The organism is Streptomyces aureocirculatus, from assembly GCF_000720475.1.
In the GTDB taxonomy this organism is placed as follows: domain Bacteria; phylum Actinomycetota; class Actinomycetes; order Streptomycetales; family Streptomycetaceae; genus Streptomyces; species Streptomyces aureocirculatus.
In genome coordinates this window covers 402,938-505,198 of record NZ_JOAP01000005.1, presented here as the reverse complement: position 1 = coordinate 505,198, position 102,261 = coordinate 402,938, and the positions used below count along the sequence as shown (strand labels likewise).

Genomic DNA, 102,261 nt, shown 5'->3' with positions numbered 1-102,261 from the left:
TTTCCTCCGGGCGCTTCCCTTCGGTGTTTCTTTTGTTCTTGCGTTTCCAACTCTACCAGATCCGTTTTCCGTTCCGTTCCCGGTTCGGATTTCATTTCCAGCGGCCGTTGGAGGGCCTTTGCCTTTCGGCGGTTCCAGACTCTAGCAGGTTGTTTTCGGCTCCCTGACCACGATGTTCAGTGGACATAAGGAACCAGACCCCGATATAGGATCTGACCTGATAGTTGCTGCCCGGCCCCCGACACTGAGTGCGTCGCTCGGCCCGTCGGCAGGAGTACGACTCTACAACGGCGTCCGGGTCGGCGCAAATCGTTTGTGCAGTGCCGCTACGTCTGCCAACCGGTACCTCTCGTGCGGAACCGGGACTTCTTATGACTTACCCTTCTGAACAGTGCGTCGTCCAGGACAGGCAGTGACGGCGGTATCGAATCTCCACCCCTGGGAGGCCCTCCATGTCCACCGTTACGTCCCCGCTCGAAGGACGCGCCATCGGGCTCGCCGCGGTGCCCGACCCCGTCTTCTCCGGCGCGATGGTGGGACCGGGCACTGCGATCGACCCTGTTCGCGAGCCCTCCGAGGCGGTCGCCCCCGTCGACGGCATCGTCGTCTCCCTTCACCCGCACGCGTTCGTCGTGGTGGACGACCAGGGTCACGGCGTGCTCACGCACCTGGGCATCGACACTGTCCAGCTCAACGGCGAGGGCTTCGAGCTGCTCGTCAACAAGGGGGACACCGTACAGCGCGGTCAGTCCGTGGTGCGCTGGAACCCGGCCGCCGTCGAGGCCGCCGGCAAGTCCGCGATCTGCCCCATCGTGGCGCTCGAGGCGACGGCCGAGTCGCTGTCCGGTCTCGTCGAGGACGGCGACGTGAAGCCGGGCGACACTCTCTTCAACTGGAAGTGACGGCATCGCCGTCGCTCGCCGACGGCAGGTAGGACATCCACCGCGGCGGCTGGGCCCGTCGCACAACCGGAGACGGGTGAAATGGAGACAACGCTGCGAGGCGTCGGCGTGAGCCACGGGGTGGCCATCGGCGAGGTCCGGCACATGGGCACGGCGGTCCTTGAGCCGCCGGCCAAGCAGATCCCGGCGGAGGACGCGGAGCGCGAACAGGGGCGCGCCCGCAAGGCCGTCGAGGCTGTGGCCGCCGACCTGATGGCGCGCGGCAACCTGGCCGGCGGCGAGGCCCAGGCGGTGCTCGAAGCGCAAGCGATGATCGCTCAGGATCCGGACCTCATCGCCGACGTGGATCGGCGCATCACCGTCGGCAGCTCGGCCGAGCGCGGTATCTACGACGCCTTCTCGCACTACCGCGAGCTCCTCGCGGGCGCGGGTGAGTACATGGCCGGCCGCGTCGCGGACCTCGACGACGTGCGGAACCGTATCGTCGCGCGGCTCCTCGGCGTTCCGATGCCGGGCGTGCCCGACAGCGACGAGCCGTACGTCCTCATCGCGCGGGACCTCGCGCCCGCCGACACCGCGCTGCTCGACCCGGCGCTCGTGCTCGGCTTCGTCACCGAAGAAGGCGGCCCGACCAGCCACAGCGCGATCCTGGCGCGGGCGCTCGGCGTCCCCGCTGTCGTCGCGCTTCCCGGCGCCGGTGACATCGCCGAGGGCACGGTCGTCGCCGTCGACGGCAGCACCGGCGAGATCTTCGTCGAGCCCACCGCCGAAAAGCGTGCCCAGCTCGAGGCCGCCGCGGCCCAGCGCAAGGCCGCGCTCGCCGCGTCGACCGGCCCCGGCGCCACGTCGGACGGGCACAAGGTGCCGCTGCTCGCGAACGTCGGCGGCCCCTCCGACGTGCCCGCAGCCGTCGAAGCCGGTGCCGAGGGCGTGGGCCTGTTCCGCACCGAGTTCCTCTTCCTCGACGACAGCACCCAGGCGCCGACCGAGGAGAAGCAGATCGAGGCGTACCGCAAGGTCCTCGAAGCCTTCCCCGAGGGTCGCGTCGTCGTACGTGTCCTCGACGCCGGTGCGGACAAGCCGCTCGACTTCCTGACGCCTGCCGACGAGCCGAACCCGGCGCTCGGTGTGCGCGGTCTGCGCTCGCTCCTCGACCACCCCGAGGTGCTGCGTACGCAGCTCACCGCACTGGCCAAGGCCGCTGACGGACTTCCCGTCTACCTCGAGGTCATGGCTCCGATGGTCGCGGACCGTGCCGACGCCAAGGCGTTCGCCGACGCGTGCCGTGCGGCCGGTCTGCGAGCGAAGTTCGGCGCCATGGTGGAGATTCCGTCGGCGGCACTGCGGGCGCGCTCCATCCTGCAGGAGGTCGAGTTCCTCTCGCTGGGCACCAATGACCTCGCGCAGTACACCTTCGCCGCCGACCGCCAGGTCGGTGCCGTGTCCCGGCTGCAGGACCCGTGGCAACCCGCGCTGCTCGATCTGGTCGCGCTGTCGGCGGAGGCCGCGCGGGCCGAGGGCAAGAGCTGTGGTGTGTGCGGTGAGGCCGCGTCCGACCCGCTGCTCGCGTGTGTGCTGACCGGTCTCGGTGTCACCTCCCTCTCCATGGGCGCGGCGTCGATTCCTTACGTCCGGGCGACGCTCGGCAAGTACACGCTGGCCCAGTGCGAGCGTGCCGCGGCCGCGGCGCGTGCGGCGGACAGCGCCGAAGAAGCCCGCAAGGCGGCGCACGCCGTGCTGTCCGGCGAGTAGCAGGCCCGCGGCACGCAAACAGGTTCGTCCGGAGGGGCGCCCCACCCGTACAGGTGGGGCGCCCCTCCGGCGTCAGTGGCGGTGTCCCCCTTGTCCCGACGCGCCTTCTTCTCCTGGGCCGTCCCCGCCCAGGTCCGGTGCCGCGCAGTAGTCGACGCCGGATTCCGGGGCGATGAGGTCGCCGGAGAGCGCGTCCGTGCAGTAGGCGTCGAAGACTTCGGCGGCCGAGAGGGGGTGCAGGCGCTCTCCTTGCAGGCGCCAGCCGTGGACGCGGTCACGGGTGCCGTCGCCCGCGCGCATCACGAGGCCTCCGGAGCTCCCGACGGCGATGCCCACGGCGAGGACCGTGGTGAACTCCAGTGCTTCCGTCTCGTCCAGTTCCGGATGGCCGTCGCTGCCGCGTGTGACGTGCAGTGCGGCGAGGAGTGTCTGTCCGTCGCTGGGCACACTGCACACGAGGTGGCGGGTGGCGGGGCCCTCGGTACCGATCACGCGCATGAGCAGGTCGGAGGCGCGGGCGAAGGCGGCGCGTCCGATGTCGACTCCGCAGTCCGCGCAGGCGCCGATGCGGGCCAGGAGCATGGTCGCGTACTCCCAGGTGCTCTGCCGGACGGTCTCGTCGACAAGGTCGGGGACGAGCTCGGCCAGAGGACGGTCCTCGTACGGCAGGGTGGGTCCTGTCGCCGCGAGTTCCGCGGTGTAGCGGGTGCGGCTTGTGGAGGTGTCCGGGTCGAGGCCTGTTTCCGTGCAGAACTCGGCGTACTCCTGTGGGTCGAAGAGGGCGATGCCGGTCAGCCTGCCCTCGGCGGCCCGGGATTTGAGCAGGCCTTCCACCTGCTGCAGATACGTCACGTGGTCGTCGAAGACGAAGGTGGCGTAGTGACGCATCGCCGCGAAGTCCTCGGCGTCGGCCAGCAGGCCGATGATGCCGGCGACTTCGCGGCGAAGGGCGCGTCGCATGGTGTCGTGCTGGCTGTGCCCCATGGTCCCCCCTGCGGTCGGTCGATCAATGATCACTCACCGTAACGGGAGGCACTGACAATGACCGCGGAGCGTGCGGGGGCAGGGGCGGGGGCCGCGGATCGTGGGGTGGGGTCAGGCGCGTTCGCGGCCGAGGCGCTCGTAGAAGCGGAGCAGCTCGATGTTGTCGACGGAGCCCGCGTTGACCGCCTTGTCGAGCGGGGTGCCCTGGAGCAGGCGCTTGACCGGGACCTCGATGCGCTTGCCGGTGAGGGTGTGCGGGACAGCGGGGACCTCGATCACCTCGTCGGGGACGTGGCGCGGGGAGAGCTGTTCCCGGATGGTCCGCTTGATCCGGTCGCGCAGGGTGTCGTTGAGCTCGGCGCCCGGGGCTAGGTGGATGAACAGCGGCATCCAGTAACCACCGTCGGGCTGCTCGACGCCGATCACCAGCGACTCGCGGATCTCCGGGAGGCGCTCGACGGCTTCGTAGATGTCGGCCGAACCCATGCGTACGCCCTGGCGGTTGAGCGTGGAGTCGGAGCGGCCGTGGATGACGACGGAGCCGCGTGCGGTGACGGTGATCCAGTCGCCGTGGCGCCAGACGCCGGGGTAGGTGTCGAAGTAGCTGTCGTGGTAGCGGCTGCCGTCCGGGTCGTTCCAGAAGCGGATCGGCATGGACGGCATGGGGTTGGTGACGACGAGTTCGCCGACGTCGTCGATGAGGGGCTTGCCCTGAGGGTCCCAGGACTGCAGGTCGGTGCCCAGGCAGGGGGCCTGGAGTTCGCCGATGTGGACGGGCAGCGTCGGCACGGCGCCGGCGAAGCAGGAGCAGACGTCGGTGCCGCCGCTCACGGAGGCGATCCACACCTCTCCGGAGACGTCGGCGAACTCGTCGTGCAGCCAGCGGAAGCCGTCGGGCGGCAGGGGCGAGCCGGTGGTGGCCACGCACTGCACGCGCGACAGGTCGAAGTCGCGCGCGGGGTGCACCTCCGCCTTGCGGCAGGCCATGACGTACGCGGCGGACGTCCCGAAGTACGTGGCTCCGGTGCGCTCGGCCACCCGCCACTGCGCGGCGGTGTCGGGGTAGCCGGGGCTGCCGTCGTAGAGGACGATCGTGGCGCCCGTGAGCAGGCCGGAGACGAGGAAGTTCCACATCATCCAGCCGGTGGACGTGTACCAGAAGAAGCGGTCGTCCGGGCCGAGGTCGCAGTGCAGCCCCGCCTGCTTCAGGTGCTCGACCAGGATGCCGCCCTGGGACTGGACGATCGCCTTGGGCAGGCCTGTGGTGCCGGAGGAGTAGAGCACCCACAGGGGGTGGTCGAAGGGGACGGCTTCGAAGACGGGTGCCGTGTCCGCCGCGATGAGCGTGGACCACTCCAGGGCGCCTTCGGGGGCCGGGGTGCCGAGCAGCGGGATGTGGACGACGGCGCGCAGGGTGGGAAGTTCGCGGCGCAGTTCGGCGACGGTGTCGCGGCGGTCGTGTTCCTTGCCGCCGTAGCGGTAGCCGTCGACAGTGAAGAGGACGACCGGTTCGACCTGCTGGAAGCGGTCGAGGACGCTGCGGGCGCCGAAGTCGGGTGCGCACGAGGTCCAGACGGCGCCCACGGACGCGGTGGCGAGGAAGGCGACGACGGCCTCGGGGACGTTCGGCAGGTAGCCGCTGACGCGGTCTCCGGGGCGCACGCCGAGCCCGCGGAGCTCCGCGGCCAGGGAGCCCACTCGCCGGCGCAGTTCGGCCCAGGTGACCGAGGTCGGCTCGTGGGACTCGTCGGCGTGCAGGACGGCCGGGACGTCGGCCCGCGCGGGGTCCTCGCCGGCGCGCAGGGCGTGCTCGGCGTAGTTGAGGGTGGCGCCGGGGAACCACTCGGCGCCGGGCATGGAGCGGTCGCCGAGCACGCGCGCGTAGGGGGTGGAGAAGCGCACGTCGAACCATTCGGTGACGGCTTTCCAGAAGGTGTCCAGCTCGTCGACGGACCAGCGGTGCAGGGCCTCGTAGCCGCCGGTGGCGGGCGCTCCGTGGTGCTCGGCCGCCCAGGCCTGGAAGCGCGTGATCTGTGCGCCGGCGATGCGCTGCGGGTCAGGCTGCCAGAGCGGCGAGGGGTTCGATGAGGACATCGGATGCTCCTGGGCTGTGCGCGTCGTGGGCGGCTGTCGTGCGCACGGGCTTGGTGTGCGCGTGACACGGATGACACGGACGATGCCACGTGATCGACTTCTGCACCAGGGTGACCCTTTCGGCGCGGGGTTCGGCGCGGAGTTCGGCGAGGAGTTCGGCGAGGAGTTCGGCGAGGAGTTCGGCGAGGAGCAGAGGTGTGTCTTCGGAGGGGATTGGTGACGGCTGATGGCGCTCGGCATGAACGGCAGTTGAACGCGGCGCACCCGGTGGTCCTTCAGTGGCAGGCTGAGCAGCATGAACGGTCGTGACCTGGTGCGTTCGGTGAAGGCAGTCGGCCTGTCCGACACGGCTCAAAGGTTGCGCATGGTGCGCTCCGCGTGGCGCAGGCGGCGGGTCGACGCGGCGGGACTGCCGCCTCGGCGGGACGAGCGGGCCCGGACGCCGGGGCCCGTGACGCTGGTGGAGCCCGGTCCCGGCGGCGGGGTGGTGCGCTTCGCGCGGTCCGAGCTGCGGGTGCGGGTCACGTCGGGCGGAGCGGTGTTCTGGGGCTGGGACGGCGCGGATCCGGACCCGTCGTACGCGCTGGCGGGCGGGAGCCCGGAGGCGGATCCCCGGGCCGTCCTGGAGCCCGACAAGGAGGGCGGCTGGCGGGTGGTGTCGGAGCGGGCCACCGTGGTCGTCTCCCGGCACGGGGCGGTCGAGCTGCGCACGCCGGGCGGTGTGATGCTGCGCCGTGATCTGCCGCCGCGATGGTGGGAGCCCGCGGGCGGCGGACCGGTCCGTTGGGTGCAGCGGTCGGAGGTGGCGGCGGACGCGCGGTTCTTCGGGCTCGGCGGGCGGGCCGCGGGCCCCCGGTTGCGGAGCGGCACGTACCGCTTGTGGAACACGGATCCCGGTGGCTCCTTCGAGCCCGGGGACGGTCCGCTGTACATCACGATGCCGGTGCAGTGGGTGGTCGCCGACGTGGGGACGCATCTGGTCTTCCACGACAACACCTGGGACGGCTCGGTGACCGTGCGCGAGGGCACGGAGGGCGCGGGTTCCGGGCACGACAGGGCCGGGTCGTGCGAGGTGCGCATGGCCGGGGGGCCGCTGCGGTGCTGGGTCATGGTGGGCACCCCCGCGCGCGTGCTGCACGCCTGGGCGGGGCTCACGGGCGCTCCTGCGGTGCCGCCGTCGTGGGCGCTCGGTCATCATCACGCGCGGTGGGGATTCGGCAGCGAGCAGGAGGTGCGGCGGATCGTCGCGGGCTACCGGGAGCACGGTCTCGCCCTGGACGCGCTGCACCTGGACATCGACCACTTGGACGCGCACCAGGTGTTCACGGTCGACAAGAAGCGCTTCCCCGGTCTGCCGAAGCTGGCCGCCGAGCTGCGCGGGGCGGGGACCCGGCTCGTGTCGATCGTGGACCCTGCGGTGAAGGCTGCGCCGGGCAACGCGGTGTACGACGGCGGGGCGGCGGCGGACGCGTTCGTGCGGGACGCCTCGGGGCGGGCCGTGCGGGGGCTTGTGTGGCCCGGTGAGTCGGTGTATCCGGACTTCACGGCGGGGCGGGTGCGCAAGTGGTGGGGCGGGCTCTACGACGAGCGCCTCGCGCAGGGCTTCTCGGGGTTCTGGCACGACATGAACGAGCCGGTGTCCTTCGCTGCCTTCGGAGAGACGACCCTCCCCCGCTCGGCGCGGCACGACCTGGAGGGCCGGGGCGGTGACCACCAGGAGGCACACAACGTGTACGCCCTCGGCATGGCGCGTGCCGGTTACGAGGGCATGCGCGAACTGCGGCCCTCCGAGCGTCCGTTCCTCTTCTCCCGCTCGGGCTGGGCGGGAATGCAACGCTACGGAGGGACGTGGTCGGGTGATGTCGCCAGCACCTGGCCGGGGCTGCGGGCCTCGCTCGCGCTGGTTCTCGGGCTCGGCCTGTGCGGAGTGCCGTACTCGGGCCCCGACGTCGGCGGGTTCGACGGCAGCCCGTCACCGGAGCTGTATCTGCGGTGGTTCCAACTCGGCGCCCACCTCCCGCTGTTCCGTACGCACGCGGCGCTGGACGCGGGTCGCAGGGAGCCCTGGGAGTTCGGTCCCGAGGTGCTTGAGCACGCGCGCGTGGCTCTCGCAGAGCGCGGTCGGCTGCTGCCGTACTTCGTGACGCTCTCGCACCTGGCGCGGCGCACCGGCGCGCCCTACGCCCGTCCGCTGTGGTGGGGCGCCCCGGAGGACAGGGCGTTGCGCGACTGTGAGGACGCGTTCCTACTGGGGGACTGTCTGCTGGTCGCGCCGGTCCTGGAGGAGGGGGTCGACCGGCGGAGCGTACGGCTGCCGCCCGGTCGCTGGTACGACACCGTCACCGAGGAAGCGTACGAAGGCCCCGGACGAGCCGTCCTGGAGGCGCCCCTGTCCCGCATACCCGTGCTCGCGCGCGCGGGCGCCGTGCTGCCCGTCCGGGGTGCGGACGGGGCGCTCGTACTGGAGGTGTGGGCGCCCGCGAAGGGGCGCTCGGGCGGGGGCCTGGTGATCGCCGACGGCGGTGACGGGTGGGAGGAGCCGGAGCTCCAGCGCTTCGGGGTGCGGTGGAGCGGCGACCGGCTGCTTGTCGAGAAGGAGGGCGACGAGTCGGGGGGTGTTCCGGAGTACGCGGTGCGGGTGCGCGGAGGCGATCGGCCGCGGGGCGTGGCCCGGGTGACGTGACCGGAGGGCGTGGACCGGGTGACGTGACCGCGAAGTGTGGACCGGGCCCGGCGTAACCGCGAAGTGTGGCCCGGGCCCGACGTAGTCGCGAGGTGCGGCCCGGCGTCACGTAACCGCGGGATGTGGCCTCGGAGTCACCTTCCTGCGGGACGGCTCCCGGCATCGGACATGGCGTCAGACGTAGCGGCCCTCGAACCACGCCTGCACTACCGCCGTGTGCAGGGGGAAGCAGAGTTCCACGGGCCGGTACAGCAGTTCCCAGCCCTCCGTCTCGTCCGTCGGTACGGACTCGGGCAGGTCGGCCGCGGGGCGTTCCGGCAGCAGGCCGAACAGCAGCACGTGGCCGTCGGGAGAGCTGAGCGATTCGACGATGCGCACGTCGTGGCTCGCCGCGCTGATGCCGGTCTCTTCCTTGAGCTCGCGGACGACGGCGTGCCGCCAGTCCTCCCGGTCGTCGATGTAGCCGCCGGGCAGAGCGAGTCCCCCGCGCGCGGGGGCGATGGCACGAGTCACGACCACCAGGCCTGTGCCATGGGTGTCGTACACGGGCTGCAGGGCGATCGCCACCGGCAGAGGGTTGCGGTAGGCGACGTTGCCACAGGCGGAGCAGCCGCGGGGCCAGCCGGTGAGGTGCTCCCCGTACGGTGCGCCGCAGCCCGAACAGTGGGAATCCGGGACGGGCTTGACTCTGAATTCGGATGTGGATGCGGACACGCCGCGGACTGTAGCCGATCTCCGGGCGGCGGTCTTCCCTGAGGCGCCCTCTACTTGGCGGAACATGCCTCGGGGCCCGCTCGCACGCGCGTATGCGAACGGACCCCGGGGTGCACGGCCGCCCCCCGTCAGGACGGGCGGCGGCCGCGTGCTGTCCCGATGGCGGAACTAGGAGACCAGTTCGCCGTTGGGGCTCACCGCGTCCACGGCCGGCGGCAGCACGGCGGCGATCTTCTGCGCCACCTCGTCCGCGCCGAGGCCGGTGAGAGCGGCTATCCGGCCGACGGTGTCGGAGAGGGCCTTGCCCAGCTCGTCGGCGGTGACGGGCAGGTTCTCGCCCGTGCTCAGCCAGGAGTCGACCTTGTCACCGAGACCGGCCTGGCGGAGCTGCTCCACCGCGGCGCCGACCTGGCTGCCGTCGTACAGGGTTGCGATGAGGAACTGCTCCAGGGCCGTTGCCGGCGCTTCGATGGCAGCCATGTCTTTCTCCAATGAAGTAGCAAGGTGGATCGATGGTCCCGGGCCGCGCCGCACAGAGTCGTCCGGGTTCGCCAGGAGCATTTCTGCCGACGCGGTTGCCTTGTGGGACAGGACGCGATGTTGGTCGTTGATGGTTGCGTGGGCAATTCGAAGGAACCGCAAACTGGCCACGCACCGCCTCGATATAACCTCGGTAACCGCTACTTTTCCGCCACGGAAACATGGCAACGCGGTGAACTTTCACGCGTCGGCACCGAGTTACGGGCCTCTCACCAGCGACTACCAGCCAAGTGAGGTAGACAGGGCGATACGGTGCGCGTTCCGGCCAGCATCGGTCCGGGCCCCCTCGATCCCTTTACGCTTCTTCCCAGAGATTTCACATTCCATTCCCACCGCGCCACACATGCGGCGTTTCACGCTCAACGGGGCGAGCTGAGCGAACCGTACGAAACGGGAAAGTCGAAGTAGGTGTCCGGAAAGGGCTCGGGTTTATACGTGTAATGCCACCATTCCTCCGGCAGGTTCACCAGGCCCACCCGCGCGAGGGACTCCTTGAGGAGTTGGCGATGGGCGCGCTGCTTGCCTTGGACGCGGGGGTCGTCGGTGTGCGACAGGGTGTCGAAGCAGTCGTAACCCGTGCCCATGTCCACGGAGTTGTCGGGGAAGCGGTCACCCTGAGGCGCGTAGCAGGGCGTCAGGGGTTCTCCGGGGAGGTACGGCCGCGTGGGCTTGGCCGGCAGCCGTACGATCGTCAGATCGACGGTGGAGCCCCTGCTGTGTCCGGACTTCTCCGCGATGTAGCCGTCTTCGAAGAGGCGGGACTTGTCGACGCGCGGGTAGAACTCGCGCTTCATGCGTTCGTCGTGGAGGTCCTTGGCCCAGCGCACGAAGTGGTCGACCGCACGCTGGGGCCGATAGCAGTCGTAGACCTTCAGCGAGTACCCCTGCCGCAGGAGCTTGCGCTGTGCCGCGTGCAGGGCGCGGGCCGCGGGCCGGGTGAGGAGGCAGACCGGCTGCCGGTAGCCGTCGATGCGCTCGCCCACGAAGTTGTGCGGGGTGAAGTAGCGCGTCTCCTGGAGGATCGTCGGGTCCACGGACCGGAGGGCGACGAACTCCGGGGGCGCCTTGCGCTCCGGAGGCGTGGCGTCGCCCTGGGAGTGCCGCGCGGGCGCGTCCTGCCCGGGCCCTGCGGGCTGTGCTGGTGCGGGTGCGGAAGCGGCGGTCACGGCGAACAGGGCGGCAGCCGTCACGGCCGGACCGCGCCACCACGGGGAGAGTCTTTTCATGTCTCCCTCGTGTATCAGGCGGGGCGCCCGGCGTACACTCCTGACGTTCCGTCAGATCCGGCTTTCTGGAGGAATCTTGTCGCGCACCCGCACCCCCGTGGTGCCCCGCTGGTTCGCCGGGGAGGGAGAGGCCTTCCGTCTGCTCGGCACGCGCTGTACGGCCTGCGGGGCCGTCTTCTTCCCTCGCGAGGACGTGCTGTGCCGCAATCCGGGCTGCCAGAGCACCGGTCTGAGCGAGGTTCCCCTGTCGCCGCGCGGACGCGTCTGGTCGTACACCGACGGCCGCTACCGGCCGCCAGCGCCCTATGTCTCGGACCCGGAACTTCCATGGCGGCCCTACACGTTGATCGCTGTGGAGCTGGCCGCGGAACGGATGGTGGTGCTCGGGCAGGGGGCCCCCGGAGTGACCGTCGCCGACCTGGAGGTCGGCATGGAGGTGGAGGTCGTTCCCGGCGTGCTCAGTGAGGACGCGGAGACGACGTGGACGACGTGGCACTGGCGACCGGTGGGGGTGGCGGCGTGACGGATGATGTGGCGGTCCTCGGCGCGGGCATGCATCCCTGGGGCAAGTGGGGCCGCGGTTTCGTCGAGTACGGGACGGTGGCGGCACGCGCGGCCCTTGCGGACGCCGGGGTCGACTGGCGGGACATCACGTCCGTGGTGGGCGCGGACACCGTGCGCGGCGGCTATCCCGGGTACGTGGCCGGAGCGACGTTCGCCAAGGCTCTGGGCTGGCAGGGCGCACGCGTGTCGAGTGTGTACGCGGCATGCGCCTCGGGGGCCCAAGCGATCGGCACGGCACGCGCCCAGTTGCTCGCGGGCCTCACCGACGTGGTCCTGGTGGTCGGTGCCGACGCCGCCCCCAAGGGGTTCTTCCGGCCTGCGGGGGGCGAGAGGCCGGACGACCCGGACTGGCTGCGCTTTCGCGTCCTGGGTGCCACGAACCCCACGTACTTCGGCCTGTACGCCCGCCGCAGGATGGCCGTGCACGGTGAAACGCTGGAGGACTTCGCCCAGGTCAAGGTGAAGAACGCGGCCCTGGGAGCGCTCAACCCCCACGCCCGCTACCGCAGAGCCGTGACCGCCGGGGAGGTCGCCGCGTCCGCCGTGGTCGCCGACCCGCTGCGGCTGCTCGACATCTGCGCGACGTCCGACGGCGCCGCGGCGCTCGTGCTGTCCACCCTGGAGTTCGCCCGCCGGCACGGCGCGAGCACCCCGGTGCGCATCCGCGCGGTCGCCACCGTCACGCCCACGTATCCGAACACGGCCCTGGACCTGCCGGACATCGCGACGGACTCCGCGACGGCCGTGCCGCCCGCCGAGCACACCTTCCGGGAGTCCGTCGCCCGCGCCGCGTACGAAGAGGCGGGCATCGCCCCCCACGACCTCTCCGTAGCGGAGGTGTACGACCTGTCGACTGCCCTGGAGCTCCAGTGGTACGAGGATCTGGGCCTGTGCGGCGCGGGCGAGGGGGCCAAGCTCCTGCGGGAGGGCACCACCGCACCCGGCGGACGCATACCGGTGAACACCAGCGGCGGCCTGGCCTCCTTCGGCGAGGCGGTCCCCGCGCAGGCGATCGCCCAGGTATGCGAGCTGACGTGGCAGTTGCGCGGCACTACGGGCGCACGGCAGATCGACGGGGCGCGCGTCGGGATCACCGCGAACCAAGGGTTGTTCGGGCACGGATCGTCGGTGGTGGTGGTGCGCTGAACACGACGCGTACGACACGGTGAGGCCCCTCCGCGGGCCCTGGTGCACCCTCCCACGGAGCGGTCAGCCACTGCGGCGGCACGGTGCCGCGGGCCGGGGAGCGGAGCGCGGAGGCAGGGGTGACGGAAGGCGTCGCGCCGGTTGAGCCGGTGCCGTCCGCGACCTTGACGCTCCATCACCACCGGTGAACACTTCCCGGTGTCAGTCGGCATCGCCGCTCTTCGGCACTCCGCCGCTCAGGGCCCGTGTGCTCCAAGGCTCTGCACAAAGGGCCAGTTCAACGGGTCATCCCCCACGGGCGATTCGACTGTGACGGCACGCTCGTCACCGCGCCCGGGCGGGGTACCGGACTCCCCTGCCCACAGCCGACGTGACAGGCAGTCGCCGAGCAGTAGTCGTGGGAACGCACCCTGCACGGAGTACCGGGGCCCACCACCCCGGCAAAGGCCTAGGAGCCGCCATGTACTCGAATGGGGACATTTTCGTCGGTGAGATCATCGGCACCGCGATCCTGATTCTCTTCGGCGCCGGCGTGTGCGCCGCCGTCACCTTGAACTACTCGAAGGCCAAGGCCTCGGGGTGGATCGTCATCGCGTTCGGCTGGGGCTTCGGCGTGATGGCGGGCGCGTACACCGCCGCACCGCTGTCCGGTGGTCATCTCAACCCCGCCGTCACCCTCGGCATCGCCATCGACACCGGCGAGTGGGACAAGACCTGGATCTATGTGGCGGGTCAGATGATCGGCGCCATGCTGGGCGCCGTCCTCGCGTACCTGGTGTACCTCGCGCAGTTCAACGCCAATGTTCCGGGCGGCGCGAAGGACGCTCCGGGGGCCCAGAGCCCCACGCCGACGCTCGGCATCTTCTCCACGATTCCGGAGATCAGGAACCCGGTCGCGAACGTCCTCACCGAAGTGATCGGGACCATCGGCCTGGTGCTTCCCATCCTCGCGTTCGGGCTCACCGAGGGCCTCGGCAAGTCCGGTACCCAGACCCTCATCGTCGCGTTCCTCGTGGTCGGCATCGGTCTGTCGCTCGGCGGCCCCACCGGCTATGCCATCAACCCGGCGCGTGACCTCGGCCCGCGCGTCGTGCACCACTTCCTCCCGATCCCCAACAAGGGGACGTCGGACTGGAGTTACGCCTGGGTTCCGGTCGCAGGACCGCTGATCGGCGGGCTCCTCGCGGGCCTCATCTACAACGCAGCCTTCTGAAGCGCCATCCTCCAAGGGGTAGCCATGACGGACAGCTCCGAGAAATTCGTCGCCGCGATCGACCAGGGCACCACATCCAGCCGCTGCATCGTCTTCAACCAGGACGGCGCGATCGTCGCCGTGGACCAGCGCGAGCACCGGCAGATCTTCCCGAAGCCCGGCTGGGTGGAGCACGACGCCACCGAGATCTGGTCCAAGGTGCAGGCAGTGGTGGCGGGCGCGCTCGCCAAGGCGGGGTTGCGCGCCGACCAACTGAGCGCCCTCGGCATCACCAACCAGCGGGAGACGACGGTCCTGTGGGACCGCTCCACGGGCAAGCCGGTGCACAACGCCATCGTCTGGCAGGACACGCGGACGTCGGCGCTCTGCAACGAACTGGGCGGCCAGGACGGCCAGGACCGCTTCCGCGAGCAGACCGGCCTGCCACTGGCCAGCTACTTCTCCGGGCCGAAGGCGTCCTGGCTCCTCGACAACGTCCCGGGCCTGCGGGCGCGTGCCGAACGCGGCGACATCGCCTTCGGCACCATCGACTCCTGGCTGATCTGGAACCTCACGGGCGGCACGGACGGAGGCGTGCACGTCACCGATGTCACCAACGCCGGGCGCACGATGCTGATGAACCTGGAGACCCTTCAGTGGGACTCCTCGATCCTGTCGGCGATGAATGTCCCGGAGGCGGTCCTGCCGGAGATCAGGTCGTCGGCCGAGGTCTACGGCACGGCCGTCGGACAGCTCTCGGGGGTGCCCGTGGCCTCCGCGCTCGGCGACCAGCAGGCCGCGGTCTTCGGGCAGGCCTGCTACGACACCGGGACGGCCAAGAACACCTACGGGACGGGCAGTTTCCTGCTGCTCAACACCGGCAACCGGCCCGTGCCCTCCAAGAACGGCCTGCTCACGACCATGGGCTACAAGATCGGCTCCGAGGCTCCGGTCTACTGCCTGGAGGGCTCGATCGCGATCACCGGGGCGCTCGTGCAGTGGTTCCGCGACCAGCTCGGCATCATCCGCACGGCCGACGAGATCGAGACGCTCGCGGCGAGCGTGGACGACAACGGCGGCGCGTACATCGTGCCGGCGTTCTCCGGTCTGTTCGCGCCGTACTGGCGCTCCGACGCGCGGGGTGTCGTCACCGGCCTCACCCGGTACGTCACCAAAGCGCACCTCGCGCGTGCGGTCCTGGAAGCGACGAGCTGGCAGACGCGTGAGGTCGTCGACGCGATGTACCAGGACTCCGGAGTGCGCATCACCACCCTGAAGGTCGACGGTGGGATGACCAAGAACGGTCTGCTGATGCAGCACCAGGCGGATGTGCTCGGGGTGCCGGTGATCAGGCCGCGCGTGTCGGAGACGACGTGTCTGGGCGCCGCGTACGCCGCCGGGCTCGCGACGGGTGTGTGGAGCGATCTGGAGGAGCTGAAGTCCCACTGGCAGCGCGACGTCGAGTGGACGCCGCAGATGGCGGAGGACGAGCGCGAGCGCGAGTACCGCAGGTGGCGCAAGGCCGTCGAGCGCAGCTTCGGCTGGCACGACGACGAGGGCTGACCACGCGCCCCGCGGCCCCGGCCTCTGTCCCGGCCGGGGCCCGCGAGGCAGTCACGCGCGCGTGGAGGGCCCCCGGCGCCGATCGCCCTCTCCCGGGACGCCGCGACAGGCACGCCCGCGTGGAGGGCCGTCCCCTCGGCCGATCGCCCCCGCCCGGGACGCCGCGGGGCAGGCACGCGCGCGTGGCGGACCGCCCGGCCGCCCGCGCGCGAGCGGTGGCGCGTACCCCGGTAGGCGGGGGTACGGGCCGCCGTGCGCGTTGCCTGGCGGCGGGCGTCAGACGACGACTTGCACGGTGGCCGCCGGCGTCAGGTGGCGACCGGTTCCCTGGCCGCCGCCCCGACGGCCATCGCGTGCTCGACCACGTCGATCAGGACCTCCTTGACGGACTCCTTCTCGCGCGCGTCGCACAGCACGACGGGAGTGTTCTCGTCGAGGTCCAGGGCGTGCCGTACCGCGTCGGACGGGTAGCGGGTCGACCCCTCGAAGCAGTTGACGCCGACGACGAAGGGTATGGAGCGGCGCTCGAAGTAGTCGACGGCGGCGAAGCAGTCCTCCAGGCGGCGGGTGTCGGCGAGCACGACGGCGCCGAGCGCTCCGGTCGCCAACTCGTCCCACAGGAACCAGAAGCGGTCCTGCCCGGGGGTGCCGAAGAGGTAGAGCACCAGGTCCTCGCGGAGGGTGATCCGGCCGAAGTCCATGGCCACGGTGGTGGTGTGCTTGCCCGGGACGCCGTTGGTGTCGTCGACGGGCCGTCCGGCCTCACTGAGGGTCTCCTCCGTGCGCAGCGGCTTGATCTCGCTGACCGTGCCGACGAGGGTCGTCTTGCCCACGCCGAATCCGCCCGCCACCAGGATCTTCAGCGTGACCGGCTCCACGGGGGCCGTACCGCGCTCAGAACGCTTGAAGATCATTCGCTTTCTTCTCCTGCATCAGTCATCAGTGGTCTCGCGTGGGTGGGTCGGACGGGCCGCGCGGGGTGCGGGGCGGCTTGTGCGGCGGGGGTGGCGCCCGGCGGCGGTCCGTATCCGCCGCCGCCGGGCGTTTCGATCACGAGTACGTCGCTGGGGCCCGCGTCGGCGCAATCGCTGCCCGTGAGCCGCACGACGCTGCCGTCGGCGCGCTCAAGGCGCCCCGAGCCGAGGCCGCCGGGCTCACCGCCCGCCATGCCGTAGGGCGGCACCACGCGGTGCTGGGACAGCGTGGAGACCGTCATGGGCTCCCGGAAGCGGATGCGGCGGACGGCGCCGTCCCCGCCCCGCCGGCGGCCCGCCCCGCCACTGCCGTGGCGTACCGCGAACTCCTCCAGGACGACGGGCAGCCGCCATTCGAGGACCTCGGGGTCGGTGAGCCGCGAGTTGGTCATGTGGGTCTGCACCACGGAGGCGCCGTCGAAGCCCTCGCCGGCCCCGGATCCGGAGGCCACGGTCTCGTAGTACTGGTACCGGTCGTTGCCGAAGGTGACGTTGTTCATCGTGCCGGAGCCCTCGGCCTGGACACCGAGCGCTCCGTAGAGGGCGCCTGCGATGGCCTGTGAGGTCTCCACGTTGCCGGCCACGACCGCCGCGGGTGGTTCTGGCGACAGGAAGGTCCCGGTCGGCACGATGATGCGCAGGGGCCGCAGACAGCCGTCGTTGAGGGGGATGTCGTCGCCTACCAGGGTGCGGAAGACATACAGGACGGCGGCGTTGACCACGGCGAACGGCGCGTTGAAGTTGGTGTCGAGCTGCGCCGACGTGCCGGTGAAGTCGATGGTGGCCGTGCGCTGTTCGCGGTCTACGGAGACCTGCACCCGGATGACGGCACCCGAGTCGGTCTCGTAGGTGAACTCGCCCTCCTTCAGGGTGTCGATGACGCGCCGTACGGAGTCCTCGGCGTTGTCCTGGACGTGCCGCATGTAGGCCTGCACGACGTCGAGGCCGAAGTCCTCGATCATGCGGGCCACTTCGTCGACGCCCTTGTGGTTGGCGGCGATCTGGGCGCGCAGGTCCGCGAGGTTGGTGGCGGGGTTGCGGGAGGGGTGGCGGGCCTCGGTCAGCAGGCTCAGGGTCTCCGCCTCGCGGAACCGTCCGTCCTCGACGAGCAGCCAGTTGTCGAACAGGATGCCCTCCTCGTCGATGGTGCGGCTGTTCGCGGGCATGGATCCGGGTGCGATGCCGCCGATCTCCGCGTGGTGGCCCCGCGACGCCACGTAGAAGAGGATCCGCTCTCCCGGGGTGTCGAAGACGGGCGTGATGACGGTGACGTCCGGAAGGTGCGTGCCTCCGTGGTACGGGTCGTTGACCGCGTAGGCGTCACCCGGCCGCATGGTGGTGGAGCGGCGGCGGATGACCTCCTTGACGCTGGTGCCCATGGAGCCCAGGTGCACGGGGATGTGCGGGGCGTTGGCTACGAGGTTGCCGTCCGGGTCGAACAGGGCGCAGGAGAAGTCGAGGCGCTCCTTGATGTTGACCGACTGGGCGGTGGACTCCAGGCGCGCGCCCATCTGCTCGGCGATCGACATGAAGAGGTTGTTGAAGACCTCCAGGAGGACCGGGTCGGCCTCCGTTCCGGCGGCGGAACTCGCGGGGGCCGCCACCCGTTCCATGACCAGGTGCCCGTCGTCGGTCGTGGCCGCCCGCCAGCCCTCGTCCACGACCGTCGTCGCGCCCGCCTCCGCGACGATCGCGGGTCCGGTGACCCGCTCGCCGGGCGGCAGTTCCTCTCGGCGGTGCAGCGGCACCTCCCGCCAGGAGCCGCCCGTGTGCAGGCGCACGGTCAGCGCGGGGCCGCGCTCGGTGCTGCCGCCGAGCGTCGACAGGTCCGGCGGCTCGGTGCGGCCGGTGGCCTCCACGGACAGGGCCTCGACGACGACGGGACGGTCCAGGGTGAAGGAGTAGGTGGCGCGGTGGCGTTCCTCGAAGGCGCGGGCCATGGTGTCGGGCTCGGCGAGGTCGACGGCGAGGGTGGTGTCGGTGCCGTCGTAGCGCAGGTGGGCGCGGCGCGTGACGTGCACGCGGTCGGTGGGTACGTCCTCGGCGGTGAGCTGGGCGCGGGCCGCGGTCTCCAGGTCGTCGGCAGTCCGGTGGACGCGGGGCATCGCGGCGGCTTCCAGGGGCGCCTCGACGGACTGCTCGCGCATCGCCGTCGTGTCGGCGAGGCCGATGCCGAGCGCGGACAGGACGCCCGCCATGGGCGGTACGAGGACGGTACGGATGCCGAGCGAGTCGGCCACCATGCAGGCGTGCTGGCCGCCCGCGCCACCGAAGGTCGTCAGGGCGTAGCGCGTGATGTCGTGGCCCTTCTGGACCGAGATGCGCTTGACGGCGCCGGCGATGTTGGCGACGGCGATCTGGAGATAGCCCTCCGCGACCTGCTCTGCGGTGCGGTCGTCGCCGGTCCGCGCGGTGATGTCCCTGGCGAGCTCGGCGAACCGTGCGCGGACGAGGCCGTCGTCGAGCGGCTGGTCGCCGTCCGGGCCGAACACCCGGGGGAAGTGGGCCGCCTGGATGCGTCCGAGTGCCACGTTGGCGTCGGTGACGGTCAGCGGGCCGCCGCCGCGGTAGCACGCGGGGCCGGGGACGGCGCCCGCCGAGTCGGGCCCCACGCGGTAGCGGCTGCCGTCGAAGTGCAGGACGGAGCCGCCGCCCGCGGCCACGGTGTGGATGTCCAGCATGGGCGCGCGCAGCCGTACGCCCGCGATCCGCGTCGTGAAGACCCTCTCGTACGCACCGGCGTAGTGCGACACGTCCGTCGACGTACCGCCCATGTCGAAGCCGATGACCCTCTCGAAGCCGGCGAGTTCCGACATCCGGGCCATGCCCACGATGCCGCCCGCGGGCCCGGACAGGATGGCGTCCTTGCCGCGGAACTGACCGGCTTCCGCGAGTCCTCCGTTGGACTGCATGAACATCAGGCGCACGCCGTGCAGTTCGTCGGCCACATGCTGGACGTAGCGCCGCAGGACGGGCGACAGATAGGCGTCGACGACGGCGGTGTCCCCGCGCGGGACGAGTTTCATCAGTGGGCTGACCTCGCTGGAGAGCGAGACCTGCGGGAAGCCGGTGCGCCGCGCGAGGTCCCCGGCGGCCTGCTCGTGGGCGGGGTGCAGATGGCTGTGCATGCACACGACGGCGACGGCTCGGATGCCGTCGTCGTAGGCCTGTCGAAGGGCCGTGCCGAGCCCGTCGAGGTCGGGGGCGCGCAGCACCTCGCCGTCGGCGGCGACACGTTCGTCGAATTCGATGACGCGGGCGTAGAGCTCTTCGGGGAGGACGATGTGGCGGGCGAAGATCTGGGGGCGGTTCTGATAGGCGATGCGCAGCGCGTCGCGGAAACCGCGCGTGATGACGAGGGCGGTGGGCTCGCCCTTGCGCTCCAGGAGGGCGTTGGTGGCGACGGTGGTGCCCATGCGGACGGTGTCGATCGGTACGCCGCCGAGTCCCGGGGGGTTGTCCGCGCCGGTGTACGGGGCGTCCGCGTCGGCCGGATGCGCGGCATTCACGCTGTCCGTGTGTACGGCGTCCGTGCTGCCCGTGTGCGCGGCCTCCACACTCTTTGACGTGTCGGCCTGGGCAAGGAGTTCCCGGATGCCGGCGACCGCGGCGTCCGCGTAGCGGGCCGGATTGTCGGACAGGAGCTTGTGCGTGCGCAGAGCGCCGTCCGGGCGGCGGGCGACGACATCCGTGAACGTGCCGCCCCTGTCGACCCAGAACTGCCAGCCTGTCACGTCTCAATCCCCGCTTTCGCGCTGTTCAGAGCGCCCGGAGGCCGTTGATCACGTCGCGCAGAATACTCTCGTCCGGCAGCTCGGCGGGGGGAACGGGGCGGGTCACGTGCACCAGTCGGTCGTCGACCAGATCACCGATGAGGACACGGACCACGCCGATCGGAAGGTCCAGTTCCGCCGCGAGCTCCGCGACGGACTGCGGGGTGTCGCGGCACAGGCCGACGATGTCCACATGTTCCGGGGACAGCGTCTGGTCGGCCTCCGTCTCCTCGGCGCGCGACTCGGCGATCACGACCGCGATCAGGTCGAGGCGGTGCTGGTTCGCGCTGGTCGTGCGGCCGCGTGTCATCGCGTACGGGCGCACCACCGGGCCCGCGTCGTCATCGAACCAGTGCGGCATCTCGACCTGACCGTCGTCGTCGCTCATGCCCTCCCACTACCCTCCCGTGGGCAGGTCGGTGCGTGGCGCCGACCCCAGGTGCACACCCACCCTCTTGACGAGCAGCGTCATCTCGTACGCCACCAGGCCGACATCGGAGTCCGCGTCCGCGAGCACGGCCAGACAACTGCCGTCGCCCGCGGCCGTGACGAAGAGGAAGGCGTCGTCCAGCTCGACGACCGTCTGCCGGACCTTGCCCGCTTCGAAGTGGCGTCCCACGCCCTTGGCGAGGCTGTGGAACCCGGACGCGACGGCGGCCAGGTGCTCGCTGTCCTCACGTGTCAGGTTCTTCGACACGCCCGTGGGCAGTCCGTCCCCGGAGAGCACGAGCGCTTTGCGGATGCTGGCGACGCGCTCCACCAGATCGTCGAGAAGCCAGTTCAGCTCTCCCGATCCCCCGGTCGCGGTGGTGCGTGCGTCGGCCTTCGGTGCGGTCATCGACCGTCCCCCTCAGATGTCGTTCCTGGTGCTGCGCCGTCCTGGACGTCGTCGCCCGCGGCGTTCTCTTGGCGACCGCGCTGCCAGCCACGCTGGAGCGAAGCCATCCGGCTGCGGACCTCGTCGGCGTCGCGCTCCTCCGTTCCGGCCCCGGCGGGGGCGGCGTCCGGCTCCGTACGGTGGTCCGGCCCTTCCTTGAGCTGCGGGGCGAGGCTGGCCTGCCTGACGCGGCGCGGCAGCCCGCCCGGGGCGGGGGCGACGGAGTCCTCGGCGGCCGCGCGGAGCGGCGTTCCCGTGCTGCCTGCGGCCCGGTCCATGGATCCTCTGTCCGTCCTTGCCGCCCGGTCCGCACCGGGCGCCGTCTCCGTGCGGGTGGTGGCGGGCGGTGCGTCCGGGACCGGACGGCGCCGGGGCAGCAGCGGCTGGGTGCCGACCGGTGTGTCCGTGCCCAGCGGGCGCGGCGGGGTCAGGTCGGGCCAGCCCGCGTCCGAACGGGGGCGGCGCGGCAGGTCGAGGCCCGCGCCTTCGGAGCCGTCGACGGTGTCCCGCGCGGGGGCGCCGAGACCGTCCCGTACACGCCGGTCGGGGGTACCGCGGGCGGGGCCCAGGTCCTGACGGGTGTCCGGGGGTGTCTGGCCCGCGCTCCTGGGGTCCCGCGCGGGGCCGCGACCGGGCCGTCCCGCGCCGGGCTCGCGGCGTGTGCGGGAGCCGTCGTCCGGGTCGTCCGCGTCCGTGTCGCGCGTCCGCGCGGGACCCACGCGACGTCCGTGCGAGGAGACCAGTTTCGGCGTGCGGCGGCGTACGAGCGGGACCGTGTCGCCCGGAGCCTGCTCGTCGTCGAGGGTCTCTTCGGAGTGCGGTGCCTCGTGTGCGGCGGAGTCGGTGGCGCGTACCGGTTCGACGAGGTCGGGCTCGCGCGTGTCACGGGCCTGCTGGTGCTGCTCCTTGGGGGTGTCCGTGGCGCGGCGGCGGGGGCGGAACAGGCCGCCGCGTTCGCTGTCCTCGTCCTCCAGGGCGCCCGGGAAGCCGTCGAGCCCTGCCATGCCGACCGGTGCTTCCAGCTCGACCGGGCCGTCGAGGACGGACGCGGGCAGTCCGGGCAGTTCCACGGCCGTCCGGGCGAGGGCCGCCGACCGCTCCTTCGCCGGGTCGCCGCCGAGGGACTTCTGCGGCAGCGGCCGGTCGAGGCGGAAACCGACGCCTCCGGTGTCGGACACATCGTCGGTGAGCAGCGTCTCCGGTATGAACACGACGGCGGTGGTGCCACCGTACGGGGAGGGCTGGAGGGAGACCCGGACGCGCTGGCGCTGGGCCAGCCGGCTGACTACGAAGAGGCCGAGGCGGTCGGTGTCGGACAGTTCGAACTCGGGGGTCTCCGCGAGGCGGAGGTTGGCGTCCAGGAGGTTTTCGGAGGCCATGCCGAGGCCGCGGTCGTGGATCTCCAGGGTGAAGCCGTTGGCGACGTGCTCTCCGAGGACCTGCACCGCGGTGTGCGGGGGTGAGAACACCGTGGCGTTCTCCAGGAGTTCGGCGAGCAGGTGGGTGAGGTCGGCGACCGCGGGTCCTGTGACGGCGATGCGCGGCAGGCGGCGTACCTCGATGCGTTCGTAGTCCTCGACCTCGGCGACGGCGGCGCGGACGACGTCCATGAGCTGGACGGGCTTGCGCCACTGCCGTGACGGGGCGGCGCCGGAGAGGATGACGAGGCCTTCGGCGTGCCGCCGCATGCGGGTCGTGAGGTGGTCAAGGCGGAACAGGTCGGCCAGTTCGTCGGTGTCCTCGGTCCTGCGCTCCATGGTGTCGAGGAGCGTGAGCTGCTTGTGCAGCAGGACCTGGCTGCGGCGGGCGAGGTTGACGAACACTTCGGAGACGCCGCGGCGCAGGTCGGCCTGTTTGACGGTGGCTTCTACGGCGGCGCGCTGCAGGGTGTTGAGCGCCTGGCCGACCTGGCCGATCTCGTCCTTGTCGTAGGTCAGGCGCGGGGCCTCGGTCTCCACGTCGACCTGTTCACCCGCCGCGAGGCGGCGCAGCAGGCCGGGCAGCCGCACGCCGGAGGCCTCGTGGGCCTCCAGGCGCAGCCTGCGCAGGTCTCGGATGAGGCTGCGGCCGACGCGGATGGAGAGGAAGAGGGAGAAGATCACGGCGAGCAGGCCGAGCACACCGATGACGGCCAACTGGACGATGACGCTGACGGCTTCGGGGCGGGCGCGCTCGCGCAGGCGCTCGATGGCGGCGTCGCTGCGGTCGGCGAGGCCCGCGAGGACCTTGTGCGCCTCGCGGTCCCAGTCGCCGGTGCTGATCCCGCGCGGGGTGCCGGCGCCCGACTCCACCAGGGACTTCTCGGCGTCGCGCAGACGGCTGGTCTCGGCGCCGTTCCAGTAGCGCTCGAAGCGGGCGCGCTCGTCGTCGGGAAGCTGGGCGAGGCTGTTGTCCAGGAGCAGGCTGCGCTGCGCGGCCATATCGGTGACCTGACGGATCTCTCCCCTGGTGACACTGCCCGCGACGAGGGCGGAGCCGATCAACGCGTCCTCGCGGGAGAGCAGTTCACGTGCCTGGCCGACACCGACGAGCGCGCGGCCCTCCGCTGTGACACCCACGTCGTCGAGGGCGTTGAGCGTCATCAGGAAGCCGAAGCAGGGATCGGTCAGGCGCGTGTACATCTTCAGCGCCTTCTCGCGGCTGATCGTGCCTTCCTCGACCGTGCGGCGCAGCGCGTCGAGGCCCTTGAAGGCATCGAGGGCCACGCTCAGCCGCTCTTCGGACTGGTCGTCGAGCGACCCGCGCGAGTCGGAGTGCTTGGCCCGGTACTCGACCCTGGCCACGCTCTTGTCGGTGGCCTCACGGCTGCGCCGCAGTGCGGCGAGTGCGTCCGATGCCCGGGGGTCCGCCAGATAGACGAGGGTCTGGCGGCGCTCTTTCTGGACCACCTCGGCGGCGTCCTGGACGGGAAAGGCCAGCTCATCGATGATCTTGGCGGTGCCGATCAGCTTGTTCGCCTCGCGCCCCGTGAGGAACGTGGCAAAGCCCCAGATCGCCGTGAGGGACACGAGCGGCACGAGCAGCAATGCCACGATCTTCCGGCGGATTGACTTCCCGCGAAAGCGCATGGCCTCCCCCAGATCGGGCCCCTCGCGGACAGGATTTGACCGGGGGCACGCATGTGCGTCAACAAACGGCGCGAGCCTACTACTGACACACGGGCAACTCGAAGACACGTCCGGACGCTTTTCAGCCGTGACGCGAAAGAGGCGTCACCAGTTGTCCGGGCATTGGGGGAGATTGCCTCCCGCATGTGGCACCTGCCCGACACCCTCATCCCCCGTGCCAGAGTGCCCAGTTGGCCTGAAGTGTTCGCCGCGTGGAACCAATCGCGGCGGGAGGGGATCTTTCCTGCCGGGCGGGAATCTTTCGGGGCGCCCGTTCGTCCCTCAGTACGAGAGCAGTTGCCTGCGGGGATGCGGGGTAACCGGGGCCGTACAGGGGACGCGAAAGACAGTTGGGCACGCGTGGAACCTCCTGCCCTGCCGCGTAAAGCGGCGTAAAGCGGGCAGAAAGTGGAGAGTCGGACATGAGAGCTCTCGATCGACCGGCCGCGAGGCACCCGGCAGGACGGCGGCGGCACTTGCGGAACAGCAGGTGCACGGGCAAGGCAGCGCAGCGGGGGGAGTGACGAGTTGATGGGCACGAAGGAGCGCCGACGGGCGTCGGGCGACGAGCGGGCGCTGGGCGCCGGGCGGGCGCGCGGCGATGGGCCGGTGCGCGGCGCCGGGCGGGCTTCGGACGGCACGCGGGCGGCGGACGGGATGTCGGCTTCGGGCAGCGCGCAGGTGCCGGACGGCACGCAAGCGTCGGGCAGCGCACAGGCTTCGGGCAGCAAGCTGGCTTCGGACAGTAAGACGACTTCGGACAACGCGCAGGCTGCGGGCCGCACGCAGGCATCGGGGCGCACGCTAGCGTCGGGCAGCGCACAGGCCTTGGGCAGCGAGCTGGCTTCGGGCAGTACGGCGGCTTCGGGCCGCACGCAGGCCTCGGACCTTACGCAAGCGCCGGATGACACGCAGGCCTTGGGCAGCAAGCTGGCTTCGGAGAGTAGGGCGGCTTCGGGCAGGAAGGCGGCTGAGCAGGTCGGGGCGTACTCGAGTGTCGGCACGGCAGGGCCCCGGGTCGCGCCACCCGTCGGGTACGACGACGGCGACGAGGGCGGCGAACGCCTTGAGCGGCGGCAGCTCTGGGTCGAGGAGGCAGCGACCCGGCGGAGACTGCCGGACCCCGTGCGGACGGCGGCCGTGCGGGCGATGCTCATCGTGTCGCTGACGCTCATCCAGGCGATGACGGCGTTCTTCTGCGCGATGGCCGAGTCCTGGCTGGCCTTCCCCATGGTGCTGAGCAGCGTGGCCAGCACGATCGTGGCCACCTGGAGCGTGTGCGACGTCTGGGTGACCCGCCAGGTGTGGAACCAGCGCAACGGCGTGGTGTCGATGCCCAGCAGCTCGGCGCGTCAACTGCGCCGGGAGCGGCGCAGGGCCCGACGCGACGCCCGCGCCACCGCCCGTTCGCAGGAGGACATACGGAGCCGCGGAGGAGCTAGGGGGCAGCTCTCGCACTCCTAGTGCCGTCCGGCTCGGCCGACCGCTGTGCCCGCAGTCGCCGCCGCACCTTCATGAACGGCCGCGGACGATTGACGGCGAGAGCGGCCCGCACCTGGCCCGCCTGCTCGTAGAGGGCCAGAAAACTGCCGCTGTCCGGGCTGCCCTCCGCGATGCGTACGGTGGCATCCGCGGGGCGGTGTCCGGCGAACTGGATGCGGGAGCCGTACTGGTCGGACCAGAAGTACGGAAGTGCGCTGAAGGTCTCCACGGTGTGGGCGGCGAGCAAGTTGCGTACGGCGACGCGCGGTTGTTCCGTCGCGCTCGTCCAGTGCTCGGCGCGGACGCCGCCGACACGGGCCACGTCTCCCACGGCGACCACCTGGGGAAGGCTCGTGACGCAGCCGCCGTCGCAGCGGACACCGTCACGGTCGGCGAGTGCGCCGTCCGTCAGCCAGCCGGAGTTGGGAGTCGCACCGATGCCGACGACGACCACGTCCGCGGGCAGGAGGCGACCGTCGGTCAGCTCCACGGCGGTGACGCGTTCGGGGCCCGTCGTACCGCCGACGGCCGCGTGGCGCAGTCCCGCCACCCCCGTCCCGGTCAGCAGTCGCACGCCCCCGTGCCGGTGCAGGTCGGCGCAGAACGCGGCCATCTCCGGGCCGAGTTGCGGGATCAGAGGCAGGGGTGCCGCCTCGACGACGGTGACGTCATGCCCGAGTGCGGCGCACGTCGACGCCGTCTCCGCGCCGATGAAGCCGCCGCCGATCACCACAACGCCGCGCGGGCCCCGGGTCAGTTCGGCGCGCAGGGCACGGGCGTCGTCGAGGGTGCGCAAGGTGTGGACACCGGCGAGCCGGGGACCCGGCAGCCGCCGGGCCGAAGCACCGGTCGCCACGACCACGCCGTCGGTGACGACCGTACGGCCGTCGTCGAGGTGGACGGCGCGGCCGCGGGGGTCGAGTGCGGTCGCGTGCACGCCGAGCAGCCAATCGGCGGCGAGCTCGGCGATCTCGTCGGGGTCGGTGAGGGCGAGGGGGGCCTCGTCCGGGGTGGTCTCGTCGAGGGGGGCCTGGCCGGGGAGCGGCCTGCCACGGGTGACCCCGCCAGGGGTGGGCCCACCAGGGATGGCCCCGCCACGGGTGGCCCCACCGGGGGCGGCCCCACCGGCGTTTGCCCCGCCAGGAGCTGCCCCGCCGAGCGGAGCCGCGGCAGCTTCGTCCGCGTTCGCGGCGAGGTCCTTGTTCGCGGAGAAGTCCGAGTCGGCGGCAAGGTCCGTGTTGGCGAGGAAGTCCTTGTTCGCGAGGAAGTCCTTGTTCGCGAGGAAGTCCTTCGACAGTGGTGGGCGGTCGTACGGAAAATGAGGCTCCGCTCCGATGATCACGAGGCGTCCGTCGTAGCCCTGGGCACGCAGTTCGCGTGCCGCGTAGAGACCGGCGAGGGAGGCGCCCACGACGGTGACGGTCTTCATGCGGCGGAGCCCTTGGTGGCGAGCGGGCCAGACGTGACCGCGGCCGAGGCGGTCGTGGTGGCGGGCGTCCGGACGGACACCGGCACGGCGGTCGGCTCGGTCAGGTGGACATGGACCGTTCCGTCGACCACGCTCACGCGGTGGGTGCGCACCGCGCGACGGGCGGGCAGGCACATCGGCTCGCCGGTGCGGAGATCGAAGGTGGCCGCGTGCAAAGGGCATTCGACCAGGCAGCCCTCCAGCCAGCCCTCGGACAGGGAGGCGTCCTGGTGAGTGCAGGTGTCGTCGACGGCGTACAGCGCGCCGTCCGCGTTGAACACCGCGACGGGCGGTGTGGTGTCGAGACGGACGGACTCGCCCGCGGGGAGGTCTTCGATGCGGCAGACGGGGATCACGGGCCCTCCTCTGGATCGGTCGGCCGGTTCCTGGGCCGTGTGGGCGAGGGACTCTTCGATAGCATGCAGTTTCATATGGCGCACCAGAGAGCGCTATGCGCAACAGAATCCGGTGGGAAGCTCATCGCGTCAAGGGCCTCCCTGGGACGCGGCTTCGAGTGGCCGCCGAGTGGTGAGAGTTGAGATATGACCCGCACGCGGAAAGAGCCTGGCCAGAACGGGGAGCCCCACCAGGAAGCACCCCGGGAGCAGCGCCGTGAGGCGCATCGGGACAAGCCGGAGAACCCGGAGAAGCCACGCGAGGCGAAGGCGCCCGCCGGTTCCGTCCAGTCCGTGGACCGAGCGGTGAGCGTCCTGGAGATCCTCGCCCGGCACGGCGAGGCGGGCGTCACCGAGATCGCCGAGGAGCTCGGGGTGCACAAGTCGACGGCCTTCCGGCTGCTCGGGGTGCTTGAGAACCGCGGGCTCGTCGGTCAGGCCAAGGACCGCGGCAAGTACTTCCTCGGCGCGGGTGTGCTGCGCCTCGCCGGGGCGGCGGCCGTGCGGATGGACATCTCCCAGGAGGGCGGTCCCGTCTGCCGCGAGCTCGCCGACGAACTCGGCGAGACGGTCAACATCGCCGTGCTCGACGACGACGCCGCGGTCAACATCATGCAGGCCCGCGGCCCCGCCTCCGTGACGGCCCAGAACTGGCTCGGCCGGCGCACCCCGCTGCACGCCACGTCCAGCGGAAAGGTGCTGCTCGCGCACCTTCCGACGACCCTGCGCGAGGGTCTGATCGCGCGCACGCTGCCGCGCATCACCGACCACACGGTGACCGGGACGGTGGCGCTGCGCCGCGATCTGGAGGCCGTGGTCCACCAGGGCTTCGCGATCGTCGTGGAGGAGCTGGAGGTGGGCCTGGCCGCCGTGGCGGCGCCGGTGCGCGCGCACGACGGCAAGGTCATCGGCGCGCTGAGCGCCTCCGGTCCTGTGTACCGGCTGACCGAGGACCGGCTCACCGAGCTGGCCAAGCGCACGGTCGCGGCGGCGGTGGAGCTGTCGCGGCGGATGGGCTACGGCTTCTGACACCCCCGGGCCGCCAGTCCGCCGCCCAGCCCCCGCGGCCCCGACACCCCCGCACCCCCGGCGCCCCTGCGCCTCCGCCCGTCGCCGCCCGCTGCCACCGCTGCCACCCACGATCCCGCCTTCCGCTCCGCCTGAGCCGCCCCGTCCGGAGCGGGAGCGGGCCCGAGGTCGGGTGCACCCCGAGGTCCGGAGCCAGGTCCGCCCCGAGGACGGAAGCCGGGCCCGCCCGGCGGCCCGGACCCCGGCCCGCGCCCGCCCGCACCGCCCGCGTCGAGCCACCCCCTCGCCCCGAACCCGAGCGCGGAGCCGCACGTCCCGGTTCCGCGCTCGTCGTGTGCGGGCCAGGCCCTTTCGCGACTCCCGGAGCGTTTTGCCGGTGTTCACTCCGGCCCCTTGACGGCTCGTTGATGCGGCTTCCACGATGTCTCTCATAGCGCAACAGATCGTGGAGTACGCAACAGACGGCCCAAAGTCGAGGAGCCTTGCCGTGCCACACGAGGTCCGTGGCGTCGTCGCCGCGAAGAAGGGCGCACCCGTCGAGGTGCAGACGATCGTCGTGCCGGATCCCGGACCGGGAGAGGCACTTGTCTCCGTGGGGGCCTGCGGGGTCTGCCACACCGATCTGCACTACCGGGAGGGCGCGGTCTCCGACGACTTCCCGTTCCTGCTCGGACACGAGGCCGCGGGCACCGTCGAGGCGGTCGGTCCCGACTCCGGCGGGCTGCGGCCCGGCGACTACGTGGTCATCGCGTGGCGCGCACCCTGCGGCACGTGCCGCTCCTGCCTGCGCGGCCGTCCCTGGTACTGCTTCGACTCCCGCAACGCGGCACAGCCCATGACGCTTCTCGACGGCACTCCGCTCAGCGCCGCGCTCGGTATCGGTGCCTTCGCCGAGAAGACGCTCGTCGCCGCGGGCCAGGCCGTGAAGGTCGACCCGGCGGCCCGCCCGGAAGCGGCGGGTCTGATCGGCTGCGGCGTCATGGCCGGGTACGGGGCGGCCGTGAACACCGGAAACGTGGGCCGCGGCGACACCGTCGCCGTCATCGGTTGCGGCGGCGTCGGTTGCGCCGCGATCGCCGGGGCCTCGCACGCCGGGGCACGCCGCGTGATCGCCGTCGACATCGACGACGGGAAACTCGACGGCGCGACCCGGTTCGGCGCCACCCACACGGTCAACTCGCGGGGCACCGACCCCGTCGAGGCGGTCCGCGGGCTCACCGGCGGCTTCGGCGTCGACGTCGCCATCGACGCGGTCGGCGTGCCGGAGACCTACAAGCAGGCCTTCTACATGCGCGACCACGCGGGCGTGCTCGTCCAGGTCGGTGTGCCCGACCCGGCGATGTCCGTCGAACTGCCGCTGATCGACCTGTTCTCGCGCGGGGGCGCCCTCAAGTCGTCCTGGTACGGCGACTGCCTGCCCACCCGGGACTTTCCGCTCCTCGTCGACCAGTACCTCAGCCGCAGGCTCGACCTCGGTGCCTTCGTGACCGAGAAGATCGCGCTCGACGAGGTCGAGGAGGCGTTCGCCAGGATGCGCCGCGGCGAAGTGCTGCGATCGGTGGTGGTCCTGTGACCGGCCGCCTGCCCACCTTCGTGACCGGAGTCTCCCCACGCGTCGTCATCGTCGGGGCGGGCGTCGTCGGGTGTTCCCTCGCCGACGAACTCACCGCCCGCGGCTGGACAGACGTCACCGTCCTCGAACAGGGCCCACTGCCCGCCCCGGGCGGCTCCACCTCCCACGCGCCGGGGCTCGTCTTCCAGACCGGTCCGTCCAGGACGCTCAGCGAGTTCGCCGCCTACACCGTGCGGAAGTTCGCCTCCCTGTCCGTGGACGGGCTGCCGTGCTTCCATCCGGTCGGCGGCCTGGAACTCGCCACCACCCAGGAACGCTGGGCCGATCTGCACCGCAAGGCGGGGCTCGCCGCGTCCTGGGGCATCCGAGCCGAACTCGTCGACGCCGTGCGCTGCAAGGAGCTGTGGCCCCTGCTCGACTCCGGTCAGATCCTCGGCGGCCTTCACACCCCCGACGACGGCCTGGCCCGGGCCGTGCCCGCCTGCCGCGCCCAGCTCGACCGGGCCACCCGTCGCGGCGCCCGGTTCCTCGACCGGCACACCGTCACCGGCATCGAGCGCGCCGAGGGCCGCGTCACCGGAGTCGTCACCGACCGCGGAACCTTCCCCGCGGACCACATCGTGTCGGCGGCGGGCTTCTGGGGGCCGGTGATCGGGCGCATGGCGGGCGTCGACGTACCGCTGCAACCCCTCGCCCACCAGTACGCACGAACCCGGCCGCTGCCCGAGCTCGCCGGGGTGAACGACCCGCGCACCGAGGCGTCCCGGCCCATCCTCCGCTTCCAGGACCGCGACCTGTACTTCCGCGAGCACACCGACCGCATCGGCATCGGCTCATACGCTCACCGTCCCCTTCCCGTCGACCCGTTCACCGTGCCCGCGTACGACGAGGCCGCCGCCGAGGGCCATGCCATGCCGTCCTCCTACCCGTTCACCGAGGAGGACTTCGCGCCGAGCTGGCAGGACTGCTGCGGACTGCTGCCCGCGCTCAAGGAGTCGGCCGTCGAAGAGGGCTTCAACGGCGTCTTCTCCTTCACCCCGGACGGTATGCCGCTGCTCGGTGAAGCCCCCGCACTGCGCGGCTTCTGGCTCGCCGAGGCCGTCTGGGTCACGCACTCCGCGGGTGTGGCCAAGGCGGTCGCCGAGTGGATGGTCGACGGCAGGCCCACCACCGACGTCCACGACTGCGACCCCACCCGCTTCGAGGACGCCCAGCGCTCCCCCGCGTACATCGCCGAACGCGGGACGCGGCAGTTCGTCGAGGTGTACGACGTCATCCATCCGCTGCAGCCCGTCGCCGAGCCGCGCCCGCTGCGCGTCAGCCCCTTCTACGCCCGCCAGCAGGAGCTGGGCGCGGTCTTCCTGGAGAGCGGCGGCTGGGAGCGGCCCCACTGGTACGAGGCCAACGCCGCGCTCGCCGCCGAACTGGACGTGCCCGCGCGGGACGACTGGTCGGGCCGCCACTGGTCGCCCGTCGCCGCCGCCGAGGCGCGGGCCACCCGGGAGCGGGTCGCGCTGTACGACATGACACCCCTGCGCCGCCTCGAGGTCGCCGGCCCCGGGGCCCTGGACTTCCTTCAGCGCATGACCAGCAACAATCTCCGCAAGAAGCCTGGTTCGGTCACCTACACCCTCCTTCTCGACGAGGCGGGCGGCATCCGCTCCGACCTGACCGTGGCACGGCTCGCCCCCGGCCACTTCCAGATCGGCGCCAACTCCCCCGCCGATCTCACCTGGCTACGGTCGCACGCACCCGACGACGTCCACATCAGGGAGATCACCCAAGGGACATGCTGCGTCGGCGTCTGGGGGCCGCTGGCACGTGCGCTCGTCCAGCCGCTGACCCGCGACGACTTCTCGCACGAGGCGTTCGGGTACTTCAAGGCACGGCGGACCCACCTCGGCCATGTGCCGGTCACGGCGATGCGTCTGAGCTATGTGGGCGAGCTCGGATGGGAGCTGTACACCAGTGCTGACCTGGGGCTTCGCTTGTGGGACACGCTGTGGGACGCGGGGCGGGACCTCGGAGTGATCGCCGCGGGCCGCAGCGCCTTCAACAGCCTGCGCCTGGAGAAGGGGTATCGCGCCTGGGGTCAGGACATGACCGCGGAACACGACCCGTACGAGGCGGGCGTCGGATTCGCCGTCCGCATGGACAAGGGCGACTTCGTGGGCCGCGAGGCGCTCGCGCGACGCGGCCCGGCCGCCCGGAAGCTCACCGCCCTCCTCCTCGACGACCCCGCCGCCGTCGTCCTCGGCAAGGAGCCGGTGTACGTCAGCAGCGCGTCCACGCCCCCCGGCGCCCCCGCGGGATACGTGACCAGCGCCGCGTACGGCTACACCCTGGGCCGCTGTGTCGCGTACGCCTGGCTGCCGCCGCTGGCCGCCGGCACGGGCGTCGCCATCGAGTACTTCGGCGAGAAGGTTCCCGCGACCGTCGCCGACGAACCGCTCTTCGACCCGGAGATGACCCGCATCAGGTGCTAGCCCCGTGCCCCATCAGGTGCCGGCCCCGCGCCGTCAAGTGCTGGTCCCCGTCCCCAGGAGGCCACCGTGTCCCCCGTAACCCCCACCTATGACGTGATCGTGATCGGCCTGGGCGGCATGGGCAGTGCCGCCGCCCACCATCTGTCCGCACGCGGGGCCCGCGTCCTCGGCCTCGAGAAGTTCGGACCCGTGCACCAGCGCGGCTCCAGTCACGGTGGCTCGCGCGTCACCCGGCAGTCGTACTTCGAGGACCCCGCCTACGTACCGCTGCTCCTGCGCGCGTACGAACTCTACGAGAAGCTCGAACAGGACAGCGGCCGCGACATCGCCACCCTGTGCGGCGGAGTCATGGTCGGAAGACCGGACGGACGCGTGGTCTCCGGGGCACGCCTCTCGGCCGAGACCTGGGGGCTGCCTCACGAGATGCTCGACGCCCGGGAGATCCGCCGCCGCTTCCCGACACTCACCCCGCGCGACGACGAAGTGGCCCTCTACGAAGAGCGCGCCGGGCTCGTCCGCCCGGAGAACACGGTCGCCGCGCATCTCCAGTGCGCCACCCGTCAGGGCGCGGACCTCCACTTCGAGGAGCCGGTCACGCGGTGGGAGCCGTTCGGCGGCGGCGTGCGCGTGCACACCGCCGACGACACCTACACGGCGGGGCAGTTGGTGATCTGCCCCGGAGCCTGGGCGCCGGGACTGCTCGCGGATCTCGGGGTGCCGTTCACCATCGAGCGGCAGATCATGTACTGGTTCCAGCCGACGGGCGGCGTCGGCCCGTTCCTGCCGGAGCACCATCCGATCTACGTCTGGGAGGACGCGGCAGGCGTTCAGGCCTACGGCTTCCCCTCGATCGACGGCCCCGACCTCGGTGTGAAGGTCGCCTTCTTCAGGAAGGGCAACGTCTGCACTCCGGAGACCATCGACCGCACGGTCCACGCGCACGAGGTCGCGGCGATGGCCGAGCACATGTCGCGGCACATACCGCTGCTGCCGGGACGCCTCCTGAAGGCCTCGACCTGCATGTACACGACGACCCCCGATGAGCACTTCGTCATCACGCGCCACCCGGCGCACCCGGAGTCGGTGACGGTGGCCTGCGGGTTCTCCGGGCACGGCTTCAAGTTCGTGCCGGTGGTCGGCGAGATCGTCGCCGATCTGGCGCTCGACGGCACCACCGCGCACCCCATCGGCCTGTTCGACCCCGCCCGCATCACCGGCCCGCTCGGCCCCGCGCCCGCCGCGGCGCCCGTTCCAGGAGTACGGACGTGACGACAGAGGTCTCCGCGAGCCTCATCGCGACGCTGCCCGGCCACTACTACACCGACCCCGGCGTCTTCGGACAGGAGCAGGAGCGCCTCTTCGAAGCCCTGTGGTGCTGCGCCGTGCGCGCCGCAGACCTCGACAAGCCCGGCGCGTACCGCACCGTCCAGGTGGGCCGCGAGAGCGTACTGGTCACCCGCGCCCGGGACGGCACCCTGCGCGCCTTCCTCAACGTGTGCCGCCACCGGGGTGCCCGGCTGTGCACCGACGAGGCAGGCGAGGTCCGGCGCAGCCTCCAGTGCCCGTACCACGCCTGGACGTACGGTCTGGACGGCCGCCTGATCGCGGCGCCGAACCTGACGCGGATGCCGGACGTCGACCGCTCCGCGTACGGGCTGATCGAGGTCGCGCTGCGGGAGTGGCTCGGCTACGCGTGGGTGTGTCTGGCCGACGAACCGCCGTCCTTCGAGGACACGGTGATCGGCGAAGCCGTGGAGCGCCTCGGCGATCCCGCGTCCATCGAGCGCTACCGCACCGAGGACCTGGCCCTCGGCCACCGCGTCCGCTACGACGTGCGGGCCAACTGGAAGCTGATCGTCGAGAACTTCATGGAGTGCTACCACTGCGCGACCATCCACCCCGAACTGACGGAGGTGCTTCCGGAGTTCGCCGAGGGCTTCGCGGCGCAGTACTACGTAGGTCACGGCGCCGCGTTCGGGGACGAGGTCAACGGCTTCACGGTGGACGGCAGCGCGGGCTTCGGCCGGCTCCCGGGGGTCTCCGAGGACCAGGACCGCCGCTACTACGCGATCACCGTGAAACCGGCCGTGTTCGTCAACCTCGTACCGGACCATGTGATCCTGCACCGGATGTTCCCGCTGGCGGTCGACCGTACGGTCGTCGAGTGCGACTGGCTGTACGCACCCGACGTCATCGCGTCCGGGGCCGATGTGTCGAAGTCGGCGGAGCTGTTCCACCGGGTCAACGAGCAGGACTTCGCGGCTTGCGAGCGCACCCAGCCCGCGATGGGCTCACGCGCCTATCGCACGGGCGGGGTCCTGGTGCCGACCGAGCACCACATCGGGATCTTCCACGACTGGCTCATCCGGCACCTGGCCGCGTGAGCGGCCCTGTCGCGGCGCGCGCGGCCGCCCGGCGACCGCGTGCGCCCGGCGACCGCGTGCGCCGCCACTTCACCCGGCGGCGGCAGGCTTCTTGAACATCCGTGTCGCTGTGATCTCCCCGTGCACCGTCTCCTCGGCCGGTGCCTGCTGCTCCTGCGGCAGGCCCGGCCGCAGGTGCTCCTCGACGCTGATGTACTTCAGGCCCGCGCGCAGGTCGGCGTCGTTGCGGAGCCTGATCACCAGCGGGAACTCCGCGAGCGCCGTGGTGTCGAACAGACCGGTCGTGTACAGGAGCTGTACGCCGAGGGCGTCCGAGACGGCGCGCTGGAGCTCCAGGAGGTACGTCGCGTTGGCGCGACCGATGGGGTTGTCCAGGAACAGCGTGCCGGCGTGCCGGTGCTTGTCGCGGCCGCGGTCGTTCGAGCGCAGGGCCGCCATCGTGCAGTACAGGGCGATGGCCGCGGTGAGCAACTGGCCTCCGGAGAACACGTCGCCCATCTGCCCGACCGGCACCCGCTCGGCGCGCAGCACCGCGTCCGGCTTGAGGATCTCCACGGCGACCCCGCGCGGCTCCAGGGCGGCCTGAACGCCCCTGAGCAGCAAGGACATGCCGTCCCTTCGGAGGTCGGAGTTCTTCTTCACGGCCGCGCGGGTGGCTTCGTCGATGACCTCGCCCAGGCGCTCGGCGAGCGTCGCCTGGTCCGGCTCCTCGAAGCGGACGCGCAGGAACTCCTGGCCCGACCACTCCCCGAGGCCCTCGGGCAGCCGGGAAAGGCGCTGGGCGGAGCGGAGCGTGGCGAGGGAGGACTCGACCAGACCGCGCAGCCGGTCGACGATGCTGTCGCGGTTGCGCTCAAGCTGCTCCAGTTCGTCGGTGAGCACGCGCAGCCGGGGCGCGAAGGCGTCGGCCCACTTCTTGGCGTGCTCGGGCAGCGCGGAGGCGGGCAGTTCGCGGATCTGCTGGCGGGCGGGGGTGCGGACCTGCTCGTACCGGGTGGCGTTGGCGTGCCGGACGAGGATGTCCGAGGCCTCGCGGACGGACGACTCGGCCGCGGACAGATCGGCGGCGCAGCCGCGCAGGGAGCGGCGGGCCTCGGCGGCGGCCTGGCGGGCCTCCTCCAGGGCGCCCGGGTAGGACTCGGTCTTGTCGTCGTCCTCGGTGCCGTCGTGGTGCTCGCGCAGCAGGTCACGCAGGAGCGCCGCCGTCTCCTCGAAGCCACCTGCCGCGTCCTCCGTGACGCGCTGGGTGCGCAGGAGCGCGGCGTGCGCCTCCTTGGCCCGGCCGAGGGCCTCGGTGCGCTCGGCGAGTTCGGTCGTCGCGGTACGCAGCAGCACCTGGGCCTGCTCGGCGTCGGCGGGCACCAGCTCTGCGGGCAGGTCGGTGTGCGCGTCGCCGTCCTCGGGGGCGTGCCGCTCGGCCTCGCCGCGCAGCCTGCCGAGCTGCTCGCTGGCGGTGGAGGCGCGTGTCTCGATGAGCTGGACCTGGGCCTCCGCGCGGGCCGCTGCGGCCTGCCGTGAGGGTCCGTCGGCGCCGCCGGTGCCTTCGAGGAGCTGGGCCGCGCGCGTGCGTACCTTGTTGCTGAGCCGGTCGAGCTCGGCGAGCGCGGCGCTCTCGTCGCTCTCGGCGCGCGCCTGCTCGGCACGCAGGTCGGCGCCGACGCCGACCTTCTCGTAGAGCTGCGACGCCGCGCGGTAGGCCTCGCGGAGTGCGGGCAGCGACGTCTTGGGGCCTTCCTGGTCCAGGGGTACGTCTTCGGGGGCGCCCGCGATCTCGGCGCGCTCGGCGCGCAGGGCGCGCGCGGTACGGCGGGCGTCGTCGGCGGCGCGCTGGGCGGCGCGGCGGTCCTCGTCTGCGGCGCGGGCCCGGTCGAGGCAGGTCTGGGCGCGGGCCTCCGACTCGGCGGCGTCGTCAGCCAGCTCGCGCAGTTGCGTCTGCCAGCGGGAGCGCTCGCGCAGGCGGAAGGCGAGCCCGGCGAGCGCGTCGGCGGCGCGGCGGGCGCGCTGGGCGGCGTCCTGGCGCTCGTCGCGTACGCGGGCCGCGTCGGCGGCGGCCTCGTCGGCCTCGGCGCGCGCGGTGCGTGCCTCGGTCAGTTCGGCCTCCGCCTCCTCGGCGAAGGCACGCGCCTCCCGCGCGGCGTCGGCGAGCTCGGCGAGGTGTCCCGTGGGGCATCCTGACCGCCAGGAGGCGAGCCGCGCGGCCAGCTCCCGGTCCTTGGCGAGGCGCTGAGCGAGCGCGCGGATCTCGTCGTCGCGCTTCGTGGCACGGGCGCGCAGGGCCTGGCGCTCCTCGTCGGCCGCGTGCTCGTCGTGCATGGCCGGGTTCGGCGGTACGAGGAAGACGGCGCCGTCTGCGGAGGCCTCGCCCGGCGTCGGTGCGAGGAGCGCGGCCGCCGTGCCCACGGCCACGGTCGAACGCGGAAGGAGCGCGGCACCGGCGAGCGCTTCACGCGCGCGTGCGTGCGTGTCCGGGTCGGTGATGACGACGCCGTCGACGAGCTCGGGACGCGCCGCGAGCACGCGCGCGTGGTCCGCGGGATCGACGGCCTGCGCCAGGTACCGCCAGCCCGGGAGGGCCGGAATGCCCTGCTCGCCGAGGAACTCGACGGTGGCGAGGACATCGGGGCCCGGCGGCAGCAGACCGCCGTCGCCGAGCGCGCCGAGGATGCGGGCGTCGTCGGCGGCGGCCGTCCGCAGCTCGAACAACTGCCGTTCGGCGGCGGTCACTCCGTCGTCCAGCAGCGTCTTCAGGTCGTCGGCGCCGCGGTCGAGCTCCGCGGGGGTGAGGGGGGTCTCGCCTGCCGAGCCCGCGGCGGCCGACGCGTGGGAGGCGTCCGGGTGGGCGCCTTCGCGCGCGGTGTGTCCGCCCGAGGGGCCTGCCGACGCGGACACGGCCTCCGTCCCGGCGCCCGCCCCGGCACCGGCACCCGCCCCGGCACCGGTACCCGCCCCGGCATCCGCGTGGCGCGGCCCCGGCACACCGGCCGCCGTGCTCCGGGCCCCGTACGCGCCGGGCAGGCCGAGGAATTCGGCGAGCCGCTCCTCCCGCGCGAGGGACTCGGCGGTGCGGTGCTCCGCGTCGTACGCCTGCTCGGCGGCGGTCGCCGCGTCCGCCGCGCGGGCTGCCGTCAGCTCGGCGCGGGACTCGACCCCGGCGGCCTCCTTGGCGTGGTCGGCGGCGCGGCGGGCGGTCTCCCGCGCCTCGTCCCAGGCGGCGACCGCCGACTTCTCGGCGTCGCTCGCGGCGAGGGCGGCACGGGCCGGGTCGGCGTCGGGCGCGCTGTCGTCGAGCCACCCCGCGCGGACGGCTTCGTCGGTCTCCTGCTCGACCTCGGTCAGGCGCTGGCGCAGGTGCCCGGCCTCGCTGCGGGCGCGCTGTGCCTCGGTCGCGGCGACGGTGGCGTCGCGGTGCGCGGTCTCGCCGGTCTCCTGGAGCGCGGCGGAACGCTCCTCCTCCTCGTTGGCCACGGACTCGGCGTCCTCGGCCGCGGTGTGCAGGGCGTGGACGAGGTCGGCGGCGGCCTTCGCGCGGGCGGCGAGCGCGGGGGCGGCGTCCCGCTCGGCCTCGCGGATCGCGACGGCCACGCGCGCGGAGCGGTCGGCGGCGGCACGGTGGCGCAGGACGGCCTCGGCGGCCTGCCAGGCGGAGTGCAGGGTGCGCGCGTCGGCGAGCTCGCGACGCTGGGCGGCGGCGGCCTTCTCGGCGACGGTGAGCGACAGGGAGGCGTGCCGGTAGGCGAGTTCGGCGGCGATCAGGGCGGACCGGCCGCGGGACTGCTCGGCGGCCGTGACCGTGTGGGCGGCCGATGTGACCTGTTCGGCCAGTTCGGCGGCGCGGCCCCGCTCCTCGACGGCGCGGGCGGAGAGACGGCGGGCCAGGGTGCGGGTGCGGCGCTCGGCGCCCGCGTGCACGTCACGCGCGCGTGCCCGGGTGTCGGCCGCGTCGACGATGCGGCCGAGCAGATCCACGGAGCCCGCGGTGAAGTCGCGTTCGGCGATCAGTTCGGCGCGGCGGCCCAGCTTGTTGCCGAAGCCGTGTACGAGGTCGGCGAGGCCGTCCGTGTCGCGCGTGTCGGTGACGGCGCGCAGCAGCAGGTCGGTGAAGTCGGAGTCCTTCTTGACGGCGAAGAGGCCGGCGGCCTCGCCCTCGTCGGCGTTCATCTCCCGCTGGTAGCGGAACAGTTCGGGGTCGAGTCCCAGGTCCCCGAGGTGTTCGTTCCAGCGGTCGTGGATCTCCTCCCAGTGCACTTCGAGGTGCGGGTACGCCTTCACGGCGTCCGTCAGGGCGTCCCGGAAGCCCTTCATGGTGCGCCGCCGCCCCTGGGCGCCGGACGCGCCCTCGACGGGCGCCCGCACCGCGGTGGACTCGGCGACCGGCAGCGAGTCCAGGCTCAGGCCGGGGCCCGGCCGGAAGGAGTACCAGGCCTCCGCGAACTTCCGCGGGTCGTTGGAGACCTGCCGCCCGCGCCACTCGCTCACCTTGCCGACGACGACGCACTCACCCGTCAGCGTGTGCTGCCACTCCAGGGCGACGTGTCCGCAGTCGTCGGCCAGAAGGAACTTGCGCAGCACACCGGAGCTGGCGCCGCCCAGCGTGTTCCGGTGGCCGGGCAGCATCACGGAGAAGATCAGCTTGAGCAGGACGGACTTGCCGCCGCCGTTCTCCAGGAAGAGCACGCCCGCGGGTGCCGGGCGGCGGGGCGGCCCCACGGGCTCCTCTTCGAAGAACTCCGCCTGCGCGGGCGCGGGGTCGGGCACCACGTCACCGACGCCGCGCAGGTCCAGCACGGTGTCGGCGTAGCGCGCACCGGCAGGGCCGATGGAGTAGAGGCGGACCCGGGACAGCTCGTACATGGCGGCGGACTCTCGTCGTAAGTCGTGCGGACGTAGGGGGACTCAGGGGTGCTGCGAGGTGCTGCTGCGGAGGGCTGGGCGGTGCCAGGCGTGTCAGGCGTGGAACGGCAGTCCCGCGTCGGCGGCCAGCTCCAGGTCGTCGGTGTCGTCGGGTGGCAGCAGGGTCGCGGAGCCGTCGGTGACGGGGACGACGCCGAGTTCGAGGAGTTCGGCCATGGCGGCGGTGCCCGCCATGTCACGGACCTGGAGCTGGTATCTCGCCGTCGTGCGGTAGGTGCCTCCGGAGTCGTCGCCGGTGCGCTGGAGGAAGCCCGACTCGGTGAGGAAGGCGGCGGCCTTGCCGACGATGCCGGTGGTCGAACCGGCGAGCCTGCGCGCGTCCTTGGTGGCCCCCGTGGAGCTGCGGCGGGCCCAGATCCGCCAGGCGGACTCCAGTCCGGGCGCGTCCGTCGCGGGGTCGGTGTTCTCGCCCTGCTCCTCGGCGCGCTCCTCCAGGCGGCGGCAGGCCTGCCGTACGAAGGCGTCGACGCCGTTGACGGTGACGCGGCCGATATAGCCGTCGTCGGCGAGGTCCTCCGGGCGCGGGAAGGCCATGGCGGCGACGGCGAGGTGGGCGAGGCCGTGCAGGAACCGGTCGCTGGAGTCGGCGGCGGCGCGGCGCGCGTAGTCGCCCATGCGGACGGCGAACACGGAGTCCTCGTCGGCGGTCACCGCCATGCCCGCGCGGGGTGACACCTCCAGGACGACGAGTCCGAGCCCGGTGGCGACGGCGTCGGCGAGCCGGGCGAAGGGCGGGTCCTCGCGGTACCTGCGGAGGAGTTCGCCGTACTCCTGGTCGCGCGCCGGCTGGAGCTTGGGCTGGAGCCCGAACGCGACGAGACGGGCCGCGTCGGCGGCGTCCGCCGGGGTGACGGCGGGGGTGGCGGCGGCCCCGGCGGGCGCTGCTCCCGGTGCCGCGGTGGCGTCCGGCTCGCCCCACGCGGCGTGCTCTGCGGGGTGATCGGTCACAACTGGGGCTCCTTGGTGCGGTCAGGGTGTCGTACGGGGTGCTGCGGTACGGAACGCTGCTCTACGGGGTGCTGCGGTACGGAACGCTGCTTTACGAGGTGCTGCGGTACGGGGCGCCGGGCACGTCGTACGGCGGAGGGGGCGGCGCGGGACGCGGGCGGCGGGGGCATCACGCCGCCTCCGTCCGGTCGGCCGCCATTCCCGCGGCGTCCAGGAGCGCCGTCCCGACGATGAGGTCGGCCCCGCCGAACTCCTGGTCGTCCAGTTCGGTGCCGTCGTCCACCGCGAACAGGAGTCGCTGCTCGCCCTGGCGGTAGGCCGTGCCCACGGGCGGGCTCGCGGCGTGGACGGCCAGGAGGGCCACGAGATACGGCAGTTCGGGGTCGCGGCGGCGGGCGTCGGCGAGCAGCCCGGAGAGCCGCCGTGGCGCGTCCGGCGGCAGTGCGAGCAGTTCCATGGCGCTCGCCAGTTGCTCCTCGCTGAAGCGGCTGTCGTCGGGCGTGGCGACGAGGTCGGGCTCGGGCATCTCCGCGCCCAGGTGCTCGCGCTCCTGCGGCGGCGTGAGCAGTATGTCCACGAGGTCGGCGACCCGCACCGACACCGGTGTGCGCAGGCCCGTCCCGCGGGCGAAGAAGGCGTCCGTCACACGGGTCGCCTGCTCGGCGGGCAGCGGCAGGAGGGGCGCCACCAGTTGGCCGTACAGATCGAGCCCCGCGCGGGCGGTGGAGGCCGCGAAGGCCTGCCGGTCCTGCTCCGCGCGGAACAGCGGGCCCGCTTCGAGGAGCCGGGACTGCAACAGGGTGTGGCGGCGGATGCAGTCCTTGACGATGTCGACGAGCTCGGCCGCGCGGCGCTTCTGCTCGGGGTCCTCGGACTCGTCGCGCGCCTTGCGGATGTTGGTCAGGATCGCGTTCTCGTGGCGATAGCGGTCGGCCACGTGGTCGAGGGCCTCGGCGATCATGTCGGGGACGGCCTGGAGCCAGTCCACCGCGCGGACGTTGCGCCGGGTGGCGTCCAGGGCCTTGCGGAGCGTTTCCGAATACTGCACCGTGCGGTACCGCGCCTGCTCGGCGGCGAGCTGGGCGTCGGCGAGGCGGCCCCGGCTGATCAGGACCTCCAGCTTGACCTCGGCGGCGATCTGGGCGCTCGTGACGTCCGTGTCGAGGGCGCCCACGAGGACGTTCACCGCCTCGTCGGTGGTGCGCAGATACACACCGCCGCCGTAGCCCGGCACCTCTTCGATCAGCTTGAAGTCGTAGTCACGCCGGATGTAGGTGCCGTCCGCGCCGAACGTGCCGTACACCGCGCGGAAGCCGCGGTCGACACTGCCCACGTTGATCAGGTTCTCAAGGACCCAGCGGGCGACGCGCTCGTGCTCGGCGGTCGGGCGACGCGGGGCCTGGGCGGCGACGCGTGGCAGGAGCCTCGCCACGATCTGCTCGTGGTCGGCGCCCGTGTCGAAGTCCATGTTGAGTGTGACGAGGTCGATGGCGGACAGGGCCACCTCCGCCATCGCGTACACCGAATACTCCCCCGCGAGGTTCACCTTGCGGGCGTCGAGGTCGTGCAGCGGGGCCGTGCACGCGAGCGCGCGCAGGCGCCGCGCCAGGCCCTCGTCGGCGGCCGGGCCCGGAGCGGGCCGCGGCCCCGCGCTGAGCTGGGACGGAACGGGTTCCGGTACGGCAGGCGAAGTCACGGTGCACAGACTAGGTCCTCGGTCTGACAACGGTCGAAACGACGCAGATGCCCCGCCCGCCACGACCAGGCACGACGGCCCGCCGCCAGGCCTCGGACCCAGCCCGCTCCCGCGCTCCCCCGCCCCTCGGCCTCAGCCCGCCCCGATGCTCCCGCCGCGCCTCGGCCTCAGCCCGCCCCGCCGCCGGTACCGCTCTCCGCGACCCGGCGCGCATACGTGTCGACAAGTCCCTTGAGCGAGTCGTCCAGGTACACGGCGAGCAGCCGTTCCGCCTTTGGGCCGAGGCCGGACCGCAGGGCCTCCAGGATCTCCTGGTTGCGTACGAGGTAGGGCTCGTGGAGGAGGCGCGGGTCGTCCACCACGTGGAAGGCGAGCCGCAGTTCGGCGAAGACGCTGCGCATCAGCTCGTCGGTGCGGGCGCTCCCGGCGAGCGCGACGAGTTCCCGGTGGAAGTGGATGTTGGCCGTGGAAACGCCCTTCCAGTCCCGTCTGCTCGCGGCGGCCCTGCCCTCGGCGACCGCGGCGGCGAGCCCGTCCACGGCGTACGGCGGGCGCCCGAGGCCGTGCACCACGGCGCACTCGACGAGGCGCCGGGTGCGGTAGATGTCCTCGACGTCGTCGACGCTCAGGACCCGTACGAAGACGCCGCGGTTGAGTTCGTGGACGAGCAGCCGTTCGTGGGTGAGCAGCCGGAACGATTCGCGCAGGGTGTTGCGGGAGACGCCGAGCGCACCGCCGATGCTGTCCTCCGACAGACGGGTGCCGGGCGAGAAGTAGCCCTCCGCGATGCGGCTCCGGAGGATGTCCGCGACGCGTTCCGCGGTGCTCGTACGCCCGAGCAGCGCGCGGTCGTCGGCGAGACCGGTCAGTTCAGCCATGGTCAGCAGCCATCCCCTCAGCCATGCCCGGATTCAATCGCAGATACAAGAACGAGACAACATGGGTATTGAGGGATCGTTGAACGATCCTCTACGTTGTCCGGCAGGCGGAGCCCACTCCCCCTCCGAGGCCCGCCGCGCACTCAGCTCCTCGAAAGCACCCGCAGCACCCCGCAGCACCCCGCAACATCCGCAGCACCCCACGCACTCCACGCACTCCACGCACTCCACGCGCACTCCCCGCACTCCCCGCACTCCCCGCACGCTCCAGCACCCCAGCACCGCCGACTCCTCTGTGAGGTGCCCATGAGTACGACCCCACCGCCCTCCGCCGTCGAGGTGGACGACCAGCCGCACGCGGACCGCCCCCCCGACGACGACGGTGCGTTCGGCTGGCTGCGGGCGCTCGGGCCGCGCGGCCGCCGGGCCTTCGCGGGCGCGTTCGGCGGGTATGCCCTTGACTCCTACGACTACTTCACGCTGCCGCTGAGCATGGTCGCGCTGTCCGCCTACTTCGGCCTGAACAGCGGCCAGACCGGCCTCTTCACGACCGTCACCCTGGTGGTCTCGGCGGTGGGCGGCGCCGTCGCGGGCGTCGTGGCGGACCGGATCGGCCGGGTCAAGGCCCTGATGATCACCGTGATCACGTACGCGGTGTTCACCGTCGCCTGCGGCTTCGCGCCCAACTACGAGACGCTGCTCGTCTTCCGCGCCCTTCAGGGCCTTGGTTTCGGCGGCGAGTGGGCGGTCGGTGCGATCCTGGTCGCCGAGTACGCGACCGCCAAGAACCGCGGCCGTACGCTCGGTGCGATCCAGAGCTCCTGGGCCGTGGGCTGGGGCCTCGCGGTGATCGTCTACACCCTGGTCTTCCAGTTCATGGACGACGACATCGCCTGGCGCGTGATGTTCTTCACCGGGGCACTGCCCGCGCTGCTCGTCATCTACGTACGCCGCCACGTACAGGACGCCCCGGAGGCCGCCGCCGAGCGGGAACGCAGCACGGAGAAGGGCTCGTTCACGGCCATCTTCAAGCCGGACCTGCTGCGCACGACGCTCTTCGCGGTGCTCCTGTCGACCGGCGTCCAGGGCGGCTACTACACGCTTGCCACCTGGGTGCCCACCTACCTCAAGGAGGACCGCGGGCTGACCGTCGTCGGCACCGGCGGCTACCTCACGTTCCTCATCACCGGCGCCTTCCTCGGATATCTGACGGGCGGCTATCTGACGGACAAACTTGGACGAAAGCGCAACATCACGCTGTTCGCGTTCCTGTCCGCCGCGTGCATCGCCGCCTACACCAACATCCCGGACGGCGCCAACGGCCTTCTCCTGGTGCTCGGTTTCCCGCTGGGCTTCTGCATGTCGGCGATCTTCAGCGGCTTCGGTTCCTTCCTGAGCGAGCTGTACCCGGCCGCCGTGCGCGGCACCGGACAGGGCTTCACGTACAACACCGGCCGCGCGGTGGGCGCCGTCTTCCCCACGACCGTCGGCTTCCTCGCGGACAGTTGGGGTGTGGGCGGTGCCCTGATCTTCGGCGCGTTCGGCTACGCACTGGCCGTGATCGCCCTGTTCGGGCTGCCCGAGACACGCGGGAGGGAACTGCTGTGAGCGCCGAGACCGCGTACGCCGGAGGCACCGGACGCCCCCGTGACGCCCGCGCGTCGCTGGGCCCGCAGGAGGCGCGCGCCGCGTTCCGCGCGGGCCGCAGCGGCCCGACCACCGGCTGGGCGCCGGGCCACACCCAGGCCAACCTGGTGTCCGTCCCCGCCGACTGGGCGTACGACATGCTCCTGTTCTGCCAGCGCAACCCGAAGCCGTGCCCGGTCCTCGACGTCACCGACGCGGGTTCCTGGACGACGCCGCTGGCCCCGGACGCCGATCTGCGCACGGATCTGCCGCGCTACCACGTGTGGGCGGACGGTGAGCTCGTCGACGAGCCGACCGACGTCCTCGCGCACTGGCGCGACGACCTGGTGTCGTTCCTCATCGGCTGCAGCTTCACCTTCGAGTGGGCCCTCTCGGCGGCCGGTGTGCCACTGCGCCACGTCGACCAGGGCCGCAACGTCGCCATGTACGTCACCGACCGCCGGTGCCGGGACGCGGGGCGCCTTCGCGGGCCCATGGTGGTGTCCATGCGCCCGGTGCCCCCCGGGGATCTGGCCGCGGCGATCCGGGAGACCTCGCTGCTGCCCGCGGTGCACGGCGCCCCAGTCCACTGCGGCGACCCGGCGGGCCTCGGCATCGCCGACCTGGCCGATCCGGACTTCGGCGATCCGGTGACGGCCGAGCCCGATGACATCCCGGTGTTCTGGGCGTGCGGGGTGACTCCGCAGGCCGCCGTCATGGCGTCACGGCCGCCGTTCGCGATCACGCACGCGCCGGGCCAGATGTTCATCACCGACGCCCGCGACGAGCAGTACCGCGTCGCCTGAACCGGCGGCGAGCAACACCGCTTCGCCCGAACCGGCGGCGGAGAACCCGATCCACAGGAGCGATACGTTCATGACCTGGGCCTCGATCGATCTCAACGCCGACCTGGGCGAGGGCTTCGGGCGCTGGCGGCTCACCGACGACGAGGCCCTGCTCTCCGTCGTCACCAGCGCCAATGTGGCCTGCGGCTTCCACGCGGGCGACGCGGCGACGATGCGGCGCGTGTGCGCGCGGGCCGCGGAGCGCGGAGTACGGATCGGCGCCCAGGTGTCGTACCGCGACCTGGCGGGCTTCGGCCGGCGCGCGATGGACGTGCCGGCCGCCGAACTCGCCGCCGAGGTGGCCTACCAGATCGGTGCCCTGGAGGTGTTCGCGCGGGCGGCCGGTGCGGCGGTGGCGTACGTGAAACCGCACGGCGCGCTGTACAACCGCGTGGTCCACGACGGGGAGCAGGCGGGCGCCGTCGTGGCGGGGGTACTGCTCGCCGATGCGGGGCTGCCTGTACTCGGCCTGCCCGGATCGCGGCTCCTTGAGGCCGCGGAGAGTGCCGGACTCCCGGTGGTGACCGAGGCGTTCGCGGACCGGGCGTACACCGACGAGGGAACGCTGGTGCCGCGCGGCACCGACGGCGCCGTGCTCACGGCGGCGGACACGGTCGTCGAACGATCCGTCGGGCTCGCCACGTCCGGCACGGTCCTCGCGCACAGCGGGCGGCGGATCTCCGTCCGGGCGCGCTCGCTGTGCCTGCACGGCGACACTCCGGGGGCGGTGGGGCTCGCCCGCCAGGTCCGGTCGCGCCTGGAGGCGGCGGGCGTACGGGTGGAGGCCTTCGCGTGAGGGTCCTGCCCATGGGCGAGCGGGCGCTGCTCGTCGAAGTGGCCGACGGCACCGCCGCGGCGGCCCTGCACGCCGAGCTGCTGCGGCGCCGCGCGGCGGGGGATCTCCAGGTACGCGAGATCGTGCCCGCCGCGCGCACGGTGCTGCTCGACGGGCTCACCGGCCACGACGAGGCGCGTCGGCTCGCCGCCCGCCTGCCCTCCTGGGAGATCCCGCCGCTGTCCGCGCGCGCGGAGGACGTCCTGGAGCTCCCGGTGCGCTACGACGGCCCCGACTTGGCGGATGTGGCGGCGCTGTGGGGCGTGCCCGTGCCGGAGGTGGCGCGGATCCACTCGGCGGCCGAATTCCGCGTCGCCTTCTGCGGGTTCGCCCCGGGGTTCGGCTATCTGACCGGCCTCGGAGGCGTGCCCGAGGTGCCGCGCCGGGCGACTCCGCGGACGGCGGTGCCCGCGGGTTCCGTCGGCCTCGCCGGGCCCTACACCGGCGTGTATCCGCGCGCCTCGCCCGGCGGCTGGCAGCTCATCGGCACCACGGAGGCCGTCCTGTGGGACCACGCGCGCGTACCGGCGGCGCTGCTCACTCCGGGCACACGGGTCCGCTTCGTCCCGGAGGCCCGATGACCGACCGGGCCTTCGCGGTCGTACGGGCCGGTGCGCTCACCACCGTGCAGGACGGAGGGCGGCCAGGACACGCCCACCTCGGGGTGCCCCGCTCGGGCGCCCTCGACCGGCCGGCCGCCGCCCTGGTGAACCGCCTCGTCGGCAATGCGTCCGGCGCCGCGGTCCTGGAGACCACCCTCAACGGCTGTGCGCTGCGCCCCCGTTGCGCGGTCACGGCCGCCGTGGGCGGAGCGCCCTGTGCGGTGACGGTGGACGGGCGTGCGGTGGCCTGGGGCACGCCCGTGCGGGTGCCCGCGGGCGCGCTCCTGGAGGTGGGACCCGCCGTCTACGGAGTACGCAGTTACCTCGCCCTCGGCGGTGGCGTGGCCGTCGAACCGGTCCTCGGCAGTCGCGCCACCGACCTGCTCTCCGGGCTCGGTCCGCCGCCGCTCACGGACGGCGCGGTCCTTCCGCTGGGCGTCGCGCCCCTCGGCCACGCGCGCGTGGACACCGTTCCGCAGCCCGGGCCCCCGAGTGAGCTGATCCTCCGTACGACGCCGGGGCCGCGCGCCGACTGGTTCACCACCGCGGCACTGCGCACGCTCCTCACGCGCCCGTACCGCGTGTCGTCCGCCAGCAACCGCATCGGCCTGCGCACCGAGGGCCCCCCGCTGGAGCGCGCGACGACCGGTGAACTGCCCAGCGAGGGCATGGTCCTCGGCGCCGTCCAGGTCCCCCCGGACGGCAACCCCGTGGTCTTCCTGGCCGACCACCCGACCACGGGCGGCTACCCGGTGGTGGGCGTCGTCGGCGAACAGGACCTCACGGCCGCGGCACAGGCGGTGCCGGGGACTGTGGTGCGGTTCGTGGGGGCGGGGGTCTGGTCGGGGGCGTGACCGGACGGGGCATGACCGTACAGCGGACCGCTCCCGTCCGGCGCCCCGACGGTCGCAGCGGGGACCGGTCCGTCGGACCCGGCCTCCACCTCGTGCGCGGCCAGGAACGCCCCCACGGCCGCGTCCCAGCCGAAGCACTCCGCACGGGCGCGTGCCCTCGCCCGTCGGGTGGGTTCCGGGCGCTCAAGGACCGCCCGTACCGCGTGGGCGAAGGTACGAGGAGTGTCGGCGGCCGCCGCGCCCGCGCCGCCCACGATCTCCGGCAGCGCGGACGACGCGCTGGCCACCACCGGTGTCCCGCACGCGAGGGCTTCGAGTGCCGCGAGTCCGAAGGTCTCGCAGGGCCCCGGCGCCAGGCACACGTCCGCCGTGGCCTGGAGCACGCCGAGCGCGGCGCGGTCGGCGACATGGCCGAGGAACGTCACGGGCAGGCGCCGCTCACGCGCCCGCTGTTCGAGCCGGGCCCGCAGCGGCCCGTCGCCCGCGACGACGAGCACCGCGGGTACCCCGCGCCCGCGCAGCGTCTCCAGCGTGTCGAGCGCCGTACCTGGCCGCTTCTCCACGGAGAGCCGTGAACACAGGAGGAGCAGTACGTCGTCCACGCGCGCGTAGCGCTCGCGTGTCCGCAGGTCCCACAGGCCCGGGTGGCGGTCGGCCAGATCCACGCCCAGGGGGGCGCGTACGACATTGCCCGCGCCGATGCGTACGAACTCACGCTCCGCCCATGCCGTCGTGCACACCACGCGCGCGTAGGCGTGCGCGGAGCGGGAGTTGAGCGCGTCGGCGGCACGGCGGGCCAGGCGCGGCGGCAGCCCCCAGGTGCGCATGACCGCGTCCGCCGCCTCGTGGGAGACCATCACGGCCGGGACCCGCGCGCGGCGCGCCCACTCCCCTGTCCAGCGCAGGGTGGTGCGGTCGGACACTTCGAGCCGGTCGGGGGCGAGGCGTTCCAGGAGCCGGGTCACCCGGCGCCGGTCGGCGAGGACGCGGTAGCCGCCCATACCGGGGAGCACGGGTCCGGGCAGGGTGATGACGCGTCCCTGCTCGGTGTCGGCCACCCCGGCCCGCTCACCGGGTACGACGAGCACCGGCTCGTGCCCGGCGGCCAGGTAGCCGCGCCCCAGTTCCCGCAGCGCGGTGCGGAGTCCGCCCGAGGAGGGCGTGACGAAGTTGGCGAGGCGCACGATCCGCAGCGGGCCCGTGTGCCGCACGGGCCGTACGAGGCCTGTGTTCCGCACGGGCCGCACGGGTACGGGCCGCACGGGTACGGGCCGCACGGGTACGGGCCGCACGGTCCGTACCGCCGCGCCCGACCGATTCGTGCCGAGCCCCGCGGCCGCACCAGCACCGGGAGCCGGACCGCCACCGAAAACCGAACCAGCACCAGCACCAGCACCAGCACCAAGGGTCCCGTCCATACCGACACTCCCGCTCACGCCGCCACCGCCGTCCGCTCGGCGAGCACGTCTTCGTAGTGCCCGATCAACTGATCCCCCACGGCGTCCCACGTCCGCGCCTGGACGGCGGCCCGGCCCGCGGCGCCGTACGCGGCCCGCAGGCGGGGGTCGGCGGCCATGGACCAGACGGCGTCGCGTACGGCGTCGGCGTCGCCGGGTGTGACGAGGCTGCCGGTGCGGCCGGGGACCACCAGGTCGAGGGGGCCGCCCACGGCGGGCGCTATCACGGGCACGCCGCTGGCCATGGCTTCCTGCACGGTCTGGCAGAAGGTCTCCAGGGGCCCGGTGTGCACGAAGACGTCGAGCGAGGCGAAGATGCGGGACAGTTCGTCGCCGGTGCGGCGCCCGAGCAGCGTCGCCTCCGGCAGGGCCGTACGCAGGGCGCCCGCGCTCGGCCCGTCGCCGACGACCACGACGCGTACGCCGTCGAGGCCGCACACCCCGGCCAGGAGCTCGATGTGCTTCTCGGGGGCGAGCCTGCCGACATAGCCGACGATCAGTTCGCCGTCAGGGGCGAGTGCGTGCCGCAGTGCCGGGTCCCGTGCCTCGGGCCGGAAGCGCCCCGTGTCCACGCCGCGCGGCCACAGCCGTACCCGCGGCACGCCGTGGGCGACCAGGTCGGTGAGGGCCGCGGTGGACGGCGCGAGGGTGCGGTCCGCGGCGGCGTGCACCGCGCGGATGCGCCGCCACGCGGCGGCCTCGCCCATGCCCATGTACGTGCGCGCGTAGCCGCCGAGGTCGGTCTGGTAGACGGCGACGGTGGGGAGGTCCTTGCGCGCGGCGGCGGCCATCCCGCGCACGCCGAGGACGAACGGGCTGGCGAGATGGACGAGGTCCGCCCGGTGCGCACTCAGCGCCGAGGCCAGACGGCGGCTCGGCAGCGCGACCCTGACCTGCGGGTATCCGGGGAGGGGCAGGGAGGGGACGCGGACGACGGGGCACGGGGAGAGGAGGTCCGCGTCGACCGCGGCAGCGGTGGCGGGGGCGACGACGAGGGGTTCGTGACCGCGGGCGAGGAGCTGCCGCGCGGTCTGTAGGGCGCAGTGCGACACGCCGTTGATGTCCGGCGGGAAGGATTCGGTGACGATGACGACACGCATACGGGTGTTGTCGTCCGACGGGGCGTGCCCACGTCAACGTGGATCTTTCCGGACGAGGAACGTCCCATGAGCGTTCCGCTCCGCGGGACCGGCGACCCCGGCCGACCCCGGCCGACACGGCCGCCCCCCGGCCGACTCCGGCCGACACGACCCACCCCCGGCCGACTCCGGCCGACACGACCCACCCTCGGCCGACACGACCGACGCGGCCGACCCCGCGGCGCGGACACCCGTGACCCGCGCCGCAGGAGACGTACTCACACAGCAGGCGCGTCCGGACCGATCCGGCCGCGTACCGCCGACTGCACGTCGTCCTCCTCGGCGGGATCCGCGGCGAGCCGCCTCAGGCGGTTCACGACGCGGGCGTCACCGGTCTCGGCGTGCCGGGCGGCGACTTCGCGGGTGGACTCCTCGCAGTCCCACAGACACTCGACGGCGAACCCCGCGGCGAACGAGGGATCGGTCGCGGCCAGCGCCCGGGCGGCGCGGCCCCGGAGATGGGAGGAGGCGGTCTCGCGGTAGACGTGGCGCAGGACGGGCGCCGCGCAGCCGATGCCGAGGCGGCCCGTGCCGTCGACGAGCGGCCACAGGGTCGGCGCGTCGGGGCCTTCGCCGCGCACTTCTTCCCGTAGCGCGGCGAGCACGAGCCTGCTGTCCTGGGCACCGCCGCGGCAGGCGAGCAGGCGTCCGGCGGCGGCGCCGAGCGCGTCGGGGCGGCCCGCCCACCGCCGGGCCCGCTCGACGGCGGCGACGGACCGCATCCGCTCGAACGTCTCGGCCGCGATGTCGACGACGACCCGTGAGGGGCTCTGTGCCGCTTCCTCGATGAGGTTCAACACGTCGGGATCGTGCACGTCGGACAGGTAGCGCAAGGCCGTGCCGCGCGCCCCGTCCGTGCCGTACCGCGCCGCGTCCAGTATCTCCGCGCGGTCATCGGGTCCGGCGACGGCGGAGAGGCAGCGGGCGGCCGGCACATGCAGTGCGGCACCCCGCTCAAGGCCTTCCTGTGCCCAGGCGAGCACGGCCTGGACGCTCCAGCCGGGGCGTGGCCCCGCGGGGGCGAGCTGCCGCTGCCAGCGGTCGAAGGAGCCCCGTTCGGCGGCGGCGCGCACGCGGGCGCCGATCCCGGGGCGCGGATCCTCCGCCCACAGGCGCCAGGGCCTGGGTTCGAAGGCGTCGCGGACGGCGGCGGTCAGCTCGGCCTCGCCCTCCGCGTCGGTGGGGAACCTGGCGAGCACGGGCGCCGCGAGGGCGCGCAGCCCGGCGTCGTCGTCGCGCAGGGCCAGTTCGTCGAGCGCCCAGGCCCAGTTCGCGCCGTGCTCGGCGTACCTGCGCAGCAGGTGCAGGGCGTCCGTCCTGTCGTACGAGGCGAGGTGGCCGAGCACGGACAGCGCGAGCCCCGTACGGGTGTCGTCGGGGTCGTGCGCGTCGTCGGGGTCGAAGAGATGGCGCTCGATGGCGCCGAGCTCGCCGTTCAGGTCGAGGTAGAGCCGCGCGTAGTACAGGGAGCGGTTCTCCACCTGCCAGTCGTGCCGCGGATCGTGCAGCACGCAGTGGTCGAGGGCGGAGAGCGCCTCCGTCCGCGGTGCGGTGAGCGCGTGCAGCGTGCCGTCGCCGCGGCCTCGCTGCAGCAGGCCGAGCAGCGTACCGCTGGGCGCTATGACCGGTTCGAACATGGGAAACAGCCTCACATCAAGCGTCGACGCAACCGGGGAATCCGCACTACCTGGCCGTGCGCCAACACGTCGGGCCGCCCGCCGTCTCTTGCTTGCTGTAGACCATCTTCCTCTGCCTCTCGTCGGTGACCCGGGAGGGCCCCGGACGGGGAGTCCGGGGCCGGGCCGCTCACGGTCCGCGCGCTGCGGCAAGAACTGCCCCGACGTCGCGTCCGTGAATCACGTCGTCATGATGACCCAGCGGTTCAGCCCGCCGCGACCACATTTCCGGCGCCCCCGTCCCGCCAGGTCGCGTACCCCGCTCAGCCGGCCCCGAACAGGGCGAGCAGCTCCGCCTTGCCGAACATGCGCGCGGTGTCGATCGCCGACGGCGTTCCGGCGGCCGGATCGGCGCCGCCGTCGAGCAGCGCGCGGACCACGTCGTCGGAACCCTTGAAGACGGCGCCCGCGAGCGGCGTCTGCCCCTTGTCGTTGGCGCGGTCGGCGTCCGCGCCCCGCTCCACCAGGGCCCGTACGGCGTCCGCGTGACCGTGGTAGGCGGCCAGCATCAGGAGCGAGTCGCCGTTGTCGTTGGTGAGGTTGACGGGCACGCCCGCGTCCACATAGCCGACGAGTGCGTCGGCGTCGCCCGCGCGCGCCAGATCGAAGATCTTGCCCGCCAGCTCCACGACCTCGGGGTCGAGGGCTTCGCTCATGGTGATGACCGCCTTTCGCGCTCGGTGTGACTCGACGTGTGCCCGACCTGTCACTCGACGTGTGCCCGACGTGTGACCCGTCCGGCGGGTTGCGTGTGACGCGTCTGACGCATCCCCCGGCCGCGCAGCCTCGCGGGCTGCTCAGGCCCCGCAGCCGTACGAGTGAATCGACAGGGTACTGCCCGTCGCGGCACATGGCCGACCGTGCTCACGGCAAAGATCACGTCGGGGGACGGACACCCGCCTCGAAACTGCCCCGTACGCGCACGGCCGGCCCAGTAGGCCATGCCATTCGGGTGAAATAAGGGAAATTTACCCCAATTGCAGCCTTTATCGTATGGATACATGCTGTGAGCCTGGAAGAACTCATGGTGACCGTCCCCCTCGATCAGGAGAACTCTCATGGTCCTGTCCATTTCCGGCGTCGTCCTGCTCGGCATCATCGTCTTCCTCTTCTTCCGCAAGGACGGACTCAAGGCGTCCCACGCCCTGGTCTGCGCCCTTTTCGGGTTCTTCCTGGCAGGCACCGCCATCGCACCGAGCATCAAGGCGGGCAGCGCGAGCCTCGCCAGCCTGCTCGGCGGCATCAAGTTCTGACGGCTTCGCCCCGCACCCCACCCCCCAGGAGACCGACGTGGCCCGGCGCCCTCTCCCCCGCATCCTGAGCAACGGCAGCGACCGGATCGCCCGGGGCCGGGACCACCTCGCGCGCGGTCGCGAGCTGGCCCGGTCGGCCGCCGACGGCGCCACCGACGTCCTCCACCCGCTGATCACGATCGCCCGCGGGCTGCGCCGCCTCGCAGGAGCCGGGCGGCGCAAGTGGACCGGGACCCCCAAGGACCGGCGTGGCCCCCTGCTGTTCCTGGTGGCGTCCGTGTTCCTGGTGGTGGTTCTGATGCCGTACGGTCCGCTGCTCGCCGCCGTCTGCCTGATGGGGGCGGCCGCCTGGACGGGCCGCGAACGCGCCGAGCCTGCCCCCTGTGGCCCGGACGACGCGCAGACCCAGCGGCTGCAGTCGCTGTACGAGGCGCTCGTGCCGTACTTCTCCGTCCCCGAGGACCCGAGTCCGCTGTTCGCCCACGGCGGCGAGTGGGACAAGGCCTTCACGGCGTACGAGTTCGACGACGACGGCCGTGTCTCACGCCTGGAGGTGCGCTATCCCGCGTACTTCACCGACGGCGAGGCCGACGCGCGGGCGCGGATCGAGCAGGTCCTGCACGCCAAGTCGGGGCGGGGCCGCGAGTACCACTTCGCCTGGGACGAGGAGGGCAACACCCTCACCGTGACGGTGCTGCCGCCGCTGCCCACCGACATCGCCGCGCAGCGCTTCGTCACCGCGCCCGGTGAGACCGTGCTCGGCTTCACCGACCCGAGCGGTGTGCAGCGCACCCTGCCCGTGACCGACGGCGACACCCAGCGCGACGTGCCGCCCGTCGTGTGGCGCACCGGCAGCCGTTCCACCGAGCCGCACCTGCTGGTCCTCGGGCAGCCCGGCAGCGGCACCACGAGCCTGCTGCGCTCCATCACCCTGCAGGCCCTCCAGTACGGCGACGTCGTCGTCATCGAGGGCAGCGGCACCGCCGACTACGCGTGTCTGGCCGGGCGTGACGGCGTGCTCGCCGTCGAGTGCGGTCTCGCCGGGGCGCTCGCCGGGCTTGAGTGGGCGGCGCACGAGACCGAGCGGCGGCTCATCGCGGTGAACCGTGCCCGGCAGGCCGGTCATCCGCCGCCCGAGGACATCAGGCGGCCGCTGTGGATCGTCCTCGACCGGCCCAGCGCCCTGGGCCACCTGGCCGCGGCCGACGGCCGGCAGGACCCGCAGGCGCTGCTTCAGGTGCCGCTGCGGCACGGGCGTGCGGCGGGTGTCACCGTCGTCGTGGCCGATCAGCTCGACTGCATGGACGCGCTCAGCGACGCCGTGCACCGGCACACCCGCGCGCGCGTGGTGCTCGGGCCCGCCACGCTCGGCCAGGTCCAGGCCGTGCTGGGGGCGCCTCCCCACACCACCCCCGCGGTGGACATGCCCGCGGGGCGTGGCTACGCCCGTCTCGGTACCGGTCCAGTGCACCGCCTCCAGGTTCCCGCTACTCCCGATCCGTACGACGACGCCACCAGTGACGCCCATCGGCGTGCCGTCCTCGAACTGCTTCCCGGCCGTGCCGCCTCGGCGGATCCGGCCCTGACGCCGGCGGCGGTTGCCGAGGGGTGAGTGGCGGCTCGGCCCTCGCGGGGCGCCCCAGGCCCGCCCCTTCCCGAACCAGGGGCGCTGCGCCCCCTGGACCCCCGCTTTATCGGCGCTCCGCGCCTCGTCCTCAAGCGCCGGACGGGCTGAAGTCGCGCTGGCGCGCTCGTCCTCAAGCGCCGGACGGGCTGAAGTCGCGCTCCGCGCTCGTCCTCAAACGCCGGACAGGCTAGAAGATCCTCGCCACACGGAGAACGTGAAGACCCTCGCCGCACCCGAGAACCTGGAGACCCTCGCCGCACCAGAGAACCTGAAGACCCTCGCCGCACCCAAGAACCTGGAGACTCACTCGCCAGAACCTGGAGACTCGCTCGCCGCACCCGAGAACGTTGCCGCACCGGCGAAAATCCAAGCCTGTCCGGCGATTGAGGACGAGCGCGCCAGCGCGATGGAAGGGTGGGCGGGTGGGAGAAGACCTCACGCCACGAACGTGTGCGGCCCCTCCGCCCCGGAGCTGCCCCCCGTGCCCGACTCCACGAGGCGAGCCGCCGCGGCAAGACGGGCGGCCGCCTCGTCCGCCACCGCGCCGCCGACGGTGAAGGGGAGGCGTACATAGCCCTCGAAGGCACCGTCCACGCCGAAGCGGGGACCGGAGGGCACGCGTACGCCCACGCGTTCGCCGACCTCGGCCAGGCGGGAGCCGGAGAGGCCGCCGGTGCGGACCCACAGGGTGAGGCCGCCGCGCGGGACATCGAACTCCCAGCCGGGCAGCTCCCGGCGCACCGCGGCGACGAGGGCGTCACGGTTGCCGCGGGCCTGCTCCCTGCGCACGTCCACCGCCTGCTGCCAACCGCCGGTGCTGAGCAGCCAGTTCAGGGCCAACTGCTCAAGGACGGGGGTGCCGAGGTCGGCGTACGCGCGGGCCGCCACCAGGCTGCGGATGACGTCGGGCGCGGCCCGCACCCAGCCGATGCGCATACCGGCCCAGAACGCCTTGCTCGCCGAGCCGACGGTGATGACGGTGGATCCCGCGGGGTCGAACCCGCAGACGGGGCGCGGCATCTCCAGGCCCTCGTCGAGGCGGAGTTCGCTCATCGTCTCGTCGACGACGAGGACCGTGCCCGCGTGCCGGGCCGCGTCGACCAGACGGCGGCGCTGGTCGTCGTCGGCGAGCGCGCCTGTGGGGTTGTGGAAGTCGGCGACGACGTACGCGAGGCGCGGCGCCGCGTCGCGCAGGACCTGGCGCCAGCGGTCCATGTCCCAGCCGCCGAGGCCCTCGGCCATCGCCACGGGCACCAGGCGCGCGCCCGCCTCCCGCATGAGCTGGAGGATGTTGGCGTACGACGGGGACTCCACCGCGATGCGCTCGCCGCGGCCCGCGAAGAGGTGGCAGATCGCGTCGATGGCCCCCATCGCACCGGTGGTGACCATGATCTGTTCCGGCATGGTCGGTATCCCGCGCGCGGTGTAGCGCTCCGCGAGCATGGCGCGCAGCGCGGGCAGCCCCGCCGGGTAGTCGCCGTGGGTGTGGGCGTAGGGCGGGAGTTCCTCGAGGGCGCCCTGGACGGAGCGGGTGAGCCAGGGTTCGGGTGCGGGCAGGGCCGCGCAGCCGAGGTCGATCATCGAGCCCAGCGCTTCGGGAGGCAGCGGTTCGAGGCCGCGCGCGGGCAGCGGGTTCCCCGCCGGTACGGCGGTCCAGCTACCCGCTCCCCTGCGGGATTCCAGGAACCCTTCGGTGCGCAGCGCCTCGTACGCCGCCGCGACCGTGGTCCGGCTCACGGCGAGCGCCACGGCGAGCTCGCGCTCGGCGGGCAGCCGGGCGGCCACGGGAACGCGCCCCTCCAGGACCAGGAGGCGGATACCGTCGGCGAGGGCGCGGTAGGCGGGCGGGCGGCGGGTGCCCGCGCCCGCGGGACGCGCCTGCTGGGAAGCGAGCAGCCGGGCGAGCTGGGTCGAACCCACCGCTGATGTCCACTGAGCCATGATCTCAGTCCACCTTCATCGAATTGACCATGGTTGGCGCCTTGCACCACGCCACAGAGTGTCACGAGTCAGGCCACTACCACCACGGGGGCTTCTTTTGTCCAGGACGACGACTCCAGACCGGTCCGCTCCGCGGCACCTCTCCCGCCGCCTCATCCAGCTTTACGCCGGTCTCGCCCTGTTCGGCGCGAGCTCCGCGCTCCTGGTCCGTTCGGGCCTCGGCGTGGAGCCGTGGAACGTGCTGCACCAGGGCCTGGCGGAGCGGACCGGGATGTCGATCGGTGTCGTGTCGATCTTCGTGGGCGCAGCGGTACTGCTCCTGTGGATACCCCTGCGGCAGCGCCCGGGCCTCGGCACGGTGTCGAACGTCTTCGTCGTCGGCCTGGCGATGGACGGCACGCTCGCCCTGGTGCCCGACGCGCACGGTCTCGGCGTCCGCATCCCGCTGGTGGTCGCCGGCATCGTGCTCAACGGCGTGGCGACCGGCCTCTACATAGCGGCCCGGTTCGGCCCCGGGCCCCGCGACGGCCTGATGACGGGCCTGCACGCCCGCACCGGCCGCTCCATCCGCCTCATGCGCACCATGGTGGAGGTGGCGGTCGTCGTCACCGGCTTCCTGCTCGGCGGCACCCTTGGCGTGGGCACCGTCGCGTACGCCCTGAGCATCGGCCCGCTCGCCCAGTTCTTCCTGCGCCTCTTCGCCGTGCCCGCTCCGTCCGCGAGCCGTACGGTGGCCACCGGCGAGCCGTCGGAGCAGGCAATACTGCAACGGTGACCCCGCGCGTACGCCACCCCTACCTCGACCACCCGGGCCCCCTGGCCTTCGCCCACCGCGGCGGCGCGGCCGACGGCCTGGAGAACACCGTGACCGCCTTCCGGCGTGCCGTGGACGCGGGCTACCGCTACCTCGAGACGGATGTGCACGCCACGTCGGACGGCAGGCTGGCCGCCTTCCACGACGCGACGCTCGACCGGGTCACGGACGCCGCCGGGCGGATCGCGGACCTGCCCTGGAGCGAGGTGAGCCGGGCAAGGGTCGCGGGCAGCGAACCGGTGCCCCTCTTCGAAGACCTGCTCCAGGAGTTCCCCGGCGTCCGCTGGAACGTGGACGTCAAGGCGGAACCCGCCCTGCTGCCGCTCCTGGACCTCCTGGAACGCACCCGCGCCTGGGACCGGGTCTGCGTCGGCTCGTTCTCGGAGGCACGCGTGGCCCGCGCCCAGCGCCTCGCGGGGCCGCAGCTCGCCACGTCCTTCGGTACGCGCGGCGTCCTCGGCCTTCGGCTGCGCTCCCTGGGGGTGCCCGCCACCCCCAGGATCTCGGCGGTGTGCGCCCAGGTGCCGGAGGCGCAGTCGGGCGTCCGGGTCGTCGACCACCGCTTCGTGCGCACCGCCCACGCGCGCGGGCTCCAGGTCCACGTGTGGACGATCAACGACGCCGACCGTATGCACGCCCTGCTCGACCTGGGCGTCGACGGCATCATGACGGACCGCATCGAGACGCTGCGCGACGTACTGAAGGACCGCGGAACCTGGGTCTGACCGGGACGCGAAGGGCGTGCGGCGCGCGACGCGGGGACACCCGATTGTCGACCGGATTTAGCTTCTGGCGGCGAAGGCCGGTAGTGTACGCGTTTGGCCTGCCAGGCGGACCGTTACTGCGCACTGAGGAATCAGAGACGCTGGGTGACATCTGCTGCCAGATGTGACAAAGCGGGCGCTGGTGGGTACAACAAGGGGCGGCATACGACGGCGACGCATGACCCTGAACGGGAATCTTTACCGCCGACCGGACGTTGACCGGATGACGACGACAGCGACACCTGTCCTGTGGGCGACAAGCCCGGGAGGCACGATTCATGAGTGAGCGAGCTCTTCGCGGCACGCGCCTCGTGGTGACCAGCTACGAGACCGACCGCGGCATCGACCTGGCCCCGCGCCAGGCCGTGGAGTACGCATGCCAGAACGGACATCGTTTCGAGATGCCGTTCTCGGTGGAGGCGGAGATCCCGCCGGAGTGGGAGTGCAAGGTCTGCGGGGCCCAAGCACTTCTCGTGGACGGCGACGGACCTGAGGAGAAGAAGGGCAAGCCCGCGCGTACGCACTGGGACATGCTCATGGAGCGCCGCACGCGTGAGGAACTCGAAGAGGTCCTCGAAGAGCGCTTGGCGGTTCTCCGGTCCGGTGCGATGAACATTGCGGTGCATCCGCGCGACAGCCGCAAGTCAGCGTAAGCGCGCTGGACCGCGGAGCGGAGACACGACGAGGGCGGGCCCACTGCTTGTGCAGTGGGCCCGCCCTCGTCGTGTTCGTCTGCCGCCGCGGCGCGCCCTCGCTCTGCCGTTTGTCGCGCTGCGCGCTCGTCCTCAAACGCCGGACGGGCCATATAGGTGCCGCTGATCGGCCTCAGCGGGGAAGCTGTGGGTCGTCCGGGGTCCGGCCCGGTGCCGACCCCGGGCCCGGGGGCTGGTCCTCGCGGATGACCTCGCCCTGGACGACCTTGCCGTCGGGGTGCCGCATCCGGGCCTGCTGAAAAGCACCCCCGAGGCCCCCGGGAGAGGCCGCCGCGGCCTCCCGCACCCTGCGCTCGAAAGCCTGCTCGGCACGGCGGCTGAGGACCTTCTGGAGCGGCGGCACTAGCAGGAGCAGCCCGAGCGCGTCCGAGATGAGGCCGGGCAGGATCAGGAGCAGCCCGCCGAGCATGGTCCACGCGCCACCACCGCCGGAGTCGGCGGCGGGCGCATCCCCGCTCTGCTGCTGCCGCAGGGACTCGCTCAGGTTCTTGAAGGCGCGGCGTCCGGCCCGCTTGATGACCAGGGAACCGAGCACCAGGCCCGCCACCAGGAGCAGGAACACGGTCAGTCCGCCGGCGGCGCCCGCCACGACGGTCAGCAGCCAGATCTCCAGGACCAGCCACGCGACCAGGCCGAGCGGCAGGAACCTGAGGACCCGCGAGCGCCGGGGCCGGACGGGCTGAGTAGGAGGCGGTGCGCCAGTCGTCATGCTCCCAGTGTGCCTGGCCCCGCCTCAGACCTGCGTAAGAGGGTGATCATTACCGGGGGCCGGACGGCGGTCTGTCCTGCCGGGCGTCGGTCGACGACTTGCCGCCGAGGACCTTGCCGACCCGCTCCCGCACACCCCACGCGGTGACCCGCCACAGCGCCTCGGCGACGATGTCGCGGCTCATCTTGCTGTCGCCGAGCTCCCGCTCCACGAAGGTGATGGGCACCTCCACGACGTGGTAGCCCGCCTTGATCGCGCGGCGTGCCAGGTCGACCTGGAAGCAGTAGCCCTGGGACGCAACGTCGGCGAGGCCGAGCCCTTCCAGGGTCTCGCGGCGGAAGGCGCGGTAGCCGCCGGTGACGTCGCGCACCGGCACGTCGAGCAGCAGCCGCGAGTAGGTGGAGCCGCCGCGCGAGAGGAACTCGCGGGACTTGGGCCAGTTCACGACTCGCCCGCCGGGCACCCAGCGCGACCCGAGCACCAGGTCGGCGCCCTTGAGGGCGGTGAGCAGACGGGGCAGTTCCTCGGGCTGGTGGGAGCCGTCGGCGTCCATCTCGACCAGGACGCCGTAGCCGTGCTCGAGGCCCCAGGAGAAGCCCGCGAGGTAGGCGGCGCCGAGGCCTTCCTTGCCCTTGCGGTGCAGTACGTGGACGTGCTCGTCCTCGGCCGCGAGCTCGTCGGCGATCTTGCCGGTGCCGTCGGGGCTGTTGTCGTCGGCGACGAGGACGTGCGCCTCGGGCACGGCGGTGCGCACCCGGCCGACGATCGCCTGGATGTTCTCCGCCTCGTCGTAGGTCGGGATGATCACCAAGGCCTGGCCGAGCGGGCCGAACTGCCGCCCCGCATCCGCTGCTTCGCTGATCCCGCCGCCGTTGCTCACTACTGCCCCTTCGTTCGTACGCAGGGGACCACCATAGTGGCCCGGGCCTGGGGTGTTGCGACGGCGCGGGATGAAGGAGCGATACGGAAGGACCATCGTGGAGGAGCGATCCTGCGGATCGGGCCCGGCGCCCTTCGGGCCGGCCTGGGACCCGCTGGCTGCGGATCGACCGAGAGCCGTTGTCTACTGAGCGTCCGGGCCCCACCCGGGTCGCACCTCCCCCGAGCTCCGGGGAGCAGGGGGGACGACCCCCTTCCGGCGGCTGCGTTCCCACGCCGAGGCGTCGAGGACGCTGGACCTGGCTCCCAGCGGCGGAGCGCGGGGTGGCGCACCGCCCGTGATCCAGCGGCGTTCGACGCTTGCGGGCAGGGTCGCCGGTCGGACGTCCTGTGGTGGACGCGGCCGAAACTACCCGTCGACGACGGCCGTCTGTCAATAGCCGTTTGACCTGCGGTGTTCGCGTAGATCAGCAGGTCAGTGGCGAGACGGCCGGGGTCGGGCGACGCGCCGTGTGGCCCCGTTCGGAGCCGCGCCGCACCGAGGACGTCACTCGTTGGGCCGTACGAATACCGTCCGACCGCCGACCACGGTCCGCAGGCAGACGGGCAGCTCGGAGCCCGGGGTGAGGTCGGGCAGGCCAGGGGTGCCGGAGCGCGGATCGGTGGACCAGCGGGCGACCCGGTCGTCGGGGGCCTGGACGACGAGTTCGCCGGTGCGCCACACGGCGTAGTCGGCCGGTGCGCCGGGCACCAGGACGCCCGCGTCGTCGCGGCCGACGGCCCGCCAGCCGCCGCGCGTGTGGGCGGTGAACGCGGCGCGTACGGACACCCGGTGCTCCGGCGTGCGGTGGAAGGCGGCCGCGCGGACGGTGCCCCAGGGGTCGAGCGGCGTGACGGGGCTGTCGGAGCCGAAGGCCAGCGGGACCCCGGCGCGCAGCAGGGCCGCGTACGGGTTGAGGGAGCGCGCGCGTTCGGCACCCAGGCGCTGGGCGTACATGCCCTCGTCGCCGCCCCACAGCGCGTCGAAGGCGGGCTGCACGGACGCGGTGAGGCCGAGTTCGGCGAACGCGGCGACGGTCTCGGGGGTGAGCATCTCGGCGTGCTCGACGCGGTGCCTCGCCGCACGGATCCGGGCGAGCCCCACCGTCTCGGCCGCCGCGCGCATGCCGTCGACGACGGCCGTCACGGCGGCGTCCCCGATGGCGTGGAAACCGGCCTGCATGCCCGCCTCCGCACAGGCCGTCACATGCGCCGCGACGTCGCCCGGGGACAGGTAGGAGTTCCCGCACAGGCCATCGGCAGCACACCCTGCCGTCCCGACGCCACCATGGGCGGCGCTCCCCGCCGTCCCCGTGTCGCCGTGGGCGGCACGCCCCGCCGTCCTCGCGCCACCGTCGGCGGCACGCCCCGCCGTCCCCGCGCCACCGTCCGCGTACCGCTCGCCGAGCCATGCCGTGTGCGAGCCGAGCGCCCCGTCCACGAAGAGGTCCCCGGCCGCGCCCGCCGCGCCCAACTCCCGGGCGCGGGCGACCCCTTCCGGCCCCTGTTCGGCCCAGTAGCCGACGACGCGCGGACCGGGCTCCGTCGCGGCGAGGGCGAGGAGCGCCGTGAAGTCCTCCTCGTCGGAGATGGTGGGGCCCCCGCACTCGTGCACCGATCCGATGCCGAGCGACACGGCGTGCCGGAGTGCGGCCTGCTGGGCCTCGCGCCGCTGCACGGGCGTCACGGCCGCGTGGGCGGCGGCACGGACGGCGTGGTGCGCGTCGGCCGTCAGGGGCGCGTCCGCGTGGAATCCGGCCTTCTCGGCGATTCCGGGTACGAGGTCGAGGAGCGCGGTGGTGGCGACGGCGGAGTGCACGTCGATGCGCGTCAGATAGAGCGGGCGGTCGCCGGTGGCCTCGTCGAGCTCCGCGCGCGTGGGCGGTCGGCCGCCGGGCCAGCGGGCGGCGTCCCAGCCGTGGCCGAGCAGCACACGGTCGTGCGGACGCGCGGCCGTATGTTCGCGTACGAGAACGAGCGCCTCGGCCAGGCTCCGGGCGCGCGAGAGGTCGAGCCCCGTGAGCGCGATACCGGTTGCCGTCGTGTGCACATGGGCATCGGTGAAGGCCGGAGTGACCAGGGCGCCTTCCAGGTCGACGGTTTCGTCGACGCCGTCGGCGAAGGCGTCGGCCGCACCCTCGGAACCGACCCAGGCGACATGCCCCCGCTCGACGACCATCGCGGTCGCGAAGGGGTCGGCGGGGCTGTGGACTTCTCCGCCGCGCAGCAGGACGGTGCGGTGCCCGCTCTCGGGCGTGGTGCGCTCGCTCATGGGGACCAGTCTCGCGCCTGGGGGCGCGCGGGGCGCCCGCGGGGTCCCCCGGCGTCCTGCCGGGTCAGATCCGCGGCGGCCGCGCCTCGTAGGGCGTGGAGAGGCAGACCGTGGTGTGCGTGGAGACACCGGCGAGCGTGCGCAGCCTCGCCAGCAGGTTCTCCAGTTCGTGCGGGGTCGCCACCCGCACCTTGAGCAGGTAGTTCTCCGCCCCCGCGACGCTGTGGCAGGCCTCGATCTCGGGGACTCCCGCGAGCCGCTCGGCGATGTCGTCGGGCGCGCTGGGGTCGAACGGCTTCACCGCGATGAACGCCGTGAGCGGCAGGCCGACGGCTTCGGGGTCGACGACCGCGGCATACCCACGGATCACCCCGCGCTGCTCGAGGCGGCGCACCCGCTGGTGCACCGCCGACGTCGACAGGCCCGTGGCCTTGCCCAGGTCGGTGTAGCTCATCCGCCCGTCCTTGACGAGCAACTGCACGATCTGTCGGTCCAGCTCCTCCATGCGCCGAACCTACAGGTCCCTTGATCCTCACCGATACCTGAGCGGCGCAAGCGGCACCGCCGTACCCTCGTGCCTCGGTCGAGAAGCGCACGACCGCGCCCGCGCGCCCCGGCGCCCACCACCGCGCGGAGCGGCACCTTCGTCCGGCATGTGACGAACGCCACAGGCCTGTGGCCGTGTCCATCGGGCAGGAGCGATTACCCCCAGGGCCGGACGGGAAGTGCTTGCTGTGGTCGAGGCCGCAGTGCCTGGTCGGCCCACCCGAGGGGGAGATTCCCATGCAGAACCTGAAGCACCCCGGTCGTTCCGCGCGCCGCAAGCAGCAGTCCGTCGAGCTCGAGCCCGTACCGGAGGGCGTCGAACAGACGGACATCACCGATGACGAGCCCGACGCGTACGACACCTTCGAGATGTACCGGGTGATCTGCCCGGACTGCGCTCAGCCCATCGCGCTCCTGGCGGACGAGGACGTCCTGCCCGAGCACGCGCTGTGCGCCACCCCGTGGAACCCGTTCGGACTCACCGTCTGTGCGGGCACCGGCCGCCCGGCGGCCGAGGCGGAGCCCGCTGACGAGTCCCTGGAGGCCCAGGAGCAGGACACCGCGCTGCTCCTGACACTCCCTCAGGGCCTGGACTGGCGCACACAGCCGTTCTCGCACGTGGGCGGCCCCGGCTCGCGCCCGATGCGCGTGCCCCGGCAGTCCGGCCGCGCGGCCGCCTGACACCCGGCGGCCGCCCTCACCCGAAGTCGCCCTGCACCATGGCCGCGAGCCGGTCGTGGTGCAGGATCAGGGTGTCCGGGTCCCGCTCCACGGTCACCTCACCGAAGTGCACCTGCCGGTAGGCGACCCGCAGCATGATGACGGCGTGCCGCAGCGCGGCGTACAGGGTGTAGAAGTCCATGTCACGGCGCAGGAAGTCCGGCAGGCCGGGCTGCCCGAAGCGCACGGTGAGGTCCTGGAAGAAGCGGTGCAGGAAGACAATCCAGCCGATGTCGACCTCGGGCGGGGCCAGGCACGCCATTTCCCAGTCGAGCACGGCGGCGGGTTCGAAGCCGTCGTAGACGACGTTCCCGATGCGGGCGTCGCCCCAATTGAGGACCGGTGCGCCCTCGTCGCGCGGCCACAGTTCGCCGAGTTTCGCGAAAGCGCTTTCGACGAGCGGTGACCGCGGCAGCCCGTCGACGACCCAGGCGTAGTACGCCCGTTGGAATGCGACGTGCCGCCGCAGCGCGCTGCCCTCGCCCGGGAGCGCGAGGAACCCGGCTTCGGCGGGCGGTACCTGGTCGTGCAGGTGCGCGATGACGCCGACCGTCGCCTCCTCCAGGTGCGCACGCTCCGCGTCGCTCGCCTCGTACAGCCAGTTGCCCTCGTACGCGTACGGCATGACGTCCGGCGGCACCCGCCCCGCGACCCGCTCCATGACGAAGAAGGGCGCGCCGAGCGGCCCCGGGTCCCGCTCCAGCCACAGCACGCGCGGCACCGGCACGTCGGAGCGCTCGGCGACCAGGCGCATGGTGCGGTGCTGGCGCGCCATGTCGTACACGGGAAAGACGGTGTACGCGTCCGGGTCCGCGGCGAGCCGCAACGCGCAGTGCCGCAGCGGCGGTTCGGGGTGCTCGATGTCGAAGAGCAGCGTCTCGCTGGACATGCCGTTCGACTCCGGCACGGACACGTCGACCGCCCTCGCGCCCGGCAGTTGGGCGTCGAGCCAGTCGGAGAGGCGACGGGCGACCTCCGCCGGGTCCCGGGTGGTCGTGCGCGGCGCCGGGCGGGGCTGCCGCGGGCGCGGGGGCCCCGTCGCCATGTCCGTACTCCTTCCCACTCCTCCCGGCTCCCGGCCAGGTGCTCAGGGGGCCACGGAGCCGAAGCCGGTGAAGCCGCTCGGGTCGTGGCGGCCGAACGTGCCGTGCTCGAAGATGCCGTGGCCGACACGGCCGTCCAGGGTGAAGCGGGCCGCGTGGTCGGTGACGCCGTACCCGGCGAGCGGGTGCGCCGACGGCTCCGCGAGGTCGTAGGTGCGCCGGTCCACCCAGCCGCGGCCCCGCCAGGTGCCGTGCTGCCAGTCGTCGGCGGGCGGATAGCCCGCGCCCACGGCGAGGGGCAGGGACGTCAGCAATTCGACGCCGAGATCCAGGGGCACGGCGTGCAGCGTATCGCCGGTGCGCAGGGTGGCGTACGCGTCGATGACGCCTGTGTTCGGACAGTCGCCCAGGCCGAGGATCAGCAGCGCCCGGCCCCGGTGGTCGAACAACTGGAAGATACAGCGGTCGTACGCGTTGCGGTCGCCCGTCGCCACGTGCCGCATCGACAGCGGCACCTGGTGTACGGGGTACTCGTCGAGCGGTACGGGACGATCGGAACGGTCAGGTGGCACGGCGCACCTCCACGCGCGCAGGGGAGTCGACGTCGTCCGGTGTGCGGCGGGCCCCGGCATGGAGGTGACGGTACGTCAGTCATCGTGCGGGAGCCAGCCGCTCGCCCGCCCGAATGCCACCGGTGGCGCCGGTACCTCGCGCCCGTGTGCGCCGCGCCCGGACGGGGCATGAACGCACGCACGATTCGACCCGATGGTGACCTGGCCGCGGCGCGGCCCGTTGGCCCGGCATGACCACCCCCACGCATGCTCCGGCCGGCCACCGCAGGCGCCCTCTGACCCCTGCGGGCGCGCCCGGCCCCAGCACCGCAGAATCGGTTCCTCACCGGTCTCAGTACACCCACTACACACAGCCGCCGCACTATTCACCACCGTCCCAGTACGCGCAGCCGACGTCCTCGGTCCCTCCCCCTCCGGCGCCCGTCCCGCAGCAGGACCCGCCCATCTACCGCGCCCTGCTGCGCCACTGGGCCGAGCGCGGGCGGACGCTGCCGGGGCACCACGACCCGGAGTGGGTCCGCCTCGCCGCGCCGACCGTCCGCAGCGGACAGTTCGGCGGGCAGTTCCCGCCCGGGTCTGGCGGGCAGTATCCGTCCAGGCCCGGGGGGCAGTTCCCTACGGGGTCCGGCAGGGAGTTCCCTACGGGGTCCGGCAGGGAGTTCCCTACGGGGTCCGGCAGGGAGGGCGGCTTCGGTTCGGGTCCGGGCGGGGGTTTCGGGCCGGGCCCCGACGGGGGTTTCGGGGCGGCGGGCGCGGACGCGCGGTTCGGCGTGCACGGGGGTTCCGCGTTCGGGTCGGGCGGGGACGGGGGTGGCCGGTACGGCGGGAACGGGGACGGCAGGGGTGGCCGGTACGGGACTGGCGGGGACACCCTGTTCGCAACCAGCGGGGACGCCGGGCCCGGGGCGGACGGGGACGGCCGGTACGGCGGGAACGGAGCCAGTTGGTACGGCACCACCGGAGACACCCGCCCCGGAGCAAGCGGGGACAGCCGGTACGGCGGAAGCGGAGACACTCGCCCCGGCGCCACCGGAGACGCCAGACCCGGCCCGGACCAGGAGCACCGGTTCGCACCGGACGGGGGCCGGGCATACGCACCGGACCGAGGCCAGGCCTTCGCACCGGACCACGGCCGAGCATTCACCCCTACCCGGGAGCAGGTCGTCACACCGGCCCGGGAGCAGGCCTTCGCGCCGGACCGCGGCCGAGCGTTCACCCCGGCCCAAGAGCAAGTCGTCACACCCGCCCGGGAGCAGGCCTACGCACCACCCCGGGAGCAAGTCGTCACACCCGCCCGGGAGCAGGCCTACGCACCACCCCGGGAGCGGACCCCCGGGCCAGGCCGGAGTCAGGCACCGTCCGGGCAGGATCTGAGCCAGGCGTTCGGGCAGGCCCGGGGGCAGGCGCCGCTCGGGCAGGCCCGGGACCGGACGCGCGGACAGGCCAGCGACCAGGCGTTCCGGCCGGTCCCCGCCACAACCGCCGCACCGGGTGCGACCCTCGCCTGGGTCACACCCCGCGCACCCGGCGCCGCGGACCCGCGCCTCAGCGTGTCTCGGGCCCCGCGAGATGGCGTGCGATGACCATGCGCTGAATCTGGTTCGTGCCCTCGACGATCTGGAGGACCTTGGCCTCGCGCATATAGCGCTCCACGGCGAAGTCGGCCGTGTAGCCGTAGCCGCCGAGCACCTGCACGGCGTCCGTGGTCACCTTCATCGCGGTGTCCGTGCACAGCAGCTTGGCCATCGCCGCCTGCTTGGAGAACGGCCTGCCCGCGTCCCGCAGCCGCGCGGCCGAGAGATACAGGGCCCGGCCCGCCTCGATCTGCGTCGCCATGTCCGCGAGCATGAAGCGCAGCCCCTGGAAGTCCGCGATGGGACGGCCGAACTGCCGCCGCTCCGTGGCGTACGTCAGCGCCTCGTCGAGTGCCGCCTGCGCCACCCCGATCGCGCACGCCGCGATGCCGAGCCGCCCCGAGTCGAGCGCCGAGAGCGCGATCGCGAAGCCCTGCCCCTCGTCGCCGATGCGCCGCGCGTCGGGCACCCGTACCCCGTCGAAGTGCAACTGGGCCGTGGGCGAGCCCTTCATGCCCATCTTCTTCTCCGGCGCCGCGGCCGTGAGCCCCTCGGCGTCACCGGGCACCAGGAAGGCCGTCACGCCGTGCGCGCCCTCGCCGCCCGTGCGGGCCAGGACGGTGTAGAAGTCGGCGATGCCGCCGTGGGTGATCCACGCCTTCGTACCCGTGATGATCCACTCGTCGCCGTCCCGCACGGCCTTGGTGCGCAGCGAGGCGGCGTCGGAGCCGGAGGACGGCTCGGACAGGCAGTAGGCGCCGAGCAGGCCGCCGCCCAGCATGTCGGGCAGGTGCTCCGTCTGCTGCTCCTTGGTGCCGTAACCGGCGAGCCCGTGGCAGGCGAGGGAGTGGACGCTGACGCCGAGACCGACGGTCAGCCGCGCGGCGGCGAGTTCCTCAAGAACCTGGAGGTACACCTCGTAGGGCTGTTCGCCGCCGCCGAACTCGGAGTCGTAGGCGAGGCCGAGCAGGCCCGACTCGGAGAGCAGCGTGAAGAGTTCGCGCGGGAAGCGTCCCGCTTCCTCCTCCTCGGCCGCGCGGGGCACGATCTCGCCCTTGACCAGCTCACGCACGAGTGCGAACAGATCCCGGGCTTCTTCGGTGGGCAGATGACGCTCGACCAACTGTGCGGATCCCTCAGGCATGGCGCTCTCCTCTCCCTGTCGGGCGCTTCAGCGGGCTCGCGCTCAGGGTGTGGCGCCGCCGCCGGGGACACTGCCACGCCGATGCTGTCCTTCCGGGTCGCGGAAGCGGCTGGCCAGCGGCTGTGGCGCGTTGAGTATGCCCGATCGGCGGCATGTCGTCACGGGTTCACGAGCCGTCCGGCCGATCTTCATCGAGCTGTGTCCGGCCGGGCGGTCCTGACGACCAACGGGCGGGAATTGGTCCGAACCATTGACGCATTGGTCTAGTCCTTCTAGAGTCCAGCGGCACAAGTCGTCTTCGCGTTCATGCCAATTCACTACGCGACTGTTCACGGCCTGTTGCCGGGCGCAAAGGGCAGCCGCCCCGCACCCGGCGCAGGGCGCGAAGCGATTCACAAGTCCGTAGGTCCAGCACCACCCCCCACATGCTCCCCTCTCCCCCCACGAGGAGACTGCGATGCCACAGCCCAACCGTCCCCGCGCCCGTTTCAGGGCGCTTCTGGCCACCGCCTGCTGTGCCGTGCTCGGCGCGGGCCTGCTCGCCGGCGCGGGCACCGCGGCCGCCGACCAGAACACCGGCGCCGCCAGGGCGACCACCGCCGAGGCAGACGCCAAAGCGGGCTCCCGCGTGGTCGGCTACTTCACCGAATGGGGCGTCTACGGCCGGAACTACCACGTCAAGAACATCGAGACGTCCGGTTCCGCCGCCAAGCTGACGCACATCAACTACGCCTTCGGCAACATCCAGGGCGGCAGGTGCGCGATGGGCGACGCCTACGCCGCGACCGACAAGGCCTACACCGCGGGCGACAGCGTCGACGGTGTCGCCGACACCTGGGACCAGCCCCTGCGCGGCAACTTCAACCAGTTGCGCAAGCTCAAGAAGAAGCACCCGAACCTGAAGGTCCTGTGGTCCTTCGGCGGCTGGACCTGGTCGGGCGGCTTCACCCAGGCAGCGCAGAACCCGGCGGCGTTCGCCCAGTCCTGCTACGACCTGGTCGAGAACTCCAAGTGGGCGGATGTCTTCGACGGCATCGACATCGACTGGGAGTACCCCAACGCCTGCGGTCTGACCTGCGACACCAGCGGGCGCGCCGCGTACAGGAACCTGATGTCCGCGGTGCGCGCCAAGTTCGGCTCCAAGAACCTGGTGACCGCGGCCATTCCGGCCGACGCCGCCCCCGGCGGCAAGATCGACGCCGCGGACTACGCGGGCGCCGCCCAGTACGTCGACTGGTACAACCCGATGACGTACGACTTCTTCGGCGCCTGGGAGGCCAAGGGCCCGACGGCACCGCACTCGCCGCTGAGCTCCTACCCCGGCATCCCCAAGGCCGACTGGAACTCGCAGTCGACGATCGCCAAGCTCAAGGGCCTCGGCATCCCGTCCGACAAACTGCTCCTCGGCATCGGCTTCTACGGCCGCGGCTGGACCGGCGTCACCCAGAAGGCGCCCGGCGGCACCGCGACCGGCCCCGCCGCGGGCAAGTACGAGCAGGGCATCGACGACTACAAGGAGCTGAAGACCAAGTGCCCGGCCAACGGCACGGTCGGGGGCACCGCGTACGCGCACTGCGGCAACAACTGGTGGAGCTACGACACCCCCGCGACCATCGGCGGGAAGATGAACTACAAGAACCAGCAGGGCCTGGGAGGCACGTTCTTCTGGGAACTCAGCGGTGACACCGCCAACGGCGAACTGATCAAGGCCATCAACTGACGGTCGGCAACTGACGGTCGGCAACTGACGGCCGGCAACTGACGGCTGGCAACTGACGGCCGTCAGCCACATCGACCAGCGGTCGCCGCACAACAGTCGTGGGGGCGGGAGCCGGCGGGCTCCCGCCCCCTCGTCATGCCCGCGCGCGGAAGCGCATCACCTCCGTCATGCCCGCGCGCGAAAGCGCATCACCTCCGTCACGCCCGCGCGGCCGACCGCGGAGTCGCCTCGTCCGGCGGCACGGCGTCATCCAGCGGCGGCGGGGCGTCGCCGAGCAGCGGCGGCGGGGCCTCATCGAGCGGCGGGGCGGGCAGCGACGGCTCGACCTCCTCGATGACGCCGAGCGTCGCACGTAGCGTACGCACCAGGAAGTCACGGACGGTGTCGCGCTCCAGCGGCCCGTCCGGCCCCTCTTTCGTGCCGATCCAGTCGAGCGTGACGCCCTCGACACTGCACAGCCAGCCGAGCAGCGCAAGACGGACCAGCGGCGGGATGTCCCTCTGGCCGTAGGCCGTCTCGGCGATGGTGCCGATCATGGCTTCGCGCACGCCGTCGCGGATGGCGTGCACCTCGGTGTCGAAGCCGACGCCGCCGCTGACGATGGTGCGGTACGCCGCCTGATGGTGCTCGGCGTAGCGCAGATAGCCGTCGATGGTGCGGTGCGCCCGCTGCGTGGGCGGCAACTCGGTGTCGCTGCCCGCGCGTTCGACCAGGTCGGCGACGGAGTCCTCGATGATCGCGAGGTAGTAGCCGCGTTTGGATTTGAAGTAGTAGTAGATCAGCCCCTTGGCGACCCGCGCCTGTCTCGCGATGTCGTCCATCGACAGCGCGTCGTAGGACGTGTCGGCGAACAACTTGCGGCCGATGACGATGAGTTCGGCGCGGCGCGCCACGGAGCGTTCGGTGCCGCGCGCCTGCGGGCGGTCCGCGTCGGGGGAACGATCGGTACCGCACTGTTGACTATTATTCAATATCGGCCCTAGTCTCCAACTGCCTCAGGATCAGCCGCAGTATGGCAGACCGCTGCCTCCTGCCCGGCCGGGCCGGCACCTGCCCGGGCCCCGACGGCGCTCTGTCACGCACTCCCCTTACGCACCGGACGACGTACGGGAGGACCCAGTGAGCACAGCGAAGAGATCCTTGCGCGAGGGCAGGACCAACTGGAGGAAGACAGTTGTCGTCGCCCTGCCCGCGGTCCTCGCGGTCGGCGCGATGGCGTCCGTGATGGCCGAGGGCGCGCTCGCCGCGTCCTTCGCGGTCAGCGGCACCAGTTTCCAGGTCTCGTCGGGCAAGCTGACCAGCCAGGGCCTGTCGAGCTATGTCCAGATCGACCGCGACGTCGACGGCAAGGGCCACCCCGTGGCGCTGCTCGGCATCGGTGACGCGACGCTCTCCGACATCTGCCAGGCCGCCGAGGTCAAGACACCGCTCGGCACGGTGGTGTTCAAGCTGATGGCGGGCGGCGACGCGGGCAACGTCACCGCGAGCAACCTGATCATCGACGGCGAGGACCTGGTGGGCGACGCCCGCTTCGGCACCGCGCAGATCGGCCGGGACGCCTCGACGCTCGACGAAGTGCCGGGCGTCAAGGGCGAGCGGGGCAAGTTCGGCCTGCAGGCCGGTGACATCGAGGTGGCGAAGGTACGGTCGCACGCCTGGTCGGCCACCGGCGGCAACTTCCGCCTCAAGGGCATGAAGCTGGACGTGAGCCTCGGCGGCAAGAAGTGCTTCTGAGCGGGCCGGGCGCCCCGCGCGCCGGGGGGTGGCTCGACGAGCGGCTGCCGCTCAGGGACGCGAGGCGCGTGCTGCGCAGATGGCGGCGCACCCGCCCGTTCTGGGGCGGTCTGCTGCTGATCCTCGGCGGGGCCGAGCTGCTGGTCGTCCCGCTGTCCCCGCTGACGGTCCTGGTGAGTCTCGGGCTCGGCGGGATCGCCGCGATCGGCATCGGGATCGCCCTGATGGTCGCAGGACTCTTCCTGTGGCTGCTGCCACACGCGCACCACTACGTGTCCGTGAACGCCCTGATCCTGTCGGTGCTCTCGTTCGCGGCGACGAATCTCGGCGGTTTCCTCATCGGGATGATCCTGGGCATCGCGGGCAGCGCGATGGGCTTCGGATGGACACCCGTCGAAGACGACGCCCGGGACACCGCCGGGCGCCCCCAACTGCGCGACGGGCAGGGCACCCGGACCCTGGCCGTGCTGCTTCCCGTCGTGCTCGCCGGGACGGTGCTGTGGGGCGCCGCCCCGGCGAAGGCAGCGCCCGATGACGGGGCGGTCGTGGCCGCGCGGACACCGCCCACGGTCACCACGACGCTGTTCGCCCCCAAGGGCTTCATCGTGGCGGGCGTACGCGACATCCCGACCGCGGTCGGACCGATGAAGGTGATGGTGCTCCGGATGAACGCGGCCTCGCTCACCGACTACCGCCTGTCGACCCGTGACGGCAGCCGTGAACTGTCCCTCGGTGCCGACACCCTGGACCTCAGCGGCAAGGTCACGCTTTATCTGACCAAGTTCAAGGGCTGCATCGAGGGCATCCTCTGTCTGACGTTCACACCGGACCGGCTGCCCGTGCCGCCCCTCGTCCCACCGTTCGTCTTCATGACGGAGGTGAGCGCCGAGCAGGCGCTCGTCACCTCCGACTCGATCGTGGCCGGCGGGTTACGGCTCGGGGCGCGGGCATGATCCAGATTCAGGCCGCGCTGTTCTGGGCGTACGCGGTGGGCGCGACGTTCGCGCTCGCCGCGGCCCGCCAGCTCCAGGTGTGGGAGCGGATCAACGCGGGCGAGGGCCCGCGCACCCGCAGCCGTGCCGCCAACCCCTACCTGGCCCTGACGGTGCTCTTCGCGGCCGTCCTGATGGTGCCGACCGGCCTGTTCCTGCTGTGGCAGAACCCGTCCTGGGCGACCATGCACGTCAGCGGCGGGCACGAGGGCGTGTGGGCGGGCTTCGTGCTGTTCTACGCGGGCGGCGTCCCGGTCGCCGCGATCCTCGGGTTCCTCGGGTCCCAGGTCCTCGTCCTCGTGGGCGCGGGCTACTGGGCGTACCTGAACTGCGTCGGCGGCTACTTCCTGCTGTTCGGGACGCTGGTGCACGGCTGGGACGGCAGCGGCTACGAACGGTTCCTGTCCCCCGGCGCACGCGACTGGGCGGACTGGCCGCACGACAGCGTGATCAACAACGCCCTGGACTTCCTGACGTCCGGCACGTTCCTCGCGCTGGTGGTGTTCGGCGCGGCCGTGATCGGCACCATGCTGATGACGGAGATCGGCTGGCTCCTGGAGGGCTGGTCGCTGCCCGGCGCGGAGGAGGACCGCAAGGCGCATCCCGTCCTGGCCGTGGCGATCGCGGCCGCCGGGGTCTACGGCCTGCCGTTCCTCGGCGCCGTCACCGCGAGCGTCCTGGTGCGGCTGCTCGGCGGCTGGCTCGGCCTGCCGCTGTTCGCGCTCGCCGCGGGATTCGTGCTGCTCCCCGGGCGGTCACCGGTTCGCTGGCTCTACGGCCTGGTGGGGCTGCCGCACCGGCACTGGCGCGCGGACCTGGATCTGGACCCGGCCGCGGGCACGGACGGCCCGTCCGGTCCCGGTGGTGAGACTCGGCTCACAACAGGCCGACCTGGCTGACCAGCATCGCGAGGACGACGACGAGGGTCCATCCGGCGAGGTGCTCCAGGACGTTCGGGCCGTCCTCGGGGCCACCCGTGCGGGCCTTGGAGCGGACTGCGGTGGCAGAGGTCGCGGTCATATGGCTTCTCGCTGACGTTTCTCGGCGGCGCTGGGCCTTTCCCGGCGCTGCGGCAGTGGACATTCCCCCCACTGGGTCCTACCACCATGCCAGCCGTACCCGGAATCGTGAGCGAGACGTTGGTCACGCACCACCACAACTGCGGCGGATCGCCGTGCGTCTAAGACGGCGTACGTCCCGCGCAGCATCCGACCGAAAGGTTTCCGATGAGCACGATCAGGACGCCCCGCAGAGCGCGGCTCGCCCTCGCGGCGGCCGTGACGGCGGCGGCCGCCCTCACCGGACCGGTCTCGTACGCCACGCCCGCGGCCGCGGAGAAGCCGACACCCGGCGCACCCGGACTCGGCGACCCGATGTTCCCCCTGGACGGCAACGGCGGCTACACCGTCGACCGCTACCTCCTGGACTTCGACTGGCAGGCCCCGAAGACCCCGTTCGCGGCGACGGCCACCGTCAAGGCCACCGCGACCCAGTCCCTCTCCCGCTTCAACCTGGACTTCGGCGGCAACACCCTGCACCGGGTCACCGTCGACGGCAAGGCGGCCGGCACCGGACGCGAGGGCGACGAGCTGACGGTCACGCCCAAGTCCCCGCTCCCCAAGGGCGGTTCCTTCACGGTCAAGGTCAGTTACACCGCCGACCCCACCCAGATCCGGCACCGCGACGACGCCATCGAGGACTACGGCTGGATCCCCACCCCGGACGGCACGGTCGTCTATCCGCAGCCCAATGGCGCCCGCCTGATCTTCCCCGCCAACGACCACCCGAGTCAGCGCGCGCCGATCACCTTCCGGATCACCACGCCCAAGGACCTGACGGCCGTCGCCAACGGCAAGCTGACGGCCAGGAGCAAGGTGCCGGGCGACCGGGTGCGCTGGACGTACGACTCCGAGCAGCCGCTGTCCACCCAACTGGTGCAACTGGCGGTCGGGAAGTTCACGACCGTCGAAAGCACGGGGCCCGGCGGTCTCCCGCTGCGCGACATCGTCCCGGACGCCCTGGTCGAGCCGACCGCGAAGTACCGCGAGCTCACGCCCGGCCATCTGACCTGGCTGGAGCAGAAGCTCGGCAAGTACCCCTTCAACCGCTACGGCATCCTCGTCGGCGACACCGACCTCGGCGTCGCCCTGGAGACCCAGACCCTCTCCCTCGTCCCCAAGGCCGACCTGCTCGGCACGCGGGTGGACGCCGAGCGGAACCTCGTGCACGAGCTGGCCCACCAGTGGTTCGGGGACAGCGTCGCCCTCGCGGGCTGGTCCGACCTGTGGGTCAGCGAGGGCCACGCCCGGTTCTACGAGCGCATGTACTCCGAGGAGCACGGCGGCGACAGCTTCGAGGCCGCGATGAAGGCCGCGTACAAGGCCCACGACCAGTGGCGCCGCGACTTCGGCGCGCCCGCGGAGCCCACCGAGCCCAACCTCTTCAAGCGCATGCGCTACGACGGTTCGGCGCTGGTCCTCTACGCGCTGCGCGAGAAGGTCGGCGACGCCACGTTCCAGAAGATCGAACGGGCCTGGGTCACCGAGTACCGCGGGCGGACCGCGAGCACCGAGGACTTCGTCGACCTCTCCTCACGGGTCGCGGGCGAGGACCTGACCGGCTTCCTGAAGCCGTGGCTGTACGGGCCGAAGACGCCGCCGATGCCGGGCCACCCGGACTGGGTGGCCGACCCGGCGACCTGAGCGGGGCCCCGTCCGGTGCCGCCCTGCCGTGAACGGGCCCGCCGGGACGGGGCCTTTCCTCATCAGCGCACGCCGACCGCGGCGAGCGCGCGCACCTGTTCCTTGCCGGGGTTCACCGGGAAGTACAGGTAGCAGACCCCGCCGGTCCCGGAGACCACCGTGCCCTGGGCGTTCTTCCGCTTGGTGCGGAGCCAGATGTTCTCGAACTCCCGCCGCCGGTAGACGCGGCGGACCGCCGGGTTGCTGGGTGACGCCGGGTCGTTGGCGATCACGTCGCCGCTCGCGGTGAAGCCGATGACGGTCATCAGATGGCCCGCGGTGCCGTAGCCGGCCCCGGTCAGCTCCTCCTTGAGGAAGGACTGCGAGGTGATGGCCGGGATGCCCGCCCGGATCAGTGTCTCCAGGTCGGTGAGCGAGCCGAGCCGGGTGACGACGGCCTGCATGTCCTTGTACGTGGCCGCGTAGGCGGCGTTGAACGGCCAGTTCCCGCAGCCGCCGTACTGGTAGTCGTAGGTGAACCGGGCCGCGTGACACACCTGCGGGTCGGCGTACGCCGGATCGACCCAGGCAAGGTCGTCGGCCGTCGGCTCGCGTCCCCAGTACTCCAGGATCATCTGCGACGACGTGGGACTGCACCAGGCCTCGCCACCGTTGTCGTACTCCGGGTACTGGCCCTTGTGGATCTCCTGCGAATAGCGCGGCACCGTCAGCTCCCTCGCGAGGCCGGGCTCGGACGCGGGCACCGTGAAGCGGTCGGGCACCACGGAGGCCATCGCGCCGAGCCGCCACACGGTGGGGGTGCTCGTGCTGCCCGGCTCCCGGTACAGCGTCAGGCGCAACCGGTACGCGGCCACGCGCAGGGTGCCGGTCGTGTCGTCGACGGACAGGGTGTCCGTCCACACGCTGGTCCTGCCGTCGCTCTGGTCGTCGACGGAGGTGCGCCGAATTGCCGGGGCCCGCGCGTCCTGCCGGTCGTCGCCGGAGTTCCAGCGGCCGAGGACGTACCAGGGGGACGTGGTGCCGTCGGAGTACGAGGCCTCGATCTCGACCTGGATCCAGGTGCCGGTGGGGGTGCGGGCGTTCCAGGAGGCGATGGCCTCCGTCGCGGGCACGGCGCAGCGGTGCGCGGGCCCGGTCCACCGGGCGTACTCCCAGGTGGCGGCCCTGCCGGTGTGCGGGTCGGTGTACTCCTCGGTCCCGGCGGGGGCGGCGATCTCGACGCCCGCTCTGCCCTTGGCGACGACGCGGGTGCCGTTCGCCGTGCCGGCACCCCAGTCCTTGCGCGAGGTCCAGAAGCGGTTGTCCACCAGGCGCTCGGCCCGGGGCGGACGGGGCGGACGGTGGTGGGCCGCCGGGACAGCGCCGGCCGGGGACGCGTGGGCGGCGGTGGTCGTCGCGGCCGCCGCCGCCACGCCCGCCGCGGCGGCGGCGGCGAGTCTTCTGCGGGACATGTCTTCAGCTCGGTCCATGGACGGGAACCCCCGGTCGATGGTTTCCGGCCGCAGCCGGACGTGGATGGTCAGGTGCACGACAGTGCGCCAACTATGGCCGTCGGCCGTCGGGCCCGCCAGCGTCGCGACCCCGTCGACGTCCACCAATATTGGCCTCTACCACTGGTATGACCTGGGACGGCGCGCTGAATCGCACACATGGACCACTACGGGCACCGCCCCCACTCGCGGCCCGTAGGCTGACCGGCGATGACCGATACGCCCCACCCCACACCTCCCTCGCGCCCCATTCCTCTCCCCCGACTCGCCCGTGCCCTGCGCCGTCTGCCGCCGTCCTGCGGCCCGGTCCGCCTTGTCGCCGTCGACGGACACGCGGGCTCGGGCAAGTCGACCTTCACCGCCCGGCTCGCCGAGGCGCTCGGCGGCGCCCCGGTGCTGCACCTCGACGACCTGGCGAGTCACGACGCGCTGTTCGACTGGACGGGGCGGCTGCGGCGGCAGGTCCTGGAGCCGCTCTCCCACGGCGAGACGGCGCGCTATGCGGCGTACGACTGGCACGAGCGCCGCTTCGGTCCTCCCGACCGCCCCCTGCCGGCCGCCCCCGTGGTTCTGATGGAGGGTGTCGGCTCGGGTCGGCGCGTGCTACGTCCGTCTTTGGTGGGGCTGCTGTGGATGGATCTTCCCCAGGACACCTCCTGGGCACGCGGACGCCGACGCGACGGACCCGCCCTGAGCGGCTTCTGGGACAACTGGGAAGCAGCGGAGCGACGACATTTCGCCGAAGACCCCTCCCGGCGGCGCGCCGACTTCCTCGTACGAGAGTTGCCCGAGGGATACGAGGTACTGCCGGGGCCCGCCGAGGGGGCAACGGAACCCCAGATCATCACTCAGGGTGAAGGCCCATCGGCAGTGCGCTGAACCTCCGGAAACTCACTTCCGGGCGCCGTGGCCAGTTTCCACGCGTGCCTCAACTCGGCTTGACCGGGGGGCCTTACAGGACTTACGTTCTCAATGTGCGGCCTATCGGGTCGCCGACAGACGCGAAGCCCCCGGTTGTTCCCCCGTGATCGGGGGCTTCGTTCTGTCCTGCGGACCCTTTTCCCGAGCGCCGCGAGCCGTCAATCGCTCACCCTGGGTCACCGTCGGGGCCGGGTCCGACAGCCACCCGAGACGGCCCGCACCGACGATCCCGGGCTGCGCCACCCTACGGCCGAACCCCGCCACGCAGGTACGATGCCTCTCGGTGCGACTTCGGACGGCGGCTACGACGCACCGGGTCAACTCCCGTCCACAGCACGGCGGTTCTGCTCAGTTGCCGGCGGGCACCGGCCCGGTGGTACACAAACGGGGGCACGGTTTGTGGGGGACGTGATGGACTTCGGCACGCAGGGCGCTCCGGCCCCGGCCGACCTCGCCTGGCTGCGCGGGGTCGACGCCTACACCATGGGCGCCTATCCGCAGGCCGAGGAGGAGTTCCGGGCCGCGGTGCGGATGGACCCGGGCATGGCCGACGGCTGGCTCGGGCTGCACGCGCTGCGCATCGACACGACGACGGCGCTCCTTCGGATGTTCCAGCACCGGGACCGCTTCGGCGAACAGCGCGCCCGCCATGCCCGCACCCTCAACTCCTGGTACTGGCTCGGCTGGTGGGTGCAGCCGGTCCTTGAGTCCACCCGTGACCTGCTGCTCGCGCACGCCTCGCACTGGCTGGACGGACGCCATGTACCCGAGCTCGACCGGGCCCTCGCCGGACTTCCGCCCGTGGACGCCGACGTACAGGTGCGCTTCCTGCACGCCTGCCGCGCCTACCTGGTCAAGGACTGGGAGCAGTTGGTGCGGCACACCGAGCCGCTGATGGACGACCCGATGCTCGGCATCGAGGCGGGCCTCTTCGGCGGCATGGCCCGGGTGCGCCTGGAGATGTACGGCCAGGCCGAGCCGCTGATCTCCGCCGCCCTCATGCGGTGCCGCAGCGAGCAGCCGCAGCGCAAGGAGCTGCGCTACTGGCTGGCCCGCGCGCACGAGGGCACCGGCAGGACCGCCGCCGCGCTGCCGCTGTACCGCGCGGTGCACCGGGTCGACCCCGCCTTCATGGACACCTCCGCGCGCCTCGCCGCCATCGCCGAGGGCGACGGGTACGACGACGGCACCGACCTGGCCGCCCTCACCCTCACCGGCGTGGGCCAGGACGCGCTCGACGGGCCCGACGGAGTGGACGCGCTGTTCGGCACCGAGGGCCGCGACCTCAAGGTCACCGAGCCCGAACTGCCCACCGGCGGCGGCCCCTCCGACGCCGACCGGGTGCGCGAGAAGGCCGTCATCCCCGTCAAGCCCGCGCCCCCGCAACTGCCGTCCGGGCCCACCGATCCCGCCCTCCTTGAGCAGGCGCTCGCCGAGCTGGAGCGCATGGTCGGGCTCGAACCCGTGAAACGCCAGGTCAAGGCGTTGTCCGCGCAGTTGAACATGGCGCGTCTGCGGGCCGCCCAGGGGCTTCCGGTGCAACCGCCGAAACGACACTTCGTCTTCTCAGGCCCCTCCGGCACCGGCAAGACCACCGTGGCCCGGATCCTCGGCCGGGTCTTCTACGCCCTCGGGCTCCTCGGCGGCGACCACCTCGTGGAGGCGCAGCGGGCCGATCTGGTCGGCGAATACCTGGGGCAGACCGCGGTGAAGGCCAACGAGCTGATCGACTCGGCCATCGGCGGTGTCCTCTTCGTCGACGAGGCGTACTCGCTGTCCAACACCGGGTACGGCAAGGGGGACGCGTACGGCGACGAGGCGCTGCAGGTGCTCCTCAAGCGCGCCGAGGACAACCGCGACCACCTCGTGGTCATCCTCGCCGGCTACCCCGAGGGCATGGACCGGCTGCTCGCCGCCAACCCCGGGCTCTCGTCGCGCTTCACGACGCGGGTCGACTTCCCCTCGTACCGGCCGCTCGAACTCACGGCGATCGGGGAGGTGCTCGCCGCGGAGAACGGTGACGTGTGGGACGAGGAGGCACTCGACGAACTGCGCTCCGTCAGCGGGCACGTGGTCGACCAGGCGTGGATCGACGAGCTGGGCAACGGGCGGTTCCTGCGGACGCTGTACGAGAAGAGCTGCGCGTACCGCGACCTGCGGCTCTCCGGCTACCCGGGTACGCCGACCCGGGCCGATCTGTCGACGCTGCGGCTGCCGGACCTCATGCAGGCGTACGGGGAAGTGCTCTCGGGGCGGGGCCCGACGGACCTGGCGGGGCCCTGACCCCGGCGGACGCGGGCGGCGTCCCCGCGGCCCGCGGGCGGGGGCGGGGGCGGGGGCGTGCGTGCTCGTGCGGCGGCACGCCCCCGCCCGGCGGGCCGCTCAGCTCACCAGCTCCCTCCCGCGCACCGGGTGTGCGTCCGGCACCGGGCGGGCCGACCGCGGCACCGTGACCCGGTGGGCCGGGTCACGGACCTCGCCGACCAGGAGTTCCAGGACGTCCTCCAGGGCGACGAGGCCGAGCACCCTGCCGGAGGCGTCGGCGACCTGGGCCAGATGCGTCGCCGCGTGCCGCATCACGGTCAGGGCGTCGTCCAGGGGGAGTTCGGCACGCAGGGTCGCCATCTGGTGCCAGACGTGCTGGGGGACCGCGCGGTCGGTGTCCTCCAGGTCCAGGACGTCCTTCACGTGCAGATATCCCATGAAGACCCCGTTCTCCGCGCGGACCGGGAACCGTGAGTAGCCCGTGCGGCCGGTGAGCTCCACCACCTGCGCGGGGGTGACCGAGGGGTCGACGGTGACGAGGGACGCGCCGTCCAGCAGGACGTCCGTGACCGGGTGCGAGGCCAGTCCCAGGGCGTCCTCAAGTCGTTCCTGTGCCCGTGGGTCGATGAGGCCCGCCTGGCCCGCGTCCTCCACGAGACGACCGAGCTGGACGCTGGTGAAGACCGCCTCCACCTCGTCCTTCGGCTCGACCTTGAAGAGCCGCAGGATCAGCCGGGCGCAGGCGCCGAGCGCCGCCGTGACCGGGCGGCACAGACGGGCGAAGGCGACAAGGCCCGGGCTGAGCCACAGCGCGGTCCGCTCGGGCGCGGCCATCGCGAGGTTCTTCGGGACCATCTCGCCGATGACGAGGTGGAGGAAGACGACGACGGCGAGCGCGATCACATACCCGAGGGGGTGGATCATGCCCTCGGGCAGTTGGACCGCGTGGAAGAGCGGCTCAAGGAGACGCGCCACGGTCGGCTCCGCGACGGCGCCGAGGGTCAGCGAGCAGACGGTGATGCCGAACTGGGCGGCGGCCATCATCTGCGGCAGGTGCTCCAGGCCGTACAGAACCTGCCTGGCCCGCTTGGAGCCCAGCGGTTCGATCTGGCTGCGGCGTACCGACACCAGGGCGAACTCGGCTCCTACGAAGAAGCCGTTGGTGAGCACCAGGAGCAGGGCGAAGAGGAGCTGAAGCAGGCTCACGACACCACCTCCACGGCCCCGGCACCGACCGGGCCCCGAACCCCGTCGTCCCGAGCGGCCTCACCTGACTCACCGGACTCACCGGTCCGAGCGGCCGCACCGGACTCACCGGGCCCGGCGGCCCCGGAGAGCCCACGCGCACCGATGACCGTCCTCACCGCCCCGCCCGCGAGGGCCCCCTCGGGGGCCCCGGTCCGCACCAGGCGCACCCGCTCCGCGCGGTAGTGCCCGACCTGGCGCACCGAGAGCCGCCAGTTGGGGAGTTCGGCGTGGTCGCCGGGGGCGGGGATGCGGCCGAGCAGGTCGGCGACCAGGCCTGCCACGGTCTCGTAGGGGCCTTCGGGCACATCCAGGCCCACGCGCCGCAGGATGTCGACGCGGCAGCCGCCGTCGGCGTCCCACGCGGGCCTGCCGTCCTCGGACGGGACGGCGGCGAGTTCGGGCAGGTCCTCGGCGTGGTCGTGCTCGTCGCGGACCTCGCCGACGAGTTCCTCGACGATGTCCTCCAGGGTGACGACGCCCGCCGTGCCGCCGTACTCGTCGACGACGACCGCGATCGGCTGTTCGCTGCGCAGTCGCTCCAGGAGGGGCTGCACGGGCAGCGTCTCCGGGACGAGCAGCGGCGGCTTGGCGACGCGTCCCACGGGGGTGCGCAGCCGCTCGTGCGCGGGGACCGCGAGGGCGTCCTTGAGGTGGACCATGCCGACGATCTCGTCGATGCGGTTCCGGTAGACCGGGAAGCGGGACAGGCCGGTGGCGCGGGTGAGGTTGACCACGTCCTCGGCGGTCGCCGACGACTGCAGGGCGCTGACCTTCACGCGGGGCGTCATCACGTGCTGCGCGGTGAGTTCGCCGAGCGAGAGTGTGCGGACGAACAGGTCGGCGGTGTCCTGCTCCAGCGTGCCCGCGCGGGCCGAGTGCCGGGCCAGGGAGACGAGTTCGCCGGGGGTGCGGGCGGAGGCGAGCTCCTCGGCGGGCTCGACTCCGAAGGCCCGCACAAGGCGGTTCGCGACGGCGTTCAGCGAGGCGATCACCGGCCGGAACAGCCGTGCGAAGGCGTGCTGGGGGCCCACCACGAACCGCGCGACCTGAAGCGGCCGCGACACCGCCCAGTTCTTGGGCACCAGTTCGCCGATCACCATCTGCACGGCGGACGCGAGCAGCATGCCGATGGCCACCGAGACCCCGGGGACCGCGCCGTGCGGCAGGCCCGCGGAGGTGAACGGGCCCGCCAGGACGTGCGCGAGGGCCGGTTCGGCGAGCATGCCGATGACGAGCGAGGTGATGGTGATGCCGAGCTGGGTGCCCGACAACTGGAAGGAGAGCTCCTTCAGGGCGGCGACGACCCGGTGTGCCCGGGCGTCGCCGTCGGCGGCGGCCTTCTCGGCGTCCGGCCGCTCCACGGTGACGAGGCCGAACTCGGCCGCCACGAAGAAGCCGTTGGCGAGGATCAGCAGGAAGGCCGCCGCGAGGAGCAGCAAGGGGATGGTCATGATGCCGCCGCCTCGTCCGGGAATCGGATGCCCGGTTGCGGGGAGGGGGCGGCGCACGTACTACAGGACGATCCGTCCATCGCCGGAGGGTGTCACTCCTCGGTAGCAGGAGCCCCGGTCGGGCCGCGCCGGCCCTCGGGGGCGGGGCGGCCCGTCGTGCCTGCCCCGCCACCAGGTTAATCACGTCGGACGCCGACGCGTCAGTTCGGGATGCCCCGAGTCCTCCCTGATTTCCGGCCCTGACATCAGTCGGTGGTGGTGCCGCCCCGTCCCGTGCCGCCACCGCTTTCGCGGCCCGCGCGCTCGTCGGCGAGGGCCCGCAGCGCGCGGGCGTCGCTCACGGCGCGCTGCCTCGCGATGCCGGGCTGGATGCCGAGGGCGGGCAGGCTGGTGCCGTCGGTGAGGTCGAGGAACACCCAGGGGTCGCCGGGGCGCAGGTTGACCCGTACGATCTCGGCCCACTCCAGGCGGCGGCTCGTGGCGATGTTGACCACGGTCACGCCCGTTTCGTCGGCGACCACCTTCGGCCTGCTCAGCAGGACGAGGACGCCGAGCAGCAGCGCGCCGGTGAAGACGAAACTGGTCCGCTCCCCCGGGCTGAGGTTGGGCAGCAGCATGGCGATCACGGCGAGGACCACGAGGATCGTGACCCCCGCGGTGAGCAGGACCGCCCGCGTCCGTGCGGGCCGGAACGTGACGGGCAGGGCGGGCCGGTCCTGCGGCCCGGGTTGCACGGTCTTGTCTGGCATGGCGGCGCTCTCCGGCACGGTCAGAGGCGGCAGGCGTGGATGGCGGTGGTCAGGATGGCCCGCGCGCCGATGGAGTACAGGTCGTCCATGACCCGCTGGGCGTCCTTGGTGGGGACCATGGAGCGCACCGCGACCCAGCCTTCGTTGTGCAGCGGCGAGATGGTGGGCGACTCCAGGCCCGGGGTGAGGGCGACGGCCTGCTCCAGGTGCTCGGCACGGCAGTCGTAGTCCATCATCACGTACGTCCGGGCGACCAGGACGCCCTGGAGGCGGCGCAGGAACTGCTGCACCTTCGGGTCGTCGGTCCCGGCGCCGGTGCGCCGGATGACGATGGCCTCGGACTTCATGATCGGCTCGCCGAAGACTTCGAGGCCCGCGTTGCGCAGGCTGGTGCCGGTCTCGACGACATCCGCGATGACCTGGGCGACGCCCAGCTCGATGGCGGTCTCGACGGCGCCGTCGAGGTGGATGACGGAGGCGTCGATACCGCTGTCGGCGAGGTGCTTGGCGACGATGCCCTCGTAGGAGGTGGCGACCGTGCGGCCCGCCAGGTCGTCGATGCCCTGCGCGGTGCCGGGCTTGGCGGCGAAGCGGAAGGTGGAGCGGGCGAAGCCGAGCGGCAGGATCTCCTCGGCGTTGGCGCCGGAGTCGATCAGCAGGTCACGTCCGGTGATGCCGATGTCGAGCTTGCCGGACGAGACGTAGATCGCGATGTCGCGCGGGCGCAGGTAGAAGAACTCGACCTCGTTCTCGGGGTCCACGAGGACGAGTTCCTTGGACTCCTTGCGCTGCTGGTAGCCGGCCTCATGCAGCATCGCCGACGCAGGTCCGGACAGTGAACCCTTGTTGGGGACGGCGATGCGCAGCATGAGGACGGATTCCTTTGCGTGAGGAGTGACTGCGTGCGGAGTGACTGCGGTGAAGCGTGACTGCGGTGGGGTGAGCGCACGCTCTAGAGGTGGGCGTACACGTCGTTGAGGGAGATGCCGCGGGCGACCATCATCACCTGTACGTGGTACAGGAGCTGTGAGATCTCCTCGGCGGCCGCTTCCTTGCCCTCGTACTCGGCGGCCATCCAGACCTCGGCGGCCTCCTCGACGACCTTCTTGCCGATGGCATGGACGCCCTTGTCCACCAGTTCCGCGGTGCGTGAGGTGGCGGGGTCGCCGTTGGCGGCCTTGTGCTGGAGCTCGGTGAAGAGTTCCTCGAAAGTCTTCTTGGACATGATGGGGCTTACTCTACGCGTCCGCGCCCTGCCGCTTACCGCCAGGGCTCGGAGACGGTACGCAGTGTGGCCGCGGTGGCCACGGCGGCGGTGACCGCCTCGTGGCCCTTGTCCTCGGTGGAGCCCTCGATGCCCGCGCGGTCCAGTGCCTGCTCCTCGGTGTCGCAGGTCAGCACGCCGAAGCCGATGGGCACACCGGTGTCCACCGACACCTGGGTGAGGCCGTGCGTGACGCCCTGGCACACGTACTCGAAGTGCGGGGTGCCGCCGCGGATGACGACGCCGAGGGCCACGATCGCGTCGTAGCCGCGGCCCGCGAGGACCTTGGCGACGACGGGCAGCTCGAAACTGCCCGGCACGCGAAGGAGGGTCGGCTCGTCGATGCCGAGCTCGTGCAGGGCGCGCAGCGCGCCGTCGACGAGGCCGTCCATGACCTTCTCGTGCCACAGGGCGGCGACGACGGCGACGCGCAGGTCGCCACAGTTCTTCACGCTCAGTTCGGGGGCACCCTTGCCGCTCACGCGCTTCTCCTAGAGGTCTGCTGAGGTCTGCTGAGGTCTGCTGAGGTCTGTTTCGAATAACGGATGGTGGTGTGGCTACTGGTTGCCGCAGGCCGACATGTCGGGGGTGTCGAGCCAGGGCAGGTCGTGGCCCATGCGGTCCCGCTTGGTGCGCAGGTAGCGCAGGTTGTGCTCGCCGACGGTGACCGGCATGGGCTCGCGCGCCGTGACCTTCAGGCCGTGCCGGGCGAGGGCGTCGACCTTGTCCGGGTTGTTGGTCAGGAGCCGCAGGCCGCGTACGCCGAGGTCCTCCAGGATCTGGGCGCCGGCGCCGTAGTCGCGGGCGTCGGCGGGCAGGCCGAGTTCGAGGTTGGCGTCCAGGGTGTCGCTGCCGCGCTCCTGGAGTTCGTAGGCGCGCAGCTTGGAGAGCAGGCCGATGCCGCGGCCCTCGTGGCCGCGCAGATAGACGACGACGCCGCGCCCCTCGTCGGTGATGCGCCGCATGGACTCGTCCAGTTGCGGGCCGCAGTCGCAGCGAAGGGAGTGGAAGACGTCGCCGGTCAGGCACTCGGAGTGGACGCGTACGAGCACGTCGTCGCCGGTGCCGATGTCGCCGTGGACCAGGGCGACGTGCTCGACGCCGTCGGCGGTTGAGCGGTAGCCGTACGCGGTGAACTCGCCGAACGTCGTGGGCAGCCGGACCTCGGCCTCACGGCGCACGGTGGGCTCGGCGGTGCGGCGGTAGGCGATCAGGTCCTCGATGGAGATGATCGTCAGGCCGTGCCTGCGGGCGAACGGGATCAGCTCGGGCAGGCGCAGCATCCGGCCGTCCTCGCCCGCGATCTCCACGATCGCGCCCGCGGGGCGCAGTCCCGCGAGCCGGGCGAGGTCGACGGCGGCCTCGGTGTGGCCGTCGCGCACCAGGACGCCGCCCTCCTTGGCGCGCAGCGGGAAGATGTGTCCCGGCCGGACGAAGTCACCGGCGCCGGCCTTCCCGCCCGCCAGGAGCTGGAGGGTGGTGGCGCGGTCGGCGGCGGAGATGCCGGTGGTGACGCCGTGCGCGCCGCTCGCGTCGACGGAGACGGTGAAGGCCGTGCTCATCGACTCGGTGTTGTTCTCGACCATTTGCGGCAGTTGGAGCCGGTCGAGTTCGTCGCCTTCCATGGGCGCGCAGATCAGACCGCGGCACTCGCTCATCATGAAGGCGACTATTTCGGGCGTCGCCTTCTCGGCGGCGATCACGAGGTCGCCCTCGTTCTCGCGGTCCTCGTCGTCGACGACCACGACGGGCCGGCCCGCGGCGATGTCGCGGATCGCCATCTCCACCGGGTCGAGGCAGAGGTCCTCGGTGTTGTCGGCCGTGTAGTAGGCCGGGCGCGCGGGGTGCCGCGCCTCGGCCAGGGGGGCGGCGGGGGTCTGGTGAGCGGTCATGCCGGGGCTCCTTCCAGAGCGGGCTGCTGCTGCCCGGCGGTCTGCCGCGAGCGCAGCCACCAGTCGCGCATGCCCCACAGGACGAGGGCGAGATAGACGACGTACACAAGACCGGAAAAGGCGAGGCCGCTGGAGAACGCCAGGGGCACGCCCACGAGGTCGACGAGCAGCCAGGCGAACCAGAACTCGACGAGGCCGCGTGCCTGGGCGACCATCGCGGCGAGCGTGCCGACGAAGATGTAGGCGTCCGGCCAGGGGTTCCAGGACAGGTCGGGCACGGCGGTGAAGAGCGTGCCGACCGCGAGGGTGCCGACGGCGGTGCCGCCGAGCAGGACGCCGCGCTCCTTCCAGGTGGCGAAGCGCACGGCGATGGTGCCGTCCTGCGCGCGCCGCGTGCCCCGCGTCCACTGCTGCCAGCCCCAGACGGCGACGCCGATGACGAGGAGCTGCTTGCCGACTCCGCCGGACAACTGCGCGGAGGCGTACGCGGCGACGAGGACGACGCCGGACAGGAACTGCGCGGGCCAGGTCCACACCGAGCGGCGCCAGCCGAGCGCGAGGGCGATCAGGCCGATGCTGTTGCCGACCATGTCGGACCACATGATGTGCTGGCCGAAGGCCGCGAAGGCCTCGGAGTTCAGCCAGTCGAACGTGCTCATCGCCCGGCCTCCCCGGCAACCGCCGCGGCCCCGGCGGGGGCGTCGGCGAAGGCTTCGGCGGGGGCTTCGGCCGGCGCTTCGGCGCGGGTGCCGAGCAGCCGCTCGACGTACTTGGCGACGATGTCGACCTCCAGGTTGACCGGGTCGCCGGGCTGCTTGCTGCCGAGCGTGGTCAGGGCGAGCGTCGTGGGGATCAGGCTGATGGTGAAGTAGTCGGGTCCGGCGTCGACGACGGTCAGGCTCACGCCGTCGACGGTGATGGAGCCCTTCTCGACGACGTAGCGGGCGAGTGGGCCGGGCAGCGAGACCTTGACGATCTCCCAGTTCTCGGAGGCCTTGCGGTCGACGAGCGTGCCGGTGCCGTCGACGTGGCCCTGCACGATGTGTCCGCCGAGGCGGGCGCCGACGGCCGTCGGGCGTTCCAGGTTGACCTTCGAGCCGGGTACGAGGGCGCCCAGGCTGGACCGGTCGAGCGTCTCGGCCATGACGTCGGCGGTGAACTCGTCGCCGTCGAGCGTGACGACCGTCAGACACACGCCGTTCACGGCGATGGAGTCGCCGTGCTTCGCGCCGTCGGTGACGACGGGACCGCGCAGCCGGAAGCGGGACGCGTCGTGCAGGTTCTCCACGGCGGTGACTTCGCCCAGCTCTTCGACGATTCCGGTGAACACTCAGTGCTCCTTCGTTCCGTGGGCCGCGACGGTCGCGGTGATACGCAGATCGGGTCCGAGCGCCACGCACTCGCGCACGTCGAGGCGCAACGCTTCGGTGAGGGTGGTGATTCCGCCGCCGGTGAGGGCCGCGGGGCCCGCGCCGAGCAGCGCGGGCGCGAGATAGCCGACGACACGGTCGACCGCGCCCGCGGCCACGAAGGCCCCGGCGAGGGTCGGACCGCCTTCGAGAAGCACGGACCGCACTCCGCGGGCGTGCAGGGCCGCGAGCAGCGCGTGCACGTCGAGACCTCCGCGACCTCCGCGACCTCCGCGACCCCCGCGACCGCGGCGGCCACGCGGGGCGCCGCCGCCCGTCGGGGCCGCTTCGGCGCCACCGCGACCTCCGCGCGGGAGCCCGGCGTCGCCGCCGCGGTCCGCGTACGGAAGTTCCGGGCCGCCCCGGTCCGCGTACGGAAGTTCCGGGCCGCCCCGGTCCGCGTACGGAAGTTCCGGGCCGCCCCGGTCCGCGTACGGGAGTTCCGGGCCGCCCGGGTCCGCGTACGGGAGGTGGACGGTGTCCACGCCGGGCAGCGCCGGGGTGTCCTCCGCCACCGCCACCAGGGTGGGTGCCGCGTCGTCCAGGACGCGGGCGCCGGGGCGCACCGCGGTGCCGTGGGTGTCGACGACGACGCGCAGGGGCTGTGGGGCGCCCTCGGCGAGGAGGGGGCCGCGCACCGCCAGATGGGGGTCGTCGGCGCGCTGGGTGCCGGAGCCGACGACGACGGCGTCGCACTCGGCGCGCAGCCGGTGCACATCGGCGCGTGACTGAGCGGAGCTGATCCAGCGGCTGGTGCCGTCGGCGGCGGCGACTCGGCCGTCGAGCGTGGCCGCGTACTTCCAGGTGACGTGGGGGCGGCCGGTGCGTACCGAGGTCAGCCACGCGGCGTTGCCGGTCTCCGCCTCCTCGGCGAGCAGCCCGGACTCGACGTCGACGCCGGCCGCGCGCAGGGTGGCCGCGCCGCCGGTCGCGTCCGGGGTGGGGTCGCCGACGGCGAACACCACGCGGGCGATCCCGGCGTCGAGGAGGGCCTGGGCACAGGGGCCGGTGCGGCCGGTGTGGTTGCAGGGTTCGAGGGTGACGACGGCGGTGCCGCCACGGGCCTTGTCGCCGGCCGCGCGCAGCGCGTGCACCTCGGCGTGCGGGCCGCCCGCCCGCTGGTGGTAGCCCTCGCCGACGCTCGCTCCGGTGGCGTCGAGGACGACGCAGCCGACGACCGGGTTGGGGCTTGTGAAGCCGAGTCCGCGCGCGGCGAGCGCGAGAGCGCGCCGCATGGCGGTCGTTTCGGCTGCGGTGGCCACCGGGTCCTCCTGCCTCTTCGGGCACGGACTCCGGGGCTCGTCGATGACATGACATCGACACGTACGAGCGGGTGGATCGGCGTCATCGCTGATCGCCGGGTTCGCCGACGCCGAAAGAGACCGGTCCCTCGCGGAACCGAGCCACTACGGCGAGGACGACGCCCACGCATGGATCTCCATGCGTGTGCCCGCTCGCCGCGCACTGCCTCCCATCCGGACTTTCACCGTCGGTCCAGGAATTTCACCTGGTCAACCGACCGCTGGAGGCGGCCGGGTCGCGGACTGTAACCGCCGGTTCGGAATTACACCGACCCCGGAGTGCGCTGCTACTGGTACGCAACCAGTGTGCCACGCCTGGTCACGGCCGTGCGGGCGAGATCCTGTGGGCTGGCTCACAGGATCTCCCCACCACTCGGGGAGGCGGTTTGGTCCATACCTATTGACGCACTGGTCTAGTCCTTTTAACGTCTGCGTCACTCCGAGGAGAAGCCCGTCCGGTGTGCGCACACCGTGGGCCACCGTCCCCGTTCGCTGTGCGACACCGAGCCTCCCCAGGAGGAACCGACGTGCCCACCCCCACCCGAGCGAGAGCCACGCTCCTGGCAGCAGGCGCCGCGGTCGCCGGTCTGCTGATGAGCACCCTCGCCGCGACGACCTCGCACGCCGCCGACGACGCGTCCTGCAGGCCCGACGGCCTCTATCAGACCCCCGGCGTGGACGTCCCCTACTGCTCCGTGTACGACGCCGAAGGACGCGAGAAGATGGGCGCCGACCACCAGCGCCGCGTCATCGGCTACTTCACCGGCTGGCGCACCGGCAAGAACGGCGAGCCCGCCTACCTCGCCTCCGACATCCCCTGGGACAAGGTCACCCACCTCAACTACGCCTTCGCACACATCGGGAGCGACAACAAGATCTCCGTGGGCGGTGACGGCGAGAAGAACGCCGCCACCGGAATGACCTGGCCGGGCGTCGCGGGCGCGGAGATGGACCCCGCCTTCGCCTACAAGGGTCACTTCAATTTGCTGAATAAGTTCAAGAAGAAGCACCCGAACGTCAAGACGATGGTGTCGGTGGGCGGCTGGGCCGAGACCGGCGGCTACATCGGCGACGACGGCAAGCGCGTCGGCTCCGGCGGCTTCTACTCCATGGCCACCAACGCGGACGGCTCGGTGAACCAGGCGGGCATCGAGACCTTCGCGGACTCCACCGTCGCCTTCATAAAGAAGTACGGCTTCAACGGCGTCGACATCGACTACGAGTACCCGACGACGATGAAGGACGCGGGCAACCCGCTGGACTGGCAGCTCGCCAACGCCCGCCGCGCGGGCCTGGTCAAGGGCTATGCCGTCCTGATGAAGACACTGCGCGAGAAGCTGGACCGGGCCGGTGCCGCCGACGGCAGGCACTACCTGCTGACCGTCGCCGCGCCGTCGTCCGGCTATCTGCTGCGCGGCATGGAGACGTTCCAGGTCCAGAAGTACCTGGACTACGTCAACATCATGTCGTACGACCTGCACGGCGCCTGGAACGAGTACGTCGGCCCGAACGCCTCCCTGTACGACGACGGCAAGGACGCGGAGCTCGCGGCCGCGGGGGTGTACGGCAGCCAGCAGTACGGCGGTGTCGGGTACCTCAACACCGACTGGGCCTACCACTACTTCCGCGGCTCGATGCCCGCGGGGCGCATCAACATCGGGCTGCCCTACTACACGCGCGGCTTCAAGAACGTGCAGGGCGGCACGGACGGCCTGTGGGGCAAGGCGGCCGCGACGAACTGCCCCGCCGGTTCCGGGCTCACCAAGTGCGGTGACGGCGCCGTCGGCATCGACAACCTCTGGCACGACAAGGACGACAACGGCAAGGAGTCCCCGGCGGGCTCCAACCCGATGTGGCACGCCAAGAACCTGGAGAAGGGCGTCGTCGGGGACTATGTGACCAAGTACGGCTTCGCCGCCGACACCAGGCTCACCGGCTCCTACGCCCGCAAGTACGACTCGACGCTGGTCGCGCCCTGGCTGTGGAACGCCGAGAAGAAGGTCTTCCTGTCCACCGAGGACGAGCAGTCGGTGAAGGCCAAGGCCGACTACGTGGTGGACAAGGGCATCGGCGGCACGATGGTGTGGGAGCTCGCGGGCGACTACTCGTACAACTCCGCCAAGGGCCAGTACGAGATCGGCGACACGCTGACGACGGCGATGTACGAGAAGTTCAAGTCGGCGGCACCCTACGGCGCGAAGGTCGCGGGCAAGGACCTGCCCGCCAAGGCCGTGAACATCGGGGTGGAGTTCGGCGAGTTCAAGCTCGGTGACTCCAACTACCCGATCACGCCCAAGCTGAAGATCACCAACAACACGAGGGCGACGCTGCCCGGCGGCACGGAGTTCCAGTTCGACTACGGGACCTCGGCGCCCGCCAACGCCTCCGACCAGTCCGGCTTCGGCACGAAGGTGATCAGCACAGGACACACGGGCAGCAACGTCGGCGGTCTGAAGGGCGACTTCAACCGTGTCTCGCTGAAGCTGCCCGCCTGGCAGACGCTGGCGCCCGGCGCGTCCGTGGACCTGTCGTTCAACTACTACCTGCCGGTGTCGACGCCGTCGAACTGGACGGTGGACATCGGCGGCACCAAGTACGCCCTCGCCGGTGACCTGGCCCGCGGCACGACCGTGGTCGAGCCCGGCACGGGCCCCGGACCCACCGACCCACCGGGCCCGACGGACCCGCCCGGCCCGACGGACCCGCCCGCCAAGTGCACCGCACCCACCTGGGGCGCGACGTCCGAGTACGGATCGGGGACGACCGTGTCCCACAAGTCGCACACCTGGAAGTCCAAGTGGTGGACGAAGGGCGAGGAGCCCGGCTCCACCGGCCAGTGGGGCGTGTGGCAGGACCTGGGCGCCTGCTGACCCCGCTTGATCCCGGGGCGGTGACCGTTCGGCGTACCGAGCTGTCACCGCCCCCCACAAACGCCCGGCGGCGGGTTGACGTGCCCTTGCCCCGCCGCCGGGCTCCACACCGGTTCGGCCCGGCCCCGCCCCCGCGGAGCGGCAGTCGGTGACCTCACGCCCCCGGTGAGAACACCTCCTCCTGAGCCGCGTCCCGCGCGGTGAGCAGGGCGCCGCGCAGGACCGCCGTGCCGCCGAGGGTGGTGGCGCGCACCTCCGTACGGAGGGGGGACATCGCGGCCACGCGCGTCCCGACCCGGGTCGCGAGTGCCTCGCCCCCGGCGCGGCCCAGTTCGCCGCCGAGGATCACGCAGCCGGGATCCAGGACGGCGGTCACGGATGCCGCGGCGATGGCCACGCGGTCGGCGAGGGCGTCGAGGAAGGGGGCGTGCCCGGACTCGGCGGCGTGGCGGACGAGTGCGGCGGCGGGGAGTTCGTGGCCGTCGGGCGTCGCCTTCAGGCCGTGGTCGGCGGCCAGCTCCTCGACAGCCGTCGACCCGGCGAGGGAGTGGAAGCCACCGTCGCACGCGGTCGCGGAGGGCAGCCCGCCGGTTCCGGGGACGGGCAGGAAGCCGATCTCGCCCGTACCGCCGGAGGCACCGCGGCGCAGGACGCCGTCGAGGACGACGGCGGCGCCCGTGCCCGCGCCGAGCCACAGCAGGACGAATGTGTCCCGGTCGTGCGCGGCACCGTCGCGCTGTTCCGCGCGGGCGGCGAGGTTGGTCTCGTTCTCCACCAGGATGCGTGCGGGGAGCCGTTCGGTGAGCGCCGCGACCAGGCGCCGGTGCCAGGCCGGAAGGCCCGCCGAGTCGCGCAGATCACCGGTAGCGGGGTCGACGAGGCCGGGGGCGCCGACGCCCACCGTGTGCAGCCTGCCCGCCCCGCCCGCTCGGGCCGTGCGCTCGACGAGGGCCACGGCCCGCTCCACGGCGGCTCCGGTGCGGGTGCCGCCGCCTATCGGCAGGGACGCCTCCGCCAGTGGCGCGCCGAGCAGATCGGCGACGACCACCGAGACGCCCTCGGTACGGACGTCTATCGCGGCCAGGTGGGCCCGGTCGGCGACTATCCCGTACACACGGGCGTTCGGGCCCCGGCGCCGCTCCCCCGCCTCACCCACCACGGTGATCAGACCGGAGTCCTGAAGACGCTCGACGAGGTCGGCGACGGAGGGCCGGGACAGGCCGGTGAGCTGCTTCAACTGCCCCGCCGTCAGCGGCCCCTCACGCTGCAGCAGACGCAGCGCGAGCCGGTCGTTGATGGCCCGTGCGGTGCTCGGTGATGCGGGCATGGCGGGATCCTTCCACAGCGCTCGCGCCGCCCGGGACCGCCGGTTGCGTCGTCGGCCCGGACACATCCGGCGCGAATGTCAGTTCCCTGAACCTCTTTTATCAGGCAGGGTTCCTGATAGTTTACTGCGGCGGTCCGGGACGGGACCGTGTGAGGGGTGGAGAGCGGATGAGCGGACAGGGCCCGCAGGGGCAAGCGGTCTACGGCAAGCAGCAGGTCCGGCGGGCGCGAATCGCCGTCGCCGTCATCTTCTGCGTGCACGGAGCGGTCACGGGGTCGTTCGCGACCCGGGTGCCGTGGATCCAGGACCACGCGGGAGTCAGCGCGGGGCTGCTCGGCCTCGCGCTCGCCTTCCCCGCGATCGGCGCCTCGGTGGCGATGCCCCTCGCGGGCTGGGTGAGCCATCGCTTCGGCGCCCGCGCGGCGCTGCGCGGACTGCTCGCGCTGTGGACGCTCTCGCTCACGCTCCCCGCGCTCGCACCGAACCTGGTCACGCTGTGCGCGGCCCTGTTCGTGTACGGGGCGACGTCGGGCATGTCGGACGTGGCGATGAACGCGCTCGGCGTGGAGATCGAGAACCGGATGGACAAGTCCATCATGTCGGGCCTGCACGGCATGTGGAGCGCGGGCGCCCTCATCGGCTCGGCGGGCGGCACCGTCGCCGCGCACCTGGGCACGGACGCCCGGGTGCACCACCTGTTCGCCGCCGCCGTCCTGACCACGCTGGGCCTCCTGGCCTGCCAGGGCGTCCTGGACCTGCGCAGCACGCCCGACGAGGAGCCGCCGCCGCGCTTCGCCCTGCCGCCCAAGTCGGCGCTGCTCATCGGCGCGGTCGGGTTCTGCGCCGTGTTCGCGGAGGGCGCGAGCCTGGACTGGTCGGCGGTGTACCTCAAGGATGTGCTCGACAGTTCGGCGGGGCTCGCGGCGGCGTGCACCACCGGGTTCACGCTGACGATGGCGATCGCCCGGTTCGCGGGCGACAAGGTGGTGGACCGGTTCGGGTCCGTGCGCACGGTGCGCGTGGGCGGCGGGCTCGCGGCGCTCGGCGGACTGCTCGTGGTGGTGGCGCCGCACCCGGCCGTGGCCATGACCGGCTTCGCGCTGATGGGCCTCGGTATCGCGGTGGTCGTCCCGCTGGCGTTCGCCGCGGCCGGACGCGCGGGCCCCAACCCCAGCCAGGCCATCGCGGGTGTCGCCACCATCACCTACACCTCCGGTCTGATCGCGCCGTCCGCGATCGGCACCCTGGCCGACGCGACCAGCCTGGTGGTGTCGTTCGGCCTGGTCACGGTCCTCGCGTGCGGGCTCGTCGCGTTCGCGGGCGTCCTGCGCACGGACGGGCGGCCGGCGGTGTGGCCGGGAGCGGCGGACGAGACGCCCCCGGTGAACCGCAAGGCCTGACGGCACGCAAACCCTGACGGCACGCAAGGCCTGACGGCATGCGCGGGCCACCGGTACGGCGTCTCCGGCTTCGGCACGGGACGCCGTACCGGGGGGAGCTGGCGAGGAAGCGCACTTACGTCGCATTAACATGTCGACGCTGATCGTCGACATGACGACACAGCGTCCTCGCGACGACACAGCGTCCTCGCGACGACACAGCGTCCTGGCGACGACTCAGGACGTCCTCGCGACGGCACCGCTCGTCCCGCGCACAGAAAGCGAACTCACCATGGACCTCGGCGTGCGCTGGAGACTGCACGGAGACGGACGCACCCCCGCGCCCGGAGCCGTCGTCCGCCCCGACGAACGGCTCTCCTGGCCCCGGACGTTCGGCCTCGGCGCCCAGCACGTGGTGGCGATGTTCGGGGCGTCGTTCGTCGCCCCGGTCCTGATGGGCCTCGACCCGAACCTCGCGATCATGATGTCGGGCGTCGCGACCGTCATCTTCCTGCTCGCCACGCGCGGCCGGGTGCCCAGCTACCTCGGCTGTTCCCTGTCCTTCGTGGGCGTGGCCGCCGTGATCCGGGCGCAGGGCGGCTCCAGCGCGACGGTGACGGGCGCCGTCCTCGTGGTCGGCGCGGCGCTGTTCCTGGTGGGGCTGGCGGTGCGGCGGTTCGGGGCGCGCATCATCCACGCGGCGATGCCCCCGATCGTCACGGGCGCGGTCGTGATGCTGATCGGGTTCAATCTGGCGCCGGTCACGGCCGCCACCTACTGGCCGCAGGACCAGTGGACGGCGCTGTGCGTCATGCTGTTCACCGGTCTGGCCGTGGTCTGCCTGCGCGGCTTCTGGTCCCGGGTGGCGATCTTCCTCGGCCTGATCTTCGGGTACGCGTTCTCCTGGCTGCTCGACACGGTCTTCGGCAGGATCCACTCCGCGGACGGCTCCGGCCAGGTCACCGACCACTGGCGCCTCGACCTGTCCGGGGTCGGGCACGCGGACTGGATCGGACTGCCGTCGTTCCACGGGCCGAGCTTCGAGTGGTCGGCGATCCTCGTGGCGCTGCCGGTCGTGATCGCGCTGGTCGCGGAGAACGCGGGGCATGTGAAGGCCGTCGGCGAGATGACGGGCGACAACCTCGACGACAAGCTCGGTACGGCGATCTCCGCCGACGGCGCCGCCTCCGTGCTCTCCACCGCGGTCGGCGGCCCGCCCAACACCACGTACTCCGAGAACATCGGCGTGATGGCCGCGACCCGCGTCTACTCCACCGCCGCGTACTGGGCCGCCGCCGCGTTCGCCCTGCTCTTCGGCCTGTGTCCGAAGTTCGGCGCGGTCGTCGCCGCGATCCCCGGCGGCGTGCTCGGCGGCATCACCGTCATCCTGTACGGCATGATCGGCCTGCTCGGCGCACAGATCTGGATCAACGCCGGGGTGGATCTGCGCAATCCGCTGAACCTGGTGCCCGCGGCCGCGGGCATCATCATCGGCGTCGGCAACGTCTCGCTGAAGTTCACCGACAACTTCTCGCTGAGCGGCATCGCGCTCGGCACGATCGTCGTCATCACCGGCTACCACGTGCTGCGGGCGTTCGCCCCCGCCCACCTCAAGAGCCAGGAGCCGCTGCTCGACTCGGGCACGTCCTCGTACGACGAGGGACAGGATCCGGAAGCCAAGAGGTGACCGCACGGAGGAACGCCCCGTTCCCTCGTTCCGGTCAATCGCGAGCCCGGCGCGCACGCGCGCCGGGCGATGGCTGCGACCCTGCCCCCATGCCCCAGTCGCAGCGCATGGCCGAGCGCGCCCACCCGGTGCCGGGGGGCGGCGTCACCGGCCGCACGCCCGGCGGCATCCAGGGCGTGGTCGCGCGGATGCTCGCCCTCGACGTCTCCTGGCCGCGCCCGGACGGCGTGGCGGTGTTCAACCGCGTGTATCTGGCGGTCACCGAGGAGGTCGGCAGGAGCATCGCCGGAGGCCGGTTCCCCGACGTCCACGCCGCCGTCACCCTGGACGTCCGCTTCGCTGAGCGCTATCTGGCGGCCGTGGACGCGGCGGCGGACGACCGGCCGCCGCCCGCGTGCTGGCGTCCGCTGTTCCAGTTGCGCCGCCACCCCGGCATCCGCCCGCTGCAGTTCGCGATCGCAGGCATCAACGCGCACATCGGTCACGACCTGGCGCTCGCCGTCGTGGACACCTGTCACGAACTCGACTGCGAACCGGGCGACCTGGAGGACGAGTTCGACCGCGTCGGCGACATCCTGGTTTCGCTGGAGGAACGCATCCGCGAGGAGCTGATGCCGGGCCCCGACCTCTTCCAGGTCGCCGACCCCCTCACCCATCTGCTCGGCTCCTGGAGCCTGGACCGCGCCCGCGACGGCGCCTGGTCGGCGGCGCGCGCCCTGTGGGCCCTGCGGGACTTCCCCTGCGTGGCGCAGGGCCTGCGGGGACGCCTGGACGACGCGGTGGGTCTCGCGGGCCGGATGCTGCTCACTCCGCTGCGCGACTGAACCCCGGTGCGCCGGGGACCGGTCGCGGCCGGGGTCCAGTGGCGGCCGGAGTCCAGTGGTGGCCGGGTCCGGGGTCCCGTGGCGGCCGGGTCCGGGGCTCAGTCCTCCGGCAGCTCCACCGGCGCGATCTCGTCGTACAGGTCGCCGGGGCCCGGGTTGGTCGCGTCCGTGGCGCCGCCGAAGTGGTGCATGACGCCCCACACGGCGTTCAGCGCGGTCTGCACCGCGCCCTCGGCCCAGCCCGCCGTCCAGGAGATGTCGTCGCCCGCGAGGAAGATGCCGCGCTTGTCCTCGGGCAGGCGGTCCTGCATGAAGTGCGTGAACAGGCGCCGCTGGTAGCGGTAGTGGCCCGGCAGGTTCGCCTTGAAGGCCCCCATGAAATAGGGCTCGTTCTCCCAGGACACGGTCACCGGGTTGCCGATGATGTGCTTGCGGATGTCGACGTTCGGGTAGATCTCGCCGAGCGACTTGAGCATGACCTCCATGCGCTCGTTCGCCGACAGCGGCAGCCACTTCAGGCTGTCGTCGCACCAGGTGTAGGAGAGGCAGATGACGGCGGGCTTGTCGGGGCCGTCGTCGAGCAGGTAGGTGCCGCGCGTCATGCGGTCGGTGAGCGTCATCGACATCACGTCACGCCCGGTCTGCTCGTCCTTGTCCAGCCAGAACGGGCGGTCGACGGGCACGAAGAGCTTGCTGGACTCCATGTAGTGGGTCCGCTCCATCGCCGTCCAGTGGTCGATGGGGAACAGCGAGTCGTCACACTCGATCTTGCTCAGGAGCAGCCAGGACTGGGCGGTGAAGATCGCCGCCCGGTAGGTGCGGATGTCCCCGGAGGCGTCGGTGACGGTGACGCGGTTGCCCGCGGTGCGGTGCAGTCGGGTCACGGCGGGCTTGGGCTCGCCGCCCTCGTGCAGCGCGCTCAGGGACGTACCGAGCGGCCAGTGCACGATCTTCTGCGGCTCGCGGTCCCACAGGCGCAGCGGGAGCTGCTGCGAGCCGCCGACGATGCCGCGGTGGTGGTCGTCGGCCTCGGTGTAGACGACGCGCAGGATCTCCAGGATGGAGTTCGGGAAGTCGGTGTCCCAGCCGCCGGTGCCGAAGCCGACCTGGCCGAAGATCTCCCGGTGCCGGAAGGACTTGAAGGCCTGGGACTCGCACAGGAAGCCGTAGAAGGTCTGGTTGTCGAGCTTCTCGACGAGCTTCGCCCAGATCTCGCGGATCTTCGGCACGTCCCGCTCGCGCAGCGCGCGGTTCATGTCGGAGAAGTCGGCGCCCTCTTCGAGGCAGTCGTTCCACGCCTTCGCCACGTCGCGGTAGACCTGCGGCAGGTCGGCGACGGTCTCCGCGTAGTGCGACTCGCCCTTGAGGTCGACGACCGTGGACGGCGTCGACTCGGCGAGGGGGTTGGGGAACGGCTGGGTGGTGAGGCCCACCAGGTCGATGTAGTGCTGGAGCGCCGTCGAGGACGGCGGGAACCGCATCGCGCCCATCTCGGCGGTGAGCGAGGGGTCGCAGCCGTCGAAGCCGACGGTGCGCAGGCGCCCGCCGATCTGGTCGGCCTCGTAGACGACGGGCTTGAGGCCCATCTTCATCAGCTCGTACGCGGCCACGATGCCGGAAAGGCCGCCACCGATGACGGCGACCTCGGTGCCGTGCTCGGTCGCCGGTATCTGGCCGAGGCCCGCCGGGTGCGCGAGGAAGTCGTCGTACGCGTAGGGGAAGTCCGGCCCGAACATGGTGATGGGCGGCTCGGCGTCGGTGTGCTGGATGGCGGTGGGCACCGTGGACGTCATGGGGTAGGGACTCCTTGCGCGGTACGGGGGGTGGTGCGGGGCGAGGTCTCGGGCGGCGGGGCTGCGGCGGGGCGGGCGTCAGCCCTCGCTGAGCGGGCCGTACAGACCGGGGCGGCGGTCGCTCAGATACGGGTTGCCGGCGCGCGAGGCGGCCAGGAAGGCGGGGTCGGCGTCGGCGAACACCAGTTCCTCCCCGCGGCCGGCCCGCGCCCTCGCGGTCCCGTCGGGGCCCGCGAGGGTGGAGAGGCCGACGAACTCGAAGTCGCCCTCGGGGCCGACGCGGTTGACGTACGCGACATAGAGCTGGTTCTCGAAGGCGCGCACCGGTACGACGGACTCGGCGACGAACTGGAACGGGTGCATCTGTGCCGTCGGGACGAGCAGGAGGTCCGTGCCCGCGAGGGCGTGCGCCCGGACGTTCTCGGGGAACTCCACGTCGTAGCAGATCATCAGGCCGACCCGGAGGCCGTCGAGGTCGGCCTGGACGACGGCACGGTCGCCGGGCGTGAAGTGGTCGCGCTCGAAGCAGCCGAAGAGGTGGGTCTTGCGGTAGTTCGCGAGCCGGGTGCCGTCCGCGCCGATGAGCTGGACGGAGTTGAAGACCTGCTCGCCCGCGCGCTCGGGATAGGCGTACGCGATGGCTACGCCGTGCCGTACGGCGATGTCGGCGACCGCGTCCGCGGCCTCGCCGTCGGCCGCCTCGGCCAGGCGCGGCACGTCGTCGCCGATCGCGTAGCCGGTCAGGAACATCTCGGAGGTCACAAGGAGCCGGGCGCCCGCGGCGGCGGCGCGCTCGGCGGCCTCCTGGAGCACCTTGAGATTGGCGGCGACGGACCCCGGATGGCCAGAGCTCTGGAGCAGGGCTGTGCGCAGCGGCGGCATGGCGGACCTCGGGGCGTGCGAAGGGAGACGCGCGTCGGGAAACGCGGTGGCGTCAGGGGTTCGCAAAGACGGTACGTTCCGCGGCTGTGGCGCGGCAAGGCACGACAGTTGCACCGCACTGGGCGATCTGTTGCGCATAGGACCGGGTGGACGGCGATTCGTTGCGCAGACCCCGATGGCCGCTCGCCCCGGAGGCCGCTGGGGCGCCCCGTCAGGGGCGCGGGGAACTGCGCGACAAGCCACAGCGCACCCGCAGGAGCGGAAACTAGGCGGGCGCCCCGGAAGAAAACCGCCGCATGAGCGGCGAAAGCACAAGCACGGACTTCGTCCGCTCAACGAACGGCTCCCCGGCGATGCGCTCAAGAACCCGCTCGAAATGCCGCATGTCAGCAGCAAAAACCTGAACGATCGCGTCCGCCTCCCCGGTGACGGTGGAGGCGGACGCGATCTCCGGATACCGCTCAAGACCCCGCTGGATCGCCTCCGGCGAGGTGTTGCGCCGACAGTAGATCTCGATGAACCCCTCGGTCTCCCAGCCGAGCGCGGCCGGGTCGACCCGGACGGTGAACCCGGTGATGGCTCCGGTGGCCCGCAGCCTGTCCACGCGGCGTTTCACGGCGGGCGCGGACAGGCCGACGAGCTGGCCGATGTCGGCGTAGGAGCGGCGGGCGTCCTCGGCGAGGGCGTGCACGATGCGTTCGTCGAGATCGTTCAGTCGCACTGGGGGTCGTTCACTTCTCTGCGTGTCACTTCACTGGGGAGACCTTCCCTGCGGGCAACTCGGTCTCCAGACGGGAGCGGCGCATCCCGTACAGGAAGTAGAACACGAGCCCGACGGCCATCCAGACACCGAAGACCACCCAGGTGACGGAGTCGAGGTTGAACATGTTGTACGCGCAGAAACCGAAGCCGAGCACCGGGAAGAGCCAGCCGAGCGGCACCCGGAAGGTGCGCGCCATGTCGGGCTGGGTGCGGCGCAGCACGATCACGGCGATGTTGACCAGGCCGAAGGCGAAGAGCGTGCCGATGCTGGTGGCGTCGACGAGCTTGCCGAGCGGGATGACGGAGGCCAGGGCGCCGCAGAACAGCGACACGATGACGGTGTTCACGCGGGGCGTGCCGGTCTTGCCGCTGACCTTGGCGAACTTCTTGGGCACGAGGCCGTCGCGGGACATCGCGAAAAGGACCCGGGTCTGGCCGTAGAGCACGGTCAGGACGACACTGGCGATGGAGATGACGGCGCCGGCCGCGAGCAGGGTGCCCCAGACGGTCTTGCCGGTGACATCGTTCATGATCGCGGTCAGCGATGCCGTGGAGTCCTCGAACTCCGTCCAGTTCCACGCGCCGACGGCGACGGCGGCGACCAGGACGTACAG

General features: G+C 72.2%; 82 protein-coding genes and 1 riboswitch (1 of these 83 running past the window's edge). Of the genes, 36 read left to right on the top strand and 46 right to left on the bottom strand.

Features of this window, described 5'->3' with window-relative positions:
- The first annotated feature begins 452 nt into the window (after positions 1-452).
- Positions 453-902 (top strand): PTS sugar transporter subunit IIA, encoded by a 450-nt coding sequence (locus IG78_RS0107460; protein WP_030560584.1) that lies wholly within the window; start codon positions 453-455, stop codon positions 900-902.
- 81 nt (positions 903-983) lie between these two features.
- A complete protein-coding gene (gene ptsP, locus IG78_RS0107455; RefSeq protein ID WP_030560583.1) occupies positions 984-2,654 on the top strand; it encodes a phosphoenolpyruvate--protein phosphotransferase in 1,671 nt (556 codons plus the stop codon).
- A gap of 72 nt (positions 2,655-2,726) precedes the next feature.
- Here ptsP and IG78_RS0107450 read toward each other — a convergent pair whose 3' ends face one another.
- Positions 2,727-3,638 carry a hypothetical protein gene (locus IG78_RS0107450; protein WP_030560582.1) on the bottom strand — a complete coding sequence of 304 codons (912 nt, stop codon included), beginning with the start codon at positions 3,636-3,638 and terminating at the stop codon, positions 2,727-2,729.
- 111 nt (positions 3,639-3,749) lie between these two features.
- A complete protein-coding gene (locus IG78_RS0107445) occupies positions 3,750-5,732 on the bottom strand; it encodes an acetoacetate--CoA ligase (RefSeq protein WP_030560581.1) in 1,983 nt (660 codons plus the stop codon).
- Positions 5,733-5,814: 82 nt separating this feature from the next.
- On the opposite strand from IG78_RS0107445, the gene IG78_RS49065 reads away from it, so the two are divergent.
- Positions 5,815-5,952: a hypothetical protein gene (locus IG78_RS49065; RefSeq protein WP_157855768.1), complete on the top strand. Its 138-nt coding sequence runs from the start codon at positions 5,815-5,817 to the stop codon at positions 5,950-5,952.
- A 75-nt stretch (positions 5,953-6,027) separates the two neighbouring features.
- Positions 6,028-8,415, top strand: coding sequence for a glycoside hydrolase family 31 protein (locus IG78_RS0107435; protein WP_030560580.1), 2,388 nt, complete (start codon positions 6,028-6,030; stop codon positions 8,413-8,415).
- 174 nt (positions 8,416-8,589) lie between these two features.
- Here IG78_RS0107435 and IG78_RS0107430 read toward each other — a convergent pair whose 3' ends face one another.
- The 3 genes from IG78_RS0107430 to IG78_RS0107420 all read right to left on the bottom strand — a co-directional run bounded on the left by IG78_RS0107430 (position 8,590) and on the right by IG78_RS0107420 (position 10,895).
- On the bottom strand, positions 8,590-9,129 hold the full coding sequence (locus IG78_RS0107430) for an NUDIX domain-containing protein (RefSeq protein ID WP_030560579.1): 540 nt from the start codon (positions 9,127-9,129) through the stop codon (positions 8,590-8,592).
- A gap of 168 nt (positions 9,130-9,297) precedes the next feature.
- A complete protein-coding gene (locus IG78_RS41780; protein ID WP_037684944.1) occupies positions 9,298-9,609 on the bottom strand; it encodes a YidB family protein in 312 nt (103 codons plus the stop codon).
- 419 nt (positions 9,610-10,028) lie between these two features.
- Complete coding sequence (locus IG78_RS0107420; RefSeq protein ID WP_030560577.1) at positions 10,029-10,895, bottom strand: M15 family metallopeptidase; 867 nt, start codon at positions 10,893-10,895, stop codon at positions 10,029-10,031.
- 97 nt (positions 10,896-10,992) lie between these two features.
- On the opposite strand from IG78_RS0107420, the gene IG78_RS0107415 reads away from it, so the two are divergent.
- The 4 genes from IG78_RS0107415 (at position 10,993) to glpK (ending at position 15,360) form a co-directional block, all read left to right on the top strand.
- Complete coding sequence (locus IG78_RS0107415; RefSeq protein ID WP_030560576.1) at positions 10,993-11,418, top strand: Zn-ribbon domain-containing OB-fold protein; 426 nt, start codon at positions 10,993-10,995, stop codon at positions 11,416-11,418.
- Positions 11,415-12,605, top strand: a complete 1,191-nt coding sequence (locus IG78_RS0107410) for a lipid-transfer protein (RefSeq protein WP_030560575.1) — start codon at positions 11,415-11,417, stop codon at positions 12,603-12,605. The genes IG78_RS0107415 and IG78_RS0107410 overlap by 4 nt, the downstream gene beginning before the upstream one ends.
- A gap of 460 nt (positions 12,606-13,065) precedes the next feature.
- Positions 13,066-13,818 carry an MIP/aquaporin family protein gene (locus IG78_RS0107405; RefSeq protein ID WP_030560574.1) on the top strand — a complete coding sequence of 251 codons (753 nt, stop codon included), beginning with the start codon at positions 13,066-13,068 and terminating at the stop codon, positions 13,816-13,818.
- A gap of 24 nt (positions 13,819-13,842) precedes the next feature.
- Positions 13,843-15,360 (top strand): glycerol kinase GlpK, encoded by a 1,518-nt coding sequence (gene glpK / locus IG78_RS0107400; RefSeq protein WP_030560573.1) that lies wholly within the window; start codon positions 13,843-13,845, stop codon positions 15,358-15,360.
- A 308-nt stretch (positions 15,361-15,668) separates the two neighbouring features.
- Here the strand turns inward: glpK and IG78_RS0107395 are convergent, their stop codons facing one another.
- The 5 genes from IG78_RS0107395 to IG78_RS0107375 are packed head-to-tail and all read right to left on the bottom strand — an operon-like array spanning position 15,669 to position 24,052.
- On the bottom strand, positions 15,669-16,274 hold the full coding sequence (locus IG78_RS0107395) for a GTP-binding protein (RefSeq protein ID WP_030560572.1): 606 nt from the start codon (positions 16,272-16,274) through the stop codon (positions 15,669-15,671).
- Positions 16,271-20,068, bottom strand: a complete 3,798-nt coding sequence (locus tag IG78_RS0107390) for a hydantoinase B/oxoprolinase family protein (RefSeq protein WP_078968702.1) — start codon at positions 20,066-20,068, stop codon at positions 16,271-16,273. The genes IG78_RS0107395 and IG78_RS0107390 overlap by 4 nt, the downstream gene beginning before the upstream one ends.
- A gap of 25 nt (positions 20,069-20,093) precedes the next feature.
- Entirely contained in the window at positions 20,094-20,495 is a 402-nt protein-coding gene (locus tag IG78_RS0107385) for a DUF742 domain-containing protein (protein ID WP_030560570.1), read from the bottom strand.
- Between the two features lie 9 nt (positions 20,496-20,504).
- On the bottom strand, positions 20,505-20,945 hold the full coding sequence (locus IG78_RS0107380; protein WP_030560569.1) for a roadblock/LC7 domain-containing protein: 441 nt from the start codon (positions 20,943-20,945) through the stop codon (positions 20,505-20,507).
- Positions 20,942-24,052 (bottom strand): nitrate- and nitrite sensing domain-containing protein, encoded by a 3,111-nt coding sequence (locus IG78_RS0107375; RefSeq protein ID WP_030560568.1) that lies wholly within the window; start codon positions 24,050-24,052, stop codon positions 20,942-20,944. Before IG78_RS0107375 ends, IG78_RS0107380 begins: the two co-directional genes overlap by 4 nt.
- Before the next feature lie 957 nt (positions 24,053-25,009).
- Between IG78_RS0107375 and IG78_RS0107370 the strand changes: the two genes are divergently transcribed.
- Entirely contained in the window at positions 25,010-25,555 is a 546-nt protein-coding gene (locus IG78_RS0107370; protein WP_037684977.1) for a hypothetical protein, read from the top strand.
- Here IG78_RS0107370 and IG78_RS0107365 read toward each other — a convergent pair.
- Both IG78_RS0107365 and IG78_RS0107360 read right to left on the bottom strand, forming a co-directional pair.
- Positions 25,530-27,002, bottom strand: coding sequence for an NAD(P)/FAD-dependent oxidoreductase (locus IG78_RS0107365; protein WP_037684946.1), 1,473 nt, complete (start codon positions 27,000-27,002; stop codon positions 25,530-25,532). The genes IG78_RS0107370 and IG78_RS0107365 overlap by 26 nt on opposite strands.
- Positions 26,999-27,397 (bottom strand): bifunctional 3-phenylpropionate/cinnamic acid dioxygenase ferredoxin subunit, encoded by a 399-nt coding sequence (locus tag IG78_RS0107360; protein ID WP_051852416.1) that lies wholly within the window; start codon positions 27,395-27,397, stop codon positions 26,999-27,001. The genes IG78_RS0107365 and IG78_RS0107360 overlap by 4 nt, the downstream gene beginning before the upstream one ends.
- A 186-nt stretch (positions 27,398-27,583) precedes the next feature.
- Here IG78_RS0107360 and IG78_RS0107355 point away from each other — a divergent pair, with 186 nt between their 5' ends.
- The 5 genes from IG78_RS0107355 to IG78_RS0107335 all read left to right on the top strand — a co-directional run bounded on the left by IG78_RS0107355 (position 27,584) and on the right by IG78_RS0107335 (position 34,908).
- Positions 27,584-28,465, top strand: coding sequence for an IclR family transcriptional regulator (locus IG78_RS0107355; protein WP_225881938.1), 882 nt, complete (start codon positions 27,584-27,586; stop codon positions 28,463-28,465).
- A 487-nt stretch (positions 28,466-28,952) separates the two neighbouring features.
- Positions 28,953-30,038, top strand: coding sequence for an S-(hydroxymethyl)mycothiol dehydrogenase (locus tag IG78_RS0107350; RefSeq protein ID WP_030560563.1), 1,086 nt, complete (start codon positions 28,953-28,955; stop codon positions 30,036-30,038).
- A complete protein-coding gene (locus IG78_RS0107345) occupies positions 30,035-32,524 on the top strand; it encodes a GcvT family protein (protein WP_225881939.1) in 2,490 nt (829 codons plus the stop codon). The genes IG78_RS0107350 and IG78_RS0107345 overlap by 4 nt, the downstream gene beginning before the upstream one ends.
- Positions 32,525-32,590: 66 nt before the next feature.
- Positions 32,591-33,793 carry an N-methyl-L-tryptophan oxidase gene (gene solA / locus IG78_RS0107340; protein WP_030560561.1) on the top strand — a complete coding sequence of 401 codons (1,203 nt, stop codon included), beginning with the start codon at positions 32,591-32,593 and terminating at the stop codon, positions 33,791-33,793.
- Entirely contained in the window at positions 33,790-34,908 is a 1,119-nt protein-coding gene (locus IG78_RS0107335) for an aromatic ring-hydroxylating oxygenase subunit alpha (protein WP_030560560.1), read from the top strand. The genes solA and IG78_RS0107335 overlap by 4 nt, the downstream gene beginning before the upstream one ends.
- Before the next feature lie 69 nt (positions 34,909-34,977).
- On the opposite strand, the gene IG78_RS0107330 is transcribed toward IG78_RS0107335, so the two are convergent.
- From IG78_RS0107330 to IG78_RS0107315, 4 genes are all read right to left on the bottom strand, one after another.
- Positions 34,978-39,759, bottom strand: coding sequence for a hypothetical protein (locus IG78_RS0107330; RefSeq protein WP_030560559.1), 4,782 nt, complete (start codon positions 39,757-39,759; stop codon positions 34,978-34,980).
- A 93-nt stretch (positions 39,760-39,852) separates the two neighbouring features.
- The gene (locus tag IG78_RS0107325; RefSeq protein ID WP_030560558.1) at positions 39,853-40,767 is read right to left on the bottom strand and encodes a hypothetical protein; all 915 of its coding nucleotides are present in this window, start codon (positions 40,765-40,767) and stop codon (positions 39,853-39,855) included.
- Between the two features lie 169 nt (positions 40,768-40,936).
- Positions 40,937-42,463 (bottom strand): hypothetical protein, encoded by a 1,527-nt coding sequence (locus tag IG78_RS0107320; protein ID WP_030560557.1) that lies wholly within the window; start codon positions 42,461-42,463, stop codon positions 40,937-40,939.
- Positions 42,464-42,630: 167 nt separating this feature from the next.
- On the bottom strand, positions 42,631-43,341 hold the full coding sequence (locus IG78_RS0107315; RefSeq protein ID WP_030560556.1) for a GntR family transcriptional regulator: 711 nt from the start codon (positions 43,339-43,341) through the stop codon (positions 42,631-42,633).
- A 306-nt stretch (positions 43,342-43,647) separates the two neighbouring features.
- On the opposite strand from IG78_RS0107315, the gene IG78_RS0107310 reads away from it, so the two are divergent.
- The 5 genes from IG78_RS0107310 to IG78_RS45390 all read left to right on the top strand — a co-directional run bounded on the left by IG78_RS0107310 (position 43,648) and on the right by IG78_RS45390 (position 48,103).
- Positions 43,648-44,949: an MFS transporter gene (locus IG78_RS0107310; RefSeq protein ID WP_030560555.1), complete on the top strand. Its 1,302-nt coding sequence runs from the start codon at positions 43,648-43,650 to the stop codon at positions 44,947-44,949.
- Between the two features lie 56 nt (positions 44,950-45,005).
- Positions 45,006-45,773, top strand: coding sequence for a putative hydro-lyase (locus IG78_RS0107305; RefSeq protein ID WP_051852426.1), 768 nt, complete (start codon positions 45,006-45,008; stop codon positions 45,771-45,773).
- Between the two features lie 70 nt (positions 45,774-45,843).
- Entirely contained in the window at positions 45,844-46,608 is a 765-nt protein-coding gene (locus IG78_RS0107300; protein ID WP_030560553.1) for a LamB/YcsF family protein, read from the top strand.
- On the top strand, positions 46,605-47,228 hold the full coding sequence (locus IG78_RS0107295; protein ID WP_030560552.1) for a 5-oxoprolinase subunit B family protein: 624 nt from the start codon (positions 46,605-46,607) through the stop codon (positions 47,226-47,228). The genes IG78_RS0107300 and IG78_RS0107295 overlap by 4 nt, the downstream gene beginning before the upstream one ends.
- Entirely contained in the window at positions 47,225-48,103 is an 879-nt protein-coding gene (locus tag IG78_RS45390; protein ID WP_031128265.1) for a 5-oxoprolinase subunit C family protein, read from the top strand. Before IG78_RS0107295 ends, IG78_RS45390 begins: the two co-directional genes overlap by 4 nt.
- On the opposite strand, the gene IG78_RS0107290 is transcribed toward IG78_RS45390, so the two are convergent.
- The 4 genes from IG78_RS0107290 to IG78_RS0107275 form a co-directional block, all read right to left on the bottom strand.
- Positions 47,995-49,341: a glycosyltransferase gene (locus IG78_RS0107290; RefSeq protein ID WP_249926084.1), complete on the bottom strand. Its 1,347-nt coding sequence runs from the start codon at positions 49,339-49,341 to the stop codon at positions 47,995-47,997. The two genes, IG78_RS45390 and IG78_RS0107290, sit on opposite strands and share 109 nt — an antisense overlap.
- Positions 49,342-49,535: 194 nt before the next feature.
- The gene (locus IG78_RS0107285) at positions 49,536-50,660 is read right to left on the bottom strand and encodes a glycosyltransferase family 4 protein (RefSeq protein WP_030560550.1); all 1,125 of its coding nucleotides are present in this window, start codon (positions 50,658-50,660) and stop codon (positions 49,536-49,538) included.
- A gap of 257 nt (positions 50,661-50,917) precedes the next feature.
- Positions 50,918-52,336 (bottom strand): hypothetical protein, encoded by a 1,419-nt coding sequence (locus tag IG78_RS0107280; RefSeq protein ID WP_030560549.1) that lies wholly within the window; start codon positions 52,334-52,336, stop codon positions 50,918-50,920.
- 302 nt (positions 52,337-52,638) lie between these two features.
- Positions 52,639-53,031, bottom strand: coding sequence for an ankyrin repeat domain-containing protein (locus IG78_RS0107275; protein WP_030560548.1), 393 nt, complete (start codon positions 53,029-53,031; stop codon positions 52,639-52,641).
- A 402-nt stretch (positions 53,032-53,433) separates the two neighbouring features.
- On the opposite strand from IG78_RS0107275, the gene IG78_RS0107270 reads away from it, so the two are divergent.
- Positions 53,434-53,628, top strand: a complete 195-nt coding sequence (locus tag IG78_RS0107270; protein ID WP_030560547.1) for a hypothetical protein — start codon at positions 53,434-53,436, stop codon at positions 53,626-53,628.
- A gap of 37 nt (positions 53,629-53,665) precedes the next feature.
- A complete protein-coding gene (locus IG78_RS0107265; RefSeq protein WP_030560546.1) occupies positions 53,666-55,240 on the top strand; it encodes a membrane protein in 1,575 nt (524 codons plus the stop codon).
- A gap of 450 nt (positions 55,241-55,690) precedes the next feature.
- Here the strand turns inward: IG78_RS0107265 and IG78_RS0107260 are convergent, their stop codons facing one another.
- Complete coding sequence (locus IG78_RS0107260) at positions 55,691-57,196, bottom strand: SCO1417 family PLP biosynthesis transcription factor (protein ID WP_030560545.1); 1,506 nt, start codon at positions 57,194-57,196, stop codon at positions 55,691-55,693.
- Between the two features lie 97 nt (positions 57,197-57,293).
- Here IG78_RS0107260 and yczE point away from each other — a divergent pair, with 97 nt between their 5' ends.
- From yczE to IG78_RS0107245, 3 genes are all read left to right on the top strand, one after another.
- Positions 57,294-57,971 (top strand): membrane protein YczE, encoded by a 678-nt coding sequence (yczE, locus tag IG78_RS0107255; RefSeq protein WP_051852415.1) that lies wholly within the window; start codon positions 57,294-57,296, stop codon positions 57,969-57,971.
- Positions 57,968-58,735 carry a glycerophosphodiester phosphodiesterase family protein gene (locus IG78_RS0107250; protein WP_030560543.1) on the top strand — a complete coding sequence of 256 codons (768 nt, stop codon included), beginning with the start codon at positions 57,968-57,970 and terminating at the stop codon, positions 58,733-58,735. The genes yczE and IG78_RS0107250 overlap by 4 nt, the downstream gene beginning before the upstream one ends.
- A gap of 317 nt (positions 58,736-59,052) precedes the next feature.
- Entirely contained in the window at positions 59,053-59,427 is a 375-nt protein-coding gene (locus IG78_RS0107245) for an RNA polymerase-binding protein RbpA (RefSeq protein WP_030360404.1), read from the top strand.
- A gap of 172 nt (positions 59,428-59,599) precedes the next feature.
- Here IG78_RS0107245 and fxsA read toward each other — a convergent pair whose 3' ends face one another.
- The 4 genes from fxsA to IG78_RS0107225 form a co-directional block, all read right to left on the bottom strand.
- A complete protein-coding gene (gene fxsA / locus IG78_RS0107240; RefSeq protein WP_030560542.1) occupies positions 59,600-60,196 on the bottom strand; it encodes an FxsA family membrane protein in 597 nt (198 codons plus the stop codon).
- A gap of 49 nt (positions 60,197-60,245) precedes the next feature.
- Positions 60,246-61,076: a polyprenol monophosphomannose synthase gene (locus tag IG78_RS0107235; protein WP_030560541.1), complete on the bottom strand. Its 831-nt coding sequence runs from the start codon at positions 61,074-61,076 to the stop codon at positions 60,246-60,248.
- A 546-nt stretch (positions 61,077-61,622) separates the two neighbouring features.
- On the bottom strand, positions 61,623-63,386 hold the full coding sequence (locus IG78_RS0107230; protein ID WP_030560540.1) for an amidohydrolase: 1,764 nt from the start codon (positions 63,384-63,386) through the stop codon (positions 61,623-61,625).
- A 64-nt stretch (positions 63,387-63,450) separates the two neighbouring features.
- Complete coding sequence (locus tag IG78_RS0107225) at positions 63,451-63,891, bottom strand: Lrp/AsnC family transcriptional regulator (protein ID WP_030560539.1); 441 nt, start codon at positions 63,889-63,891, stop codon at positions 63,451-63,453.
- A 278-nt stretch (positions 63,892-64,169) separates the two neighbouring features.
- On the opposite strand from IG78_RS0107225, the gene IG78_RS0107220 reads away from it, so the two are divergent.
- Positions 64,170-64,613 (top strand): hypothetical protein, encoded by a 444-nt coding sequence (locus IG78_RS0107220; RefSeq protein ID WP_030560538.1) that lies wholly within the window; start codon positions 64,170-64,172, stop codon positions 64,611-64,613.
- A gap of 16 nt (positions 64,614-64,629) precedes the next feature.
- Here IG78_RS0107220 and IG78_RS0107215 read toward each other — a convergent pair whose 3' ends face one another.
- From IG78_RS0107215 to IG78_RS0107195, 3 genes are all read right to left on the bottom strand, one after another.
- On the bottom strand, positions 64,630-65,697 hold the full coding sequence (locus tag IG78_RS0107215; RefSeq protein WP_030560537.1) for a phosphotransferase family protein: 1,068 nt from the start codon (positions 65,695-65,697) through the stop codon (positions 64,630-64,632).
- A 42-nt stretch (positions 65,698-65,739) separates the two neighbouring features.
- A complete protein-coding gene (locus IG78_RS0107210) occupies positions 65,740-66,267 on the bottom strand; it encodes a hypothetical protein (protein WP_030560536.1) in 528 nt (175 codons plus the stop codon).
- A 1,545-nt stretch (positions 66,268-67,812) separates the two neighbouring features.
- Positions 67,813-68,985, bottom strand: coding sequence for an acyl-CoA dehydrogenase family protein (locus tag IG78_RS0107195; protein WP_030560535.1), 1,173 nt, complete (start codon positions 68,983-68,985; stop codon positions 67,813-67,815).
- A gap of 457 nt (positions 68,986-69,442) precedes the next feature.
- Between IG78_RS0107195 and IG78_RS0107190 the strand changes: the two genes are divergently transcribed.
- Positions 69,443-70,705 (top strand): glycoside hydrolase family 18 protein, encoded by a 1,263-nt coding sequence (locus tag IG78_RS0107190; protein ID WP_030560534.1) that lies wholly within the window; start codon positions 69,443-69,445, stop codon positions 70,703-70,705.
- Between the two features lie 197 nt (positions 70,706-70,902).
- On the opposite strand, the gene IG78_RS0107185 is transcribed toward IG78_RS0107190, so the two are convergent.
- Positions 70,903-71,676 (bottom strand): TetR/AcrR family transcriptional regulator, encoded by a 774-nt coding sequence (locus IG78_RS0107185; protein WP_404827651.1) that lies wholly within the window; start codon positions 71,674-71,676, stop codon positions 70,903-70,905.
- Between the two features lie 148 nt (positions 71,677-71,824).
- On the opposite strand from IG78_RS0107185, the gene IG78_RS0107180 reads away from it, so the two are divergent.
- The 3 genes from IG78_RS0107180 to IG78_RS0107170 are packed head-to-tail and all read left to right on the top strand — an operon-like array spanning position 71,825 to position 74,330.
- The gene (locus IG78_RS0107180; protein ID WP_030560532.1) at positions 71,825-72,439 is read left to right on the top strand and encodes a DUF6230 family protein; all 615 of its coding nucleotides are present in this window, start codon (positions 71,825-71,827) and stop codon (positions 72,437-72,439) included.
- Positions 72,430-73,392 carry a DUF6114 domain-containing protein gene (locus tag IG78_RS0107175; RefSeq protein WP_030560531.1) on the top strand — a complete coding sequence of 321 codons (963 nt, stop codon included), beginning with the start codon at positions 72,430-72,432 and terminating at the stop codon, positions 73,390-73,392. Before IG78_RS0107180 ends, IG78_RS0107175 begins: the two co-directional genes overlap by 10 nt.
- On the top strand, positions 73,389-74,330 hold the full coding sequence (locus IG78_RS0107170) for a hypothetical protein (protein WP_030560530.1): 942 nt from the start codon (positions 73,389-73,391) through the stop codon (positions 74,328-74,330). The genes IG78_RS0107175 and IG78_RS0107170 overlap by 4 nt, the downstream gene beginning before the upstream one ends.
- Here IG78_RS0107170 and IG78_RS47725 read toward each other — a convergent pair.
- A complete protein-coding gene (locus IG78_RS47725) occupies positions 74,308-74,451 on the bottom strand; it encodes an SCO1431 family membrane protein (protein ID WP_107054825.1) in 144 nt (47 codons plus the stop codon). The two genes, IG78_RS0107170 and IG78_RS47725, sit on opposite strands and share 23 nt — an antisense overlap.
- A 206-nt stretch (positions 74,452-74,657) precedes the next feature.
- Here IG78_RS47725 and IG78_RS0107160 point away from each other — a divergent pair, with 206 nt between their 5' ends.
- Entirely contained in the window at positions 74,658-76,133 is a 1,476-nt protein-coding gene (locus IG78_RS0107160; RefSeq protein ID WP_199813221.1) for a M1 family metallopeptidase, read from the top strand.
- Positions 76,134-76,195: 62 nt separating this feature from the next.
- Here the strand turns inward: IG78_RS0107160 and IG78_RS0107155 are convergent, their stop codons facing one another.
- A complete protein-coding gene (locus IG78_RS0107155) occupies positions 76,196-77,602 on the bottom strand; it encodes a C39 family peptidase (RefSeq protein WP_030560528.1) in 1,407 nt (468 codons plus the stop codon).
- A 231-nt stretch (positions 77,603-77,833) separates the two neighbouring features.
- Between IG78_RS0107155 and IG78_RS0107150 the strand changes: the two genes are divergently transcribed.
- Positions 77,834-78,502, top strand: coding sequence for a uridine kinase family protein (locus tag IG78_RS0107150; protein ID WP_030560527.1), 669 nt, complete (start codon positions 77,834-77,836; stop codon positions 78,500-78,502).
- A 453-nt stretch (positions 78,503-78,955) separates the two neighbouring features.
- Positions 78,956-80,827 (top strand): AAA family ATPase, encoded by a 1,872-nt coding sequence (locus IG78_RS0107145; RefSeq protein WP_030560526.1) that lies wholly within the window; start codon positions 78,956-78,958, stop codon positions 80,825-80,827.
- 99 nt (positions 80,828-80,926) lie between these two features.
- On the opposite strand, the gene IG78_RS0107140 is transcribed toward IG78_RS0107145, so the two are convergent.
- The 10 genes from IG78_RS0107140 to ribD form a co-directional block, all read right to left on the bottom strand.
- Positions 80,927-82,015 (bottom strand): hemolysin family protein, encoded by a 1,089-nt coding sequence (locus IG78_RS0107140; protein WP_030560525.1) that lies wholly within the window; start codon positions 82,013-82,015, stop codon positions 80,927-80,929.
- On the bottom strand, positions 82,012-83,508 hold the full coding sequence (locus tag IG78_RS0107135; protein ID WP_078964751.1) for a hemolysin family protein: 1,497 nt from the start codon (positions 83,506-83,508) through the stop codon (positions 82,012-82,014). The genes IG78_RS0107140 and IG78_RS0107135 overlap by 4 nt, the downstream gene beginning before the upstream one ends.
- Before the next feature lie 245 nt (positions 83,509-83,753).
- Positions 83,754-84,257, bottom strand: coding sequence for a PH domain-containing protein (locus tag IG78_RS0107130; protein ID WP_051852413.1), 504 nt, complete (start codon positions 84,255-84,257; stop codon positions 83,754-83,756).
- Between the two features lie 20 nt (positions 84,258-84,277).
- Positions 84,278-85,126 (bottom strand): ATP phosphoribosyltransferase, encoded by an 849-nt coding sequence (hisG, locus tag IG78_RS0107125; RefSeq protein ID WP_030560522.1) that lies wholly within the window; start codon positions 85,124-85,126, stop codon positions 84,278-84,280.
- Positions 85,127-85,209: 83 nt separating this feature from the next.
- Positions 85,210-85,482, bottom strand: coding sequence for a phosphoribosyl-ATP diphosphatase (locus IG78_RS0107120; RefSeq protein WP_030560521.1), 273 nt, complete (start codon positions 85,480-85,482; stop codon positions 85,210-85,212).
- 35 nt (positions 85,483-85,517) lie between these two features.
- Positions 85,518-86,003: a 6,7-dimethyl-8-ribityllumazine synthase gene (gene ribH / locus IG78_RS0107115; protein ID WP_030560520.1), complete on the bottom strand. Its 486-nt coding sequence runs from the start codon at positions 86,001-86,003 to the stop codon at positions 85,518-85,520.
- 75 nt (positions 86,004-86,078) lie between these two features.
- Complete coding sequence (locus IG78_RS0107110) at positions 86,079-87,302, bottom strand: bifunctional 3,4-dihydroxy-2-butanone-4-phosphate synthase/GTP cyclohydrolase II (protein WP_249926089.1); 1,224 nt, start codon at positions 87,300-87,302, stop codon at positions 86,079-86,081.
- A gap of 107 nt (positions 87,303-87,409) precedes the next feature.
- Complete coding sequence (locus IG78_RS0107105) at positions 87,410-88,072, bottom strand: nicotinamide mononucleotide transporter family protein (protein ID WP_030560518.1); 663 nt, start codon at positions 88,070-88,072, stop codon at positions 87,410-87,412.
- On the bottom strand, positions 88,069-88,743 hold the full coding sequence (locus tag IG78_RS0107100) for a riboflavin synthase (protein ID WP_030560517.1): 675 nt from the start codon (positions 88,741-88,743) through the stop codon (positions 88,069-88,071). The genes IG78_RS0107105 and IG78_RS0107100 overlap by 4 nt, the downstream gene beginning before the upstream one ends.
- Positions 88,744-90,057 carry a bifunctional diaminohydroxyphosphoribosylaminopyrimidine deaminase/5-amino-6-(5-phosphoribosylamino)uracil reductase RibD gene (gene ribD, locus IG78_RS51130; protein WP_249926088.1) on the bottom strand — a complete coding sequence of 438 codons (1,314 nt, stop codon included), beginning with the start codon at positions 90,055-90,057 and terminating at the stop codon, positions 88,744-88,746.
- A gap of 222 nt (positions 90,058-90,279) precedes the next feature.
- A riboswitch (FMN riboswitch) is annotated at positions 90,280-90,410 on the bottom strand.
- Positions 90,411-90,650: 240 nt separating this feature from the next.
- Here ribD and IG78_RS0107090 point away from each other — a divergent pair.
- Positions 90,651-92,993: a chitinase C-terminal domain-containing protein gene (locus IG78_RS0107090; RefSeq protein ID WP_030560515.1), complete on the top strand. Its 2,343-nt coding sequence runs from the start codon at positions 90,651-90,653 to the stop codon at positions 92,991-92,993.
- A gap of 154 nt (positions 92,994-93,147) precedes the next feature.
- On the opposite strand, the gene IG78_RS0107085 is transcribed toward IG78_RS0107090, so the two are convergent.
- On the bottom strand, positions 93,148-94,320 hold the full coding sequence (locus IG78_RS0107085; protein WP_030560514.1) for an ROK family transcriptional regulator: 1,173 nt from the start codon (positions 94,318-94,320) through the stop codon (positions 93,148-93,150).
- 167 nt (positions 94,321-94,487) lie between these two features.
- Between IG78_RS0107085 and IG78_RS0107080 the strand changes: the two genes are divergently transcribed.
- The 3 genes from IG78_RS0107080 to IG78_RS0107070 all read left to right on the top strand — a co-directional run bounded on the left by IG78_RS0107080 (position 94,488) and on the right by IG78_RS0107070 (position 98,210).
- A complete protein-coding gene (locus tag IG78_RS0107080) occupies positions 94,488-95,720 on the top strand; it encodes an MFS transporter (protein WP_030560513.1) in 1,233 nt (410 codons plus the stop codon).
- Between the two features lie 271 nt (positions 95,721-95,991).
- Positions 95,992-97,386, top strand: a complete 1,395-nt coding sequence (locus IG78_RS0107075) for a uracil-xanthine permease family protein (RefSeq protein WP_030560512.1) — start codon at positions 95,992-95,994, stop codon at positions 97,384-97,386.
- A gap of 107 nt (positions 97,387-97,493) precedes the next feature.
- Complete coding sequence (locus IG78_RS0107070; protein ID WP_404827658.1) at positions 97,494-98,210, top strand: DUF5995 family protein; 717 nt, start codon at positions 97,494-97,496, stop codon at positions 98,208-98,210.
- A gap of 98 nt (positions 98,211-98,308) precedes the next feature.
- On the opposite strand, the gene IG78_RS0107065 is transcribed toward IG78_RS0107070, so the two are convergent.
- From IG78_RS0107065 to IG78_RS0107050, 4 genes are all read right to left on the bottom strand, one after another.
- Positions 98,309-100,003, bottom strand: a complete 1,695-nt coding sequence (locus tag IG78_RS0107065) for a flavin monoamine oxidase family protein (RefSeq protein ID WP_030560510.1) — start codon at positions 100,001-100,003, stop codon at positions 98,309-98,311.
- 78 nt (positions 100,004-100,081) lie between these two features.
- A complete protein-coding gene (locus IG78_RS0107060; protein WP_030560509.1) occupies positions 100,082-100,876 on the bottom strand; it encodes a carbon-nitrogen hydrolase family protein in 795 nt (264 codons plus the stop codon).
- Positions 100,877-101,150: 274 nt separating this feature from the next.
- On the bottom strand, positions 101,151-101,606 hold the full coding sequence (locus IG78_RS0107055; RefSeq protein ID WP_030560508.1) for an Lrp/AsnC family transcriptional regulator: 456 nt from the start codon (positions 101,604-101,606) through the stop codon (positions 101,151-101,153).
- Between the two features lie 25 nt (positions 101,607-101,631).
- On the bottom strand, positions 101,632-102,261 hold the 3' end of the coding sequence (locus IG78_RS0107050) for an amino acid permease (RefSeq protein ID WP_051852411.1). The gene runs 864 nt beyond the window's last position; only the last 630 of its 1,494 coding nucleotides appear in the window; its start codon lies off the right edge, out of view; the stop codon is at positions 101,632-101,634.

Bases quoted from the DNA above. Each gene is read 5' to 3' on its own strand.
- IG78_RS0107460 (WP_030560584.1), top strand. From the start codon at position 453: ATGTCCACCGTTACGTCCCCGCTCGAAGGACGCGCCATCGGGCTCGCC.
- ptsP (WP_030560583.1), top strand. From the start codon at position 984: ATGGAGACAACGCTGCGAGGCGTCGGCGTGAGCCACGGGGTGGCCATC.
- IG78_RS0107450 (WP_030560582.1), bottom strand. From the start codon at position 3,638: ATGGGGCACAGCCAGCACGACACCATGCGACGCGCCCTTCGCCGCGAA.
- IG78_RS0107445 (WP_030560581.1), bottom strand. From the start codon at position 5,732: ATGTCCTCATCGAACCCCTCGCCGCTCTGGCAGCCTGACCCGCAGCGC.
- IG78_RS49065 (WP_157855768.1), top strand. From the start codon at position 5,815: ATGCCACGTGATCGACTTCTGCACCAGGGTGACCCTTTCGGCGCGGGG.
- IG78_RS0107435 (WP_030560580.1), top strand. From the start codon at position 6,028: ATGAACGGTCGTGACCTGGTGCGTTCGGTGAAGGCAGTCGGCCTGTCC.
- IG78_RS41780 (WP_037684944.1), bottom strand. From the start codon at position 9,609: ATGGCTGCCATCGAAGCGCCGGCAACGGCCCTGGAGCAGTTCCTCATC.
- IG78_RS0107420 (WP_030560577.1), bottom strand. From the start codon at position 10,895: ATGAAAAGACTCTCCCCGTGGTGGCGCGGTCCGGCCGTGACGGCTGCC.
- IG78_RS0107405 (WP_030560574.1), top strand. From the start codon at position 13,066: ATGTACTCGAATGGGGACATTTTCGTCGGTGAGATCATCGGCACCGCG.
- glpK (WP_030560573.1), top strand. From the start codon at position 13,843: ATGACGGACAGCTCCGAGAAATTCGTCGCCGCGATCGACCAGGGCACC.
- IG78_RS0107395 (WP_030560572.1), bottom strand. From the start codon at position 16,274: ATGATCTTCAAGCGTTCTGAGCGCGGTACGGCCCCCGTGGAGCCGGTC.
- IG78_RS0107385 (WP_030560570.1), bottom strand. From the start codon at position 20,495: ATGAGCGACGACGACGGTCAGGTCGAGATGCCGCACTGGTTCGATGAC.
- IG78_RS0107380 (WP_030560569.1), bottom strand. From the start codon at position 20,945: ATGACCGCACCGAAGGCCGACGCACGCACCACCGCGACCGGGGGATCG.
- IG78_RS0107375 (WP_030560568.1), bottom strand. From the start codon at position 24,052: ATGCGCTTTCGCGGGAAGTCAATCCGCCGGAAGATCGTGGCATTGCTG.
- IG78_RS0107365 (WP_037684946.1), bottom strand. From the start codon at position 27,002: ATGAAGACCGTCACCGTCGTGGGCGCCTCCCTCGCCGGTCTCTACGCG.
- IG78_RS0107355 (WP_225881938.1), top strand. From the start codon at position 27,584: ATGACCCGCACGCGGAAAGAGCCTGGCCAGAACGGGGAGCCCCACCAG.
- IG78_RS0107330 (WP_030560559.1), bottom strand. From the start codon at position 39,759: ATGTACGAGCTGTCCCGGGTCCGCCTCTACTCCATCGGCCCTGCCGGT.
- IG78_RS0107315 (WP_030560556.1), bottom strand. From the start codon at position 43,341: ATGGCTGAACTGACCGGTCTCGCCGACGACCGCGCGCTGCTCGGGCGT.
- IG78_RS0107310 (WP_030560555.1), top strand. From the start codon at position 43,648: ATGAGTACGACCCCACCGCCCTCCGCCGTCGAGGTGGACGACCAGCCG.
- IG78_RS0107300 (WP_030560553.1), top strand. From the start codon at position 45,844: ATGACCTGGGCCTCGATCGATCTCAACGCCGACCTGGGCGAGGGCTTC.
- IG78_RS45390 (WP_031128265.1), top strand. From the start codon at position 47,225: ATGACCGACCGGGCCTTCGCGGTCGTACGGGCCGGTGCGCTCACCACC.
- IG78_RS0107285 (WP_030560550.1), bottom strand. From the start codon at position 50,660: ATGCGTGTCGTCATCGTCACCGAATCCTTCCCGCCGGACATCAACGGC.
- IG78_RS0107280 (WP_030560549.1), bottom strand. From the start codon at position 52,336: ATGTTCGAACCGGTCATAGCGCCCAGCGGTACGCTGCTCGGCCTGCTG.
- IG78_RS0107275 (WP_030560548.1), bottom strand. From the start codon at position 53,031: ATGAGCGAAGCCCTCGACCCCGAGGTCGTGGAGCTGGCGGGCAAGATC.
- IG78_RS0107270 (WP_030560547.1), top strand. From the start codon at position 53,434: ATGGTCCTGTCCATTTCCGGCGTCGTCCTGCTCGGCATCATCGTCTTC.
- IG78_RS0107260 (WP_030560545.1), bottom strand. From the start codon at position 57,196: ATGGCTCAGTGGACATCAGCGGTGGGTTCGACCCAGCTCGCCCGGCTG.
- IG78_RS0107245 (WP_030360404.1), top strand. From the start codon at position 59,053: ATGAGTGAGCGAGCTCTTCGCGGCACGCGCCTCGTGGTGACCAGCTAC.
- fxsA (WP_030560542.1), bottom strand. From the start codon at position 60,196: ATGACGACTGGCGCACCGCCTCCTACTCAGCCCGTCCGGCCCCGGCGC.
- IG78_RS0107230 (WP_030560540.1), bottom strand. From the start codon at position 63,386: ATGAGCGAGCGCACCACGCCCGAGAGCGGGCACCGCACCGTCCTGCTG.
- IG78_RS0107225 (WP_030560539.1), bottom strand. From the start codon at position 63,891: ATGGAGGAGCTGGACCGACAGATCGTGCAGTTGCTCGTCAAGGACGGG.
- IG78_RS0107220 (WP_030560538.1), top strand. From the start codon at position 64,170: ATGCAGAACCTGAAGCACCCCGGTCGTTCCGCGCGCCGCAAGCAGCAG.
- IG78_RS0107215 (WP_030560537.1), bottom strand. From the start codon at position 65,697: ATGGCGACGGGGCCCCCGCGCCCGCGGCAGCCCCGCCCGGCGCCGCGC.
- IG78_RS0107195 (WP_030560535.1), bottom strand. From the start codon at position 68,985: ATGCCTGAGGGATCCGCACAGTTGGTCGAGCGTCATCTGCCCACCGAA.
- IG78_RS0107190 (WP_030560534.1), top strand. From the start codon at position 69,443: ATGCCACAGCCCAACCGTCCCCGCGCCCGTTTCAGGGCGCTTCTGGCC.
- IG78_RS0107170 (WP_030560530.1), top strand. From the start codon at position 73,389: ATGATCCAGATTCAGGCCGCGCTGTTCTGGGCGTACGCGGTGGGCGCG.
- IG78_RS47725 (WP_107054825.1), bottom strand. From the start codon at position 74,451: ATGACCGCGACCTCTGCCACCGCAGTCCGCTCCAAGGCCCGCACGGGT.
- IG78_RS0107160 (WP_199813221.1), top strand. From the start codon at position 74,658: ATGAGCACGATCAGGACGCCCCGCAGAGCGCGGCTCGCCCTCGCGGCG.
- IG78_RS0107155 (WP_030560528.1), bottom strand. From the start codon at position 77,602: ATGGACCGAGCTGAAGACATGTCCCGCAGAAGACTCGCCGCCGCCGCC.
- IG78_RS0107150 (WP_030560527.1), top strand. From the start codon at position 77,834: ATGACCGATACGCCCCACCCCACACCTCCCTCGCGCCCCATTCCTCTC.
- IG78_RS0107145 (WP_030560526.1), top strand. From the start codon at position 78,956: ATGGACTTCGGCACGCAGGGCGCTCCGGCCCCGGCCGACCTCGCCTGG.
- IG78_RS0107135 (WP_078964751.1), bottom strand. From the start codon at position 83,508: ATGACCATCCCCTTGCTGCTCCTCGCGGCGGCCTTCCTGCTGATCCTC.
- IG78_RS0107130 (WP_051852413.1), bottom strand. From the start codon at position 84,257: ATGCCAGACAAGACCGTGCAACCCGGGCCGCAGGACCGGCCCGCCCTG.
- hisG (WP_030560522.1), bottom strand. From the start codon at position 85,126: ATGCTGCGCATCGCCGTCCCCAACAAGGGTTCACTGTCCGGACCTGCG.
- IG78_RS0107120 (WP_030560521.1), bottom strand. From the start codon at position 85,482: ATGTCCAAGAAGACTTTCGAGGAACTCTTCACCGAGCTCCAGCACAAG.
- IG78_RS0107110 (WP_249926089.1), bottom strand. From the start codon at position 87,302: ATGGCGATCCGCGACATCGCCGCGGGCCGGCCCGTCGTGGTCGTCGAC.
- IG78_RS0107105 (WP_030560518.1), bottom strand. From the start codon at position 88,072: ATGAGCACGTTCGACTGGCTGAACTCCGAGGCCTTCGCGGCCTTCGGC.
- ribD (WP_249926088.1), bottom strand. From the start codon at position 90,057: ATGCGGCGCGCTCTCGCGCTCGCCGCGCGCGGACTCGGCTTCACAAGC.
- IG78_RS0107085 (WP_030560514.1), bottom strand. From the start codon at position 94,320: ATGCCCGCATCACCGAGCACCGCACGGGCCATCAACGACCGGCTCGCG.
- IG78_RS0107080 (WP_030560513.1), top strand. From the start codon at position 94,488: ATGAGCGGACAGGGCCCGCAGGGGCAAGCGGTCTACGGCAAGCAGCAG.
- IG78_RS0107075 (WP_030560512.1), top strand. From the start codon at position 95,992: ATGGACCTCGGCGTGCGCTGGAGACTGCACGGAGACGGACGCACCCCC.
- IG78_RS0107070 (WP_404827658.1), top strand. From the start codon at position 97,494: ATGGCCGAGCGCGCCCACCCGGTGCCGGGGGGCGGCGTCACCGGCCGC.
- IG78_RS0107065 (WP_030560510.1), bottom strand. From the start codon at position 100,003: ATGACGTCCACGGTGCCCACCGCCATCCAGCACACCGACGCCGAGCCG.